91 protein-coding genes, 3 tRNA genes, 1 other RNA gene and 6 pseudogenes (2 of these 101 cut by a window edge) are annotated in these 115,343 nt (G+C 57.9%); 61 read left to right on the top strand and 40 right to left on the bottom strand.

Annotated features, from left to right (window positions below):
- From AO353_RS05900 to AO353_RS29540, 7 genes and pseudogenes are all read left to right on the top strand, one after another.
- On the top strand, positions 1–532 hold the 3' end of the coding sequence (locus AO353_RS05900) for a GntP family permease (RefSeq protein WP_054594112.1). Its footprint begins 818 nt before the window's first position; the window shows 532 of its 1,350 coding nt (coding positions 819–1,350); its start codon lies beyond the left edge, outside the window; it ends in the stop codon at positions 530–532.
- Positions 533–548: 16 nt separating this feature from the next.
- The gene (locus AO353_RS05895) at positions 549–1,409 is read left to right on the top strand and encodes a MurR/RpiR family transcriptional regulator (protein ID WP_054594111.1); all 861 of its coding nucleotides are present in this window, start codon (positions 549–551) and stop codon (positions 1,407–1,409) included.
- Between the two features lies 1 nt (position 1,410).
- Positions 1,411–2,868, top strand: a complete 1,458-nt coding sequence (locus AO353_RS05890; RefSeq protein ID WP_054594110.1) for an N-acyl-D-amino-acid deacylase family protein — start codon at positions 1,411–1,413, stop codon at positions 2,866–2,868.
- Between the two features lie 120 nt (positions 2,869–2,988).
- Positions 2,989–3,357 (top strand): glyoxalase superfamily protein, encoded by a 369-nt coding sequence (locus AO353_RS05885; RefSeq protein ID WP_054594109.1) that lies wholly within the window; start codon positions 2,989–2,991, stop codon positions 3,355–3,357.
- An 82-nt stretch (positions 3,358–3,439) separates the two neighbouring features.
- Positions 3,440–3,685 (top strand): FitA-like ribbon-helix-helix domain-containing protein, encoded by a 246-nt coding sequence (locus AO353_RS05880; RefSeq protein ID WP_054594108.1) that lies wholly within the window; start codon positions 3,440–3,442, stop codon positions 3,683–3,685.
- Positions 3,682–4,101 carry a type II toxin-antitoxin system VapC family toxin gene (locus AO353_RS05875; RefSeq protein ID WP_054594107.1) on the top strand — a complete coding sequence of 140 codons (420 nt, stop codon included), beginning with the start codon at positions 3,682–3,684 and terminating at the stop codon, positions 4,099–4,101. The genes AO353_RS05880 and AO353_RS05875 overlap by 4 nt, the downstream gene beginning before the upstream one ends.
- 17 nt (positions 4,102–4,118) lie before the next feature.
- A pseudogene (locus tag AO353_RS29540) lies at positions 4,119–4,223 on the top strand (VOC family protein); the annotation flags it as partial.
- A 43-nt stretch (positions 4,224–4,266) separates the two neighbouring features.
- Here AO353_RS29540 and AO353_RS05870 read toward each other — a convergent pair.
- The 6 genes and pseudogenes from AO353_RS05870 to AO353_RS32050 all read right to left on the bottom strand — a co-directional run.
- The gene (locus tag AO353_RS05870) at positions 4,267–7,068 is read right to left on the bottom strand and encodes an RHS repeat-associated core domain-containing protein (RefSeq protein ID WP_054594106.1); all 2,802 of its coding nucleotides are present in this window, start codon (positions 7,066–7,068) and stop codon (positions 4,267–4,269) included.
- A complete protein-coding gene (locus AO353_RS05865; RefSeq protein WP_054594105.1) occupies positions 7,065–11,552 on the bottom strand; it encodes a SpvB/TcaC N-terminal domain-containing protein in 4,488 nt (1,495 codons plus the stop codon). Before AO353_RS05865 ends, AO353_RS05870 begins: the two co-directional genes overlap by 4 nt.
- The gene (locus AO353_RS05860; protein ID WP_237142963.1) at positions 11,552–15,637 is read right to left on the bottom strand and encodes a neuraminidase-like domain-containing protein; all 4,086 of its coding nucleotides are present in this window, start codon (positions 15,635–15,637) and stop codon (positions 11,552–11,554) included. Before AO353_RS05860 ends, AO353_RS05865 begins: the two co-directional genes overlap by 1 nt.
- 28 nt (positions 15,638–15,665) lie before the next feature.
- Positions 15,666–18,227 carry a Tc toxin subunit A gene (locus AO353_RS05855; RefSeq protein WP_054594104.1) on the bottom strand — a complete coding sequence of 854 codons (2,562 nt, stop codon included), beginning with the start codon at positions 18,225–18,227 and terminating at the stop codon, positions 15,666–15,668.
- Positions 18,228–18,450: 223 nt separating this feature from the next.
- Positions 18,451–19,155 carry a methyl-accepting chemotaxis protein gene (locus AO353_RS32055; protein WP_371917678.1) on the bottom strand — a complete coding sequence of 235 codons (705 nt, stop codon included), beginning with the start codon at positions 19,153–19,155 and terminating at the stop codon, positions 18,451–18,453.
- Between the two features lie 201 nt (positions 19,156–19,356).
- A pseudogene (locus AO353_RS32050) lies at positions 19,357–20,235 on the bottom strand (methyl-accepting chemotaxis protein); the annotation flags it as partial.
- Positions 20,236–20,627: 392 nt separating this feature from the next.
- Between AO353_RS32050 and AO353_RS05845 the strand changes: the two are divergent.
- Complete coding sequence (locus tag AO353_RS05845; protein WP_054598184.1) at positions 20,628–21,302, top strand: phosphoglycerate kinase; 675 nt, start codon at positions 20,628–20,630, stop codon at positions 21,300–21,302.
- 87 nt (positions 21,303–21,389) lie between these two features.
- On the opposite strand, the gene AO353_RS05840 is transcribed toward AO353_RS05845, so the two are convergent.
- Both AO353_RS05840 and AO353_RS05835 read right to left on the bottom strand, forming a co-directional pair.
- On the bottom strand, positions 21,390–22,844 hold the full coding sequence (locus AO353_RS05840) for an ArnT family glycosyltransferase (RefSeq protein ID WP_054594102.1): 1,455 nt from the start codon (positions 22,842–22,844) through the stop codon (positions 21,390–21,392).
- 167 nt (positions 22,845–23,011) lie between these two features.
- Positions 23,012–24,421, bottom strand: a complete 1,410-nt coding sequence (locus AO353_RS05835) for a DUF2252 domain-containing protein (protein ID WP_054594101.1) — start codon at positions 24,419–24,421, stop codon at positions 23,012–23,014.
- A gap of 296 nt (positions 24,422–24,717) precedes the next feature.
- Between AO353_RS05835 and abiEi the strand changes: the two genes are divergently transcribed.
- Positions 24,718–25,287 carry a type IV toxin-antitoxin system AbiEi family antitoxin gene (gene abiEi / locus AO353_RS05830; RefSeq protein WP_054594100.1) on the top strand — a complete coding sequence of 190 codons (570 nt, stop codon included), beginning with the start codon at positions 24,718–24,720 and terminating at the stop codon, positions 25,285–25,287.
- Positions 25,274–26,170, top strand: coding sequence for a nucleotidyl transferase AbiEii/AbiGii toxin family protein (locus tag AO353_RS05825; protein WP_054594099.1), 897 nt, complete (start codon positions 25,274–25,276; stop codon positions 26,168–26,170). Before abiEi ends, AO353_RS05825 begins: the two co-directional genes overlap by 14 nt.
- A gap of 83 nt (positions 26,171–26,253) precedes the next feature.
- Here the strand turns inward: AO353_RS05825 and AO353_RS05820 are convergent, their stop codons facing one another.
- On the bottom strand, positions 26,254–26,511 hold the full coding sequence (locus AO353_RS05820) for a hypothetical protein (protein WP_054594098.1): 258 nt from the start codon (positions 26,509–26,511) through the stop codon (positions 26,254–26,256).
- A 35-nt stretch (positions 26,512–26,546) separates the two neighbouring features.
- Positions 26,547–26,840, bottom strand: coding sequence for a DUF6124 family protein (locus AO353_RS05815; RefSeq protein ID WP_054594097.1), 294 nt, complete (start codon positions 26,838–26,840; stop codon positions 26,547–26,549).
- A gap of 248 nt (positions 26,841–27,088) precedes the next feature.
- On the opposite strand from AO353_RS05815, the gene AO353_RS05810 reads away from it, so the two are divergent.
- From AO353_RS05810 to AO353_RS05800, 3 genes are all read left to right on the top strand, one after another.
- Complete coding sequence (locus tag AO353_RS05810; RefSeq protein WP_054594096.1) at positions 27,089–27,526, top strand: YciI family protein; 438 nt, start codon at positions 27,089–27,091, stop codon at positions 27,524–27,526.
- A 435-nt stretch (positions 27,527–27,961) separates the two neighbouring features.
- Entirely contained in the window at positions 27,962–29,581 is a 1,620-nt protein-coding gene (locus tag AO353_RS05805) for an anti-phage dCTP deaminase (RefSeq protein ID WP_054598183.1), read from the top strand.
- A 2-nt stretch (positions 29,582–29,583) separates the two neighbouring features.
- Positions 29,584–29,820, top strand: coding sequence for a hypothetical protein (locus AO353_RS05800; RefSeq protein ID WP_054594095.1), 237 nt, complete (start codon positions 29,584–29,586; stop codon positions 29,818–29,820).
- A gap of 212 nt (positions 29,821–30,032) precedes the next feature.
- Here the strand turns inward: AO353_RS05800 and AO353_RS31480 are convergent.
- From AO353_RS31480 to AO353_RS05790, 3 genes and pseudogenes are all read right to left on the bottom strand, one after another.
- A pseudogene (locus AO353_RS31480) lies at positions 30,033–30,317 on the bottom strand (30S ribosomal protein S5 alanine N-acetyltransferase); the annotation flags it as partial.
- Between the two features lie 6 nt (positions 30,318–30,323).
- Entirely contained in the window at positions 30,324–30,794 is a 471-nt protein-coding gene (locus AO353_RS05795) for a GNAT family N-acetyltransferase (protein ID WP_054594094.1), read from the bottom strand.
- Between the two features lie 100 nt (positions 30,795–30,894).
- On the bottom strand, positions 30,895–31,467 hold the full coding sequence (locus tag AO353_RS05790) for a LuxR C-terminal-related transcriptional regulator (protein ID WP_054594093.1): 573 nt from the start codon (positions 31,465–31,467) through the stop codon (positions 30,895–30,897).
- 150 nt (positions 31,468–31,617) lie between these two features.
- Here AO353_RS05790 and AO353_RS05785 point away from each other — a divergent pair, with 150 nt between their 5' ends.
- From AO353_RS05785 to AO353_RS05775, 3 genes are read left to right on the top strand one after another with little or no spacing between them, the layout of a single operon-like run.
- Complete coding sequence (locus AO353_RS05785; protein ID WP_054594092.1) at positions 31,618–32,796, top strand: acetyl-CoA acetyltransferase; 1,179 nt, start codon at positions 31,618–31,620, stop codon at positions 32,794–32,796.
- A gap of 2 nt (positions 32,797–32,798) precedes the next feature.
- Complete coding sequence (locus AO353_RS05780; RefSeq protein ID WP_054594091.1) at positions 32,799–34,340, top strand: class I adenylate-forming enzyme family protein; 1,542 nt, start codon at positions 32,799–32,801, stop codon at positions 34,338–34,340.
- Positions 34,341–34,382: 42 nt separating this feature from the next.
- Positions 34,383–35,723, top strand: a complete 1,341-nt coding sequence (locus tag AO353_RS05775; RefSeq protein ID WP_054594090.1) for an MFS transporter — start codon at positions 34,383–34,385, stop codon at positions 35,721–35,723.
- Positions 35,724–35,957: 234 nt separating this feature from the next.
- On the opposite strand, the gene AO353_RS05770 is transcribed toward AO353_RS05775, so the two are convergent.
- Both AO353_RS05770 and AO353_RS05765 read right to left on the bottom strand, forming a co-directional pair.
- On the bottom strand, positions 35,958–36,812 hold the full coding sequence (locus AO353_RS05770; protein WP_054594089.1) for a DUF1460 domain-containing protein: 855 nt from the start codon (positions 36,810–36,812) through the stop codon (positions 35,958–35,960).
- Between the two features lie 88 nt (positions 36,813–36,900).
- Positions 36,901–37,683, bottom strand: a complete 783-nt coding sequence (locus AO353_RS05765) for an AraC family transcriptional regulator (RefSeq protein ID WP_054594088.1) — start codon at positions 37,681–37,683, stop codon at positions 36,901–36,903.
- 119 nt (positions 37,684–37,802) lie between these two features.
- Here AO353_RS05765 and AO353_RS05760 point away from each other — a divergent pair, with 119 nt between their 5' ends.
- Complete coding sequence (locus AO353_RS05760) at positions 37,803–38,687, top strand: EamA family transporter (protein ID WP_054594087.1); 885 nt, start codon at positions 37,803–37,805, stop codon at positions 38,685–38,687.
- A 148-nt stretch (positions 38,688–38,835) separates the two neighbouring features.
- Here the strand turns inward: AO353_RS05760 and AO353_RS05755 are convergent, their stop codons facing one another.
- A complete protein-coding gene (locus AO353_RS05755; protein ID WP_054598182.1) occupies positions 38,836–39,687 on the bottom strand; it encodes a LysR family transcriptional regulator in 852 nt (283 codons plus the stop codon).
- Between the two features lie 121 nt (positions 39,688–39,808).
- On the opposite strand from AO353_RS05755, the gene gstA reads away from it, so the two are divergent.
- Complete coding sequence (gene gstA, locus AO353_RS05750) at positions 39,809–40,468, top strand: glutathione transferase GstA (protein ID WP_173860014.1); 660 nt, start codon at positions 39,809–39,811, stop codon at positions 40,466–40,468.
- 93 nt (positions 40,469–40,561) lie between these two features.
- Here the strand turns inward: gstA and AO353_RS05745 are convergent, their stop codons facing one another.
- Positions 40,562–41,914 (bottom strand): OprD family outer membrane porin, encoded by a 1,353-nt coding sequence (locus AO353_RS05745; RefSeq protein ID WP_081013703.1) that lies wholly within the window; start codon positions 41,912–41,914, stop codon positions 40,562–40,564.
- A gap of 435 nt (positions 41,915–42,349) precedes the next feature.
- Positions 42,350–42,496, bottom strand: a complete 147-nt coding sequence (locus AO353_RS31180) for a hypothetical protein (RefSeq protein WP_158246532.1) — start codon at positions 42,494–42,496, stop codon at positions 42,350–42,352.
- A gap of 60 nt (positions 42,497–42,556) precedes the next feature.
- Here AO353_RS31180 and AO353_RS31475 point away from each other — a divergent pair.
- Together AO353_RS31475 and AO353_RS05735 are read left to right on the top strand one after the other, a co-directional pair.
- Positions 42,557–42,727 (top strand): annotated as a pseudogene (locus AO353_RS31475) (XRE family transcriptional regulator); the annotation flags it as partial.
- A 260-nt stretch (positions 42,728–42,987) separates the two neighbouring features.
- The gene (locus AO353_RS05735) at positions 42,988–44,352 is read left to right on the top strand and encodes an ArnT family glycosyltransferase (protein ID WP_081013702.1); all 1,365 of its coding nucleotides are present in this window, start codon (positions 42,988–42,990) and stop codon (positions 44,350–44,352) included.
- Positions 44,353–44,912: 560 nt separating this feature from the next.
- Here the strand turns inward: AO353_RS05735 and ssrA are convergent.
- The 7 genes from ssrA to AO353_RS05700 form a co-directional block, all read right to left on the bottom strand.
- Positions 44,913–45,306: a transfer-messenger RNA gene (ssrA, locus tag AO353_RS29525) on the bottom strand.
- A gap of 93 nt (positions 45,307–45,399) precedes the next feature.
- Positions 45,400–45,675 carry a hypothetical protein gene (locus tag AO353_RS05725; protein ID WP_054594084.1) on the bottom strand — a complete coding sequence of 92 codons (276 nt, stop codon included), beginning with the start codon at positions 45,673–45,675 and terminating at the stop codon, positions 45,400–45,402.
- A 163-nt stretch (positions 45,676–45,838) separates the two neighbouring features.
- Positions 45,839–48,649, bottom strand: coding sequence for an FAD-binding and (Fe-S)-binding domain-containing protein (locus AO353_RS05720; RefSeq protein ID WP_054594083.1), 2,811 nt, complete (start codon positions 48,647–48,649; stop codon positions 45,839–45,841).
- Positions 48,646–49,317: a LutC/YkgG family protein gene (locus AO353_RS05715; protein WP_054594082.1), complete on the bottom strand. Its 672-nt coding sequence runs from the start codon at positions 49,315–49,317 to the stop codon at positions 48,646–48,648. The genes AO353_RS05720 and AO353_RS05715 overlap by 4 nt, the downstream gene beginning before the upstream one ends.
- Positions 49,317–50,771 carry a LutB/LldF family L-lactate oxidation iron-sulfur protein gene (locus tag AO353_RS05710; RefSeq protein ID WP_054594081.1) on the bottom strand — a complete coding sequence of 485 codons (1,455 nt, stop codon included), beginning with the start codon at positions 50,769–50,771 and terminating at the stop codon, positions 49,317–49,319. The genes AO353_RS05715 and AO353_RS05710 overlap by 1 nt, the downstream gene beginning before the upstream one ends.
- Positions 50,768–51,592: a (Fe-S)-binding protein gene (locus AO353_RS05705; protein ID WP_054594080.1), complete on the bottom strand. Its 825-nt coding sequence runs from the start codon at positions 51,590–51,592 to the stop codon at positions 50,768–50,770. Before AO353_RS05705 ends, AO353_RS05710 begins: the two co-directional genes overlap by 4 nt.
- A 150-nt stretch (positions 51,593–51,742) precedes the next feature.
- A complete protein-coding gene (locus AO353_RS05700; protein ID WP_054594079.1) occupies positions 51,743–53,431 on the bottom strand; it encodes a lactate permease LctP family transporter in 1,689 nt (562 codons plus the stop codon).
- 261 nt (positions 53,432–53,692) lie between these two features.
- Here AO353_RS05700 and AO353_RS05695 point away from each other — a divergent pair, with 261 nt between their 5' ends.
- Positions 53,693–54,460 (top strand): FCD domain-containing protein, encoded by a 768-nt coding sequence (locus AO353_RS05695; protein ID WP_054594078.1) that lies wholly within the window; start codon positions 53,693–53,695, stop codon positions 54,458–54,460.
- A 185-nt stretch (positions 54,461–54,645) separates the two neighbouring features.
- Here the strand turns inward: AO353_RS05695 and smpB are convergent, their stop codons facing one another.
- Positions 54,646–55,128 carry an SsrA-binding protein SmpB gene (gene smpB, locus AO353_RS05690; RefSeq protein ID WP_019691770.1) on the bottom strand — a complete coding sequence of 161 codons (483 nt, stop codon included), beginning with the start codon at positions 55,126–55,128 and terminating at the stop codon, positions 54,646–54,648.
- A 118-nt stretch (positions 55,129–55,246) separates the two neighbouring features.
- Between smpB and AO353_RS05685 the strand changes: the two genes are divergently transcribed.
- From AO353_RS05685 to AO353_RS05675, 3 genes are read left to right on the top strand one after another with little or no spacing between them, the layout of a single operon-like run.
- Positions 55,247–56,650: a sodium-dependent transporter gene (locus AO353_RS05685; RefSeq protein ID WP_054594077.1), complete on the top strand. Its 1,404-nt coding sequence runs from the start codon at positions 55,247–55,249 to the stop codon at positions 56,648–56,650.
- Between the two features lie 7 nt (positions 56,651–56,657).
- Positions 56,658–57,092, top strand: a complete 435-nt coding sequence (locus tag AO353_RS05680; protein ID WP_054594076.1) for a type II toxin-antitoxin system RatA family toxin — start codon at positions 56,658–56,660, stop codon at positions 57,090–57,092.
- Positions 57,085–57,402, top strand: coding sequence for an RnfH family protein (locus tag AO353_RS05675; protein ID WP_054594075.1), 318 nt, complete (start codon positions 57,085–57,087; stop codon positions 57,400–57,402). The genes AO353_RS05680 and AO353_RS05675 overlap by 8 nt, the downstream gene beginning before the upstream one ends.
- Before the next feature lie 60 nt (positions 57,403–57,462).
- Here AO353_RS05675 and AO353_RS05670 read toward each other — a convergent pair whose 3' ends face one another.
- Entirely contained in the window at positions 57,463–57,990 is a 528-nt protein-coding gene (locus AO353_RS05670) for an outer membrane protein assembly factor BamE (RefSeq protein ID WP_054594074.1), read from the bottom strand.
- 97 nt (positions 57,991–58,087) lie between these two features.
- Here AO353_RS05670 and fur point away from each other — a divergent pair, with 97 nt between their 5' ends.
- Positions 58,088–58,492: a ferric iron uptake transcriptional regulator gene (gene fur, locus AO353_RS05665; protein ID WP_019691775.1), complete on the top strand. Its 405-nt coding sequence runs from the start codon at positions 58,088–58,090 to the stop codon at positions 58,490–58,492.
- A 75-nt stretch (positions 58,493–58,567) separates the two neighbouring features.
- On the opposite strand, the gene recN is transcribed toward fur, so the two are convergent.
- Entirely contained in the window at positions 58,568–60,241 is a 1,674-nt protein-coding gene (gene recN / locus AO353_RS05660) for a DNA repair protein RecN (RefSeq protein WP_054594073.1), read from the bottom strand.
- A gap of 248 nt (positions 60,242–60,489) precedes the next feature.
- Here recN and grpE point away from each other — a divergent pair, with 248 nt between their 5' ends.
- The 8 genes from grpE (at position 60,490) to AO353_RS05620 (ending at position 70,976) form a co-directional block, all read left to right on the top strand.
- The gene (grpE, locus tag AO353_RS05655) at positions 60,490–61,056 is read left to right on the top strand and encodes a nucleotide exchange factor GrpE (RefSeq protein WP_054594072.1); all 567 of its coding nucleotides are present in this window, start codon (positions 60,490–60,492) and stop codon (positions 61,054–61,056) included.
- 102 nt (positions 61,057–61,158) lie between these two features.
- The gene (gene dnaK, locus AO353_RS05650; RefSeq protein ID WP_054594071.1) at positions 61,159–63,075 is read left to right on the top strand and encodes a molecular chaperone DnaK; all 1,917 of its coding nucleotides are present in this window, start codon (positions 61,159–61,161) and stop codon (positions 63,073–63,075) included.
- A 297-nt stretch (positions 63,076–63,372) separates the two neighbouring features.
- Positions 63,373–64,497, top strand: coding sequence for a molecular chaperone DnaJ (gene dnaJ, locus AO353_RS05645; protein WP_054594070.1), 1,125 nt, complete (start codon positions 63,373–63,375; stop codon positions 64,495–64,497).
- Between the two features lie 10 nt (positions 64,498–64,507).
- Complete coding sequence (dapB, locus tag AO353_RS05640) at positions 64,508–65,314, top strand: 4-hydroxy-tetrahydrodipicolinate reductase (RefSeq protein WP_054594069.1); 807 nt, start codon at positions 64,508–64,510, stop codon at positions 65,312–65,314.
- 258 nt (positions 65,315–65,572) lie between these two features.
- Positions 65,573–66,709: a glutamine-hydrolyzing carbamoyl-phosphate synthase small subunit gene (gene carA, locus AO353_RS05635; RefSeq protein ID WP_054594068.1), complete on the top strand. Its 1,137-nt coding sequence runs from the start codon at positions 65,573–65,575 to the stop codon at positions 66,707–66,709.
- A 139-nt stretch (positions 66,710–66,848) separates the two neighbouring features.
- Positions 66,849–70,070: a carbamoyl-phosphate synthase large subunit gene (gene carB / locus AO353_RS05630; RefSeq protein ID WP_054594067.1), complete on the top strand. Its 3,222-nt coding sequence runs from the start codon at positions 66,849–66,851 to the stop codon at positions 70,068–70,070.
- Positions 70,067–70,543, top strand: a complete 477-nt coding sequence (gene greA, locus AO353_RS05625; protein ID WP_054594066.1) for a transcription elongation factor GreA — start codon at positions 70,067–70,069, stop codon at positions 70,541–70,543. Before carB ends, greA begins: the two co-directional genes overlap by 4 nt.
- A gap of 28 nt (positions 70,544–70,571) precedes the next feature.
- Positions 70,572–70,976: a hypothetical protein gene (locus tag AO353_RS05620; RefSeq protein ID WP_054594065.1), complete on the top strand. Its 405-nt coding sequence runs from the start codon at positions 70,572–70,574 to the stop codon at positions 70,974–70,976.
- A 9-nt stretch (positions 70,977–70,985) separates the two neighbouring features.
- Here the strand turns inward: AO353_RS05620 and AO353_RS05615 are convergent, their stop codons facing one another.
- Positions 70,986–71,294 carry a YhbY family RNA-binding protein gene (locus tag AO353_RS05615; RefSeq protein WP_019691785.1) on the bottom strand — a complete coding sequence of 103 codons (309 nt, stop codon included), beginning with the start codon at positions 71,292–71,294 and terminating at the stop codon, positions 70,986–70,988.
- A gap of 106 nt (positions 71,295–71,400) precedes the next feature.
- Between AO353_RS05615 and rlmE the strand changes: the two genes are divergently transcribed.
- The 16 genes from rlmE to AO353_RS05535 all read left to right on the top strand — a co-directional run bounded on the left by rlmE (position 71,401) and on the right by AO353_RS05535 (position 86,956).
- Complete coding sequence (gene rlmE / locus AO353_RS05610; protein ID WP_019691786.1) at positions 71,401–72,051, top strand: 23S rRNA (uridine(2552)-2'-O)-methyltransferase RlmE; 651 nt, start codon at positions 71,401–71,403, stop codon at positions 72,049–72,051.
- A gap of 190 nt (positions 72,052–72,241) precedes the next feature.
- The gene (ftsH, locus tag AO353_RS05605) at positions 72,242–74,143 is read left to right on the top strand and encodes an ATP-dependent zinc metalloprotease FtsH (protein ID WP_054594064.1); all 1,902 of its coding nucleotides are present in this window, start codon (positions 72,242–72,244) and stop codon (positions 74,141–74,143) included.
- An 8-nt stretch (positions 74,144–74,151) separates the two neighbouring features.
- Positions 74,152–75,003 carry a dihydropteroate synthase gene (gene folP / locus AO353_RS05600; RefSeq protein ID WP_054594063.1) on the top strand — a complete coding sequence of 284 codons (852 nt, stop codon included), beginning with the start codon at positions 74,152–74,154 and terminating at the stop codon, positions 75,001–75,003.
- A gap of 16 nt (positions 75,004–75,019) precedes the next feature.
- A complete protein-coding gene (gene glmM / locus AO353_RS05595; RefSeq protein WP_054594062.1) occupies positions 75,020–76,357 on the top strand; it encodes a phosphoglucosamine mutase in 1,338 nt (445 codons plus the stop codon).
- Positions 76,358–76,423: 66 nt separating this feature from the next.
- Complete coding sequence (tpiA, locus tag AO353_RS05590) at positions 76,424–77,179, top strand: triose-phosphate isomerase (protein ID WP_054594061.1); 756 nt, start codon at positions 76,424–76,426, stop codon at positions 77,177–77,179.
- Positions 77,180–77,183: 4 nt separating this feature from the next.
- Positions 77,184–77,567, top strand: coding sequence for a preprotein translocase subunit SecG (gene secG / locus AO353_RS05585; RefSeq protein ID WP_054594060.1), 384 nt, complete (start codon positions 77,184–77,186; stop codon positions 77,565–77,567).
- 22 nt (positions 77,568–77,589) lie between these two features.
- A tRNA-Leu gene (locus tag AO353_RS05580) sits at positions 77,590–77,675 on the top strand.
- A 96-nt stretch (positions 77,676–77,771) separates the two neighbouring features.
- Positions 77,772–77,848: transfer RNA gene (locus AO353_RS05575), tRNA-Met, on the top strand.
- 139 nt (positions 77,849–77,987) lie between these two features.
- Positions 77,988–78,446 (top strand): ribosome maturation factor RimP, encoded by a 459-nt coding sequence (gene rimP, locus AO353_RS05570; protein ID WP_024265126.1) that lies wholly within the window; start codon positions 77,988–77,990, stop codon positions 78,444–78,446.
- A 47-nt stretch (positions 78,447–78,493) separates the two neighbouring features.
- The gene (gene nusA, locus AO353_RS05565; RefSeq protein ID WP_019691793.1) at positions 78,494–79,975 is read left to right on the top strand and encodes a transcription termination factor NusA; all 1,482 of its coding nucleotides are present in this window, start codon (positions 78,494–78,496) and stop codon (positions 79,973–79,975) included.
- 26 nt (positions 79,976–80,001) lie between these two features.
- Positions 80,002–82,518, top strand: a complete 2,517-nt coding sequence (gene infB / locus AO353_RS05560; RefSeq protein ID WP_054594059.1) for a translation initiation factor IF-2 — start codon at positions 80,002–80,004, stop codon at positions 82,516–82,518.
- Between the two features lie 159 nt (positions 82,519–82,677).
- Positions 82,678–83,079 carry a 30S ribosome-binding factor RbfA gene (gene rbfA, locus AO353_RS05555; protein WP_019691795.1) on the top strand — a complete coding sequence of 134 codons (402 nt, stop codon included), beginning with the start codon at positions 82,678–82,680 and terminating at the stop codon, positions 83,077–83,079.
- A 3-nt stretch (positions 83,080–83,082) separates the two neighbouring features.
- Positions 83,083–84,000 carry a tRNA pseudouridine(55) synthase TruB gene (gene truB, locus AO353_RS05550; protein WP_054594058.1) on the top strand — a complete coding sequence of 306 codons (918 nt, stop codon included), beginning with the start codon at positions 83,083–83,085 and terminating at the stop codon, positions 83,998–84,000.
- A 117-nt stretch (positions 84,001–84,117) separates the two neighbouring features.
- The gene (gene rpsO, locus AO353_RS05545; RefSeq protein WP_003197723.1) at positions 84,118–84,387 is read left to right on the top strand and encodes a 30S ribosomal protein S15; all 270 of its coding nucleotides are present in this window, start codon (positions 84,118–84,120) and stop codon (positions 84,385–84,387) included.
- A 197-nt stretch (positions 84,388–84,584) separates the two neighbouring features.
- The gene (gene pnp / locus AO353_RS05540; RefSeq protein ID WP_054594057.1) at positions 84,585–86,690 is read left to right on the top strand and encodes a polyribonucleotide nucleotidyltransferase; all 2,106 of its coding nucleotides are present in this window, start codon (positions 84,585–84,587) and stop codon (positions 86,688–86,690) included.
- Positions 86,691–86,880: 190 nt separating this feature from the next.
- A tRNA-Thr gene (locus tag AO353_RS05535) sits at positions 86,881–86,956 on the top strand.
- Positions 86,957–86,966: 10 nt separating this feature from the next.
- Here the strand turns inward: AO353_RS05535 and AO353_RS05530 are convergent.
- Positions 86,967–87,473 (bottom strand): hypothetical protein, encoded by a 507-nt coding sequence (locus AO353_RS05530; RefSeq protein WP_054594056.1) that lies wholly within the window; start codon positions 87,471–87,473, stop codon positions 86,967–86,969.
- Positions 87,474–87,775: 302 nt separating this feature from the next.
- Here AO353_RS05530 and AO353_RS05525 point away from each other — a divergent pair, with 302 nt between their 5' ends.
- A complete protein-coding gene (locus tag AO353_RS05525) occupies positions 87,776–88,081 on the top strand; it encodes a DUF6388 family protein (protein WP_054598178.1) in 306 nt (101 codons plus the stop codon).
- Between the two features lie 38 nt (positions 88,082–88,119).
- On the opposite strand, the gene nadC is transcribed toward AO353_RS05525, so the two are convergent.
- Positions 88,120–88,968: a carboxylating nicotinate-nucleotide diphosphorylase gene (nadC, locus tag AO353_RS05520; protein WP_054594055.1), complete on the bottom strand. Its 849-nt coding sequence runs from the start codon at positions 88,966–88,968 to the stop codon at positions 88,120–88,122.
- 353 nt (positions 88,969–89,321) lie between these two features.
- Here nadC and AO353_RS05515 point away from each other — a divergent pair.
- The 5 genes and pseudogenes from AO353_RS05515 to AO353_RS32040 form a co-directional block, all read left to right on the top strand.
- A pseudogene (locus AO353_RS05515) lies at positions 89,322–90,410 on the top strand (DUF1631 family protein); the annotation flags it as partial.
- An 89-nt stretch (positions 90,411–90,499) separates the two neighbouring features.
- The gene (ampD, locus tag AO353_RS05510) at positions 90,500–91,060 is read left to right on the top strand and encodes a 1,6-anhydro-N-acetylmuramyl-L-alanine amidase AmpD (RefSeq protein WP_054594054.1); all 561 of its coding nucleotides are present in this window, start codon (positions 90,500–90,502) and stop codon (positions 91,058–91,060) included.
- A complete protein-coding gene (gene ampE / locus AO353_RS05505; protein WP_054594053.1) occupies positions 91,057–91,893 on the top strand; it encodes a regulatory signaling modulator protein AmpE in 837 nt (278 codons plus the stop codon). The genes ampD and ampE overlap by 4 nt, the downstream gene beginning before the upstream one ends.
- A gap of 346 nt (positions 91,894–92,239) precedes the next feature.
- Positions 92,240–93,331 (top strand): annotated as a pseudogene (locus AO353_RS32045) (methyl-accepting chemotaxis protein); the annotation flags it as partial.
- Positions 93,308–94,237, top strand: a complete 930-nt coding sequence (locus AO353_RS32040; RefSeq protein WP_371917628.1) for a methyl-accepting chemotaxis protein — start codon at positions 93,308–93,310, stop codon at positions 94,235–94,237. The pseudogene AO353_RS32045 and the gene AO353_RS32040, both read left to right, overlap by 24 nt.
- Before the next feature lie 142 nt (positions 94,238–94,379).
- Here AO353_RS32040 and AO353_RS05495 read toward each other — a convergent pair whose 3' ends face one another.
- Positions 94,380–95,156, bottom strand: a complete 777-nt coding sequence (locus tag AO353_RS05495; protein WP_054594051.1) for a TatD family hydrolase — start codon at positions 95,154–95,156, stop codon at positions 94,380–94,382.
- Positions 95,157–95,159: 3 nt separating this feature from the next.
- Entirely contained in the window at positions 95,160–96,155 is a 996-nt protein-coding gene (gene cra / locus AO353_RS05490) for a catabolite repressor/activator (protein ID WP_054594050.1), read from the bottom strand.
- Positions 96,156–96,462: 307 nt separating this feature from the next.
- On the opposite strand from cra, the gene ptsP reads away from it, so the two are divergent.
- The 4 genes from ptsP to AO353_RS05470 all read left to right on the top strand — a co-directional run bounded on the left by ptsP (position 96,463) and on the right by AO353_RS05470 (position 103,818).
- Complete coding sequence (ptsP, locus tag AO353_RS05485; RefSeq protein WP_054594049.1) at positions 96,463–99,324, top strand: phosphoenolpyruvate--protein phosphotransferase; 2,862 nt, start codon at positions 96,463–96,465, stop codon at positions 99,322–99,324.
- On the top strand, positions 99,324–100,265 hold the full coding sequence (gene pfkB, locus AO353_RS05480) for a 1-phosphofructokinase (RefSeq protein ID WP_054594048.1): 942 nt from the start codon (positions 99,324–99,326) through the stop codon (positions 100,263–100,265). The genes ptsP and pfkB overlap by 1 nt, the downstream gene beginning before the upstream one ends.
- A gap of 11 nt (positions 100,266–100,276) precedes the next feature.
- Complete coding sequence (locus AO353_RS05475) at positions 100,277–102,016, top strand: PTS fructose-like transporter subunit IIB (protein WP_054594047.1); 1,740 nt, start codon at positions 100,277–100,279, stop codon at positions 102,014–102,016.
- 260 nt (positions 102,017–102,276) lie between these two features.
- Positions 102,277–103,818 (top strand): alkaline phosphatase D family protein, encoded by a 1,542-nt coding sequence (locus AO353_RS05470; RefSeq protein ID WP_054594046.1) that lies wholly within the window; start codon positions 102,277–102,279, stop codon positions 103,816–103,818.
- A 90-nt stretch (positions 103,819–103,908) separates the two neighbouring features.
- On the opposite strand, the gene AO353_RS05465 is transcribed toward AO353_RS05470, so the two are convergent.
- Entirely contained in the window at positions 103,909–106,440 is a 2,532-nt protein-coding gene (locus AO353_RS05465) for a PepSY domain-containing protein (RefSeq protein WP_054594045.1), read from the bottom strand.
- A gap of 146 nt (positions 106,441–106,586) precedes the next feature.
- Entirely contained in the window at positions 106,587–108,917 is a 2,331-nt protein-coding gene (locus AO353_RS05460) for a TonB-dependent receptor (protein ID WP_054594044.1), read from the bottom strand.
- A 206-nt stretch (positions 108,918–109,123) separates the two neighbouring features.
- Here AO353_RS05460 and AO353_RS05455 point away from each other — a divergent pair, with 206 nt between their 5' ends.
- Together AO353_RS05455 and AO353_RS05450 are read left to right on the top strand one after the other, a co-directional pair.
- The gene (locus AO353_RS05455; protein WP_054594043.1) at positions 109,124–109,804 is read left to right on the top strand and encodes a Fe2+-dependent dioxygenase; all 681 of its coding nucleotides are present in this window, start codon (positions 109,124–109,126) and stop codon (positions 109,802–109,804) included.
- Positions 109,805–109,806: 2 nt separating this feature from the next.
- Positions 109,807–110,565, top strand: a complete 759-nt coding sequence (locus tag AO353_RS05450) for a tetratricopeptide repeat protein (protein ID WP_054594042.1) — start codon at positions 109,807–109,809, stop codon at positions 110,563–110,565.
- Between the two features lie 79 nt (positions 110,566–110,644).
- Here the strand turns inward: AO353_RS05450 and AO353_RS05445 are convergent, their stop codons facing one another.
- The 5 genes from AO353_RS05445 to AO353_RS05425 all read right to left on the bottom strand — a co-directional run.
- Positions 110,645–111,808, bottom strand: coding sequence for a type III PLP-dependent enzyme (locus AO353_RS05445; RefSeq protein ID WP_054594041.1), 1,164 nt, complete (start codon positions 111,806–111,808; stop codon positions 110,645–110,647).
- A 387-nt stretch (positions 111,809–112,195) separates the two neighbouring features.
- On the bottom strand, positions 112,196–113,353 hold the full coding sequence (locus tag AO353_RS05440) for a betaine/proline/choline family ABC transporter ATP-binding protein (protein ID WP_054594040.1): 1,158 nt from the start codon (positions 113,351–113,353) through the stop codon (positions 112,196–112,198).
- Entirely contained in the window at positions 113,350–114,003 is a 654-nt protein-coding gene (locus AO353_RS05435; RefSeq protein ID WP_054594039.1) for an ABC transporter permease, read from the bottom strand. Before AO353_RS05435 ends, AO353_RS05440 begins: the two co-directional genes overlap by 4 nt.
- Positions 114,004–114,015: 12 nt before the next feature.
- On the bottom strand, positions 114,016–114,909 hold the full coding sequence (locus tag AO353_RS05430) for a glycine betaine ABC transporter substrate-binding protein (RefSeq protein ID WP_054594038.1): 894 nt from the start codon (positions 114,907–114,909) through the stop codon (positions 114,016–114,018).
- A gap of 24 nt (positions 114,910–114,933) precedes the next feature.
- Positions 114,934–115,343: the 3' portion of an ABC transporter permease gene (locus AO353_RS05425; RefSeq protein WP_054594037.1), read on the bottom strand. It continues 307 nt past the right edge of the window; the window shows 410 of its 717 coding nt (coding positions 308–717); its start codon lies beyond the right edge, outside the window — the gene reads right to left on this strand; it ends in the stop codon at positions 114,934–114,936.

Below are 115,343 nucleotides of genomic sequence, written 5' to 3'. Positions count from 1 at the left end.
GATCGCCCTGTTGCTGGCGACATTGCTGAGCTTCTGGACCCTCGGTCTGGCCCAGGGTTTCAACCGCGAATCGATCCTCAAATTCACCAATGAGTGCCTGGCACCCACCGCCAGCATTACCTTGCTGGTGGGCGCCGGCGGTGGCTTGAACCGGATTCTGGTGGACGCCGGGGTGACTGACCAGATCGTCGGCCTGGCCCATGAGTTTCACTTGTCGCCGTTGTTGATGGGCTGGCTGTTCGCGGCCTTGATGCGCATCGCCACCGGTTCTGCAACCGTGGCCATGACCACCGCATCCGGCGTTGTCGCGCCGGTGGCCATTGGTCTGGGATATCCCCATCCGGAGTTGCTGGTGCTGGCGACAGGTGCGGGCTCGGTTATCTTTTCTCACGTCAACGACGGTGGCTTCTGGTTGGTCAAGGAGTACTTCAATATGACCGTGACCCAGACCTTCAAGACCTGGACGGTGCTCGAGACTTTGATCTCGCTGGTCGCGTTCGGCCTGACCCTTGGTCTTTCCTATGTGCTTTGAACAGCAGGTGCGGTAAATGGACATCCTCTATCAGATTCGCGCACGTCAGGATTCCTTCAGCGCCGGTGAAGGGCGGATTGCCCGGTTGATGCTCGACGACGTAGGGTTTGCCGCGTCAGCGAGCCTCGACGAGCTGGCGCTGCGAGCCGAGGTCAGCAGCGCGACACTCTCGCGTTTTGCCCGCAGCGTCGGTTGCCGAGACCTGCGCGATCTGCGCCTGCAACTGGCTCAGGCCAGCGGGGTCGGCAGTCGTTTTCTCGACCCGGCGGGGACGCCGGAGCAGTCGGCGTTTTATCGGCAGATCGTCGGCGATATCGAGTCGACACTGCGTCAACATTTGTCGGCGTTCGATGAGTCGCGTTTCGCCGACGCAGTGAAATTGCTGGGCAAGGCGCGGATGATTCACGCATTCGGCATGGGCGGTTGCTCGACACTCTGTAGCGATGAGCTGCAAGTGCGGCTGGTGCGCCTCGGCTACCCGATTGCCGCCTGTCATGACCCGGTGATGATGCGCGTGACCGCCGCTTCACTGGGCGCGGAGCATGCGCTGATTGCCTGTTCGCTGACCGGCATCACCCCGGAACTGCTGGAGGCTGTCGAGTTGGCGAGCAGCTACGGCACACGCATTCTGGCGATCACCCTGGCCGACTCGCCGTTGGCACAATTGGCCGATGTGCTGCTGCCGCTGCAAAGCGCCGAAACCTCGTTCATCTACAAACCGACGGCGGCGCGCTACGGCATGCTGCTGGCCATCGACGTGCTTGCCACCGAGCTGGCACTGGCAAATCCTGAAGACAATCAAGAACGTCTGCGGCGGATCAAGCTCGCCCTCGACGACTACCGTGGCGGCGATGATCATCTGCCGCTGGGAGACTGACATGCAGTACCACACGCTGATCCGCAACGCCCTGATCATCGACGGCAGCAACACGCCGGGTTATCTCGCCGACGTGGCGATTGTGAACGGACGGATCGCGTGCATCGGTAATTTGCAGGAGGCCAGCGCCGATGAGGAAATCGACGCGGCCGGACGGGTGCTCGCGCCAGGCTTCATTGACGTACATACCCACGACGACACAGTGGTGATCCGCCACCCGCAGATGCTGCCCAAGCTCAGCCAGGGCGTGACCACGGTGATTGTTGGCAATTGCGGGATCAGCGCCTCGCCGGTGAGTTTGCGCGGCGATCCGCCGGACCCGATGAATCTGCTCGGTACGTCCGCAGCCTTTGTTTATCCGTGTTTCAGTGATTACCGTGCGGCGGTCGAAGCGGCCAACCCGACGTTGAACGTGGCCGCATTGGTCGGCCACACGGCACTGCGCAGCAACCACCTCGATGACCTGTTTCGCACTGCAACGTCGAGCGAAATTGCCGCAATGCGCGAGCAATTGCGCGAGAGCCTGGAAGCCGGTGCGCTGGGCTTGTCCACAGGGTTGGCCTACGCCAGCGCCTTCTCGGCATCTACCGACGAAGTCATGCAACTGACTGAAGAGCTGACAGCTTTCGGCGCGGTCTACACCACCCATTTGCGCAGCGAATTCGAACCGGTGCTGGAGGCCATGGACGAGGCATTCCAGATTGCTCGCCACGCGAAAAGTCCGCTGATCATTTCCCATCTCAAATGCGCTGGCGCCGGCAACTGGGGGCGCAGCCCGCAACTGTTGGCGTCCCTTGAGCACGCCGCGAAAACCCATCCGGTGGGCTGCGATTGTTATCCGTATGCGGCGAGCTCCTCGACCCTGGATCTCAAACAGGTGACGGACGCGTTTCGCATCACCATCACCTGGTCGACACCACACCCTGACGTGGGCGGCCGCGACCTGATGGACATCGCCGCCGAGTGGGGCGTGCCGTTGCTGGATGCGGCCCGTCGCCTGCAACCGGCCGGGGCAGTCTATTACGGCATGGATGAGGCGGATGTGCGGCGCATTCTGGCCCACCCGTTATCGATGATCGGTTCCGACGGTTTGCCGGAAGACCCGTTCCCGCATCCACGGTTGTGGGGCGCATTTCCACGGGTACTGGGGCACTTCAGTCGGGATCTCGGATTGTTCCCGCTGCACACGGCGGTGCACAAAATGACCGGGCTCTCGGCGGCGCGTTTCGGCCTGAAACAGCGCGGTGAAATCCGCGAAGGGCATTGGGCGGATCTGGTGCTGTTCGACCCGTTGCGCGTGCGTGATGTGGCGGATTTCAACGACCCGCAACGTTCGGCCAAAGGCATCGACGGTGTGTGGGTCAATGGGGTGCGCAGCTATATCGATGGTCAGCCGAATGGACGTCGGGAAGGGCGGTTTTTGGCGCGTGAAGGAACTCTCGGTTCAGGCTTCAGGTAACAGTGATCTGTGGGGTTGATCACAGTGATGGCACTGTGCAATTAAAGAATGCCTTCCCCAAGCCGAAGCGCTGTCATGCAACCCACTTAGAGTGGGGCCTTTCAGTTTGGGAGTAGCGCAATGAGCTTCGGTAAAACCACCCCGATCCTGCGGATCTTCGATGAAGCCAAGGCGCTGGAGTTCTACGTCGACTTCCTCGGTTTCACGCTCGACTGGCAGCACCGTTTCGAGGCGAACTTCCCGCTCTACCTGCAGGTGTCGCGAGGTGAATGCGTGCTGCATCTGTCCGAGCACCACGGCGACGCAACGCCGGGTTCGGCGCTACGCATCGAGACCGATGAGCTGGAAGTGTTCCAGCAGCAATTGCTGGCCAAGGAATACCGCTTCGCTCATCCACAGATTCAGGCCATGCCCTGGGGGAGCCAGGACATGACCATCAGCGATCCGTTCGGGAATCGGTTGGTGTTTACCAATGCGATTTGTGTTTGAGACCGCTGGGCGGTCTACTGAGTTGTACAAGCGGGGGGTGTGCTAGTCTCAATCAATGATTTCATTGATTGCAGGAGGCATCATGGCCAGCATCACGATTCGAAACCTTGACGACCAGATTAAAGAACAACTGCGAATAGCCGCTGCCCACAATGGGCATTCGATGGAAGAAGAAGCCCGTTTGATTCTGGGAAGAGCATTGGCCACTGTTGACCGGGCAGGAGGGCTTGGTAGCCGGATCCGCAGCCGGTTTAGCGCAAACGGTGGGGTTGAACTCGATTTGCCTTCGCGCCAGGAGAAAGCGACAGCGGTGGATTTCTCCGAATGATAGTGCTCGATACCAATGTTCTTTCAGAGTTCATGCGGGCTGAGCCCGATATACACGTGTTGGCCTGGGTTGACGCACAACCGGCGATGGATCTGGCAATCAGCGCGGTTACCGTCGCAGAAATTCTCCATGGCATTGCCCGGCTGCCATTCGGTAAGCGTAAACAGAAACTTGAAGCGCATGCGATGGCGATGTTCGAAGAGGACTTTGCCGGAAGAATATTGCCTTTTGATGCTCATGCCGCTGTCGAGTACGCGACGCTGGTGGCGGGCTGCGAAGCCAACGGCCGAGCGGCGTCGATGGCCGATGCGCAGATTGCCGCCATTTGCCGAACTCACGGTGCCTCGATTGCTACTCGCAATGTTCGGGACTTTGAGTTTCCCGGGGTTGAGGTGATCAATCCGTGGGAGGCCTGAGCGCTGGATTGATCACCTTTGCTCATCCACAGATTCAGGCCATGCCCTGGGGGAGCCAGGACATGACCGTCAGCGATCCGTTCGGGAATCGGTTGGTGTTTACCCATGCGATTTGTGTTTGAGCGGATAACTGTATGGGGTGGCGGGTCAGTCAAGACAGACCTGTCATCTTCTATTCCGACTACCTCCCGGACGCGTGCGTTGTACCTGGTTTATTTGCTGGACACGTGCGTTGTATCCCGCATAGTCGGGGGGATTGCGTCCGGTCGGGATATTGACCCCTTCCGGAATGATCCCGCTGCAGTTAATGCAGGCAGGGAATGGCTGAGGGTTAGCCCCCCGAGATAATGTGTCTGTGAATACAGTGGTGTCGGCAAGTATCCTTTCCGCTCTATCCGGATAGAGCGCAACAATTGAGTTCACCAGTCGGACTTCTGCATGGGTCCCGGGGCCACCGGCGAGTATCGGCATGATCCCCGCCATTCTATCGATATGAGTTGCGATCCAGTCTCGCGTAGGTTGTTGCAGTTCATGGGCGTTACTGGACAGCCTGCTGATCGTAGGCGCATCTCTTAATACGTCTTCATCGATTGTTAAATTGTGGAACATGTCATTGCCCGCTGCGGCGTACCGGTTGGACACATCGGTCACATAGTCAGCCGTGTTACTGATCCTGTAGGTTCCGAATTGCAAGTAGTGCCCGGCGTTCGTGGCGTTGCCTGAGTAACGCATATCTACCCCTGCATATCCCCTCATACTGCCTTGAGGCTTTGGGATATTAAAAAAGTCGCTGAGCCCAATTTCGCTCGTTTTGATGTATCCATACGAGTGAGCAAGAAATTCCTGCCTCAGCAATCTCTTGTCTAAAAATTGATCAGAGCTTTTATCGTAGTCATCCGGCATCAAGCGATAGGTAAAGTCACCGTTAGCGGTATCCATGATTTCCTGTGAGCGGGCTCTGCCCCAATCCTCGAATTCTCTGAGGTCTTCGTCTCGCATCAGGCCCTTGTGATCGACAAATCTCACCGGGTTGTTCCCCACCATGCAATACAGATTCAACCCGTCAACCGCTCCCGCCGGATCAGGACTGATCCAACGCTGTAACCATGGCGCGTAATACCGGTGCCCGTAGTAATACAGTCCACTGGCATCACGCTCCTTGCCGGAATATCGAATCGTTTTGTAATCGGCCTCCACAGCCGAACGGGACGCCGTCCACGCCGTACCGCCATAAGGCAAATAACTTTCCTGACTGATCAGCGACGCCTGGTCGTCAAGCTCCAGCGAGCTGGACCTCAGATGGTCATCAAGGCTGTAGCGTATTTGATTGGCCGCGATATCGGCCGGTCGGCCTTGGGTCCAGTGCAGGTAGCGAACGCTACAGCGACCCGCCTGCAGGGTGATGACTTCCAGTCGCTCGTGAGTGCGGGTGCGGATTTCGAGGCCCGGCAGATAGCGAACTTCTCGGGTGTGAGTCACCGACGCTGCATGGGTAGTTTGAATCTTGCGTACACGTTGACCGCTGCTGTCGTAGCTGTAGCGCTCAATGTCATCGTGCCCGTCTTCACGTTGGATCAGCATGACACTGGCGAGTTGATTGCGGGTGTTCCATTCCAGCGCCTGGCCCGGTTGCAGCGCGTGCAGGTTACCGTTGGCATCGAAGTTTGCTGCAATGTCAGGAGTTGAGTCGCCCTTGTTCCAGGACTGGAGGCGATTGTTTGCGGCGGCAATGTTCAGGGTCCGGGTGTAGTTATTACGATCGCGAACATGGCGCAGTTCGGTCAGGTTGCCCCCGGTGTCGTACGTATAAAGCTCGGTAAAGTTGAACAACTGCCGGGCGTCGATCGGTGCTCTGCTGGAGATCGGAAGGTGGGGGTGGTTGTTGGGGCCTTCCGCTTCACGGCCTGTCGCGCTGGTCAGTTGGTAAAGGCTGTCGTAGGTGTAGGTGCTGATGGCTTCGACTCGCTGGTTGCTGCCAAATTGCACTGGCTGGGTCTTGTCCTCGATCTGCGTCACATTGCCCACTGCGTCATAGGTGTAGTGCAAGTCCTGCAGGGGGCTGCCAGACACGGACGCGCCGAGTGAGGTCAAGCGGCCGCTGGCCGGATCGAACAGGGCGCGACTGGTAACCCCGTTACCGGCAGTCTGGGATTCCACTTGGCCAAACGCGTTGTAGAGCAGATCCTTCACGATGTTATTTTCGATCACGGCGTCTTTTATTTTCAGGCTCACGGACTTGAGTTGACCCGCAACATCAAACGAGAAACGTTGTTGGTGCTGACCGGCATCGATTTGCTGGATCATTTCTCCCTGCGCGTCGTAGCGCCAGATCGTTTTGTGACCCTCGCCCTTTTCAAGCAGTACATTGCGGTCCTTCTCGTCTGTTGGCCAATGCGGCTGCCGGGGATCGATGAGGAAGCGCCGTGTCTGACCAGCAGGTTTGGCGCAGAGTGCATATTCATGGATGAGCAGGGTACCGGCGCTGTCATCGTGACGGGTCAGTGCACCACACAGGTTGCTCGCCGCAGCGGCTGACGAATTATCGCCATAGCTGAAGCGTTCTATCACGCGCAGATCCTGGCCTGCTGCTTGCTCCTGGATTTCGGTCGGCCGGAGCTGATTGTCGTAGCTCGTTTGCCAGTGGCTGCCACGCTGATCCCAGCTGCGCAGTGTCTGTCCGGCGTCACCAGGCAGACTCAGGCGCCACCCGGCATCGACACTGTCGACCAACAACTCCTTGCCGGACAGGCTGTAGACGGTGGTCAGATTGGCCTTTGGCATTTTGCCAAACAGTCGTGGGTCCCACTGCGCAACCAGGTGTCCGGCAGTGTCGTGGTCCTGGCGGGTAATACGTGCTTGAGGGCTGTCGTCTGCGCTGCCGCGCCAGTAAGCGATGTGCCGCACAGGCAGGCCACGGCTGTCGATGGCGTTGATCGTGGGTGTCTTGCGGTGAAGGCGTACGTTCATGCCTCACCTCCGGTTGTCGGGAGTGGTTTGGGCATGGCCTCTTCGAGTGTGTCGTTCTCGTCTTCATCCACGGTGTACCAGGGATGACGGGTTTGCCGCCGCAGACAGGAAAGATCACCTTGTTTGGCGAGTCGTGTGTGAGTCGGTCGCCCCAATGCATCGTAAAACTGCAAATCGCAGTGGCCGAACTTCCGAAAGGACACATCGTTGATGTAGCGGTGCTGATCGGCGAAGTAAGGACGGTAAGTTCGGATCGCCAATCCCTTGTTGTTGTATTCGACACGTTCACTGACGCGCCAGCGCTGCGCGGCGATCTGTTGCTGCGGTATTTTTCCGTTGAGCGTCAGCTCTCCTGTGTTGCTGACGACGTAGGCTGTTCCTGACTCGACCTTGAGCTTTTGTTGCAGTGTCCGGCCAAAGCCGTCACTGCAGGTCACGGCGATTCGGATTTGCCTTTGGTCGTCATCGGGATAACGATCGGCGGTCAGTGCAACAATGTGCACCGGCTCGCGAGCCGAGATGTCGAGTTCGGCTTTCAGTTTCGCTTCATCGGCCGAGAGTGTCTCAAGGTCCGCCAGACGACGCCGAATCGAGGCACAGATATGTCCGCTCGGCAGTAAGTCGCCGTTGGCTACGCAACGGGTCAGCCAGTCGGTGTCCTTCAGAGCGGTGTCCGAGGCGCGCCCCATCCAGCTAAAGGGTGCGTAATAGATGGCAATGGCGGCGTCTTTCAGAGCGTCTTCTTTGTTGGTGATCGCCTCGCTCGGACGGGTGAATACCGGACGTCTGTATTGGGCAACAGGTTTGAAACCTGTGAGCTTGTCACCCTCGCTGCGATAAAAGCTGCTGGCCAGTATCTGGCCAAAACTGTCGTAGAGGCCTTCTTGAATGTTCCCGTTCGGATCGGTGATGCGTCGGGGTGCAAGCGAGCGGTAATCGTAGGCGGCCTGGGTGATGCAGCCATCGGGCAGTTTGAACGCGGTGATGAGGCAGCCGTACTTGTCGTGGCTGATCTCGGTCACGCCCTGGCTTGTGCTCGGCTGGAGGGTTTTTACTTTGTAAAAGCCCTCCAGTGTGGCGTAGGTCGAGAAACCGCTTTTGACTGACCAGAGCTTTTTGAGGGACGTGGACGCCGGGAGAAAATCGGTCATGCGGTGATAGCCACTTCGTTCAAGCAGTTTTCCCTTGGGGCGAGTTGCTTGCGACAACACATCAAAGGCTTTCAGGGCTGTATCGTCCAGCTCGGCGGTTTCCAGATGGTCGGCCAGGGCTTCGAAGTGAGCGGTGCCGTCTGGCAAGGTTTCTGCGGTAGAAGTGTTCTTGTAGCGTTGCACGGACAGGCCCGTCAGGATGCTCTGGGTCGTCCAGTCGGTTCCCTTGATGAGTTCGATGAGCTTTTCGTAAGTCATGTCCTTTGTGGCCAGCCCTCCAGATGCATGCGCCTTGGGTCGTTTCAACGCATGGGTACGCTGGCGATAAGGCAGACCCAACCGCCATCCCTGGGGTGAATCCAGATGAATGAACTCGGTGCGGGTTTCGTTCAGGTAGTAGAGCTGTTGCGCCGGATCATGAGCATCGCGCCACCATTGCTGTTGGTCGGCATCGCTGAACGGCGGGGTATCACTGTCGGTTTTACGTCGGGCGTAGTGGACGCTTACGTTGTGGATCAGTGCGCCGAACCTGTCGTGCTGCAGATTGAAGATGTGCTGGCATTGCGGATCATCGGCAATACCCTCGTACTGGTAACTGATGGACTCCAGTGGCAGCGGCAACATCCGGGCGTAGCGCTGGCTACTGTCTGGCACTTGTAGCAGACGGACCTGATAGCGGTTTTCCTGAACCGAATAAAGCGTTCTGGTTTTCAGGCGTGTATCGATTCCGAGGATCTCGCTGCGCAGTAAATGACCACTCAGGGCGCGCGCCATTTCTAGGGTTGTCGCAGTATCAGGGGTAACGAGTGTGTCGCCCCCGATCTCGGGCTGGTATTGGCAAAGCAGTGCCTTGCCCAGTGCCACCGCTGCTTTGTCAGCGCTGTGATAACCGGTTCGGGGCAAGTCCACTGCTTGTCCGGTGTGGTACCAGCTCTTTTTCAGGCTCGGTGTCGTAAAACCTTGCGAGTCGGCATCACCGGGATTGGCTTCACTGTCGGTTTGCAGCAACAGGCCGAAACCGCGAAATTCCCGTTCGATACCGTCGTAATAGCCTTGGCGATAGGAAAAGCTCTGGGTCAGTTGATTGCCGGTAATCTCGTCGAGTTGGGTCTGGCTCGAAACCAGATGCAGGGCAAAGGGCAGATGACAGCTGCGGGGCTTGCCGGCTTTGATTCTCTCTGCTTTTTCATCCAGCCATTCCTGCGCCGAACTTCGGTAGCGGATGCTGCCGGCGGCGCCCATGTTGTTATTGGTGCCAGTAAGCAAATACGGTTTTTCACTGACGAAGTCGTAGCGCCAATGCTGCACTGTCATGTGCGGCACGCTGAGTATCAGGCTGGAACAACCGAGCCCTTGCAGGTCAGCGATGCTCACCTGGCAGAAACGATCGTAGCGCACACCTTGCGGCCAGGGCAGGGCAACTGACAGGTCGAAAGCATTGCCGCAGTGGTTCATGAATATCTGCGCATGGTCCGCATGCAGGTAGATCAGATCGGCGGCGCCCGAACCGTCCAGATCTGCCAGGCGAATACGTGAAGCGTCGAATGTCTCGTAGTCAAGTTTCGGCGAGCCCAGCACGAAGCCTTTACCGAAACGTCCATGTCCCAGGTTTGGCCAGCACTTCACTTCATTGTGGCGAACACGGACCAAGTGCGGTTGGCCACTGCCCAGGATATCGCTGAAAGCCACCAGCTCGGTGGGCGAAGACGTGAGCACGGGAAGGGCGTCTTCGTCCTCTTCCCGAGGCACTTCGCGGGCAGCAGCAAAGCCCTTTTCTCGTTGATTGGCATACAGCCGAACGCTGCGCGGGCCTATCAGCGTCAAGTCGCTTAGCCCTTCGCCCATCAGATCGGCCAACTGTCCTTGTGGATGAAAAAACTCCGTAGGGAACGCGTCGAGCGAGGCAAAATTCGACCAGTTTCGATCGGGGCCCAGGGAGAAAACCCCACTCAATCCTGGCTGAGCAATGACCCAGTTCAGTCGACCATCGCCTGTGAGGTCGCTCAGTGATTGGCGCACAGGTTTGGCAGTATCGGCGGTCGGGATCGTCGGCAGGGCGCGCCACTGATCGTAAGTCACTTTATTGCTTTTGGCTTTGGCGCGTATGGGCTCGCGGTAATACCAGGCATTTTCACTGGAATGAAGTACCCCCGGCAGCCCTTCACCGTACAGGTCTACCAGTTGGTAACGCTGACCGTCGTTGAGACCGGGCATGTCCTGAAACTGCTGCCAGTTGTGGGCGTCGGCCGGGAGCTTGAACTGACTGTAGCTGAACTCAACGGGAGGACGGCTATCGGCTGTTGTCGCGTTGCCGAACGCCTGTTCATGGGCCGCTGTCAGGTGTTGATAGCCCAGAGACGTTTGACGGTAATCGAGCAGCAGGCGTCGGACCAGAACGGGGTCGGTACCCAATTCATCGGGAAAGCGGTGAAACATCAGCACCTGGCGGCACAGGCGCTCCGTACGTAATTCAAAGCCGTAGGCGAAGCTGGAAAACCCGTCGCTACGGGGTTGCCACTGTTGGCCGTCATATTCCGGTTTCTGTTCGTACGCCGTGCTCCGTTCGCCGTAGTCGAACACCAGTTCGAAGTGCCATTGCACAAGCCTCAGGCGATCGGCTTTCCATAAGTAAAGGTGCGCATCGGCCTTGAAATTGCCATAGCTCACACGGCTCAAATAGCGCTGGGCCTTGGCGCCATCTGCCTTGTACTGGTAAAGGATGTGCTCGCCATGTGCGTTCAGGCTCTCCTCCAGCAGCCATTCGCCGACACGCTGCGAATTCTGCGGATCGGCACGACGCGATGCAGGTTTTTTTCCGAACACATGAAGGCTGCCATCAGCACCGTGCACCAGCCAGAAACCCGCTTTGTCGCTCTGTGAGGACCAATATTCAATACGGTCGAAGCTGCTTTCGATTCTCGGGAAGTGGCGCGTGACGGTATAGGTTTCGCCCAGTTCCAGGTCGTTGTAATGGTCGATGCGGGTTGAGGTGATGACGCCTTGTAGATCGCGCTCGGGCAACCAGACAACTCCACTGGGGCCGACAATCTCGTCATCCTCGGTATAGGCCGGCACACCTTTGCTGGTGCGTCGCCCGACGGTGGGTAATGACATCCCCCAACCGATGCCAAACACACTGTTACCCACCGAGCTGCCATAGCTCAGAGACAAGGAGGGAGCAAAGCCGCGACCCGGCGAAATCGGCAAGGCAAGCTCATAAGAGGCCGCGCCGTGGGCGCCGACGGCTCCCCAGCCTTTGCCAATGCTTTGAATCGCGCCGCCACCTTTGGGCAGTGACGGCGCGATGACAGGCAATGCGTTTTGTTCGTTCATTACGCACCTCCCGATCTGGCCGTGTAGCTCACGTGCACGATGATGTCGGTCAGTGAGTCCAGCATGGCTTTCTGCGCTTCGGGATTGGGAAAGGTCAGGCGCCATGTGGAGATGGCGCCGGTGTATTCGAAGGGCAGGTAGCGTTCATCGTTGAAGTTCAGGGTGAACAGGCCGTTGTCGTCGACTCCGGTGGAAAGGGCGATTTGCTGGCTGGCTCGCTTGTTTTCCATGAGCTGTCCTTGGTCACCTGGAGACATGAACACTTTGCTTGCGGTCTGGGTCAGCGTTGCCCGGATGTTTTCATAGGGGCCGAGGAGGACTGGCAAGGAGACGCTGAGGGTCTTGATGCGTCGTAGGTAATGCTTCTGGTCTTTGTAATCGTCTTCGAACATGGCGTGGGTCAGTTCGAAATCACAGATACCATCCTTCAGATCGATTTGAAGGTCCTTCCATTCTTTGTTGATTGAGCTGGAGCTGTCCTGGTCTTTGATCTGACGCAGCGACACGGTTTTACGAATCTCCAGTTCTCGCTCGTTACGCTGCAAATATTCGGCCTGCATTTTCAGCAGGCTCAGCTTCAACTGCTCACCTGCTCCAAGCCCACGGTAAGTTGTGTTCCAGGTCCCGGGTTGAACAAAGCGCGTGCTGAAGTCGGCGCGCTCGTATTGCCAGCAGGCTTCGGCGGCCAGGCACAAGGCTAGTGTCGCGTCGTAGGCCTGGTAGTACAGCGTGGCAAACTGGCTGTTGAGCCATTGGTAGAGCTGCGCTTTGGTAAAGCGTTTGCTGAGGAAGTCGTAGCTGGCCTTGGTCTGGCTCAGTGCTGTTTCAGCCTGGCGTAATTGCAGGCGTGTGGCGGTTTCCTGCTCGGTGAAGTGCGCGAGTTGTGCGTCGATCTGGTCCAGTTCGAGTTGTGCCTGATCACGGGTCAGGGTCCACTCCTCCCGCCGACGACTGAATTGCGCCGTACGGTCGAGATGGCTGGCCGCGGTGCGAGTCGCTATGGCGGAGCCTTGTGCGAGCGCAGTGGCGGCATGCATCCCGCCTTCCCAGCGGCTACCACCATTACTGAAACCAAAAATATTGGGGACCATCATCATGCCGCCCGCGACGACCTGGGAGGCTGATGCCGCCAGTTCGGATGCGCCGCTGCTCAAATACAGTTGGCTGGCGGCAGCTTCTTCTTGAGTGACATCCTTCTCCAGCAGCTGCTGATAGTGGCTGATTCGGCCCCGGACGATCGCTTTGCTGGCCAGCAGGGCCTGGCGGTTTTGCCGGTCGATGCGCAGCGCCTGGGTTTGCAGGTCGACGGACATTTTCGCCAGGTCCCAGGCGTGCTGTTGCTGCAATTCCTGCAACCGGGTTTGTTCTTTACGCTCGATCAGCGACAGCAGCGTGGCGCCGAACTGGTTGACACTTTCCACTGCACTCAGGGCCTGACTGTGCATGACCGTGAAGCGATAGTGCGGGATTTGTGTGCTCGGCAGATTCGAAGCTCCGCCGCTTGAAGCGCTCAATGCATTGGCGCTGAGCAAGGCGCGAGGGTCCAATGGCGCCGCGAATAACGGCAAATGCAAGGGCTTGCCGACGATGTCGAGGTTATGCCGCAGGTTGTACAAACGACTCTCGGCGATGTCCCAGCGCTTGAGCAGTTCCGGGTTGAACGGCAAACGCAGATGCTGGGTATCGATAGCAGGTAAAGATTTCTGCGGACTGCCTTCGCGTAATTGCAGGGTTGAACGGATCAGTGAATCTTCGAATGTGCGCAGGCTTTTACTGGGTGCCTTGCTCAACGCTTGCAGGCTGATAGCCGACCACTGATCGACTTGTTGAACAACCGGGCGTGGCCCCAACAGATCCAATGCCCGCACATACCAGCGCTTTGCCTCGCCGAGGCTATCGGGTGTCAGTTCGCGGTACGCGGCATCGCCTCGGTTGATCAGAATGTCGAGGTACAGGAAGTACAGCGTCTTGCGAAAATGCACAGGATGGCTAAGGGCGATCTGGTGCGGATCGTGAGGTGCCTGGCTGGAATATGAGGGGACATCGGGGCCGGTCAGAGGGACCGCATTCCAGTAACCGGACTGCTTACGGCCTGGATCGAAGGCATAGCGAATCCAGCGTTCGGCCTCGTCGTATTGGTGTTCTGTGTTCAACCGATGGGCGATCAGCCACGGCAGGTACAGGAACAGTTCTGTGAAGTAACGACCGTAAGGGCCGTGGAAATCCATGGTTGTTCCGGAATCGGTGTCTGCAATTTTTGGCTCTGGCAGACGTTGTGTTTCCGTACTGAACAGTTTGTCCAGACTGTTTTCGGTACGTTGGATCAACTCTGCGGCGAATGCGGTGTTGAGTCTGATTGGCTGACGACCGGGAAGTCCTTCGTCGCTGTGCGAAATCGTCGATTCCGAGAAGTCGAGAAACTGCACCGTGCCCGAACGTTTAATTGTGGGAGTGCGGAAATCGTTGCGAATCCTGAGTCTGATGGCAGCAAGATAGTAAATTTCTGTTTTTTTTACCGCGTCGTTAGTAATGCAATATCCGTAATAAAAAGGTTCACCTTCTGTCTTGATTTGGTCGGTGTCGAATGTGGCTGTAAACTCTTTATCTAGGTGAGGCAGGGTCTTGGACGAAGAGGTACGTTCGCGTTGGGAGTCTCTAACGGATAGTGGCCGTAATATAACGTATTTAATTGAATCGCCACTTTTGAGGGAATGTGCCTCCTTTAATTTAAGACTCATGGTAAGCGTTGGTTTGGTTGGGTCATAGACTATGTTGGCGGTAAATTCGTCGGGCTTTTCAATGGGCGCTACATTTTTATCTTTTAAATCAATGGGTATTGAAGTCTTTAATAATGCTGTGCGTGCATTGGATCTTGCTTGTGCAGAGATTTTTGGTTGAAGTGAGTGCGTGTTGGAAAGCACGCAGAGATCTTGCGTAAGTGTGTAATGCAGATGCCGTCGGTTTTTTGCTGTGTCTTCTTTAGGAATGAATACTCCTGGGCTGTGCGTGAGGTATTTGTCGACGCTGGCTGTTTTCAGAAAGATAAAGCTGTTGTCGGCCTTGGCATCTTGCGGGTTAACGTATAGGGCAATAATCAGACAATCCTGCGAGTTCTCCTGGTGATGGACGGCGACAGTACCTGTCAGCGACTTGATTGAACTCAAGTCCTTGTCTTGCAGTGTTACATCGTCGCCGTAACCCTGCAGGCAGGTTCGCGCGGTGCTCCAGCTGCCATCGTGTTTACGGTAGCTGAGGCTTAGCCGAAACAGGGGATTGTTCTTGGTCGTTTGGCTTTCGCTGGAGTGGGCGGCAGGATCCTGATGAATGCATTCGGCCCAGACGACAAACAGGCGATTGTTGAACCAGACCGGGCGAATCGAATGCTCGATGGCGTCATCCGGAATGGGCACATCGGCTTTTTCCCAGTCCGACCAGGCGAACGGGTCGGGTTGATCAGTCTGGGCTGGGCGTTGCGCCATGTTCAGCGAACGCCAGAAATAGGTGTTCTCGCTACGGGATTTGGCGATGAAGTAATAAGTGCTGTTGGCGAAATCTGCACCCTCGATATAGCCATTGAGGATGTTCAGGTTGGCGACTTCTTCGAACCGGGTCAGGTAGGCCAGCACGGCAGTCTGAACGGCATCGGGTTGAATCCGGTTTTGGCTGAGGTCGTTTTCCAGTTGCTGGAAGTTATCGCTCTTGTTGTTTCTCAGGCCGGGGTCCAGATAAATCGCGGGGAAGTACTGCAGCTTTTGATGGGCGGCCCAGGTTGGGTACTGGTGCATCTCATTGCGCCATGTCTGCACATGCTCGGGAGCATCGGTTGCCGAGTCATAACCGGGCTCCATGTTCATCAGAATGCGATTGATGTAGTGCTGCAGGCTGGCAATGGCACAGGCCACGGGGGTGGTGGGCACATCCTGGCTGACCAGCACATCGAGTAACCAGTATTCGTAGAGATCCTGGGCGGTCTTGAGCTTGAGGTTTTTTGCCGTGGCGTCGACGGGCACGACTTTGTTCAGATACAGCGCCAACAATGCATCGCGCAGGCGTTCATCAAGCTGCTTTTTAATGGCAACGGTCATATTCGATCCTTGAATAGAGGTGTACGGGTCAATGACGGGCAGCGAGCACGGCTTCACCCACGGTTTTCCAGTCGGATGTTGAGCTGTCGGCTGTCAGGGCCGTAGCGTTGAGCAGGAGGCTTGCCGACAGTCCTGTGCGCTTGCAGCACGTTTGGCAGCGCATGATCCAATCCACTTCCTCCATTGTCCTGGCGCGGTTTTGCCCTAATAGCGCGGTCAGGCAACTGACCTCTTCGATGCTCCAGTTCAGGAGGTTGGCCAGCAGGCCGTTGGAGTCTTTCGCCGGGGCCTCATTCGCCAAACGCAAGTAATGCAAAAGGTTTTCTTCTGACTGCGGCTGATGGCGGGCGCAATGACTGAAGCGTTCGAGCAAGTACAGCGTTTGAGGTGTCAGGGTTCCTGGGCTGTTCGAGGCGAGCCACGCAGGATTACTCATCAATTGCTGTAGCGTGCTGCTGTTCAGGTGCAGCCCCTTGCAGGCTCCGGCAGCGCGAAGGACCTTCGCCAACGATTGGGGTATTTTTCCTGGCGAGAAATTTTTGATCTCCGTGACGACTGCCATAGTGGAGGTGTCGCCCATCGCCATCACGCTGGGGACGTATTCGGCGGATAAGTCGGCAATGTCATGCAGCAGCGTTTCCACCAGGCGCTGTTGATGGTCAGCAGAAGGGGTGGTGTCAGCTCGAAATGTCTCCAGCCGTCTCTCCAGCTCAGGGGGGAACGGTAAGTCGTCCTTCGTTGAACTGAACAAGCGACACCATTGCAGCACATCACGGTTGTTTTGCTTGAGCCAGTCAACCGCCCATTCCATGGCCATCAATACGTCAAGTATGTCGCTTGAATGATTATAGGGGTCGCTCAATTTACCTTTAGCCAACAGCTCGCAGAACGCTTCCCCTCCCAGCGTTCGCGCCATTTCTGTGCATTCGACAGGCGACAAGCCAAACATCTGTGCGATGCGGGCCTGGCGGTAAAGTGAAGACACCGTGGGTAAGTCGTGTTTAAGCGAAGAAAGGTGTTCTTTGGTCTGTGCCGCGAGCAGTAACAGCGAGTCTTGCGTGACGGTCAGCCCCAACCCCGCGCCGAGATAGTTGAGGCTCGGTTGCGATTTGGGGGCTTTGATATCAATGTCCTGTCCCGCGTTTTGCAGCAGAGGATTCGGGAGCAATTGAGTGCGGTTGAACACTTGATCGAACAACGGAGCACGATCACCGCAAGCGGATGTCGGCATGTCGTGCAGTAGCGAAGCAAACTCCTCGGGCGCGATGCCGTAACGCTGATTCAGGTATCGATACACCCCCAGGACACGGAGGGTGTTTGGATTGAGCCACAGTGATTTCAGGCCGGGCAGTGATGTCGTGCCGTCCGAGTGCATGGCGTTGACGATCAGTGTGTCCAGTTCGGCCGCGGGGATACCGGTCCAGCGCTGCAGCCGGACCATACGCAACAGGACGTCAAAACAAATTACGGGGAGGATATTGAACGTCGCGGGGCTCGTCGCTACCACCATTATCTTGTCGCGAGCTGACGCCGTGTTGATGTACTCGCAGCCATAAAAATGACGACCGGCCCCCGGGCTGTTGGTTGAGGCTTTCGGACGGTGTTTACCCTGCGCCAGCAACTGATCAATCTGCTCCATCGTCAGCCCGGTAAGCTCCTTGAAGCGCTCGACGCTAAGCCTTGGATCGGAGACTTTAGTACCGTAAGCCTTCACCTCTATATCGGGGTCGAGTGGCTCGATCAGTATCTTCTGCTGCTCCGGGCTCAGGCCGGACATCAGTCTCTGAGCCTCGGAAGAGGGCTTGGAAATGCTTCCGTATTCAGACTCGTCGAGCAAAAAAGGCAGTTTCAGACTGACCTGATAATTCAACTCGCCCAGCGCCGGTTTATCTGCACCCAACCCAAGCAAGCACTGGTGATGATGAAGGTCATAGGGCAGAGAGAGCGGGTAGCGCTCGCAGGCCAATACTTCGTGAACGGACTTCGTGTTGTTGGTTTTTTTCAGGTGTTCCTGGACATGACTGCTCAAGGTGTCATTGACGATGCTCAGCATCGGCTTTGCTGCGAAGGCACTCTGGTGATCCAGCGTCAGGTTTTTGAGGTCCGGACGCCTCTTCTCCAGGGTGATCTTGTCGGGGTGTGTGGACGATTTTTCCAGTTGTCCGGCAAACAGATACAGCGCTCGCAGATAGGCCACTGGCGAGTCGATTGCAGCGATATCACCGTCCTTGCAAAACTGCTCCCAATTCTCGTTGAACAATGCTTGATAGGTGGCGGGCCCTGACGTCGACTCGGTACCAACACTGCGCCGAACACGTCGACTGGCATCGCCGGATGACAGCTGATGCTCCTGATACAGACGGCTGATCTGTCGGGCATAGCTCAGCGCGTTGCCATACGCCTGCTCGGCGTTTGCGTCGGTATGCCTGGCGAGTTCAAGGGTGAACTCCTCTTTGGTCATGCGCACAATGTCGAACACCGACTCAAAGCCCATGCGCTGCATGGCTGTCTTGAAGTCTGCTTTTGTCTCGTCTTCGTTGCCTGGGGAGTCAATCAACCTGTGTAACAGCGAGCCGTTGCTTACGTCCATGTGTTGTCATTCTCCTGTTCGAACGGAATGTTCTTGGGCAGAAGAAAACGTACAGGAGTCAGTCTGGAATCGCGGTAGGTTGGCTGGGGATTGGGCTGTACGAAAAAGCAATCCGTTGTTCGGATTTATCGTCGAGAGAACGCCGGTATTCAGCCCCCATACCAGTTGCAGGAAAGGGGCTGAATGGGCGCGTTACGGGCCGAGAGTATTGAAGGTTGGCAGGTCAGACGCGGAAGTGGCTGACCATCATCTGCAACTGATTACCCAGCCGTGCCAATTCAACGCTGGACGCGGCAGTTTCATCGCTGGCGGCGGCCGTTTGCTCGGAGACGTCGCGCACGTTGATGATGCTGCGGCTGATCTCTTCGGCCACCGCGCTTTGCTGCTCGGCAGCGGCGGCGATCTGCTGGTTCATCGACTGGATGTTCGACACCGTGCGGGTGATGTTTTCCAGTGATACACCGGCCTTGCGGGTCAGCTCGACGCTGCTGTCGGTGAGGCTGCGGCTGTTGTTCATCACCGCGGCGACTTGCTGGGTGCCGTTCTGCAGGCCGGCGACCAGGCCTTCGATTTCTTCGGTGGATTTCTGCGTGCGTTGGGCCAGGCCACGCACTTCGTCAGCAACCACGGCGAAACCACGGCCGGCTTCACCGGCGCGTGCCGCTTCAATGGCAGCATTGAGCGCCAGCAGGTTGGTCTGTTCGGCCACTGCCTTGATCACGTCCATGACGCTGCCGATCTTGTCGCTTTCCTGTTGCAACACGGTCATGGCTTCGGTGGAACGCACCACTTCACTGGCCAGGCGTTCGATCTGAGCGATCGCTTCGTTGACCACTTTATCGCCTTCGCGGGCTTCACCGTCAGCCGCTGCTGCCGCTTGCGACGCTTCTTCGGCGTTGCGCGCGACTTCCTGCACGGTGGCGGTCATTTCGTGCATGGCGGTGGCAACCTGATCGGTTTCGATCTTCTGGCTGTTGACCCCGGCACTGGTTTCTTCAGTCACCGCCGACAGCTCTTCCGCAGCGCTGGCGATTTGGGTGACGCCGTCGCGGATACCGCTGATCAGTTCGCGCAGGGTGACGCCCATCCGTGCGATGCCTTGCTGCAATACGCCAAGTTCGTCACGACGGGTGACGTGGACATCATGGGTCAGGTCGCCGCCGGCGATGCGTTCGACCACCGCCAGGGTTTCGCGCAGTGGGCGAGTGATCTGTCGGGTGATGATCACGGCCGCGAGAACGCCAACCAGCAATGCCAGCACTGTACTGATCAGTTGCAGGGTGCGCGCCTGAGTGCTTTCGGCGTCACGGCGATCCAGCTGGATCTGATACAGCGCGTCACTGCGCGTAACGATGTCATTGCCCTGGACAGTCATTTCCTGGCGAGCCACCACCGCGTCATTGTTGGCCGCTTTGTAGGCCTGCAATGCGTTGCGGTAGTTGAGCAAGGCGCTTTGCAATTGGCGCAACGCATCTTGCTGGCTGTCGGCGAAATGCGTGTTGAGTGTTTTCAGGCTGGCAATGGCCGCGTCCATCTGGGCGAAGGCTTTTTGCTCGGTGGCCGGATTGCTGTCAGCGATGTAACCGCGAACCTCGTAGCGGGCGAGCTGAAACTGTTCCTTGGCTTCGGTGATGGCCAGGAGTTGTTCGAAGCGTTGATCGCTCAAGGGCATCTGGCGCACACGGGTGTCGATGTCATTGATCAGCGTGTTGGCGCTTTCGGCATTCTCACCCATGGTCTGACGCACACTGCTCACGGTCCGATAGGCGCTGCGCATTTTGTTCAGCGATTGCTGGTAGGCATCGATGACTGTGCCCTGTTCATTGAGCAGCTTGAGGTTTTCCGGGCTCTTGAGGCTCGACAGCAGTTTTTGCTGCTGGGCCTTGAAGCCGTCGAGGGCGGTTTGCACGGTCTGCGCCACCGTTTCGTCGCCGGCGGCCAGCATGTACTGCAAACGGGTAACCCGCAGTTTGGTCAGGCCCGCATTGAGCTGAGTGATATCGCTCATCCAGTTGCTGCGGTCGATCAATCCACCCAGGCTGGTCCAGCCGGTCAGGGCGAGAATGCACGTAAGGGCCAGCACCAGGCCGAAACCCAGGCTCAGCTTCAGGTTGACGCTGATGTTGGCGAACCAGCTATTCATCAAAAATTCCTCCAGGAACGTTGTGCTGCTTATCGTCAGTTGGCTGGAAGATTATTGTTTTTGGAGGCCAGCAGAATGTATTCGTAGAGGGCGTATCGGCGGCAGGCGCGATAGCTGAAACGTTTTTCGTAACAAGAAAATACGGGGCATGCTTGTCGGTTGAGCATTTTTTCACATTCATTTCACTGGGTACTTACGCATCGACTTTTAATGTTGCCCGTACAATTGGGTATTCGTGTGTCCGAGGCAGTGTGAAGGTGGAGTCAAGATTGGGTTTTGCGGGTATCAAGCGTTCACTGAACCGGGGTGGGCTCACTCGCGCTAAATACATTGCCCTTGCACTACTGGCATCACTCTTTGTTATCGCGTTGGCATTCTGGCTGCTGCGCCCAGTCGGTCCGGCGGACCTGGCCCACGGCAACATTGCCGGGGACAAGGCCCTGGCGGCCAGTTGGGCCAAGGGCGATACGATTGTGCTGATCCGTCACGTTGAGCGATGCGACCACTCCACTGCCCCTTGCCTGGACAGTGCCGATGGCATTACCGAACGCGCGCGTGCGGTGGCTGTCGGGATAGGTTCGCAATTCGCACACCTGGGCCTGACTAACGCCGACATCTACAACAGTCCGTTGACGCGGACCACGCAAACGTCGCGCTATATGTTCAATACGCTCGGCAGTGCCCAGGATTGGCTCTTCAACTGCAAAGGCACGATGCTGCGTGACGTGCTGGCGCACAAGGTCGCCGGCCGTAACCTGGTGCTGGTCACCCACAGCGAGTGCATGGCGGATCTGGAAAAAGAACTGAAGTTGCCAGCATCGACCCCTGGGTATGGCGCGTCGCTGTTTTTTACGCTGGATACCGCGCAAACCCAGCCGAAACTGCTGGGGCTGATCGAAGCCTCTGACTGGCAATCAGTCGATATCAAATAGCCCGGCGGGTTGATCCTCCCAGGCTACTTTTGCCAGGCAATAAAAAACGGCACCTGTATCAGGTGCCGTTTTTTTTTGCTGGCCGTTTTACTGTGCGACGAAATAGTAATCCTGACGCCCCACCAGCATTTTCTTCAGTACCTTCAACGGGGCCTTGGGCTCAGTCTCGGCGGCAATCAGCGCCACATGCGTGGGAGAGGCGGCGAGAAATGCCGTCAGCTCGGCTTCGGTCTGCAAGTCCTTGAGCAGGGTGTGGGTGTAGAACACCGTTGCCCCAGCAGTCCGTTCGTTCGCCTGATACAGCGCAACTTCTTGTCCGTTGGCCTGCATGGTCTGAATCTGCTCGGTCAATGGCAGGAACGACAGTTTGCGGTCAGCACGCGGGACGATCCATTGGGCCGCGGCCAGATAACTGACGAACAGCACGCTGATGATGCCGATTGCGATACCGCGACGATTGCGGGCGATTTTGCCGAGCAAAGTTGATGCTTCGGTGTGCTTGCGCAAGCGCTCGTATAGCACTGTCGCATATTCTGCGGCCAGTACGGCGGCGGCCGGCGTCAGCGACATCAGGTACACCGTGCGCTTGCTCGACGCGAGGGTCAGCATGAAGAACTGGGCGAGCAGCCACAGCGTAAAAAACAGCAGGTAGCGATTGTTCACCAGGCTCTTACGGAAATGCCACAATCCCAGGTACACCAGGATGTTCCACGGCAGGAAGGCTTCCGGCAGTTTGGCCAGGTAGTAATAGAACGGCTCGTAGTGGCCGGCTTCAACGAACGAGCCGTTGAAGCGCCCGACGCTGTTGGTCAGGAGCACTTCGGCCAGTGCCTGCGAGCCACCGCGCTGATAGAGCATGAACAGCCAGATCACCAAAGGGATCAGCCCGAGCAGGGTCGCCAGTGCCGGCCCCATCCAGCGCGGCAGGCTGAAGCGTTTGTCGATCAGGCTTTCGGCCAGCAGGTAGGCGAAGATCACCACCCCCGGCATTGCCAGACCCAGCACACCTTTGCTCAACGTGGCGATGGCGATGCCGACAGCGAAGAGCAGCCAGCTACCCAAGGCTGCGCGCTGTTCGGCATGTTGACGATGAGCCTGATAGAACGACAGCAGCGCCAGGGTTACGCCCAGGCTCAGCAGTGCATCTTCGCCAACACCGCGAACGTTGCCCCAGTAACTGGCCATGGTCGCCAGCATGATCCCGGCAACCCAGGCGATGGTCGTTGGACGGCCAAATCGGCGCAGCATGGTGTACAGCAGCATCACGCTGAACAACCCGGCGAAGGCCGAGGCCAGGCGCACGGCCAATGGCGTGCCACCAAACGCACGGATCGCTCCGGCATCGAGCCAAAGGCTCAGCGGTGGTTTTTCCAGAAAGGGCTGACCGAACAGGCGCGGAGTCACCCAGTCGTTATCCAGGTGCATTTCCATCGCAATCCCGGCAACGCGGGGTTCGGTGGAACCTTGTAACTGGTGATTGCCAAGGGCGAAGAAGAACAGCAGGCAGGTAAGTAGCAACAGGAGTGGGGCAGGGCGTGACATAGGCATCAGGCTACCGAAGGATGAGGGCCGAGAGTAAAACAGGACTCGTAAGTATACGAGGCCACTTCTTAACAAAATGTGAATTGGAAACATCATGGGCAAGGCCGGCCGGTTTATAGCTCAGTAGAACCGGGTCGGTCACTCTTTGCATTGATTGAGGTGCGCACCTAAGGCAGATGATCAGCGGCAAAATCAGTTTCCGAACGGGCCTGTAGTTTGCCTTTGCGGCAGGCTCGTTGAAAGCGTTCGAAGTCGCGCTCGTTCTGGTCGGAATAGGCCTTGGCGTACTTGAACAGGGCATTGGCCATAACCTCGCTCTTGCCAATGTAACCGCTGATTTGTGCAGCTTGTCCGCTGGCTTTGGCATGGGCTCGAGCCAGGGCTTTGCCACAGATGTGGCCATACGCGGAAAACGTTTCGGCATCGAAGGTTTCCAGCTCCGCCGATATTTTCATGTCCCGTAGCTGGCGCACATAGAAGTGCTGGCCGTTGGGGCTGGTGGTCCAACCGAGAAACAGATCGCTGGCCGACTGCATCAGGCGCTGGCCTTCAACCACGCGCTGGCCGTCATGGCGTATCCGCGATTTGGCTTTGACGTAATCGGCAATCACCGAACGGCGTGCTTCCTTGAGCTGCAAAAACAGCGGTCGCTCCTGGTCGTCGGTCAGCAGAGCAACCAGGCAGCGTGTCCCGACGCTGCCCACCCCAACGACTTTGAACGCCAGGTCCTGGACCTGGAAGCGCGCCAGCAAATCACGACGATCGCCCATCAGCGTGGCTCGGTAATCGTGCATGAGGCTGTCGTACGGTGGTCGCCAATCGTCCACGCGCATCCAGTCATCATTGGCGTCCAGTAGCGTGGAGTCTTTGTGCAGATGGAAGATATGTGGCAGATCATCACGGATCAGCAAGCGGCCGTGTTTATCGCGCTCACATATCTTGGGCAGCAGTTCCGCGTGGGTGCGATGCTCGGCTTTGTTAATGGCGTTTTTCACATGCTCGAGCGTGCTGGTGGAGGGTTCCTGTTTGAGCAATTCGTTGTAACCGAGGGCGTCGTACCAGATTTCCAGGGCACTCTGTTCGGCGCATTCGGCCATGCTCTCTTGATAGGCTGAGACCACGCGGCGACAGATGTCTTCCTCCACTGACGCAACGTGGCGCAGGTCGCGAATGGCGACCAGGAAGCTTGTCACCAGCCGTTTCAGGTCCCACTCCCATGGACCTGGGTGAGCTTCATCGAAGTCGTTGACGCTGAACAGCAGGTTGCGTTCCGGCGTGCCAAAACCACCGAAGTTCATCAGGTGACAGTCGCCGCAAATGGTTGAATGCAGGCCCATGTCCGGCGTCCCGGACAGGTCGTGGGCATGGAGCAGAGCGTTGCCACGATAGAAGGCGAAAGGCGAAACCAGCATGCGCCCGAAGCGCAACTCGTTCAGCGAACGGATTCGCCCTGCACTGGAGGCCTTGATCAAGGGGAGTGGGTCGCGATCAGTCTTGCCGAGCAGCGCCTGAGCATTGCGCGAGCACTGCTTGCGCGCATCCTTGCCCTGCTTCAGACGGTCTTTGAGGGTGGTCATGAGGTCCCTTTCGAGATGGGCTGAAAGACTGGCGCAGACAGGAAAGGCGCCGCTGGGCGAAGTGTAGGACTCGCTTGAAAGCTAGCAGGAATCCTCCTGAAAGCCAGCGGTTGGCTTGGTATCGATGAACAGCCTTTTAGCACTGCATAGGGCCTTCTTTCAGACCTTCATATTGCTCGGGCATCCGTGAAACGAATGCATTTACCTTATCGGTTGTTTTGAGGCGGTGCCCAATGCTTGTGGGTTGGCTCTACGGTAAGTTACATTAAGTGAAACCTTCCGTAGAGTCATGCGGCATGCAATCCTACACAACATCGATGCAGCCCATGGGGCGCCTCATCCGAAAACTGAGCAGTCTGGCCAGTGAAGAGCGCTATCTTTTTACTCCGGACGACCTCAGGGTTCTTGTGCCGGATATCTCCAAAGGTGCCTATAAAACCTTGTTGAGCCGTGCTGTCTCGCAAGGCCATCTGGCGCGGGTGTGCAGAGGGCTTTACCTGTTTGAGGCGGCTAAACCCATCAGTGGTCTGGTGCTGTTTCATGCGGCTGCCAGATTGCGCGCCACGCAATTCAACTACATCAGCCTGGAAACAGCATTGAGCGATTGCGGGGTCATCTCACAGATCCCCATCAACTGGATCTCGCTGATGTCATCCGGGCGCAGCAGCATTATTTCATGTGGACGCTGGGGCACCATCGAGTTTGTACATACCCGTCAGCAACCCCAGGATCTGGTGGGTCAGATTCATTACGATGCGCGATGCCGGCTATGGCGAGCAACACCGCAACAGGCATTACGTGACATGAAAGTTGCGAAACGGAACATGGACCTGATCGATTGGAGTGCCGCCAATGAGTTTGTTTGATGAGCTGGTCGATGAAGCGCTTAAAAACCAGCAAAATCTTGCACCGTTGCGAGTTGTTGTAGAAAAGGAACTGCTGCACCACGACATCATGCTGGCGCTGAGCTCCGCTGGCATGCTCGTAAAACTGACCTTTATCGGCGGTACTTGCCTGCGCGCCTGCTATGGCTCGAATCGTTTGAGCGAAGATCTCGACTTCACCGGTGGGGCTGACTTCAATCGTGAAAGCCTGACCCAACTTGCTCAGGTACTGGTTGATACCCTGAAGGCCAAATATGGTCTTGAAGTCGAAGTCGGTGAACCGGTTCGCGAGGAAGGTAATGTCGACACCTGGAAACTGAAAGTCCAGACCCGACCCGGACGCAAGGATTTGCCTGCCCAGCGCATCAACATCGACGTTTGCGCCATCCCGAGTTACCAGCCACAACCGATGCTGCTGCTCAATCCGTATGGGGTCGACATGGGCACCAGCGGTCTGATCTTACAGGCTGAAACACGTGAAGAAATCTATGCCGACATGATCGTTGCGTTTGCCCTGCGCCCCAATCGAATCAAGAACCGCGATCTGTGGGACATGGTCTGGTTGCGTCAGCAAGGCGTAACGCCGCAGCTGGATCTGGTTGCAAAAAAACTCGCTGATCATCATTGCGAGCAGGACGAGTTCTTGAGATTGTTCAAGGAGCGTTCAGCGGCGCTGGATGTTGATCCGAAACTCGTCGCCGAGTTTCGCAAGGAAATGAGCCGGTTCCTGCCGGGTGAATTGGTGATGAAAACCGTTAATGAACCGGCGTTCTGGACGTTTTTGGTGGGGCATATACGTGAGTTGTATGTGACGACTGAACGCGTGTTGAATGGAAGTGATGGTGCGCAGGGTTTCAAGATGTGATGGCGGGTCTGAGGCGTGCTAACCGGCAGCATTCTACTGCTCCAACTGAAATGGGCGACCTTGATGAGGCCGCCCATTTACTTTTACGACAACAAAACCTGCGCCTGCAATCGTCGCCCAACAACGTCCAGCAAATCACAACCATCGCGCAGTGAAACCACCAACGCGCGCGCCAGTTCACTGTGAATTCCCTCGCCGGTGGCGACGATCTCCAGCAACTGGGTCGTGGTGCGGATGCGGTAGGCGGCTGTTTCATGCAGCACGTCGAGTGGTGTCTCGGTGTCGATCAACAGGGATGCGACGGTGCAGTCGATGCCGGTGCTGGGCATGTATCGAGCCATGGCAGAACCTCCATTCATGAGCATAACGTGACGACTCAGTGGTGAGCGGCGGGTTGAGGTTCGTGCGCTGCATCCGGTGTGTCGAAGTGCTCCAGCGCCCGGTTCACCAGCAGTTCGCCCAGCACGATCAACTGCTGAATCGCCAACGCCACGTTACGACGCGAGTCTTCGAGCTGGAAGGCCAGGTCGCTGGTCATGACGTTGAGCGAGGCGAGGGTTTCGCTGGTGTGGATCAGCAGGGTTTCGGTGTCGATGTCGGGGAGGAGGGTGAAGAGATTGCTTACAGGAGTCGTGGTTTTCTCGGGGAGATTGAGGGGGATCTTTTTCATGGTGGAACTCCGGTAGTCTCGAGAGGCCTACACTTTTACGGCCTGTCACAACCGGTCGCTCATTTGCAGCGACGATTCAAAGGTATCTTCACGGCGAGAGGCTTTCCAGTTCATCAACGACGCCGCAGTTCGCGGGAAATTTCCTAGGACTCTTTGGCGACGTGGCAATAAAAAATGAAGGGCTGTCGATTTGGGACGCTACCGTTCGACAAGGTAGTGAGTAGTTCACATCCAACGGAGAGACGACGATGCGATTCATGATCATTATAAAAGCCAGCAAGGATTCCGAAGCCGGCGTGATGCCTACCCAGGAATTGTTGACCGCGATGGGCAACTACAACGAAGAGCTGGTCAAGGCTGGCATCCTCCTCGGCGGCGAAGGCCTGCACCCCAGCAGCAAAGGCTCCCGCGTGCGCTTCTCTGGCGAGAAACGCACGGTGATCGACGGCCCGTTCGCCGAAACCAAGGAGCTGATCGCCGGCTATTGGCTGTGGCAGGTGAAGTCGAAGCAGGAAGCCATCGACTGGGTCAAACGCTGCCCAAACCCGATGCCGGGCACAGAGGCCGAAATAGAAATTCGCCAGGTGTTCGAGGCGGAAGATTTCGGCGCCGAGTTCACACCGGAGCTGCGCGAGCAGGAAGAGCGTGTGTGGGCGCAGGCGAAAGATCAGGCGAAGAAGTGTTAAAGCGGAAAGGGGCTGATTTATTTTGATTTGAGTCGGGTTCTCAAAAACAAATCAACTCCCTCTCTTCCGTAACGTAGCTAGCGAATCAGGGATGTGGCAAGTACCGCATTCTGCAATTGGCCCTCCATTAATCGAGCTACGATCATCGAGGGCCAATTCCTACAAATGGTGTCGGTTGACGGTGAGGAAAGAGATGGCCCAAAGTTTCTCCAACAGCTCAGTGCCGGGTGCGGTGAATGGTTAAGCCTACCCAGCAGTTCTGGTTTTTTTGCGTGCTTTTTGGGGGCGAAGTGAGGGGGGCTAGAAAGCTTCGGGCCCCACCTCCAAAGCTTTAACAGCAAGCTACCTTATTACAGTTGTTCGCATGTAGGTGTCCCTCATCCTCAGCTGCGGCATCAATGTGCTATACCTTCATGAAAAATAATGGAGCTGCTTATGGCCAATCCAAAAGTTGCATCTTTTCCAGCCCCAGGTGCTCGGGCCCGGAGCGGGGAGTTCGACGATCAGGCCGCGATTGATAGGTCGCTGACTGCGGAGATTGTAATTGCACTTTGTGGTCCTATGGGGACACCTTTGCATGAAGTTGCCAAGACCTTTAAGGAACTTTTAGAGGGTACGGACTACGGTTATGATGAGGTTGTGATTCTCACGCTGAGTGATGAGATTCGAGAGAGGTCTAATCTCCGAGAAGAGAAGTCTATAGTTAATCTTATTGAGGCTGGAAACTCCCTTAGAGAACGATATGGCAACGCAGTTCTTGCTCGTTTAGCAATAAAGAAAATAACTTTATCACGCGAGAGAGTACAGATTGCTAACGAGGTGTATCAAAAAGGTCTTTTTGATAGTGATGTGCCCGATGCGGATATATTGTTACCCAGAGCTACCAGACGATGCTGTCATGTAATTGACTCCATAAAACATGTAGATGAGTTGCGTCTTTTGCGCTCTGTTTATGGAGATATGCTACAGGTAGTCGGTGTCTACTCTCCCATCGAACTTCGAATAGAGCGATTAGAGCGAAGAAAAGGTCCTGGTGACGAAATTCACAAGCTTATCGATAGAGATTCTGGCGAAGAGGTTTCGCATGGTCAGCGAGTGGAAGACACGTTTCCCCAGTCGGATTTCTTTTTGAGAGTGGACTCTACAACCGATACTCATCGACAAGCGCGTGTTCGCCGTTTTCTTGATTTGCTACTGGGCGCAAAAATAGTAACTCCAACGGTTAATGAACGCGCTATGTACGCCGCATTTTCTGCTGCGAGAAATTCCGCCTGTTTATCTCGCCAAGTCGGTGCTGCTATTACAAGTGGGGATGGTGAGGTTATATCTACTGGCTGGAATGATGTGCCTCGAGCATTTGGTGGCTTGTATGGTACTGCGGATCAGAATTCTTCACCTGACAAAGATAGGCGTTGTTGGAATATGGATGGTGGAAAGTGCTTCAATGACGAGGAGAAAACTTTAATAGCCAACGCATTGGTGGATAAGCTATTGGCGAAAGAGTTGATTGATCCTGAGTTGCGAGAAAGAGTGTTTAATCTTGTTAGGCACGATTCCCAACTAAAAAGCTTGATCGAGTTTTCGCGTGCAGTTCATGCTGAGATGCATGCATTACTAAGTGCGGGCGAGTCAAATGGGGGCAAAATTCGCGGAGGCAAACTTTTTGTTACTACGTATCCCTGCCACTCATGTGCTAGGCACTTAGTCGCAGCAGGCGTGCGCGAGGTTTACTTTCTTGAACCCTATAGGAAAAGCCTTGCAACCAAACTTCATGCCGACTCAATTACGGAACGCGAGGGAGACATAGACAAGGTGAGACTGATGCCCTTCGATGGAGTGGCACCCTCAAGATTTTTGAAATTCTTTTCGGCCCACCCCGGCGGTCGGAAAAACTCACAAGGGCAGATGCAGGTCAGGCAAGCTTCGCCTGTCACAGCTATAACCTTGGAAGCCATTCCGACCCTTGAGGCATTAGCTGTGAATGCATTAGACTCCCGCGGCTTGAACGACGGGGCTGTCCCGATTTTTTCGACCAATGGCAAGCAAGGAGAATAGCTGTGAAAAATGATGACCAGCTTTCTTTTCCTTTTGAAGCTCGCGATGAGCAGCCCTCGGGCGCAAGCGACCTGAAAAGTGCAATTCATCTCGCTGCGGCTTCTGAACCTAACCTGTCTGTAGCTTCGGGCAAAATACTTGCGTTCCCGCAGAGCGTAGGGATGCAACAGAATAAAAGGGCTACGAGTGATCAAGCTCTGATTGCGAGGATCTTGAATCGAGCTCGATTTTTCAGCTAAACGCGATATCTGGATTGATTAGGAAGGGAGTCAGAGAGCCGGGGGGAAATATCAAGGTTGTCTGGCTTGGGGCTCAACGTCCAGGTCTAGGTAAACGGTTTGTTTCAGTTCCTCCACAAAGGATATGGCCCACTCCACTCGCAACCAACTTGTACTGAACCTGCGTATCTTCCCTGTCAGGGAAGAGGGGATTTATTTTCGGCGCATCCCTCTCAGCTAACCCACCATACCCTCACTAGCACCCACTTCACCAACACCGTCAACACATGAGCCTGCCAACGCTTGGTGATGTTCAGATACGCTTTAGCAAACCTCTCACGCTCGACCCCAACCTCTCCAGCACTCTAGCGCTGCATGCATTCTTAGGCATGTGATTTGCCATGATCTATAGTCAATGCCAGTCTCAAGCACCTCATGCATCAGACCTTGCCCCTGATGGGATTCGGCGAGGGTACGTAGCCGAGGAAGCAAGCTTGGAAAGCGCCGCGAATGATGCCTAATGCCTACAACGGAACCGCCTCATCAATCGACTTGGCCATTTCGCTGGTCTGTGTCCAGCCCAGGTCCCTATAGAGAGGTCTGCCTGTCGTTGTTGCGTGCAATATCGCGTAGCCGATATTTCGTTTCTGGAATGCGCTTTCTGCTAGCGCCATCATCTGTCGAGCCAAACCACGACGGCGGTAGTCTTTTTCCGTGTACACGTTGAGCACATACCCGCGTTTGTCCTGGGTTGGATGCAGCGGGTGAGGCGGCCAATCGATAGACATCAGGCCAATACCCGCTATCGGCACGCCCCCATCGAGCAACACAAATCCAAAGTACGACCCATCAATCAAGCGCGGTAACAACCACGCCCGGAAGGGTTCGGCCATGCGTCGAAGCGTGTCGTTATCACTTCCCGCTTCTCTAAACATTTTCTCCCGATGCCGGCAAATCAGATCGATATCACGTGCATCCACTTCTCGCCATTCCATGTAAGGCTCCGAACATTGCTCCAAAGAGCTGATTCTAGCTGGATGCAGGAAATCGGAAACAGACCCCGATCAGGTGGTGGAACAGGCGAAGACCTGCCCATCAACTCACAAAAATAATCTTCGACACCAGCTCAGCACTGTTCTTGGCCTGCAGTTTTTTCATCAGGCGGGCGCGGTGGACTTCCACGGTTCTGTGGGAAATTGCCAGTTTTTTGGCCACTTCCTTGCAGGTCAGGCCATTGACGATGTGCATCGAGATTTCGCGTTCGCGGGGTGTGAGATTGACCGTGGCGTGGTGCGGCCGGTCCATGCGTTCGAAGTGCCAGACCATCAGTTTGAACGGATCGTCGGGGGTCAAGCTATAACCGTGCGACCTGGCCCAGAACACTTCGCCGCTTTTGTGTTGCATGAAGCGTTCGTCGGAATAGGAGCCGCTCTGGCTGTTGCGCAACCAGGTCTGGCTGCGATTGCCGATGGCTTTGTAGTCCGCCTGGGAGGGATAGATCAGCAGGGTCAGATGACCCAGAAGCTCTTCGCGCTGGTAGCCGAACAGTTCCAGAAATGCCTCGTTGCAGTCGAGCATCACGCGGTTGCCGGTGATGAGTTGCGGGGCGGGCGACACCTTGAATGCCAGGCGCTCAAGGTCTTTCAGTTGATGTGCGAAGACGGTCATTGGGCATCCTGCCTCGATTAAATCCGGTACTGACGACGCTTTGTATCAGAGCGCTTACTTATTCATGTACGTAGTTGTACGAACTAGCGAGCGATCCGGGCGGTAGGTCATTGTAGGGAATGCCTGATCCAAGCACAGAAGAAAATCACCATGCCCCATGATTCCGTATCCATCGTCGCTGCCGCGCACTCTCGATTTGGCCGTCTGGACAGTTCCACATTGGAAGACCTGATCGTTCAGGTCACCCGCGAAGCCCTGGAAGACGCCGCCATCGACGCATCAGCCATCGACGCGATGTTCCTCGGGCATTTCAACTCGGGCATGGTTGCGGATGGTTTTCCCGCCTCGTTGATGCTGCAAGCCGACCCAGGCTTGCGCTTCAAGCCCGCGACTCGTTGCGAAAACGCCTGCGCCTCGGGTTCGGCGGCGATTCATGCGGGGATCAACGCGATCCGCTCAGGCTCAGCTGAACTGGTGTTGGTCGTGGGCGCCGAGAAGATGACCTCCAACTCCACGGCCGATGTCACCAAGGCCTTGGCCGGAGCCGGTTATCAAAACGATGTCGAAGAGGCCGGGCTCAGTTTTCCGCAGTTGTTCGGCCTGGCCGCGCAACAGTACCGGGACCGCTACCAGTGCCCGATGGCATCGATGGCCGCGATCGCCACCAAGAACCACTCCAATGCCATGGCCAACCCCTTGGCGCAGATGCACCGGGTGATGGATTTCGAACACTGCAACAATGTGTCCAAGAGCAATCCATATGTGGCGGAGTCGTTGCGCCTGACCGATTGCTCGCTGATCAGCGACGGGGCTGCGGCCATTGTGCTGGCCTCGTCCAAGCGCGCCTGGCGGTTTCGTCGTGACGTACTGATTCGATCGGCGACGCAGGTCAACGATTTCCTGCCGATTGCCCAGCGCGACATTCTCGCGTTTGAAGGCCCGCAGCGCGCGATCCATTCGGCTCTGCGCGGGGCCAATATCACCTTGGCCGACCTGAGCTTTGCCGAGGTCCATGACTGCTTCACCATCGCCGAATTGCTGATCTACGAAGCCATGGGCCTGACGCCCAAAGGCGAGGGCCATCGGGCGCTGGATGACGGTATCGTGCGGGCGGGTGGACGTCTGCCGGTGAACCTGTCGGGCGGGCTCAAGGCCAAGGGGCATCCGGTGGGCGCCACGGGAGTGTCGATGCACGCAATGGCCTTTCGGCAGTTGACCGGCGAGCCGATCGGTCTGGCTGTGCCGAATCCCGAGTTCGGTCTGTTGTTCAACATGGGCGGCATGGCGGTCGCCAACTATGCTTCGGTGCTTCAGGCACGCAGGGCTTGAACATGAATATTGCTAACTGGTTGAACGACGCCGGCCGACGCTGGCCAGAGCGTCCAGCGTTGTTCGAGGGGCAGCGGCAAGTCGCCGACTACGCCACGTTTGCCGTCCGTGTCCGTAGCCGTGCAGCGCAACTTATAAACGAGCACGGTATTGCGCCCGGCGACCGTGTGGCGCTGTTCATGAAGAACAGCTGCGAATACCTCGAACTGCTTTATGCCGTCTGGTGGGTGGGCGCGGTGGTGGTGCCGATCAACTGCAAGCTGCACCCTGTTGAAGCCAGCTGGATCGTCGACAATGCGCAAGCCCGGCTGATTTTAACCGATGGCGGCGAGGTGTTCTTGCCCGAGGCGTTGCCGCAGGACTGTCGAGAGCTGAATGCAGCGGCCAGTCTGGCGTGCGCTTCGGTCGATGTAACGACGTTGGAAGATCCCCGTTCTCGTGATGCCGATCACCTTGCCTGGCTGTTCTACACCTCCGGCACCACCGGGCGATCCAAAGGGGTGATGCTCTCTCATGGCAACCTGACGGCCATGTCGCTGTGTTATCCGCTCGACGTTGATCCGGTCAGCCCGGATGACGCGGTGGTCTACGCGGCCCCAATGTCCCATGGCGCCGGTCTCTACAACTTTATCCATGTGCGTTGCGGTGCTCGCCATGTGGTCCCCGAATCCCGTGGCTTCAAGGCCGACGAGCTGTTCGAGTTGGCGAGCGGGCTGCGCAATATCACCCTGTTCGCCGCACCGACCATGGTCAAGCGCATGGTTGAGCAGGCCCGTCGCCAAGGCTATGGCGGCGACGGGATCAAAACCATCGTCTACGGTGGCGCGCCGATGTACCTGGCGGATCTGCAAGACGCGGTCGAGACCTTTGGTGCACGGCTGGTGCAGATCTACGGTCAGGGCGAGAGCCCGATGACGATCAGCGCCTTGTCGCGAGAACTGATTGCCGATCGCAACCGTCCCGACTGGGCCTTGCTGGCCGCTTCCGTGGGGCGGGCACATTCGTGCGTGGAGATCAGGATCCTGAACCCAGAGCACCGGCCGTTGCCAGCCGGCCAGTCGGGGGAAATTGCCGTGCGCGGACCCACCGTCATGCAGGGCTACTGGCGCAATGAGCCCGCGACTCGCCAGACCTTGGTGGATGGCTGGCTATTGACTGGCGACATCGGTTTTCTTGATTGCGCGGGATATCTGACGCTGACCGATCGCTCCAAGGATGTGATCATTTCCGGGGGCTGCAACGTGTACCCGCGGGAAGTCGAGGAAGTGCTGGCGCAACACCCTGAAGTATTTGAAGTCTGCGTGGTCGGCGAGCCGGATGTGCAGTGGGGGGAATCGGTGGTAGCGTTTGTCGTCCCCCGCAGTGCCGGGGTGCTCGACGAGTCTTTGCTCAATGCCTGGTTCATCGAACGCATGGCGTCGTTCAAAAAGCCAAAGAAGTATGTGTTTCGCACAGAGCTGCCCAAGAACAGTTACGGCAAGATTCTCAAGACCGACTTGCGCCTCTGGTTGAAGGAGGCCGCGAGCGGCACTGCAGTTCCTTGAGTTGTGTTTTCCATGGATAGAAATCAGACAGGAGTCCCTCTCGTGGGCATTCAACAGAAAAACCCGGCCCGGCAACGGCGTCGGGCGTTTATCGGTGCAACGTCCGGCCACCTGATCGAGTGGTACGACTACGGCGTTTATGGTTTTCTCGCCGTCTATATCGGCAAGGCGTTCTTCGTCTCCGACGACCCGACCAGCAGCCTGCTCGCCAGTTTTGCGGCTTTTGCCTTGAGCTTTTTCATCCGTCCGCTGGGGGGGCTGTTCTTCGGTCCGCTGGCGGACAAGATCGGTCGGCGCAAAACCCTGATCACGGTGCTGGTGATGATGGCCGGCTCTACCGTTCTGCTCGGGCTGTTGCCGACCTATGCCACGCTGGGTATCGCAGCACCGATTCTTCTGGTGCTGATCCGCTGTGTGCAAGGCTTCTCGGCCGGTGGCGAGATCGGCACCATCACCAGCTTCATCTCCGAGTACGCTGGGCCCGGGCGACGCGGATTTGCGACGTGCTGGTTGATGGTGACAGCGGTGCTCGGCCTGTTGCTGGGCGGTGCGGTGGCCAACGGCATGACCTGGGTGATGGGCGCTGACCTGATGCAAGCCTGGGGCTGGCGCATTCCGTTCCTGATAGCGGCGCCGCTGGGCCTGATCTCGATGTACATCCGCCTGAAGCTCGAAGACAGTCCTGAGTTCCTCGCGCTGCAGCGCGCAGGGGAAACCTCCAAAGCTCCTCTGCGAGAAGTCTGGCAGTGGAAACGGGCGATTGCCCTGGTGTTCTTCATCATTACCCTGCACAGCTCGATCTTCTATCTGGTGCTGACCTTCGCCTCGACCTACATGTCGAGCATCCTCAAGTTCGACAGCGGCACGACCTTGCTCTACGTCTTCGTCGCCAGCCTCTCGGCCGCAGTGGTCATGCCGTTCGGCGGCGCGTTCACCGATAAATACGGGCGCAAACCGTTTTTGCTGGTGGTCGGCACCCTGGCCACTTTGGCGATGTACTGGCTGTTCAAATCGGCACCCACGGCGACGCCGGCTTCGTTTATCTATCCGTTGATGACGGTGGCGATTTTGTTCGGCCTGTATGCCTCGTCGACTTACGCGTTGATGAGCGAGTTGTTGCCCACGCGAATCCGCTCCACCGGCATCGCGGTGGCGTACAACATTCCGGTGGCGGTATTTGGCGGTAGCGCACCGCTGATTTCTACCTGGCTTATCAAGGTAACCGGCGACATTACCTCGCCCTGGTACTTTTACATCGGCACGGGTGTGGTATCGCTGATCGCACTGGTGCTACTGCGCAAGGAGGATTTTGTCGCCTGCGCAAGTCCCGCCGAGAAACCGAATGTTGGGCGAGCCGATCTGGCATTGGCGCCCACGCCTTGAACAGGTAAGTGAAAGACAAAGCCCCAGATGCAACAAAGCCCGCACAAGACGCAATGCTGTTCACTTAAGCCGATGTTTCAGGCACAACCGCAGTTGTGGCGAGGGAGCTTGCTCCCTCGCCACAGATACTTCTCAGGCCTCCAGACTTCCTTAAGTGAACAGCATTGCGCACAAGATGGGCTTTGTTGCTGTTTGAGCGCGTAGAGGGTTCGCACAACACGGGCGAACCAGAACTCATTGAACCTCAGGCACAGATTGCCGCGCTCGTAACACCACGATCCCCGGGGTCTTCGCGATGTAGTCCTTGAAGGGAGAGTCTACGACTTCCCGGTTCTTTTTCTTCGAAGAGGCATTACGCAGCACGGGCCCTTCGTCCTTGTTGATAAAGAACCCGGTATGGGTAACGTCGAGGCCGGCGAGTTGGGTGTAGATGCCAACGTAATCGCCAGTCTGCAAACGGCTGATCACATGGTCGTTAACAAACGCGCTGGGGATATAGGTAATCGTGCGCTCGGTCATGGGCACGCCCGGCAAGTAAGCGCTGCCATCGGCTTTTCGATTGAGGCGCTTAACCACGGTTACCGCATGAGGGCTGATTTGCGCGGTGACGTCGTCGGCCAGTTTTTGCTCGGCCTGTGACCAGTCGGTGAAGAAGTGCCGGCGATGCAGGTAATCGAGATTGCCGTTCACATAACGCGTCTGAATGAGGTTTTTGAAGAAGTCCGCTTCATTGTTGGACTTTCTCAGCGCTTCGACGTAATCCAGATAGGTGAAACAGTCCAGGCCCCTGAAGTCGACGACCAATGCTTCCGGCGTGGTAGCAGAGCCCTGCAACCTGTTCGCGGAATAGGGCCGTCCCAAAAACTCCCGTGAAATCAGATTGTTCATCTGCCCTATGTCTTCGGGATTGATCGCTGAGCGTTCTTTGAGCAGGGCATCCAGTTTGCTGGCGGTATAACCATCCATGTTCAGTGGGGCGTGCCCATTTGCGGAGGCTACGTTCTCCACTGCTTTCGTTTTCTCGACGGGCAGCCCAGTCCCGCACGCTGTCAGCATGGATACCAAAAGAAATACAGCAGACCTGCGCATTCGAGTTTCCATCGTTTTCGGCTGTTACGTCGTAAATGGTAATGTTTATTGATAGGTCTGTGGGGATTTTGAGACTGCCGGGGAAAGTTCAAAGCATTTTTTTCGGGAAATACCGACTGGGTACTTCGCCCAGTACTCGACGGAAAACACTGGTGAAGGCACTCGGGCTGCTATAGCCCAGATCAGTTGCCACCCGCGTAATTGCCTCTCCGTTACCCAAACGCACCACGGCCGCCAACAGACATGCCTGCTGACGCCATTCGACAAAGCTGATACCGGTTTGTTGGCGAAACAGCCGGGTAAATGTGCGGCGGCTCATCCCGACCTGCCGAGTCATATCATCAATTCCGGTTTCCAGCGACGGTTGCTCCAGCAGCGTTCGACAGACGTGCACCAGCCGTGGTTCGCTTGGCAGCGGTGCATTGAGCGATAAGGGCGACATGCCGGCTATTTCGTGGAGCAGCAAGGTCATCAAATGTCCGTCCAGATCTTCCTTGGCATACAGTGCCGGAACGTCCATGGCCCGGATCAGCAGTTGTTTGAGCAATGCCGAGACGCCGAATACCTGGCAGTGCGCAGGCAGACCGAGTCGAGCGGCGGCGCGGTTACGGATGTAGGTATTAAGCATGGTCACCGGTCCGCTCATGCTCATCTCATGGGGGACGCCCGCCGGTACCCAGATAGCTCTTTGTGGGGGGACGACCCAGTTGCCCTGGCGAGTGAATACCGTGATGACGCCACAGGCGGCGTAGGCAAACTGGCCACGTCGGTGCGTATGCAGAGCAAAGTGCTGGCCATCCAGATAGTTATTGGCCGTGACCACTGCATCGCGGGGAGTGTTTTCGTAGGGATCTATTTCAGTTTCGCGCATGGCCCGAATTTAATGATTTATGACCTGATAGTGCAAGCGAGCCATTGCCCCTGTTGCGCATAGTGGCGTCGCGGTTGGGGCATACAGCCACTGGCCCGGCATACTGGAAATAGAACTTCATGCAGAAAAAACACCTGATCCTGGCCGTGTTGGTGACGGCTGTCTGGGGTCTGAACTTTCCCATCACCAAACTGGGTCTGGCGGCTATTGATCCACTGCTGCTGACGGCTCTTCGCTTTACGCTGGCGGCGTTGCCGTGGGTGTTTTTTGTCCGGCGGCCGTCGATCGCCATGGGGTGGTTGGCCGCCTATGGATTGATTTTCGGGGTCGCGATGTGGGCGTTGATCAACCTGGGCATCGAACTGGGTGTGCCACCAGGGACCGCAGCCCTGTTGATTCAGTTCAGTGCATTTTTTACCTTGGGTTGGGGGGTGTTGCTGTTTCGCGAGCAATTGAGCCTTGGACAGACTCTTGGGGTGGGGCTTGCAGCGCTGGGTTTGATCAGCATTATTTTCAGCAGCCCGGGCCAGGCAACGACAGTGGGTTATGGCTTGTTGCTGGTGAGTGCATTTAGCTGGAGTGTCGGCAACATCATCATCAAACAGTCAAAGGTCCGGGAAATGTTTGCCTTTGTGGTATGGGCCAGCCTGTTCCCGCCGATCCCCTTACTGGCGCTCACCTGGCTGGCGCACGGTTCCGCTCCGTTTACCTCCCTGGTCGCACACCTTGAATGGGTGTCAGTGTTCTCGCTGTTGTTTCAAGTCTACGCGGCGACACATTTCTGTTATTGGGGCTGGAATCTACTGCTGCGAGAGTACCCGGTTTCGAGGGTGGCACCGCTGTCTTTACTGATACCGGTATTTGGCGTCGCCGGCTCGATGCTGATGCTCGGGCATCGGGTTGATTTCAACGAAGGGATTTCTATTGCGTTGATCCTGTCGGCGCTTGCAGTGGGGTTGATGAAGGGGCGCGAGCGGGTGCGGATTGCACAGGCTGGTGAATAGGAGCGGGGGAGCTGGCGATGTTTGAACGAGCGCGATGAAAGACAGAGCACCGTTTCCGGGCTCCCATTTCGGTAGGTCAGGTGTCTCGACACAATCGCACCTGACGAAAACGTGCCGCTACGAATCCGAGTTAGCCAAGCCCCAGCACCTACCCCAGTTCATGGCCCAGTAGATCAATCAGATGATCCATGGTGACGCGTACAGCGGGGGAGCGCCGTACGTCAGCATGAACAGACATCCAGATATCCCGCGCTGTCGGTTCGTCATCAAGCTCAATCTTGACCAGCGCCGTATCTCGATCAGCGAGAAAACAGGGAAGTATCGCCACGCCGATGCCTGCTCGTGCGGCAGCTAGCTGCGTTGCGACATCGCTACTTTGAAGCACGAAGGGGCGCCCATCTGCGAAGCGTTGTATCCAGCGCTGTTGGGGAATTTGATGGAGCGCCTCCTCAAAGCCAATGAATGTCCAGGTCGGTGAGGGCCTCAACGCATACGCTGGGCTGGCATAGAGGCCGAGCTTCATTGAGCCTACCTTGCGAACAATGCGACCGGCTGTTTCAGGTCGTACGAACCCGATGGCGACGTCCGACTCCCCCTTTTCAAGTGAAGCAACACCTGAGGCCGCGCTGAGAATGACCTTGAGGGCCGGATAGTGCGAGCGCAAGCGGGCGAGACTCGGTGCTATCAATGCACTCGCCAGAATGGGGAGAGCACTCAGTCTCACGGTCCCTGACAAAGGAGCCGTACCACGTGCATGACGGCCTATCGCATCGGTGATGGCTTCCATCGGCATGGCAATCGCGGCCAGCGCCAAGCCGTCCTCCGTGAGTCGCGATGAGCGTGGCAGACGCTCCACCAGTTTCATCCCGAGAGATGTCTCAAGGGCCGTAATACGTCGGCCCACTGTTGCGTGATCGACGCGTAACTCTTTCCCCGCGGCAGTGAATGAGCCGAGGCGAGCAACGACAACAAAATGGTGCAGATCTTGCCAATTCATCATGAGTGCAATTTCGCACACTTGAGTTGCGCCAGCACGCGTTTTCCGGTTTTTCCCGTAACCCTATAGTCCCTGCATGCATCATCAGGCTTACCGCCCTGTGAGCAAATACGGGAAGACAATCATGATTTTGTTCTACGCGGCTGGGGCCAGTTCCCTTGCTCCTCATATTCTCCTGCGTGAAGCAGGCGCCTCCTTTTCGCTTGAGAAAGTTGATCTGATGAGTAAGCAGTGGTCCGGCGGAGATTACGACCTGATCAATCCGAAGTCGTACGTGCCGACCCTGAAAACAGACGATGGGGCGATCCTGACCGAGTGTGCCGTCATTCTGCAGTACATCTCGGATCAGCACTCGGAGCGCAATCTTCTCCCGGCGCAGGGGCGCTTTGAGCGCTATCGCGCACTGGAATGGCTTGGCTTCATTTCGACCGAGGTACACAAGAACTTCATCACGCCCGAGCGGCATGGCGGGGTCAGTGCAAACTTTCTGGCGAAGACGATCGAAGGGCAGAGCGCGACGCGGCGCCTGGTTTCGCCACGACTAGCGTATGTCGATCATGAGCTGCGCGAGAGGGACTACCTGATGGGGGACGGGTTTTGCGCCCCTGACGCCTATCTGTTCACAATGCTAACGTGGGCCAAGCGATTAGAAATCGATCTATCGGCATGGGACAATTTGCAGGCCTATTTCCAGAGGGTCAGTGCAAGGTCGGCAGTGGGCGAGGCATTGAAGGTTGAAGGGCCTCCACATTCTTTGCGTCCTTTACATAACGTTTCCCCCTAACCGCTCTCGGCGAGGGCGCTTACGCGCAACGCGCCATGCCTGGCGCACGTATAAAAAAGCCCGCATTTGCGGGCTTTTTTGCACTATCGGTGCTTACCAAAGCGGTACGACATAACTCACGTAGAGCCGGTTTTCATCCTGCTTGGTCTGGCCCGTCAGGCTAGGGTTGGCCTGGGCGTTTTTCCAGGTCACGCCCAGTCCCTTCAACTTACCATCAGGCACCTGGTAGCTCAGCGCCAAGTCGCGCTCCCATTCGCTGTCGCCGCCTTTAGTTACTTTGATCTTATCGCCGTGCGCGTAGGTGGCCAGAAAGCCAAGGCCTTTGATGCCCAACTGACCGAAGTCGTATTTGTACTGAGCCATCCAGGTTTCTTCGCCAGCATGCTGGAATTTGTTCAGTTGCAGGTTGGTCAGTGCCGGTGTATCAGCGCCGGCGCCAGGACCTTGTCGGGCATCGCCACTGTTAAGCCCGGAGTCCAGGTAAGGGAAGTCACTGTCACCGGTGTTTTTCTGGGCCCCCAAGCCAATGGTGTGGCCCGCCAGGCTGTAGCTTTCCATCAAACTGATAGTGGACTGGTTAATACGCCCCTTGGTCAAGCCGTCACCGTAAGAACCCGCGGTGGCAAAGTCGCTGTCGCCATTCGCGTTGCCGCCTACGCCCAGGCTGCGGTAGGCGCGGAAATCACTGAGGAGGCTACCGACCGGCAGCGCGCTGGTGTGCTTGGCGCCGATGAAGGCTTGTTGGTAGTAGTCCTGAAGTTTGGAGTACCACAGGCTTAAGGTGGTGTCGGCAAGGCCTGTATAGTCAGCACCGCCATAGAGGAAGCGGTCGCTGAGTTTCGCACCGCCGCCAGTGGTCATGTCACTGTCGTTGCTTTCATTGCGAATTTTCGTCCGGACGATGTCGCCAGCCGTGAAGGTGAAGTCGGACAGGTCTTTCGACACCAGTTGCACGCCGGTGTTGGTCTGGTGGTACAGACGCCCATCGGTGTTGGCCAGCATCGGGTTATTTTGGCTGAGCATACCAACGCGCAACTCATCCTTGAGGAAGCGCATCTTGAAGGTCGGGCTCAAGACACTAAAGTCATTAGCGGATTTCCCATCATCCAGCGGGAACATGCTGCCGGGATAACGACTCTGGTGATCCTTGTTATTCAGGTCACCACCAGAGTCGAGCTTGAGGCCGTAAAAGGCCTCAAGATCCAGGCCGAAACCCACAGCACCGTCGGTATAACCGGAGCGGAAATTGAACTGAAAACCCTGTCCCCAGTCGCGGTAACTCTTGGCCTTGGCGGTGCTGCCCACCACGTCACGGCCTTGTTGATTGAGGTAGCGGTTGAGCAGGGTCAAGTCGGCATGGCTGTCGTCGATGAAGTCCGCATGGGCAGGCAACATCGCGCCTCCCAGCAAAGCGCCAACGAGGGATACGGCTAGTTTCTTGATCATCATGGATCTCGTTCACAGGGTAATTCACCCTGCCGACGGACTTGTTCATCCAAGGCAATCCGTTACCCATGCATCGGCAGTTTTGCAGCGCTGATGCCAAGCATTTGAATCGCTGCAATATTTTGAAACGCATTAAGGGCTTCGAATATGACAATTCGGTTACGCGATCTTTAGATGTTCGTTGCATTGACCTGCATATAAAAAAGGCGCTGAAGAAGAAAACGAAGTGTGTCCCCGATGGAGTTCAGTTAGGACGTAGCCAGGAAACAGGTTTGGACAGCGCCGCGAATGACGCTGGTGGAGTTGCGGGAATCGATCATTTCTTTTGCTGACCAGGTCTGGCATCGCGAAGAGCGTGGCGTAACCAATTTCAAATGCAGTGGTTTATGAGTCGAGGCGTAGCCTTACTTGCTCGCATTCGGGATGCGGAGGATATCAAGGGGGGAGGTGGGGAAGGCTGGCAAGCTGAAAGTCGTTTTCAAGCTGGGCCTGATCCAGGTTGAGTATCGCGAGGTTGATCCGCAGGCCCGGAATGGGAAACAACGTCATGCCGCGTTTCTGGCAGAGTTGCTTGCGCAACAAGCTAGAACCCCAGATGCAACAAAGCCCGCACTAGGCGGGCTTTGTTGATGCTTTGTTTGGTGGGCCGGGGTCCTGTCGGGGCGCGTGCGGATTCAGTTCGAGACCGGCGAATCCCTCGGCATCGGTTGCCGCGAAACAACCTATTTCAATAGCTCAATTGGTCATATCTATCTGGCGGAAGGCGAGGAGGGGGCAGTTGCTGAAGTGATGGTAGTGATGCCGGAGTCATGAGGTTGTCGGAGTCAGTTAAAACCAACTTTTTAAACACCCTGAGTCTTCACGTTGTTAGAGTTTATCTGTAAAAAAACAAGGCCTGTAATGGAGTGTGTACACTTTTTTTAAGTGCTGTTCAGCTCGCATTCAGAAAGCGCACGCATCTGGATAGTTTGAATAAATAGGCTGTACTGCTTTTAACAACTCTTTACTTTTGCAATCTGGATGACCCAAAAACAACATGGTAGCCTGCGCGTTTTCAGGGGCGGTAGGGTCACATGAAACGGTTAAAGGAAGTGGCTGTAAATAAGCCATGCTCATTTATTTTCATAATGGCATTTGTTATATTGGCTATTCTGCAATATAAGCCTGCCGTGCTCAATTACACCACGCGCTTTGTCGACTTTGCCCAGTATATGTTGCAGCATGGGATTACGCTGTTTCCAATCGCTGATGATCTGCAGCCATACCCTGATTATACGGTGCTCAACACGCTCCTCGTGTATCTGGTTTCCTTGCCGTTTGGCCGTGTATCCATCCTTTCGATGGGTTTCCCTTTTTGTGTTGCCGCCGCCTTGATGCTGGTGTTTATTTACAAGCTGGGTGCGCTGCATGAAAAAAAATGGGGTGCCTATGGTGTTGTGTTTGCTCTGTTCACTTGGTCATTCTTGGACGGCGTAAACTCCTTGGCGCTGGATGTATACCCTGCACTTTTTACCGTGATGTGCTTCTACCTGGCCTATTCGGGAGAGGTGCATAAACAACGTTTTCGGTTGCTACTGGTACTCGCGGGGCTTGCGCTGGGCTTTGCATTTCGTGGCCCTATTGGCCTGATCGGCCCTGCCAGTGTAGTTGCCTCCTATTATCTGTTAAGCCGGCAGTGGCGCATGCTGGTGGTGTTCTCCTTGTTCGCGGGCCTCGTCCTGGCCACAGGTATTGCAGTGCTGGCATGGGCTGCCTACGTACAAGGTGGTGACGCCTTTCTACAAGAGGTCTTGATCATGCAGGGGTTGGGGCGGTTTGGCAGTGATCACGCGCCCCGTTATTACTTCTATTTCTCTGCAGGCTTGCTGACCTATGGCGTAACCGCTTTTATTGCTTTGAGCGTCATCATCAAGACGGGTAAGTACTTTTTTGAGCGTTCAGCTCATCCGACCACGAACATGCTCTTGTATCTCACGGGCTGGCTCCTTGTGGTAGTCGTGCTGTTCACGATTCCAAGCTCTAAAAAGGCGCGTTATGTACTTTCAATTACCCCCGCCATTTCCTTGTTGGCTGCCTACATTTTTGTAGATCGCAGCCAACTATTTGCAAGCGCCAGAGATAAGCTGTTGGGCTTTTGCTTGAACTTGCCAGTTATTGGGCTGGGACTGTTGCTGCTTGTATTTACATATGGTTTTTATGCTGTGACACCTCTTCGGCCAAACTATTTCGGTGCGTTAGTGGGGTTGATTTCCCTTGTTGCAGTTCGGCCCTGGATGGAGTCGAGTTTCTGCGCGCATCCACATCGTGAGTTTGTGATTTTTTCTTTTGGTGCTATCGCTTTCCTTATATTGGATATGTTTTTCTTTAATTCTATTACTTACAACTTGGAGTTGGCCCATGAGCCGACACCAAAGTTTCTGCCTTATTGGTTTTGGTGAGGTGTTCGGTCAGATGGGTTGAGTTACAACAACTTCAACTTTCGTTTGGCAACCAACAAGGCACTGATGCTAAGGGCGGCCGCGAGTATTAGATAAAAGCTGTGGAAAAGGGGGGAAATTTATTTTTGACGGGTGCCCCCGATGGAGTTCGGCTAGGACGTAGCCAAGGAAATAGGCTTGGACAGCACCGCGAGTGATGCCAGTGAAGTTGCAGGCAACGATCATTTTTTTGCTGACTGGGTCTAGCATCGCGAAGAGCACGGCGTTGATGGTTTCAAATGCGGTGGCTTGCGAGTCGAGGCGTAGCCGTACCTGCTCACATTCGGGTCGCGGAGGATATCAAGGTGGAGGCTGGCAAGCTGAAAGTCGTTTTCAAGCATGGCCTGATCCGGGTTGAGTATCGCGAGGTTGAGCTGCTGGCACGGATTGGAAAACAACGTAATGCCGCGTTCCGGGCCGGCTTTCAACAAAGAGTGCTTGCGCAACAAGCCCCAAGCCCCAAGCCCCAAACCCCAGATGCAACAAAGCCCGCACTAGGCGGGCTTTGTTGATGCTTCGTTTGGTGGAGCCGGGGGGATTTGAACCCCCGTCCGCCAGTACTCCGCTGTCGGTACTACATGCGTAGCCGTGTCTATTAAGTTAACCCTCAGCGACCCGACGGGCAGGGTGCTTTGGGCGAGTTGTGTAAGTTTTAGCCGCTTCGTCCACAACGTACTGCACGGCGATTCTGTTCTATATGACAATCACTTTGGGTTTACAGACATCCCCTGATGATTGCTGGACCCGAAGGTACCAGGAGGGAAGGGCTAAGGCTGCTTACGCAGCGAGAGCGTATTCCCCGTAGGTTTCGTCATTGGCAACTATAGGAAGTTGCAACAGTGGATTTACGAGTTCTGTTACCAACTCGGCATGCACCTAAAGTTTCGCAACCGGCGTCGAATCCTAAACGGCCCCGAACCTGCTGTGTGTAACCAGCAGGTGAACACAGTGTACGCCAATGCGTGGGGCGAGTCGACCTTCTGTCCACGCTTGCGTATCAGAGGCGGATTACTGGCTGTTCTTGTGGCTTTGGACGGACTGCAGCGCTTGCTGCGTCAGGGCTACGCATTCCCGGTCGTTTTTCGCGTCATAGGCGGATTTGGCTTGCTGGAGTTTGCTCGTGGCGTCGCTTTGTGTGGCGGCATCGAGCTTGGTCGCATTGGCCAGTTCGCTGGTGAGTGTTTGAAGATTCCTTGCGCACATATCGCTCTCGTTTGAGGCAAAGGCGTGGGCGGTTGTCAGTGTCGCGCAGATAAGCAGTCCGGCCAGGGCGGATCGCTTCATGGGGTTTCTCCTTGAACAGCGTCGGGAAGCAAGTGGCTTGGGCTTAACAGATAGACTGTGGCGGCGCACAAGGGTTCTTGTGGTGCGAGAAAAATAGCGTTGTTTTCGTCGGCAGGAGAGTACAGCAAAGGGGCTGAGCGCCCCTTGCTGGATAGCGTCGATTTCAGACCGTTTTGGCTTGGGTCACCCGGTCTACCAGGTAAACCAGCCCGTGGTAGTCGATCCCGCCATGCTGGCTCAGGCCGATTTCACAGGTACGACTGGTGGAGATGCCTTCGCTGCAATGCTGCACGGCGTCTTTCAATGTGCGCAGTGAGTGAGCGTTCAGCTCGGGCGTGGTGAAGCCCTTGTCGCCGGCAAACCCGCAGCAGTGAATGCCTTCCGGAATCACCACGTTCTTACTGCAACGTCGCGCCAGATCGATCAACGCCTGGCTCTCGCCGAGGTGCTGAGTGCTGCAGGTCACGTGCACCGCAATCGGCGCTTCCTGGGGCGTGAAGTCCAGTCGGTCGATCAAATGCGTGCGAATGAAGCGCACCGGGTCGTACAGGTCCAGGCGCACATCGCCGAGGTCTTGCACCAGGCGCAAGGTGCAGGGGCTGGTGTCGCAATAGATCGGGTCGAGCCCGCCGCGGCTGGCGTGCAGCAGCGCGCCGATCAGTTCCTGGCGTTTGTGCTCGGCTTGTTCGGCATAACCCTTGGAGGCGAATGGCTGGCCGCAGCAGAGGTTGTCCTGATTGTCCGGCGAAACTACCTGGTAGCCAGCCTTTTCCAGCAGGCCACGGGTCTTGTCGTAGAGTGACATTTGCTCCTTGTCTCCCGCCGCCGGACCCATCACCCGAGACACGCACGCCGCCAGATAGACCACGCGCGGACGCTCGTCGGTCACTGTCGGGCTGAAGCGAATCGCTCGTTCCGGTTGCGGCATGGCGTTGGTCCACTGCGGGATTTGCCCTTTCGACAGCTTGGTCAGCGCAGCAGAAATCTTCGTCAGCCGCGGCGCACCCAGCAGCATCCGCGCACTGTTGGCCACGTGCAGCGTGAAGCGCGCACCTTGCAGCGCGGTGGCGAAATTTCCTTCGAGCCAGTTGGCGGTTTTCGTTCGGGTTGCCGTGTGGCTACGGAGTTTTTTCACCAGTTCGCCGGTGTTGATTCCCACCGGGCAGCGTTGTGCACAGAGGCCGGTGGCGGCGCAGGTGTCGAGGCCTTGATATTGATAAGCCTCTTCCAGCGCCGAGGTGTCGACTCCAGAGCGTTTTTTCGCCTGAATGTCACGCCAGATCACGATGCGCTGGCGCGGGCTCAAGGTCAGGCCTTTTGACGGGCAGACCGGTTCGCAGAAGCCGCATTCGGTGCATTTATCCACAATCTCGTCGGCGGCCGGCAGCGGTTTCAGGTGCTTGAGGTGGATCTGCGGATCTTCGCTGAGCACCACGTCCGGGTTAAGAATCCCGTTCGGGTCGAGCAGGCGCTTGAGCTGCCACATCAACTGATAGGCATCGCTACCCCATTCCAGTTCGACGAAGGGCGCCATGTTGCGTCCGGTGCCGTGTTCGGCTTTCAGCGAGCCGCCAAACTCGACGGCGACCAATTGCGCCACGTCGTCCATGAACGCCTGGTAGCGTGCGACTTCTTCCGGGCTGTTGAAGCCTTGGGTGAAGACGAAATGCAGATTGCCTTCCAGCGCATGGCCGAAAAGGATTGCTTCGTCGTAGTGATGTTTGTCGAACAGCTCGATCAAACGGTTCACACCAGCCGCCAGTTGTTCCACCGGGAAGGTTACGTCTTCGATGATCACCGTGGTGCCGGTTTTGCGCACCGCACCGACAGCGGGGAAGGTGTCTTTGCGGATCGCCCACAGCTTGGCGTTTTCTGCCGGGTCTTGCGTGAAGTCGACCTGTTTCTCCACCGGGAACGCGGCCAGTGAATTCATGATCTGCGCCAGCTGTTCGTGCAACAACGCAGTTGATGCAGCGCGGGATTCGATCAGCAAGGCGCAGGCGTTGGCCGACAGTTGCTGGACGAAGGCCGGCATTCCGGGTTTGTCCTGCACCGAGCGCAGGCTGCGACGGTCGAGCAATTCCACGGCCGAGACCGGTTGGGTTTTCAGCACCGTTACGGCGTTGCAGCAGGTTTCGACATCCGGAAAGACGATCAGCGCCGAGGCTTTGTTCGGATGTTCGATCACCGTGTCGTAGGTCACTGCGCTGATAAACCCCAGCGTGCCTTCGGAGCCCACCAGCAAGTGGCTCAAGATATCCACAGGCTCGTCGAAATCCACCAGGGCATTGAGCGACAGGCCGGTGGTATTTTTCAGACGGTATTTGTGGCGAATCCTTGCGGCCAATTCGCTATTGGCGCGGGTCTCGCGGCCGAGTGTCGCCAGACGTTCCAGCAACTCGGAATGACTGTTGCGAAAAGCCGCGACACTGGTAGCGTCCTCGGTGTCGAGCCGGCTGCCATCGGCCAGTACCAGGCGAATGCCGGCCAGCGTGTGGTAGGTATTTTGCGCAGTGCCGCAGCACATGCCGCTGGCGTTGTTGGCGACGATGCCGCCGATTTTACAGGCATTGATTGACGCCGGATCGGGGCCGATCTTGCGCCCAAACGGTGCCAGCCAAGCGTTCGCCTGTGCGCCGATCACGCCCGGTTGCAGACGGATTTGTGTGCCCTGACTGCGGATCTCGCGACCGTTCCAGTTGTCGCCAAGGACGATCAGCACCGAGTCGCTGATGGCCTGGCCAGAGAGGCTGGTGCCAGCGGCGCGGAAGGTCACCGGCACCCGGTCACGCTGGGCCAGTTTGAGCAGTGCAACCACTTCATCTTCAGACTCGACACGAATCACCAGCTTCGGGATCAGCCGATAGAAACTCGCGTCGGTGCCGAAGGCCAGGGTCGAGAGCGGGTCGTCGAAACGTCGGTCTTGTGGAATCAGTTGCTGCGCATCACGCAGGAAAGCCGCCGGTAGACTCATTGGTCCTCCAGGATCAGCACCACCAGGTCTTTCGGGCCGTGGGCGCCGTAAGCCAGGACTTGCTCGATGTCGGCGGTTTTCGACGGGCCGGATACCAGCAAGGCGTTAGTCGGCATGCCTTGGGCCCACTCGTACTCTTGTTGCACCTGATAAAAGTTGTCGCGAATTTCACTGGCCTTGAGCAGGGTGAAATGCACCGGCGGCACCAGGCTCATCAGCCGTGGTTCTTCGCGGGTCGGCCAGATGATCAAGCTGCCGGTGGCGGCGATCGCTCCGAGGGTGGTAGTCAGGCTGGCAGGGGTGTCGTTGAACAGTTCCGCCTTCCACTCTTCCACCGGACGGTCGTAAGCCTTGAGTGTGGGCAGCTCGGGATTGTTCGCCCAGTGCTGCGTGACACGTTGACCGTGCGGTGTAGTCGGTGCGATCAGCAGGCTCGGCAACTGTCGGTCGCGCAGCAATTGCGCGAGCAACTCGGGCCAGCCTCGCTCGCTGGTCAGGTGTATTTCAGTGTGCACCGCTTCCATCAGTTTGCGCAGTTGCGGGATGCGTTGTTCCGGGGTGTAGGTGTAAGGCTCGGTCACCAGTGCTTCGTCGAAATTGTCAGGCACTGGCGTAGTGCCGGTCAGGCTGTTGCGCAGTTTGGCGAGGATGTTTTGCTTGGCGCTCATCAGCGATCTCCCTGTTTGGCCAGATGCTCGCGGGCCATGTCGTGCAGTGAGCGAGCGGCAGGTTTCGGCGCACTGTGGTTTTGTGTCCACGGGCCAATGTTGTTTGGCGTGAGGGCGCGCAGGCGAGTGGCGAAAAAGCCGAACAGCCGATACAGCGTCGGCGAGCTGTTGAGCTTGGCCCAGGCGTTCCAGATGAAGCGCTCTTTGCGCGAGTACTTGCTGCCTTGGCCGCGCATCACTTGATGAGGGCTGTCTGGGGCTTTGACGTTTTCTTCGCGTAGGCGGCGCAGCAGTGCCGGGATCGGAATTTTTACCGGGCAGACTTCACCGCAGGCGCCGCACAGAGACGAGGCACTCGGATGGTCCGGGACTTTCGCCAGGCCAACCAGGTGCGGGGTGATGATCTTGCCGATCGGCCCCGGATAAACTTCGCCATAAGCGTGGCCACCGATGCGTGTGTAAACCGGGCAATGGTTCATGCAGGCGCCGCAGCGAATGCAGTTCAGCGTCTGGCGCAGTTCGCTGTCGGCAAACGCCTGGCTGCGACCGTTGTCGAGCAAAACCAGGTGCACTTCTTGCGGGCCGTCGAGTTCATGTGCCTTGCGCGGGCCGGAGATCATGTTGACGTAAGTGGTGATTGGCTGACCGAGGGCCGAGCGTGTCAGCAAGGAGAGCAGCGGTACAACGTCGCGCAGGTTTTCGACGACTTTCTCGATCCCGGTAACGGCGATGTGTACCGGCGGCACGGTGGTCGACATGCGGCCGTTGCCTTCGTTTTCCACCAGCAGCAGGGTGCCGGTTTCGGCCACGGCGAAGTTGACGCCGGAGACGCCGATGTCCGCTTCGAAGAATTTCTGCCGCAAGACCTTGCGACCGATCTGAATGAGTTGGTCAACGTCCTTGGTGTATTCCACGCCAAGTTTGTCGTGGAACAAGGACGCGACCTGACCGGCATTCTTGTGGATCGCCGGCATAATAATGTGTGAAGGCTTCTCGTGGTCGAGCTGGACGATGAACTCGCCCATGTCCGACTCAAGGCATTCAACGCCTTGTTCAGCGAGGACATGGTTCATCTCCATCTCTTCGCTGACCATCGATTTGCCCTTGATCACTTGCCGCGCCTCGTGAGCACGGATGATCGACAAGACGATGCCATTGGCCTCGTCCACCGTTTCCGCCCAGTGCACTGTCACACCGTTGCGGGTCAGGTTCTGTTCCAGTTGCTCGAGCAGGTCGGGCAACTTGGATAACGCGCGGGCACGAATAGCATTGCCCAGTGCGCGTAAGTGTTCTCGCTCGAAGGCATCGCTGAAGGACGCTGCCCGCTTTGCCATCAGTGAATCCATTGCACTGCGAAAGTTGTTTCGCAGTTGCTTGTCACCCAACGCCTCGTGAGCCCGGGTGCGAAAATCTTCTTCAACCGCCACCGTTGGAATCAGCGTGGAAGTGCTCATTTCGCACCTCCGGTACGCTGCCAGAGGAAGCTGGCCAGATGTTGGCCGCGTAACGCTTCGTTCTGTTTTTCCAGCGAGCCGTTGATGTTCATCAAACAGCCGCAGTCGGCACTCAGTACCGTGTGTGCGCCGGATTCCTTCAGGGCTTTGGTCTTGTCAGCGACCATTGCACCGGAAATGTCTGGCATTCGGACGCTGAATGTCCCACCAAAGCCACAGCATTCACTTTCGTGATCGTGGTCGACCCGCTTCACGTTGCTCAGCTGCGACAACAACTCGCGACCATGCAAGTGGGTGTTCATCTCCCGCCGTGCCGAGCACGAGGTGTGCAACGCCACTTTGACCGGCTTGCCGCTGTCCTTGAGCTGCACCTTGCAGACGAACAGCAGAAACTCGGCCAGCTCATAGGTCCGCGCTGCAAGGGCCTGGACCTGTTTCAAGGTGTCCGGCTCGTCCTTGAACAAGTCGGCGTAATGTTCACGCAGCATGCCCGCGCAGGAGCCTGAAGGCACCACCACCGGATAATCCCCGGCAAACAGCGCCAGTTGCGAACGCGCTACGGTCCGGGCCTGTTCGGTGTAACCCGAGGTGTAGGCCGGTTGTCCGCAGCAGCTTTGCCCTTGCGGGTACTCCACGCGAATGCCTTCGCGTTCGAGCAAGTGAATCGCGTCCATCCCGGCTTCGGGATAAAACAGGTCGACCACACACGTGCCGAACAGGTAGACCCGCTGCGGTTTCTCGCTGGGGTACTGGCGCGGTTCAGGCAGTGGCGGGGCGACACGGGTCGCGTTCGGCACAGCGTTGTAAAAAAGCTCGCTCATCAGGCGTGTCTCCGGGTGGGCCCGGTTATCCGTCCGCTGAGGCTGCTGACTATAAAGCGGGAAGCTTTCAGCAGCCTTGCAGACCGGGTGGTGAGTCGCTGACGCCGGAGTTAAAGTCCGGCGTCGGTTCTTTCTGTGTTGCTCGTAGTCTTAGTGCACCAGCATGCCGGTAAACCAGTAGGCCTGGGCCAGTGTGATCAGGCCGACGATAGTGGCAAAGAATAGGCTGTGCTTGAGGGTGAAGCGGAACAGGTCGGATTCCTTGCCCACCAGGCCGGTCGCGGCGCAGGCCACGGCGATCGATTGTGGCGAGATCATCTTGCCGGTCACGCCACCACTGGTGTTCGCTGCCACCAGCAGCACGTCGTTAACGCCGATCTGGTGTGCGGTGGTTGCTTGCAGCGAGCTGAACAGCGCGTTGGACGAGGTGTCCGAACCGGTCAGGAACACGCCCAGCCAGCCAAGGAATGGCGAGAAGAACGGGAAGGCCGCGCCGGTGGCTGCCAGTACCAGCGCCATGGTCGATGACATGCCCGAATAGTTGGTGACGAAGGCGAAGGCCAGCACCATGCCGATCGACAAAATAGGCCAGCGCAGTTCAAAGAAGGTTTCTTTCAAAGTGGTAAGACCAATTTTGAAGTTGATCTTCAGGATCAGCATCGAGATCAGTGCGGAGAAGAAAATCGCCGTGCCGGTCGCCGAAATCGGATCAAGTTTGAACACTGCAGGAATCGCAGTCGGGGCGGCTACGATCGGGGCCGTCTTGATCACCAGTTGGTCCAGGTGCGGGATGGCGAAGTTGAACACCCAGCTGTACATCGAACCGCCGGCGGCGAACATTGCCTTGAAGGGCTTGAGGGTCCAAATGGTCACCAGCGCGGTGAGGATCAGGAACGGCGACCAGGCCTTGAAGATCTCGCCGAAGCTGTACGGCGAAGGCTGGGTCGTACGCGGTTGACCGAAGCCGCCGGCGCTTCTCACGGTTGCGGCACCGACGCTGGCGGTCGCTTCGGCGAACGAGCGCTTGGGCTGCCAGACCTTGAGGAACAGGGTCAGGGAAACCAGGCTGACCAGTGCCGAGGTGATGTCGGGCAGCTCCGGGCCAATGAAGTTCGAGGTGAAGAACTGGGTCACGGCAAAGCTCAAGCCCGCCACCAACGCTGCCGGCCAGGTCTCTTTGACGCCGCGCAGCCCGTCCATCATGAACACCAGCCAGAACGGCACGAACACTGACAGCAGTGGCAGTTGGCGACCGGCCATGGCGCCGATCTTGAACGCGTCGATACCGGTTACTTGCCCGGCCACGATGATCGGAATCCCCAGTGCGCCGAAGGCTACCGGCGCAGTGTTGGCAATCAGGCACAGGCCGGCGGCGTACAGCGGGTTGAATCCCAGTCCTACCAGCAGCGCGGCGGTAATCGCTACCGGCGCGCCGAATCCGGCGGCACCTTCCAGGAACGCGCCGAAGCAAAAGCCGATCAGCAGCACTTGCAGGCGTTGGTCGTCGGTAATCGACAGCACTGAGCTACGGATCACTTCGAACTGTCCGCTCTTGACCGTCAGTTTATAGAGGAACACCGCGGCCACGATGATCCAGGCAATCGGCCACAGTCCGTAGGCAAATCCATAGCCGGCAGCAGCGAAGGCCATGTCGACAGGCATCTGGAAGGCAAAGATCGCCACCAGAATCGACAGCGCCAGGGTGATGCTCCCGGCGACGTGTCCTTTGAGGCGAAACACGGCCAAAGCGAGGAAGAAAAATACGATGGGGATAACGGCCGCGAGTGCGGACAAGCCGAGGCTGCCGAGCGGGCTGTAGAGCTGTTGCCAGGTTTGCATATGGGGTGGCCCCTAATTGTTGTTGGTCAGGCACTGGTCAGCGTTCTTGGTTAATTGGTAATACCAATTTACAATCGCTGTTGGCTAGGGTAAAAGCCTTGGGTGTGGTGTGTCAATTTGTCGCCCTGAAACTTTTGTCGAATGAGCGGTGCAGAGGTCATCTGATCTGTTCGATCAAACGCCGTCTGGTAGGTGCTGGCACGACGCCAATAGGCCAGAATAGAGAGCCCGGCGAGCCGTCGGGATCGTGGAGAATGAGTTATGGGGTTTGATCAGATTCGTCAGCGCCGTTTGTCTGACGATATTGTCGAGCGGCTCGAAGGGATGATCCTGGAGGGCACGCTGAAGTCCGGTGAGCGATTGCCGGCGGAGCGCGCTCTGGCTGAGCAGTTCGGTGTATCGCGCCCTTCATTGCGTGAGGCGATCCAGAAACTGGCGGCCAAGGGGCTGCTGGTCAGTCGCCAGGGCGGCGGCAACTATGTGGTTGAATCACTCGGTTCAACCTTCAGTGATCCGCTGCTGCATCTGCTGGAAAGCAACCCCGAAGCCCAGCGTGATCTGCTGGAGTTTCGCCATACGCTGGAAGCTTCATGCGCCTATTACGCTGCATTGCGGGCGACGGATGTTGATCGTGAACGACTGACTGCGGCATTCGAAGAGTTGCAGGATTGCTACTCGCGGCATGATCAGGTGAGTCGTGCGGAAGAGGGGGCGGCGGATGCGAACTTTCACCTGGCCATTGCCGAAGCCAGTCACAACGCGGTGCTGTTACACACTATTCGCGGGCTATTCGATCTGCTCAAGCGCAACGTGGTGACCAACATCGGTGGCATGTACAAGCAGGGCGTCGAAACCCGCGACATGCTGATCAGTCAGCACCGGGAGTTGTATCAGGCGATTATCGAAGGGCGTGCAGAGCAGGCGCGAGAAATTTCCAGTCGACACATTTTGTATGTGCAGGAAGTGCTCGAAGAAGTGCGTCAGGAAATGCAGCGCATGGCCCGGGCGGAGCGGCGCAAGGGGATGTAGCTGTGTGAGTGGATTTTGTGTGGCGAGGGAGCTTGCTCCCGCTGGGATGCGAAGCGGCCCTCAAGCCAGTCATTACAATCGCGCAGACGGAATATGTTTACCGGTTTACGACTGCTTCGCCCGAGCGCGGGCCGGCCTGCGGGAGCAAGCTCCCTCGCCACAGTGGTCGCGTTCAGGCTGGAAGATTAATCTTCCTTGCCCTTGTTCCGCACCGCGCGCTGCAACTCGCGACCGGCATCGCGTTCGCGCTCGGTATCACGCTTGTCGTATTCCTTCTTGCCCTTGCCCAGAGCGATCTCGCACTTGATCAAGTGCTTGCTCCAGTACAGCGACAGGCAGACGCAGGCGTAACCCTTCTGTTGCACGGCGGCAAACAGCTTCTCCAGCTCGCGCTGGTTGAGCAGCAGCTTGCGCGTGCGCGTCGGGTCGGCGATGACGTGGGTGCTGGCGGTGGTCAGCGGAGTGATATGACTGCCGAGCAGCCACGCCTCGCCATCCTTGAGCAGCACATAACTGTCGACCAGTTGTGCCTTGCCTGCACGCAGACTCTTTACTTCCCAGCCGGCCAGGACCATGCCAGCCTCGAATCGATGTTCGATGAAGTAATCGTGTCGCGCCTTTTTATTCTGCGCGATGGTCCCTTCGGGGTGTTTCTTCTGTTTAGCCATAGGGGCGGCATTATAGGGAGTTGCGCGCGAGTCGGCTACGGTGAACCTGCGTGCTTGAGCGCATTGAGTGAATCCCGGACAATGCGCCCTCTTTTTTGATCGGTTGGGCGTGTTCAGGATGTCGTCAGACAAGGTTTCAGTCCACGGTAGTTGGGCTAGCCGTTGGGTTTTCATACTCGCTGCGACCGGTTCAGCCGTGGGGCTGGGTAGTATCTGGAAGTTTCCCTACATGGTCGGCGTCTATGGCGGCGGCGCGTTTGTGTTGGTGTTTCTGGCGTGTATTGCGCTGATCGGCGTGCCGGTGATGCTGGCCGAAACCCTGATCGGTCGTCGTGCCCGGCAAAGTCCGGCAAATGCCTTGAAGGTTCTGGCACTTGAAGCCGGGCATTCGGCGAAATGGTCTTGGGGCGCGTTTGCCGGGATGATCACGGCGCTGCTGATCCTGTCTTTCTATAGTGTGGTGGGCGGCTGGTCGCTGGATTACATCATTGATATGGGGCGCGGTGATTTCCAGGGCGTGACGGCCGATCAGGTCGGCGCCTATTTTGGCGGGGTGATCGCCGACCCTTGGCGTCTGACGCTGTGGCATACCCTCTTCATGTTGCTGTCGGCATTCGTTATCGCCAGAGGCGTCGTCGCGGGGCTTGAGCGCAGCTTGCGGATCATGATGCCGTTGCTGTTCGTGATGCTGGTGATTCTGTTGGGCTACAGCCTGACCACCGGGCACTTCATGGAAGGCGTGCATTTCATGTTCGACTTCAACCCGGACAAGTTGCTGGACGGCTTGCTGCCGGCCATGGGGCATGCGTTTTTTTCCCTGAGCGTCGGTGTGGGCTCGATCATGATCTACGGTGCTTATATGCCTAAGCATTCGTCGATTTCCGGGACCATCGTCGGCGTTGCGTTACTGGATACCTTTGTTTCGTTGCTGGCCGGCCTGGCGTTGTTTCCGATTGTGTTTGCTGCCGGTTTGAACCCAAGCGAAGGGCCAGGATTGATGTTTGTCAGCCTGCCGTTTGCCTTTGGTAACGTCGCATTCGGCCAGTTGATGGGGGTGGTGTTTTTCGTGCTGGTGGCGATTGCGGCCTGGAGTTCGGCGATTTCCTTGCTGGAGCCGATGGTGGCCTACCTGGTTGAGCGGACCAACATCCGTCGTGGCTGGGTGACGTTCTGGCTGGCATTCAGTTGCTGGTTTGTTGGCTTGGGAACGGTGTTTTCCTTCAATATCTGGAAGCAGGCTAAGTTTTTCGTGAATGATGGCGGTGCGTTTCACCTCTACCAGTGGGGGGCGCAAAATGGTCTGGATTTCTTTGGTGTGATCGATTTCTTCACCTCGCGGATCATGTTGCCGCTCGGTGGTTTGTGCTTTGTGGTGTTTGCAGGTTGGGTGATGGGCCGTGAAGCGGTGCGCGACGAACTGTCGATGCGCAGCCCGGCATTGTTTGCTCTGACATTGTTCTTGATGCGCTATGTGGCGCCAATCGGCATTCTTGTAGTGTTTGCCGCCCAGCTGTGGAAGTGACGCTGACATGACGACACATATTCAACGTTCGGCCCTGTTGCCGTATCCGGCACAAGCGCTGTATGACCTGGTCAATGACGTGGCGCGCTATCCGGAATTTTTGCCTTGGTGTTCCGAGGCTGAAGTGCTGGAGAGCTCTGCCGTGCACATGCGTGCAAGCGTAGGCGTTGCCAAGGGCGGGTTAAGCCAGCACTTTGTGACGCGCAATACGCTGGTGGCCGGGTCTTCGATCGAGATGCATCTCGAAGAGGGGCCGTTCAATCAGTTGCATGGTGTTTGGGTGTTCAAGGCATTGGGCGAGAAAGCCTGCAAGATCAGCCTGGACCTGTCGTTCGATTATGCCGGGCCGATTGTTCGGGCGACCCTGGGACCGTTGTTCAATCAGGCGGCTAACACGTTGGTGGACGCGTTCTGTCAGCGCGCCAAGCAGTTGCATGGTTAAGCCGGTGATTGACGTCGAGGTGGTGTATGCCGCCGTCGATCGGCAGATGTTGCTCAAGGTGGCGGTGCCTGTAGGCACTACACTGCGAGCGGCATTGGCTGAATCAGGCATCGCCGAGCAATTCCCCGAACTGGACCTGGCGACGTGCCCCGTGGGGATTTTCGGCAAGGTGATTGCCGACCCTGAGAATCGTCAGGTTCAGGCGGGTGACCGCATCGAGATTTATCGAGCGTTGCTGGCGGATCCAAAAGAGGTGCGCCGATTACGTGCGGCCAAGGCTGCGGCGCAGGCCAAGGCCCGGGATCAGTAGATTTCCCAAATGACAGGCAACAAAAAGCCCGGCATGCCGGGCTTTTTGTTGTGTCGCAATTTATTGCGGCGATGTGTCCAACGGTGTTGGCGTCGGGACCGGAACGGTTTCGACCTTGTCGACGTCCTTCTGGATCTGGTCCAGCAGCGAACCTGGTTTTACCGGTTTCTCTGGCTTTGGCTTCTCGGCGTTTTCAGCAGGGGCGGTTACGGTGGTGCCGCTGTTCTTGCCGAGAATCGCTTCGTCACGGCTCACGCCAGGCATGAAATCACCCGACAGGCTGACAAGCTGGTCGTTAGGGTTGAAGATAACGCTGATGCGTTCCTGTTGGCGTTCACCGCCGCCTGGCTGCAGGCTATACAAGTAATCCCAGCGATCGGCATGGAACGTGTCGGTCAGCAGAGGGTTGCCCATGATAAACCGTACTTGCCGACGGGTCATTCCCGGGCGTAACTGGTCTATCATGTCCTGCGTGACGACATTGCCCTGCTGGATGTCGATTTTGTAAACCCCGGGGAATGAACAACCGGCGAGTGCGAGCAGTCCCACAAAGGTGAAACTGGTTAGCAAGAGCTTGGTGTTTTGCATCGGTGGGCGACTTCCACTATCTTGGCTGGGACAACGTAAACGCCGATCATACCCGCATTAAGAGTAGCTGCGAAGCAGCATCGCGAGAAAGCTGACCATGGTTGAAAATAGCGAACTACGCAAAGCCGGCCTTAAAGTGACCCTGCCACGGGTCAAAATTCTGCAAATGCTCGATTCCGCCGAGCAACGTCACATGAGTGCTGAAGATGTTTACAAGGCGCTGATGGAAGCTGGCGAGGATGTCGGTCTGGCCACGGTTTACCGTGTACTGACCCAATTCGAAGCGGCTGGTCTGGTGGTCCGTCACAATTTCGACGGCGGTCACGCGGTCTTCGAACTGGCGGACGGCGGTCACCACGACCATATGGTTAACGTGGAGAACGGTGAAGTGATCGAGTTCTTCGAGGAAGAAATCGAAAAGCTTCAGAAGGCAATCGTCGAGAAGCACGGCTTCGAGTTGGTGGATCACAACCTGGTGCTGTACGTACGCAAGAAAAAGTAAGCATGTCGCGCGGATTTCTGGTCCGCGATACGAACGAAGGCGACCCAAGGGTCGCCTTCGTGCTGTCTGGTGACTTCAGATTTTTGCCGTCACGACCATTTTCTTTGCGTGGGCCAGGGACTCCTTGGTCAGGTCGATCCCTCCCAGCATTCGCGCCACTTCTTCAATACGCTCGTTTTTACTCAGCTTGGACACGGCGGTGTGCGTGGCATCGTCACCGCGCACCTTGTGGACAAATAGATGCTGATGGCCCTGGGAGGCTACTTGCGGCAAGTGCGTGACGGTCAGCACCTGTCCGCGCTCTCCGAGGCGGCGCAAGAGCTGGCCGACAATTTCCGCTGTCGGGCCGCCAATCCCGACGTCCACTTCGTCGAACACCAGTGTTGGCACTCGCGAGGTTTGTGCGGTGATCACCTGGATGGCCAGACTGATTCGTGACAACTCACCCCCCGATGCGACTTTGGCCAGTGCCTTGAGCGGTTGCCCTGGGTTGGCGCTGACCAGCAGTTCCACCTGCTCGAGGCCGTTGGGCAGCAGTTCAGTGCTGGTGTTTGGGCGTAGCTCAATGGTGAAGCGGCCGCCGGGCATGCCCAGGCGTTGAATTTCCTGTTCGACGGCATTGGCCAGGCTGGTCGAAGCCTGATGACGCAGATCGCTCAGCTCCCGGGCTTTTTCCTGGTAATGCCGGGCGAATGCACCCAGCTCTTCGCTCAGTCGTTCGATGGACTCGTCGTTGGCATTCAGTGTTTCGATTTCGTCCAGCAGTCGTTGCTGAAGCTCCGCGACTTCGGTGGGTTGAATCCGGTGTTTGCGCGCCAGGGTGTAGATCGAATCCAGGCGTTCTTCGAGTTGCTGGAGGCGTGCCGGATCGGCATCGAAATGGTCGAGAAAACGGTTCAGTTCGCCGACAGCTTCTTCCACCTGAATCTGCGCGCTGGTCAGCAGATTGGTTGCTTCGCCGAGGGCGCCGACCGAGTTGCTCACGCTCGACAGGCGATTGAGGCTGGCTGTCAGGGCGTTCAGTACATTGCCGGAATCGCTTTCGCTGCACTGCTCGACCACTTGTCGGCAAATCCCCAGCAAGGTTTCGGCGTTGGTCAGGTTTTTGTGTTCCTGCTCCAGTTGCTCCAGCTCGCTCTCGCCGAGGCCGAGGTTTTCCAGCTCTTCGAGTTGGTAGCTGAGCAATTGGTGGCGAGCGCGCTGCTCGTCGCCGGAGTTGGAGAGGCGCTCCAGCTCCTGGCGAGTCTGGCGCCAGCGCTGGGCGGCCAGTTGCACCTGGCGGGCGAGGTCCGTGGCGCCGGCATATTCGTCGAGCAGCCGACGGTGCGTGTCGGTTTTCAGCAACGATTGGTGTTCATGCTGGCTGTGGATATCGATCAGCAGTTCGCCAAGGGCTTTAAGGTCGCCCAGCGGGCAGGGGCTGCCATTGATGTAGCCACGCGAGCGACCCTCGGCGGTAATCACCCTGCGCAGGATGCATGGGCCGTCGGTATCGAGGTCGCGCTCGGCCAGCCAGGTACTGGCTTCCGGAATATCGGCCAGGTCGAATGTGGCCAGGATGTCGGCCTTCTCGGCGCCTGGGCGAACCACGCCGCTGTCGGCGCGATCGCCCAGGGTCAGGCCCAGGGCGTCGAGCATGATCGACTTGCCTGCACCGGTTTCCCCTGTGATCACGCTCATCCCGCGATCAAGTTCCAGATCGAGATGTTCAACGATTGCGTAGTTATGTACGGACAGGTGCACCAGCATAGAGGCCGCTCCCAGGCTTTAGGTCTGGTTATTTATACAGTGTTTTGTTTCTGGCTGACAATGCCCGTGTTTAGCTCGATTTGCTTGGAAAATGGATTTTTTTAAAACCACCGGGATATTAAATCAGTCGTTTTGTAAGGGTAATAGCGTTCAGAGTTCCGGCAGCCCTTGAACCTGGAATTTGCGACCCCATATACCGGGGCAGAAGCGCGAGTCGAGTTCGCGCACGATTTTGAAAGGAGAAATCTATGGCTGACGAACAGACGCTGGATACGCAAAATCCAGACGCCAATCAGGCTCCCGAAGCATCGGGTGAAGACCTGGCGGCTCGTGTACAAGTGCTCGAAGAGCAACTGGCTGGCGCGCAGGATCAGTCTTTGCGTGTTGCTGCCGATCTGCAGAACGTCCGCCGTCGCGCTGAGCAGGATGTAGAAAAAGCTCACAAATTCGCGTTAGAGAAGTTCGCCAACGACTTGCTGCCGATAGTCGACAGCCTGGAGCGTGGTCTTGAGCTGTCCAACCCGGACGACGAAAGCATCCGCCCTATGCGTGAAGGCATCCAGCTGACCCTGAAAATGTTCCAGGACACCCTGAAGCGTTATCAGCTGGAAGCGATCGATCCTGAAGGTGAGCCGTTCAACGCTGCACATCATCAGGCGATGGCCATGCAGGAAAGTGCAGACGTCGAGCCCAACAGCGTGCTCAAGGTGTTCCAGAAGGGTTACATGCTCAACGGTCGCCTGCTGCGCCCGGCCATGGTCGTGGTCAGCAAGGCTCCGGCGCCGGTTTCGCCTTCGATTGACGAGCAGGCTTGAAATTCGCCGTAAGGCCCCCATTTAGATGTCAAGCGTTTAAGTGCTACCGCAGTTAGCCACCACTGCTGCGGCAACCAAATCCAAAGTTTCGGGAGAGTGAACATGGGCAAAATTATCGGTATCGACCTGGGGACTACCAACTCCTGCGTCTCCGTGCTGGAAAACGGCGTAGCCAAAGTTATCGAAAACGCTGAAGGCGCGCGTACTACGCCGTCGATCATCGCTTATGCCAACGATGGCGAGATCCTGGTGGGTCAGTCGGCCAAGCGTCAGGCTGTGACCAATCCGCACAACACCCTGTATGCGGTGAAGCGTCTGATCGGTCGTAAGTTCGACGAAGAAGTCGTACAGAAAGACATCAAGATGGTCCCTTACAAAATCGCCAAGGCTGACAATGGCGACGCTTGGGTTGAAGTGAACGGCCAGAAAATGTCGCCGCCACAGATCTCGGCTGAAATCCTGAAGAAGATGAAGAAAACCGCCGAAGACTACCTCGGCGAGACTGTGACTGAAGCGGTTATCACCGTTCCGGCCTACTTCAACGACAGTCAGCGTCAGGCGACCAAAGACGCCGGCCGTATTGCTGGCCTGGACGTAAAACGCATCATCAACGAACCAACCGCAGCCGCTCTGGCCTACGGTATGGACAAGGCCAAGGGCGATCACACCGTGATCGTTTATGACCTGGGTGGCGGTACTTTCGACGTCTCCGTAATCGAGATCGCCGAAGTTGATGGCGAGCACCAGTTCGAAGTGTTGGCCACCAACGGTGACACCTTCCTGGGTGGTGAAGACTTCGACATTCGTCTGATCGACTACCTCGTTGACGAATTCAAGAAAGAAAGCGGCATGAACCTCAAAGGTGATCCGCTGGCCATGCAGCGCCTGAAAGAAGCCGCTGAGAAAGCCAAGATCGAGCTGTCTTCGAGCCTGCAGACCGACGTTAACCTGCCGTACATCACTGCAGATGCGACCGGTCCTAAGCACTTGAACGTGAAAATCTCCCGCGCCAAGCTGGAAGCGCTGGTTGAAGACCTGGTTCAACGCACCATCGAGCCTTGCCGCATTGCCCTGAAAGACTCGGGTATCGACGTTGGCGCGATCAACGACGTGATCCTGGTCGGCGGTCAGACCCGTATGCCACTGGTTCAGAAACTGGTGACCGAGTTCTTCGGTAAAGAAGCCCGTAAAGACGTTAACCCGGACGAAGCCGTTGCCATGGGTGCTGCTATCCAGGGTGCAGTATTGGCCGGTGACGTGAAAGACGTCCTGCTGCTCGACGTCAGCCCGCTGACTCTGGGTATCGAAACCATGGGTGGCGTGATGACTGCGCTGATCGAGAAAAACACCACGATTCCTACCAAGAAATCGCAAGTGTTCTCGACTGCCGATGACAACCAGGGTGCAGTGACCATTCACGTGCTGCAAGGTGAGCGCAAGCAAGCTGCCCAGAACAAGTCCCTGGGCAAGTTCGACTTGGCCGAGATTCCACCAGCACCACGTGGCGTGCCACAAATTGAAGTGACCTTCGACATCGACGCCAACGGCATCCTGCACGTAGGCGCCAAAGACAAGGCCACCGGCAAGACTCAGTCGATCGTGATCAAGGCCAACTCCGGTCTGTCCGAGGAAGAAATTCAGCAGATGATTCGCGATGCTGAAACCAACGCTGACGAAGACCGCAAGTTCGAAGAGCTGGCCACTGCCCGTAACCAGGGCGACGCGTTGGTTCACTCGACGCGCAAAATGGTCGCTGACGCTGGCGATAAAGTGACTGCTGAAGAGAAGACCGCAATCGAAGCTGCCGTGGTTGCCCTGGAAGCCGCTGTTAAAGGCGACGACAAGGCGGCTATCGAAGCCAAGGTTGAAGAGCTGTCGAAAGTCTCCGCTCCAGTGGCGCAGAAGATGTACGCCGAACAGGCTCAGCCAGCTGACGGTGCGGCACCGCACGCTGAAAAAGCTGAGAAGGCTGACGACGTTGTCGACGCTGAGTTCGAAGAAGTCAAAGAACACAAGTAAGTTGTTGGTCGGCCGGTTGACTGCCTTTGTGCGGTGACTGGTAGGATGTCGCCGCGCGGGAGCTTGCTCCCGCGTTGGCGTGTCTGGAGTAGACGAATTTTTACAGCATGCGACAGCGTTCGGATGCTGGCGGTGCGGACGGGGATGCTCCTGCTTTCCGATCCACAGGTATCGCATCGAATCAAAGACCAGGATCGTTGAATTGACGTGAGTTGGGTCCGGGCCTGTATTGGGGCTCAACGAGTTTGGCGAAGCTCAGGAGGGGTTTGCCGAACGTCCTTAAGAGTGCAAAGACTTATGGCAAAGCGTGACTATTACGAAGTGTTGGGTGTTGAGCGTGGCACGAGCGAAACGGACCTGAAAAAGGCCTACCGTCGCTTGGCAATGAAGCACCACCCGGACCGTAATCCTGACGACAAAGCGTCGGAAGAAAAATTCAAGGAGGCCAACGAGGCCTACGAAGTACTGTCCGATTCCAGCAAGCGCGCGGCGTACGACCAGTACGGTCATGCCGGTGTCGACCCAAGCATGGGTGGCGGCGGTGCTGGTTTTGGTGGTCAGAACTTCTCCGATATCTTCGGTGATGTGTTCAGTGACTTCTTCGGTGGTGGTCGCGGCGGTTCCCGTGGCGGTGCTCAGCGCGGTAGCGATCTGCGCTACACCCTGGAGCTGAACCTGGAAGAAGCGGTGCGCGGCACAACCGTGAATATCCGTGTTCCAACACTGGTCAACTGCAAGCCGTGCGACGGGTCGGGTGCCAAGAAAGGTTCTGCGCCGGTCACGTGCCCAACCTGCGGCGGTATCGGTCAGGTGCGCATGCAGCAAGGCTTCTTCTCGGTGCAGCAAACCTGCCCGCGTTGCCATGGCCAGGGCAAGATCATTTCCGATCCATGCAACTCCTGCAATGGCGAAGGTCGTGTCGAAGAGTACAAGACCCTGTCGGTGAAAGTGCCGGCTGGCGTTGATACCGGCGACCGTATTCGTCTGTCTGGCGAAGGCGAGGCGGGGACTCAAGGTGGGCCGACTGGCGACCTGTACGTGGTGATCAACGTTCGCGAGCACGCGATCTTCCAGCGTGACGGCAAGCATCTGTTTTGCGAAGTGCCGATCAGCTTCGTCGATGCAGCGCTGGGCGGCGAGCTGGAGATTCCGACCCTTGATGGTCGGGTCAGGCTGAAGATTCCTGAAGGCACGCAGACCGGCAAGCAGTTCCGGGTGCGTGGCAAGGGCGTGGCACCGGTTCGTGGCGGTGGCGCGGGCGACCTGATGTGCAGTGTGGTGGTCGAGACTCCAGTCAATCTGGGGCGTCGTCAGCGCGAACTGCTGGAAGAGTTCCGCAGTTCCCTGGCGGACGACAACAGCCATTCGCCGAAAACCACCGGTTGGTTCGAAGGCGTGAAGCGCTTCTTCGGCGATCTGTAAGGAGTCGGGCATGCGACGTATAGCTGTGATGGGCGCTGCCGGGCGCATGGGCAAGATCCTGATCGAAGCGGTGCAGCAACGCGCACCACTCACTGGTCTGACGGCGGCAATCGTGCGCCCTGGCAGCACGCTGATCGGCGTGGATGCCGGTGAGCTGGCCGCGCTGGGGCGGATCGGTGTGCCGCTGTCCGGTAACCTGGAAATGGTGGCGGCTGAGTTCGATGTGTTGATCGACTTCACGCTACCGGAGGTCATGCTGAAGAACCTGGCGTTCTGCCGCAAGGTGGGCAAGGCCATGGTCATCGGCACTACGGGGCTGGATGCTGCGCAAAAGCAGTTGCTGGCCGAGGCAGGCAAGGACATTCCAATTGTCTTCGCCGCCAATTTCAGTGTTGGCGTGAACCTGTCGCTGAAGCTGCTCGATATGGCGGCTCGTGTGTTGGGTGATGATGCTGATATCGAAATCATCGAAGCCCATCATCGAAACAAGATCGATGCGCCTTCAGGCACGGCTTTGCGCATGGGCGAGGTGATCGCCAGCGCACTGGATCGTGATCTGCAGAAGGTTGCGGTCTATGGGCGCGAAGGCCACACCGGTGTGCGCGAGCGCGAAACCATCGGTTTCGCCACGGTTCGCGGCGGTGATGTGGTCGGCGATCATACGGTGCTGTTCGCCTGCGAGGGCGAGCGCCTGGAAATCACCCATAAAGCGTCCAGTCGCATGACCTTCGCCAAGGGCGCGGTGCGTGCCGCGTTGTGGCTGGATGGTCGTGAGCCGGGTCTTTACGACATGCAAGACGTGCTCGACCTGCGTTAAGATGCAGCCGGAATCGGGTTCAAACACAGCGTTTGAGCCCGATTTATCCCGCCAAGCGACGTCCTGTCGCATTCCCCGGCCTTTTAGGCTCATTGGCGGTAGACCAAAAAAGCCTTTTTCTGTAAGCTACAGCTTTAGTGTGTCCACTAAAAGCGCGCAGAATAATTCAGTGAAGAAGCGGGGTGACGTGTCCATACGTCACTCCGCTTTTTTGCAACCTGCGATCGCCCTTTCAGGCTTTATTTACGGGAGGTCTTCTTGACTAAGCCAGCCATACTCGCCCTTGCTGATGGCAGCATTTTTCGCGGCGAAGCCATTGGAGCCGACGGTCAAACCGTTGGTGAGGTGGTGTTTAACACTGCCATGACCGGCTATCAGGAAATCCTTACCGATCCTTCCTACGCCCAACAGATCGTTACCCTGACTTACCCGCACATCGGCAACACCGGCACCACGCCGGAAGACGCCGAGTCCGACCGCGTATGGTCTGCAGGTCTGGTTATTCGTGACCTGCCACTGGTTGCGAGCAACTGGCGTAACACGATGTCCCTGTCCGACTACCTGAAAGCCAACAACGTTGTGGCAATCGCCGGTATCGACACCCGCCGCCTGACACGCATCCTGCGTGAAAAAGGCGCGCAGAACGGCTGCATCATGGCTGGCGACAACATCTCCGACGAAGCTGCGATTGCAGCAGCGCGCGGCTTCCCGGGCCTGAAGGGCATGGATCTGGCGAAAGTCGTCAGCACCAAGAAGCAGTACGAATGGCGCTCGACTGTCTGGGATCTGAAAACCGACAGCCACGCGACCCTCGACGCTTCCGATCTGCCGTACCACGTGGTTGCCTACGACTACGGCGTCAAGGTCAACATCCTGCGCATGCTGGTCGAGCGCGGTTGCCGCGTGACCGTGGTGCCAGCTCAAACGCCGGCTGCTGACGTTCTGGCTCTGAAGCCGGACGGTGTATTCCTGTCCAACGGCCCGGGCGACCCTGAGCCATGCGACTACGCGATCCAGGCGATCAAGGACATCCTTGAAACCGAGATCCCGGTGTTCGGCATCTGCCTCGGCCACCAACTGTTGGCCCTGGCCTCTGGCGCCAAGACCCTGAAAATGGGCCACGGTCACCACGGCGCCAACCACCCGGTTCAGGATCTGGATTCCGGTGTCGTCATGATCACCAGCCAGAACCACGGTTTTGCGGTAGACGAAGCGACTCTGCCAGGCAACGTTCGGGCGATCCACAAATCGCTGTTCGACGGCACCCTGCAAGGCATCGAGCGTACCGACAAGAGCGCGTTCAGCTTCCAGGGTCACCCTGAAGCCAGCCCTGGTCCGAACGATGTGGCGCCGCTGTTCGATCGCTTCATCAACGAGATGGCCAAGCGACGTTAATCGCCGGGCTTGAGCATGTAGCGAGAAGTCCCTGAGGGTGGCCCCGGTAACCCGGCGGTCCCTGAAGGGCTTCAGAGATTGATCAAGACGGCTTCTCCTAGGGGATTGCCGTCGGACCTGCGGATTTGAGTGACTACCCATGCCAAAACGTACAGACATTAAAAGCATCCTGATTCTCGGCGCTGGCCCGATCGTGATCGGCCAGGCTTGCGAATTCGACTACTCCGGCGCCCAGGCTTGCAAAGCCCTGCGCGAAGAGGGTTACCGCGTCATCCTGGTGAACTCCAACCCGGCCACCATCATGACCGACCCGGCCATGGCCGACGCCACCTACATCGAACCGATCAAGTGGCAGACCGTTGCCAAGATCATCGAGAAAGAGCGCCCGGACGCGCTGCTGCCGACCATGGGCGGCCAGACCGCTCTGAACTGCGCCCTGGACCTGGAGCGCGAAGGCATTCTGGAAAAGTTCGGCGTAGAGATGATCGGCGCCAACGCTGACACCATCGACAAGGCTGAAGACCGTTCGCGTTTCGACAAGGCGATGAAATCCATCGGCCTGGCTTGCCCGCGTTCCGGCATCGCCCACAGCATGGAAGAGGCCAACGCGGTCCTCGAGAAGCTCGGCTTCCCGTGCATCATCCGCCCGTCCTTCACCATGGGCGGCACCGGTGGCGGTATCGCTTACAACCGCGAAGAGTTCGAAGAAATCTGCGCCCGCGGTCTGGACTTGTCGCCGACCAAAGAGCTGCTGATCGACGAATCGCTGATCGGCTGGAAAGAGTACGAAATGGAGGTTGTCCGCGATAAAAAGGACAACTGCATCATCGTCTGCTCGATCGAAAACTTCGACCCGATGGGCGTGCACACCGGTGACTCGATCACCGTGGCTCCGGCACAGACCCTGACCGACAAGGAATACCAGATCCTGCGTAACGCCTCCCTGGCGGTACTGCGCGAGATCGGCGTGGAAACCGGTGGCTCCAACGTCCAGTTCGGCATCTGCCCGAACACTGGCCGCATGGTGGTCATCGAGATGAACCCGCGGGTATCCCGGTCCTCGGCGCTGGCTTCGAAAGCAACCGGTTTCCCGATTGCCAAGGTCGCGGCCAAGCTGGCTGTGGGTTACACCCTGGATGAACTGTCGAACGACATCACTGGCGGTAAAACCCCAGCGTCTTTCGAGCCGTCCATCGACTACGTCGTGACCAAGCTGCCACGCTTCGCTTTCGAGAAATTCCCGAAAGCCGACGCCCGCCTGACCACTCAAATGAAGTCGGTTGGCGAAGTCATGGCTATCGGTCGGACCTTCCAGGAATCCCTGCAGAAAGCCCTGCGCGGTCTGGAAGTCGGTGTGTGCGGTCTGGACGAGAAGCTCGACCTGAGCAATCCGGAAAGCATGAGCGTGCTCAAGCGCGAGCTGACCGTGCCGGGCGCCGAGCGTATCTGGTACGTGGCTGACGCAATGCGCGCCGGCATGAGCGTTGAAGATATCTTCGGCATGACCATGATCGATCCTTGGTTCCTGGTGCAGATGGAAGATCTGATCAAGGACGAAGAGAAGGTCAAGACCCTGGGTCTGACCAGCATCGACCGCGACATGATGTTCCGCCTCAAGCGCAAGGGTTTCTCCGATCAACGCCTGGCCAAGTTGCTGGGTGTGACCGAGAAGAGCCTGCGTGCCCATCGCCACAAGCTTGAAGTGTTCCCGGTCTACAAGCGCGTCGACACTTGCGCCGCCGAGTTCGCCACCGACACCGCTTACCTCTACTCGACGTACGAAGAAGAGTGCGAAGCCGCGCCATCGGGTCGCGACAAGATCATGATCCTGGGCGGCGGTCCTAACCGTATCGGTCAAGGCATCGAGTTCGACTACTGCTGCGTACACGCGGCACTGGCCCTGCGCGATGACGGGTACGAGACCATCATGGTCAACTGCAACCCGGAAACTGTATCCACCGACTACGACACCTCCGATCGCCTGTACTTCGAGCCGGTGACCCTGGAAGACGTGCTGGAAATTGTTCGCGTCGAGAAGCCAAAAGGCGTGATCGTCCAGTACGGCGGCCAGACTCCGCTAAAACTGGCTCGTGCCCTGGAAGCTGCTGGCGTGCCGATCATCGGCACCAGCCCTGACGCAATCGACCGCGCCGAAGACCGTGAGCGCTTCCAGCAGATGGTCCAGCGCCTGAACCTGCGTCAGCCGCCAAACGCCACCGTGCGCAGCGAAGACGAAGCCATTCGTGCTGCCGCGAAGATCGGCTACCCGCTGGTTGTGCGTCCGTCCTACGTACTGGGCGGTCGTGCGATGGAAATCGTCTACGAAGAAGAAGAGCTCAAGCGCTACCTGCGTGAAGCGGTTCAAGTGTCCAACGACAGCCCTGTGCTGCTGGACCACTTCCTCAACTGCGCCATCGAAATGGATGTGGATGCGGTTTGCGACGGCACCGACGTGGTGATCGGCGCGATCATGCAGCACATCGAACAGGCAGGTGTTCACTCCGGTGACTCCGCGTGCTCGCTGCCGCCGTACTCGCTGCCTTTGCATATCCAGGACGAGATGCGTGAGCAGGTCAAGAAAATGGCCCTGGAGCTGGGCGTGGTCGGCCTGATGAACGTTCAGTTGGCGCTGCAAGGCGAAGACATCTACGTCATCGAAGTCAACCCGCGCGCTTCCCGTACCGTACCGTTCGTGTCCAAGTGCATCGGTGTTTCCCTGGCAATGATCGCGGCTCGCGTGATGGCCGGTAAAACCCTGAAGGAAATTGGTTTCACCAAAGAAATCATTCCTAACTTCTACAGCGTGAAAGAGGCGGTGTTCCCATTCGCCAAGTTCCCTGGCGTTGACCCGATCCTTGGCCCGGAAATGAAGTCCACCGGTGAAGTGATGGGTGTGGGCGATACCTTCGGCGAAGCCTTTGCCAAAGCCCAGATGGGTGCCAGCGAAGTGCTGCCGACCGGCGGTACTGCCTTCATCAGCGTGCGTGATGATGATAAGCCACTGGTTGCAGGCGTAGCCCGTGATCTGATCAACTTGGGCTTCGAAGTGGTCGCCACTGCCGGTACTGCCAAGCTGATCGAAGCTGCAGGCCTGAAAGTGCGCCGTGTGAACAAGGTGACCGAAGGTCGTCCGCACGTGGTCGACATGATCAAGAATGACGAAGTCACGCTGATCATCAACACCACCGAAGGTCGTCAGTCGATCGCTGATTCATACTCCATTCGTCGTAATGCTTTGCAGCACAAGATCTACTGCACTACCACCATCGCTGCTGGCGAAGCTATCTGTGAAGCGCTGAAGTTCGGTCCCGAGAAGACTGTGCGCCGCTTGCAGGATCTACACGCAGGATTGAAGGCATGATCAAATACCCAATGACCGTTAAGGGGGCGAAAGCCCTCGAAGAAGAACACGCTCACCTGACCAAGGTCGTCCGCCCGAAGCTCAGCCAGGACATCGGTACGGCTCGCGAGTTGGGTGACTTGAAGGAAAACGCCGAATACCACGCTGCTCGCGAGCAGCAGGGTATGGTCGAGGCGCGGATCCGTGATATCGAAGGCCGCATGCAGAATGCGGTCATCATCGATGTCACGAGCATTCCTCACACTGGCAAAGTGATTTTCGGCACCACCGTTGAAATCGCCAACGTCGAAACGGATGAAAGTGTCACTTACCACATCGTGGGCGAGGATGAGGCTGACTTCAAGCTCGGCAAGATCTCCGTCAGTTCGCCACTTGCTCGCGCCTTGATTGCCAAGGAAGAGGGTGATGTGGTGGCGGTCAAAACGCCTAGCGGCGTTATCGAGTACGAGATTGTCGAAGTCCGCCATATCTGAAGGCAAGCGCCTGCTTCGTGCGGGCGCCATGCTTTGGCAACTGACTCAGATGTTATGGGTTGGTGGCTTGTGGTTGTTGCACATCGGTCTGCTGCCGGTGCTGAGCCGTATTGGCCTGGCACCGCTGCTGATCGAAGAAATTTCAAGCATGCTGAGTGCGCTGCTGGTCGGGTTTTCAGCGGCGTGCGTGGTTTTTCAGGTTTTGGTGCTGGTTCAGGCCAAGGGCCTTGTCAGTCTATGGCGCGATATTCGCGGGCAACTGCTGTTGATGGCGTTATACGCGAGTGCGATGTACTTCGTCGTGCGAATCGACTGGCCGCAGGCGCAGCACTGGTTGTTGTTCAGCTATCTTGTGCTGGGTTTTTCCGGGTTGCTGCTGGTTTTACAGCCGGTACCTGGATGGGGTGGCAGGGTGCGCGAAGCACACCCTTGACCCGTATCATCACTTGAAGCGATGAACGTTCGACAACTGCTTGTTGACGCTGAAGTTCTTGCGGTAAATCAGCGCCATCTTGCCGATGACTTGCACCAGATCCGCTTTGCCGGCCTTGCACAGTTCTGCAATGGCTGCCAGGCGCGATTCGCGATCGAGGATGCTGAGCTTGATCTTGATCAGCTCGTGATCGCCCAATGCGCGTTCCAGTTCGGCTAAAACACCTTCAGTCAAACCGTTGTCAGCCACAGTCAAAACTGGTTTCAGATGGTGGCCAATGGACTTGTACTGTTTCTTCTGCTCTTGAGTGAGCGGCATAATCTGACCCCTGCGTCTGATCTTGTAAAAAGCGGCGGCCAGTTTACCCGAGCGAGTCCGGGACCGCCCAGTTAATCGCGACTCGTTTATTTTTTTGAGGTGGCCCGTGGCCCGTTCCAAGACTAGCCTTAACTGGCTGAAAGAGCATTTCAACGACCCGTACGTCAAAATGGCGCAAAAAGACGGGTATCGTTCGCGTGCCAGCTACAAATTGCTGGAGATCCAGGAAAAGGATCGCCTGATCCGTCCGGGCATGACCGTAATCGATCTCGGTGCAGCGCCGGGTGGCTGGTCGCAAGTGACCAGTCGTCTGATTGGTGGTCAGGGTCGTTTGATCGCCTCCGACATCCTGGAAATGGACAGCATCCCCGATGTGACCTTCATTCAGGGCGACTTTACCGAAGATGCGGTGCTGGCTCAGATCCTCGAGGCGGTCGGAAATACGCAGGTAGACCTTGTGATTTCCGATATGGCCCCCAATATGAGTGGATTGGCAGCTGTAGATATGCCACGGGCGATGTTCCTCTGCGAGTTGGCACTGGATCTCGCCGGTCGGGTTTTACGGCCAGGTGGTGATTTTTTGATCAAGGTCTTCCAGGGTGAAGGCTTCGATGAATACCACAAGGAAATCCGCAAGCTGTTTGACAAGGTACAGATGCGCAAGCCTTTGTCTTCGCGTGACAGGTCTCGCGAGCAGTACTTGCTGGGACGCGGTTTCCGCGGTGTTGAAGGTTCCGAGAGCGTTGAGCGTTTCTAAGGGGGCGATAGGTTTTTTTGTATCGCTTTACAGAGCCGGTATAACGAATATTGTGTAGTCATTGTTTCACAAAGGGTTACAGACGGCGCCTGCCAGAGCCGTAGGTAATGTAGTAAGTTAGGCCGGTGAATATCATGCGAAGCGCGCGCCAGTAGCGGAGCTTGCTTCAGAGGGTAGTTAATTGAACGATATGGCAAAGAATCTGATCCTGTGGTTGATCATCGCGGCTGTCCTCGTGACGGTGATGAACAACTTCTCCAGCCCTAACGAGCCACAGACCCTCAACTATTCCGACTTCATCCAGCAGGTCAAGGATGGCAAGGTCGAGCGCGTAGCCGTGGACGGCTATGTCATTACTGGCAAGCGCAATGATGGCGACAGCTTCAAGACCATTCGTCCGGCCATTCAGGACAACGGTCTGATCGGCGACCTGGTGGATAACCACGTAGTCGTTGAAGGCAAGCAGCCTGAACAGCAAAGCATCTGGACTCAGCTCCTGGTTGCCAGCTTCCCGATCCTGGTGATCATCGCCGTCTTCATGTTCTTCATGCGGCAGATGCAGGGCGGTGCCGGCGGCAAGGGTGGACCGATGAGCTTCGGCAAGAGCAAGGCGCGCCTGCTCTCCGAAGATCAGGTGAAAACTACCCTGGCAGACGTTGCCGGTTGCGACGAAGCCAAGGAAGAAGTGGGTGAGTTGGTCGAGTTCCTGCGTGATCCGGGCAAGTTCCAGCGTCTGGGGGGGCGTATTCCTCGCGGTGTGCTGATGGTGGGTCCACCGGGTACCGGTAAAACCCTGTTGGCCAAAGCCATTGCCGGTGAAGCCAAGGTGCCGTTTTTCACCATCTCCGGTTCCGACTTCGTCGAAATGTTCGTTGGTGTGGGTGCCAGCCGTGTTCGCGATATGTTCGAGCAGGCGAAAAAACACGCTCCGTGCATTATCTTCATCGATGAAATCGACGCTGTCGGTCGCCATCGTGGTGCGGGCATGGGTGGTGGTCACGACGAGCGTGAACAGACTCTCAACCAGTTGCTGGTAGAGATGGACGGTTTCGAAATGAATGACGGCATCATCGTCATCGCCGCAACCAACCGTCCTGACGTACTTGACCCTGCGCTGCTGCGTCCGGGCCGTTTCGACCGTCAGGTTGTCGTAGGGCTGCCGGATATTCGTGGTCGTGAGCAAATCCTGAAAGTCCACATGCGCAAAGTGCCGATGGGTGATGATGTTGCTCCGGCGGTTATCGCACGTGGTACGCCTGGTTTTTCCGGTGCCGACCTGGCCAACCTGGTGAACGAGGCTTCGCTATTTGCTGCCCGCACCGGCAAGCGCGTTGTCGAGATGAAAGAGTTCGAGCTGGCGAAAGACAAGATCATGATGGGCGCTGAGCGCAAGTCCATGGTCATGTCCGAAAAAGAAAAGCAGAACACTGCCTATCACGAAGCGGGACACGCGATCGTTGGTCGTGTGGTTCCCGAGCATGATCCGGTCTACAAGGTCTCGATCATCCCGCGCGGCCGAGCGTTGGGTGTGACGATGTTCCTGCCGGAAGAGGATCGCTACAGTCTGTCCAAGCGTGCGTTGATCAGCCAGATCTGCTCGCTGTACGGTGGCCGTATTGCTGAGGAGATGACCTTGGGCTTCGATGGCGTGACCACGGGTGCATCGAATGACATCATGCGTGCCAGCCAGATTGCACGAAACATGGTCACCAAGTGGGGGCTGTCGGAAAAACTCGGTCCTTTGATGTATGCCGAAGAAGAGGGTGAAGTGTTCCTCGGTCGCGGCGGCGGTGGTCAGCACGCCAGCTTCTCGGGCGAGACTGCCAAGCTGATCGACTCGGAAGTGCGCAGCATCATTGACCAGTGCTACGGCACGGCCAAGCAGATCTTGACGGATAACCGCGACAAGCTCGATGCCATGGCCGATGCGCTGATGAAGTACGAAACCATTGATGCCGAACAGATCGATGACATCATGGCTGGCCGCACGCCGCGTGAGCCTCGTGACTGGTCGGGTGGTACCGGTACTCCTCCTGTCGTACAGGAAGAGCGTCCGGAAACTCCCATCGGTGGCCCGGCCGCTGACGTCTAAGGTTTGAAATGACTCTTGTACAGTCCTCAACCCGGTTGCCTTGCGGTAACCGGGTTCTTGATTTGGCTCATGCGCATGTCATGGGCATCCTCAATGTCACTCCCGATTCTTTCTCCGACGGTGGTCGCTTCAGTCAGCTCGATGCTGCTCTGCGACACGCTGAGGCGATGGCGGCTGCTGGTGCGACCCTCATTGATGTAGGTGGCGAGTCGACCCGGCCTGGTGCACGGGCGGTCTCGCCGCTTGAGGAGCTGGAGCGCGTGGCGCCGATCGTCGAGCGTATTCATCGCGAACTGGACGTTATTATCTCGGTCGATACCTCGACACCTGCGGTCATGCGTGAAACTGCACGCCTGGGAGCAGGTCTGATCAACGACGTGCGTTCGCTGCGTCGAGACGGAGCGCTGGATGCGGCAGCAGCCACCGGATTGCCGGTGTGCCTGATGCATATGCTCGGTGAGCCGGGAGATATGCAGGACAACCCGCATTATGATGACGTGACGAGAGAGGTTGGTGAGTTTCTTGCCGAGCGTATGGCGTCGTGTGCTGCGGTCGGTATTCCGGCCGAACGGATCATTCTTGATCCGGGTTTCGGGTTCGCGAAAAACTTGCAGCACAATTTGAGTCTGTTCAAGCATATGGAAGCCCTGCATGCCTTGGGACGGCCCCTGTTGGTCGGGGTTTCGCGAAAGAGCATGATCGGGCAGGCATTGAATCGCCCGGTGGGAGAGCGGCTGCATGGCGGCCTGGCTCTCGCGGCGTTGGCTGTCGTCAAGGGGGCGCGCATCTTGCGGGTGCATGACGTGGCCGAAACAGTCGATGTGGTGCGGATGATCGCAGCAGTTGAGTCAGCCGAATAAGAATGATGGAGCACTTATGACTAAGAAGTATTTTGGCACCGACGGCATTCGTGGTCGGGTCGGCGAATATCCGATTACCCCTGAGTTCATGCTCAAGCTTGGTTGGGCTGCCGGCATGGCCTTTCGCAGTAAGGGTGCTTGCAAGGTTCTTGTCGGCAAGGACACTCGAATCTCTGGTTATATGTTCGAATCGGCGCTTGAGGCCGGGCTTACCTCTGCCGGGGCTGATGTCATGCTGCTGGGGCCGATGCCTACTCCGGCTATCGCCTATTTGACGCGTACCTTCAATGCTGAGGCCGGTATTGTAATCAGCGCTTCGCACAATCCTCATGATGATAACGGCATCAAGTTCTTCTCTGGGCAAGGCACGAAACTGCCGGATGATGTTGAGCTGATGATCGAAGAATTGCTCGATATGCCGATGACCGTGGTTGAGTCGAGCAAGATCGGCAAGGTTTCGCGAATCAACGATGCCTCAGGTCGTTATATCGAGTTCTGCAAAAGCAGTGTGCCAACCGGCACCAATTTTTCGGGTTTGAAAATCGTGATCGATTGCGCACACGGTGCTACCTATAAGGTGGCTCCGAGTGTTTTTCGTGAGTTGGGTGCGCAGGTGACGGTGCTTTCTGCGCAGCCTGACGGTCTGAACATCAATCACAATTGCGGCTCCACCCATATGGGGCAATTGCAGGCAGTTGTATTGGCTGAGCACGCAGATCTGGGCATTGCCTTCGATGGTGATGGCGACCGGGTATTGATGGTCGATCACACTGGAGCGATCGTCGATGGCGACGAATTGTTGTTCATCATCGCGCGTGACTTGCATGAGCGTGGCAAGTTGCAGGGTGGTGTTGTTGGAACCTTGATGAGTAATCTGGGGCTGGAACTGGCCCTGGCGGATCTGGGGATTCCTTTTGTGCGGGCCAACGTCGGTGACCGTTATGTAATCGCCGAACTGCTTGAGCGTAACTGGCTGGTGGGTGGTGAAAACTCCGGTCACGTCGTGTGCTTCAGTCATACCACCACGGGTGACGCGATTATCGCTGCGTTGCAGGTGCTGATGTCTCTGAAGCGCCGTTCCGAAGGTCTTGCGCAATCGCGTCAGGCACTGCGCAAGTGTCCTCAGGTATTGATCAATGTGCGTTTCGGCGGCGGCGAAAATCCGGTCGAGCATGCGACTGTCAAAGAAGTCAGCGAGCGCGTCACCAAGGCTATGGCTGGGCGTGGTCGCGTGTTGTTGCGCAAGTCTGGCACAGAGCCGCTGGTGCGGGTCATGGTCGAAGGTGAGGACGAAACACTGGTTCGCGGTTACGCCGAGGAGCTGGCAAAACTGGTTGCTGAAGTTTCTGCCTGATTTCGGCTTGCCAGTAATGATGTGGTTGGGTAACATCTGCGCCCACTTTGACCGACGAGGTACAGCATGCGTCGCCCTATGGTAGCTGGTAACTGGAAGATGCACGGTACCCGCGCCAGCGTCGCTGAGCTGATAAACGGCCTTCGTCATCTGGCCTTGCCGAGCGGTGTTGAGGTCGCGGTATTCCCGCCTTGCTTGTATATCAATCAAGTGATTGATGGCTTGGAAGGTACGTCGATTTCGGTCGGCGCGCAGAATTCTGCGGTGGAAGCCATGCAAGGTGCATTGACCGGTGAGATTGCGCCGAGTCAGTTGGTGGATTCAGGTTGTTCCCTGGTGCTCATTGGGCACTCAGAGCGTCGCCAGATCATCGGCGAGCGTGATGAGACGCTGATTCGCAAGTTTGCAGCGGCGCAGGCATGTGGCTTGATTCCGGTGTTGTGTATAGGGGAAACCCTTGAGCAGCGTGAGGCCGGAAAAACGCTTGAGGTTGTCGGGCATCAGCTGGGCAGCATCATCGACGAGCTGGGTGTTGGTGTATTTGCAAAAGCAGTAATCGCTTACGAGCCGGTCTGGGCCATTGGCACCGGGCTGACTGCTTCGCCGCAACAGGCGCAGGATGTGCATGCAGCCATTCGTGCGCAGTTGGCGGCAGAGAATTCTGAGGTCGCACAAGGTGTGCGGCTTCTATACGGCGGCAGCGTGAAGGCGGCCAATGCGGTCGAACTGTTCGGCATGCCGGATATCGATGGGGGGCTCATTGGTGGAGCTTCCCTGAATGCAGATGAGTTCGGTGCGATTTGTCGCGCCGCGGGAAACTGAAAAAATGCTGGAAACAGTCGTAGTCGTTTTTCATCTGCTGGGTGCACTGGGCGTAGTTGCTCTCGTATTGCTGCAGCAGGGTAAAGGTGCGGACGCTGGCGCGTCTTTCGGAGCAGGTGCTTCAAATACTGTGTTCGGAAGCCAAGGTTCCTCTACCTTTCTTAGTAAGTTTACTGCTATACTTGCCGCAGGTTTCTTCATAACCAGCTTAGGGTTAGGTTACTTTGCTAAAGAGAAAGCTCACCAGCTGACTCAAGTAGGTTTGCCAAACCCAGCAGTGTTGGAAGTTCCAAAGCAAAAACCGGCTTCTGATGATGTTCCGGTGCTTCAAGAGCAAAAGTCGGCAACCAATGCGACTGACGTGCCTCCAGCTCAAGAGCAAAAGTAAGAAGGGTTTCAAACGTAGTATTGCCGAGGTGGTGGAATTGGTAGACACGCAACCTTGAGGTGGTTGTGCCCATAGGGTGTAGGGGTTCGAGTCCCCTTCTCGGTACCAATTATCAGGAGAGCCCGCTGTTGCGGGCTTTCTTGTAGGTGGAAGGTTACATTGACCCTGTTAGGGATCGGTCGTATACTTCCGCCCCAGCTTTGTCGCGGGGTGGAGCAGTCTGGTAGCTCGTCGGGCTCATAACCCGAAGGTCGTCGGTTCAAATCCGGCCCCCGCAACCAGTTTCAGGAGCCCCTTTTCAGGGGCTTTTTGTTAGCTGGAAACTTTATAACGCCGCTGTTCAACGGCGTTTCAGGGATGGGCGTTTCGCCCATTTTTTTATTTTGCATAGCATGCATTTACATGCACGAGGGGGTTCAGGTGTCGAGCAAGCTAGAACAGTTGCAGGCCTTGTTGGCCCCGGTGGTCGTGGCCCTTGGCTATGAATGCTGGGGTATTGAGTTTTCGGCTCAAGGTCGCCACTCACTGTTGCGCGTTTATATCGATAAAGAAGGCGGTGTGCTGGTGGACGATTGTGCCATCGTCAGCCGTCAGATCAGCGGTGTGCTGGATGTTGAAGATCCGATCTCCGTTGAATACACCCTTGAAGTTTCCTCGCCTGGCATGGAACGCCCGCTGTTCACGCTTGAACAGTTTGCAAAGTTTGCCGGTGACCAAGTGAAGATCAAGCTGCGCTCGCCTTTCGAAGGTCGACGCAACTTTCAGGGCCTTCTGCGCGGTGTAGAAGAGCAGGACGTCGTGGTGCAGGTTGAAGACCATGAGTTCCTGTTGCCGATCGATATGATCGACAAGGCCAACATTATTCCCAGTTTTGACTGAGACGCGGATCCCGCGGATCCAATGGCTTGCGAAAGGCGAGGCGTACGATGAGCAAAGAAGTACTGCTGGTTGTTGAGTCGGTATCCAATGAAAAGGGCGTACCGGCAAACGTAATTTTTGAAGCGCTGGAGCTGGCTCTGGCCACCGCTACCAAAAAGCGTTTTGAAGACGAAGTTGATCTGCGTGTGGAAATCAATCGCCACACCGGTGCTTATGAAACTTTCCGTCGCTGGACGGTAGTCGAAGAAGCAGACCTGGATGATCCGGCTGTTGAAACCTGGCCGAGCAAGGTTCAGGAAACGCATCCTGGCGCGAAGGTCGGTGATGTAGTCGAAGAAAAAATCGAGTCCATCGAATTCGGCCGCATTGCTGCGCAGACTGCCAAGCAGGTTATCGTGCAGAAAGTTCGCGAAGCCGAGCGCGCTCAAGTCGTTGATGCCTACCGCGAGCGTCTGGGAGAAATCATCTCCGGCACCGTGAAGAAAGTAACCCGCGACAACGTGATCGTTGATCTGGGTAACAACGCTGAAGCGCTGCTGGCTCGTGAAGACATCATTTCTCGCGAAACTTTCCGGGTGGGCGTGCGCCTGCGTGCACTGCTCAAGGAAATCCGCACCGAGAACCGCGGCCCGCAGCTGATTCTGTCGCGTACAGCGCCAGAAATGCTGATCGAGTTGTTCCGCATCGAAGTGCCGGAAATCGCTGAAGGCCTGATCGAAGTAATGGCTGCGTCCCGTGACCCGGGTTCGCGCGCCAAGATCGCGGTCCGCTCCAAAGACAAACGCATTGATCCGCAAGGTGCTTGCATTGGTATGCGCGGTTCGCGCGTCCAGGCGGTATCGGGCGAATTGGGCGGTGAGCGTGTGGATATCGTCCTGTGGGACGACAACCCGGCGCAGTTCGTGATCAACGCCATGTCCCCGGCTGAGGTTGCGGCAATTATCGTTGACGAAGATGCCCATGCAATGGACATCGCCGTTGGCGCAGACAATCTGGCTCAGGCCATCGGTCGCGGTGGTCAGAACGTGCGTCTGGCTAGCCAGTTGACTGGCTGGACCCTGAACGTGATGACCGAATCGGACATCCAGGCTAAACAGCAAGCAGAAACCGGCGACATCCTGCGCAACTTCATCGACGAGCTGGAAGTCGACGAAGATCTGGCACAGGTGCTGGTTGATGAGGGCTTTACCAGCCTGGAAGAGATTGCCTACGTACCGTTGGAAGAAATGCTCAACATCGATGGCTTTGACGAAGACACCGTCAACGAGCTTCGCGCTCGGGCCAAGGATCGTTTGTTGACTAAAGCCATCGCTACTGAGGAAAAGCTGGCAGACGCCCATCCGGCCGAAGACCTGCTCTCGCTTGAGGGTATGGACAAGGATTTGGCGATGGAACTGGCGGTGCGCGGCGTAATTACCCGCGAAGACCTGGCCGAGCAGTCTATTGACGACCTGCTCGACATCGACGGCATTGACGATGATCGTGCCGGCAAGTTGATCATGGCCGCCCGAGCCCATTGGTTCGAGTAATAGGCGCGGCCTGAGGAGAGAAGTGCATGACGCAAGTCACGGTGAAACAACTGGCCGATGAGGTCAAAACACCGGTAGAGCGCCTGCTGCAGCAGATGCGTGAGGCAGGTCTGCCGCACACCGCCGCCGAGGAACATGTGACCGACAGTGAGAAGCAATCTTTGCTGACTCACTTGAAAAGCAGCCACAAGGCGAAAGTGGAAGAACCGCGCAAAATCACGTTGCAGCGTAAAACCACCAGCACCCTGCGTGTTGCTGGCAGCAAAAGCATCAGCGTTGAAGTACGCAAGAAGAAAGTCTTCGTACAGCGCAGCCCGGAAGAAATCGAAGCCGAGCGCAAACGCGAGCTGGAAGAGCGTCGCGCAGTAGAAAATGCTGCACGTCAGAAGGCTGAAGAAGAAGCCAAGCGTCGCGCCGAAGAAGAAGCGCGTCGCCAGCCTGCTGCTGTGCAATCTGCTTCTACTGAAGCTGTTGCAGCACCTGTCGCAGTTGCCGAGCCAGTGCGTGAAGCACCGGTTGTAGCAGCAGCGCCAGCGGCTGACACTCGCAAACGCGACGAACAGCGTCGTCCGGACAAACCACGCGCCGACGATAACAATCGTCGTGGCGCGGGTGATGGTGAGCGCAAAAACGCTCCACATCGCGCTTCGGTCAAGGAAAAGGCGCCTGCTCCACGCGTTGCTCCACGGACTACCGACGAAGAAAGCGATGGCTTCCGTCGTGGTGGTCGCGGCAAGGCCAAGCTGAAGAAACGCAACGCCCACGGTTTCCAGAGCCCAACCGGCCCTGTCGTGCGCGAAGTGAAGATCGGCGAAACCATCACTGTTGGCGATCTCGCTCAGCAGATGTCGGTCAAGGCTGCTGAAATCATCAAGTTCATGTTCAAACTGGGTACTCCAGCGACCATCAACCAGGTACTTGACCAGGAAACTGCTCAATTGGTTGCTGAAGAGCTGGGCCACAAAGTGACCCTGGTCAGCGACACCGCCCTGGAAGATTCCCTGGCCGAGTCCCTGAAGTTTGAAGGTGAGGCCTTCTCCCGTGCGCCAGTCGTGACCGTAATGGGCCACGTTGACCATGGTAAGACCTCGCTGCTCGACTATATCCGTCGTGCCAAGGTAGCGGCTGGCGAAGCCGGTGGTATCACCCAGCACATCGGTGCGTACCACGTTGAAACCGAACGCGGCATGGTCACCTTCCTCGATACCCCGGGTCACGCCGCGTTTACCGCTATGCGTGCTCGTGGTGCCAAGGCGACCGACATCGTGATCCTGGTGGTAGCAGCGGACGACGGCGTGATGCCGCAGACCATTGAAGCCGTACAGCACGCCAAGGCTGCTGGTGTTCCACTGGTTGTTGCAGTGAACAAAATCGACAAGCCGGGCGCCGATCTCGATCGCATCCGTAGTGAACTGTCGGTTCACGGCGTGACCTCGGAAGAGTGGGGCGGCGACACTCCGTTCGTATCGGTTTCGGCGAAAGTCGGTACCGGTGTAGACGAGTTGCTCGAAGCTGTTCTGCTGCAAGCTGAAGTTCTCGAACTGAAAGCGACTCCTTCGGCTCCTGGCCGTGGTGTCGTGGTTGAATCGCGTCTCGACAAAGGTCGTGGCCCGGTTGCAACCGTTCTGGTTCAGGACGGCACCCTGCGCCAAGGCGACATGGTGTTGGTCGGTTCGAACTATGGCCGCGTTCGCGCCATGCTCGACGAGAACGGCAAGCCAATCAAGGAAGCCGGTCCTTCCATCCCTGTCGAGATTCTCGGCCTGGACGGTACCCCGGACGCTGGCGACGAGATGAGCGTGGTTGCCGACGAGAAGAAAGCCCGTGAAGTGGCTCTGTTCCGTCAAGGCAAGTTCCGTGAAGTCAAACTGGCTCGTGCTCACGCAGGCAAGCTGGAAAACATCTTCGAGAACATGGGCCAGGAAGAGAAGAAGACGCTTAACATCGTCCTCAAATCCGACGTCCGTGGTTCGCTGGAAGCGTTGAACGGCGCCTTGAACGGCCTGGGTAACGACGAAGTGCAAGTGCGTGTAGTCGGTGGCGGTGTCGGTGGTATCACCGAGAGCGACGCCAACCTGGCACTGGCCTCCAACGCTGTACTGTTCGGCTTCAACGTGCGTGCCGATGCTGGCGCTCGCAAGATCGTCGAGCAGGAAGGTCTGGATATGCGTTACTACAACGTGATCTACGACATCATCGAAGACGTCAAGAAAGCCCTGACCGGTATGCTTGGCAGCGACGTTCGGGAGAACATCCTGGGTATCGCTGAAGTCCGCGACGTGTTCCGTTCGCCGAAGTTCGGCGCGATCGCCGGTTGCATGGTTATCGAAGGTGTTGTGCACCGTAACCGTCCAATCCGTGTACTGCGTGAAGACATCGTTATCTTCGAAGGCGAGCTGGAATCCCTGCGCCGCTTCAAGGATGACGCTTCCGAAGTACGTGCCGGCATGGAATGCGGTATCGGCGTGAAGAGCTACAACGACGTCAAAGTCGGTGACAAGATCGAAGTCTTCGAGAAGGTTCAGGTTGCTCGCAGCCTCTAACTCGCGCACTTCAAGAGCCGTGATGGGCAGCCGCATGCAAATGCACGGCGCATCACCCGGACTCTAAACGCAACGCCCGGTCTGGCTTCTGTCAGGCCGGGCGTTTGCCGCTTTCAGACCACACGGGTTTCACCGTGAGGCAGTAACAGGTAACAAGACATGGCAAAAGAATACAGCCGTACCCAACGTATCGGCGATCAGATGCAGCGTGAGCTGGCACAGCTGATCCGTCGTGAAGTCAAAGACCCGCGCGTCGGCCTGGTCACCATTACCGCTGTTGAAGTCAGCCGTGACGTCGGTCACGCCAAGATTTTCATCACCGTGATGGGGCAGGACAGCGCAGACGATATCGCTCAAAGCATCAAGGTGTTGAACTCGGCCGCCGGTTTCCTGCGCATGCAGTTGGCTCGCGAGATGAAGCTGCGCAGCGTTCCTCAGCTGCACTTCCACTACGACGAAAGCGTCGTGCGTGGCGCTCATCTGTCGGCATTGATCGAACGCGCCGTGGCTGAAGACAATCAGCACCCGGTTGCGGCAGAACCCGTAGACACCAAGGAGTAATCGGTGGCTCAGGTCAAACGTATCCGTCGTAACGTCAGCGGTATCATCCTGCTCGACAAGCCGCTGGGGTTCACCTCCAACGCGGCCTTGCAGAAGGTTCGCTGGCTGCTCAATGCCGAGAAGGCCGGGCACACTGGCAGTCTTGATCCGTTGGCCACCGGCGTGTTGCCGCTGTGCTTCGGTGAGGCGACCAAGTTCTCGCAATACCTGCTCGACTCCGACAAGGGCTATGAAACCCTGGCGCAATTGGGCAAGACCACCACCACGGCAGACGCTGAAGGTGAGGTTTTGCAGGAGCGCCCGGTGACCGTTTGTCGCGCCGATATCGAAGCGGTTTTGCCGAAATTTCGTGGGCAAATCAGTCAGATACCGCCGATGTACTCAGCCCTCAAGCGTGACGGTCAGCCGCTGTACAAGTTGGCGCGTGCAGGTGAAGTGGTGGAGCGCGAACCGCGTTCTGTTACTATTGCGCGCTTGGAATTGCTGGCCTTTGAAGGTGATACTGCGCGCTTCGCCGTAGATTGCAGTAAAGGCACCTATATCCGCACCCTCGTGGAGGATATTGGTGAAGCACTCGGTTGTGGCGCTTACGTTGCGCAGTTGCGACGTACCCAGGCCGGTCCGTTCAGCCTGGCCCAGACGGTCACGCTGGAAGAGTTGGAAGCAGTACATGCCGAAGGCGGCAACGAAGCGGTTGATCGCTTCCTGATGCCATCGGACAGCGGCTTGCTGGATTGGCCACTGTTGCAGTTCTCGGAGCACAGCTCGTTCTACTGGCTAAACGGCCAGCCGGTACGCGCCCCGGATGCACCGAAGTTCGGTATGGTACGCGTACAGGATCACAATGGTCGCTTCATCGGTATCGGTGAAGTGAGCGAAGATGGGCGCATCGCGCCACGTCGACTGATTCGGTCAGAATGACCGAACGAGGGTGGCTGTTAACAGGCACGGTCACTACTCATTTTTAGATACAGGGATTTGTCCCTGGCCTGTTGAAGCTGTTTCTTTGAAACAGTTTCCTGATAAAAGGATTGCCTCATGGCTCTCGACGTTCAAGAAAAAGCTCAAATCGTAGCTGACTACCAGCAAGCTGTTGGTGACACTGGTTCGCCAGAAGTGCAAGTTGCACTGCTGACCCACAACATCAACAAACTGCAAGGTCACTTCAAGGCCAACGGTAAAGATCACCACTCCCGTCGTGGTCTGATCCGCATGGTAAACCAGCGTCGCAAGCTGCTGGACTACCTGAAAGGCAAGGACGTGAGCCGTTACAGCGCTCTGATCGCTCGCCTGGGTCTGCGTCGCTAATAAGCGATTGCGCTAGAGGTTGGTTGTCTGTCGTGCGTCAGCGGGTTTCCCGCCGGCGCATGGCAGGCTCCCAGCCTCAAGTTTTATCTGGACAACAGTTTTATCTGGACAATCAAAGTCGGGCCGATTCCCGGCATTGCCCAAGAATTTCGCAAGAAAACCAGTTCCCCCAAGAGCCACAAAGAAGGTAGGACACCGTGAACCCGGTAATCAAAAAATTCCAGTTCGGTCAGTCGACCGTTACCCTCGAGACTGGCCGTATCGCCCGTCAGGCCTCCGGCGCAGTATTGGTCACCGTTGACGACGACGTCAGCGTATTGGTGACCGTAGTCGGTGCCAAGCAAGCCGATCCAGGCAAGGGCTTCTTCCCCCTGTCTGTTCACTACCAGGAAAAAACCTACGCTGCCGGTAAGATCCCTGGCGGTTTCTTCAAGCGCGAAGGCCGTCCTTCCGAGAAAGAAACCCTGACTTCCCGACTGATCGACCGTCCGATCCGTCCGCTGTTCTCGGAAGGCTTCATGAACGAAGTGCAGGTTGTCTGCACCGTCGTTTCCACCAGCAAGAAGACCGATCCGGACATCGCTGCGATGATCGGTACCTCGGCTGCGCTGGCGATCTCCGGCATTCCTTTCGATGGCCCGATCGGCGCTGCCCGCGTTGCGTTCCACGAAAGCACTGGCTACCTGCTGAACCCGACTTACGAACAACTGAAAGCATCGAGCCTGGACATGGTCGTTGCCGGTACTTCGGAAGCGGTATTGATGGTTGAATCGGAAGCCAAAGAGCTGACCGAAGACCAGATGCTGGGCGCAGTACTGTTTGCTCACGACGAGTTCCAGGTTGTGATCAACGCTGTTAAAGAACTGGCTGCCGAAGCTGCCAAGCCAACCTGGACCTGGGCTCCTCAGCCTGAAGCCACCGCACTGCTGGGCGCTATCCGTGCCGAGTTCGGCGACGCGATTTCCCAGGCTTACACCATCACCGTCAAGGCCGACCGTTACGCTCGCCTGGGCGAACTGAAAGACCAGGTTGTTGCCAAGCTGTCCGGTGAAGAAGGCCAGCCTTCGTCCAGCGAAGTCAAAGCAGCTTTCGGTGAAATCGAATACCGTACCGTTCGCGAAAACATCGTTAACGGCAAGCCGCGTATCGACGGCCGCGACACCCGCACCGTACGTCCGCTGAACATCGAAGTTGGCGTTCTGCCGAAGACCCACGGTTCGGCATTGTTCACCCGTGGCGAAACCCAGGCTCTGGTCGTTGCGACACTAGGCACCGCCCGTGACGCACAACTGCTGGACACCCTGGAAGGCGAGAAAAAAGACCCGTTCATGCTGCACTACAACTTCCCTCCGTTCTCGGTGGGCGAGTGTGGTCGCATGGGTGGCGCTGGTCGTCGTGAAATCGGTCACGGCCGTCTGGCCCGTCGTTCGGTTCAGGCCATGCTGCCTGCTGCCGACGTGTTCCCGTACACCATCCGTGTGGTATCGGAAATCACCGAATCCAACGGTTCCAGCTCGATGGCGTCGGTTTGCGGTGCTTCCCTGGCACTGATGGATGCTGGTGTGCCAATGAAGGCGCCGGTTGCCGGTATCGCCATGGGCCTGGTTAAAGAAGGCGAGAAGTTCGCCGTCCTGACCGACATCCTGGGTGACGAAGACCACCTGGGCGACATGGACTTCAAAGTAGCCGGTACCTCCAAAGGTGTTACCGCGCTGCAGATGGACATCAAGATCAAAGGCATCACCGAAGAAATCATGGAAATCGCTCTGGGCCAAGCCCTGGAAGCGCGCCTGAACATCCTCGGCCAGATGAACCAGATCATTGCCCAGTCGCGTACCGAGCTGTCGGAAAATGCTCCGACCATGATCGCGATGAAAATCGACACCGACAAAATCCGTGATGTTATCGGTAAAGGCGGCGCGACCATTCGTGCGATCTGTGAAGAGACCAAGGCTTCGATCGATATCGAAGACGACGGCTCGATCAAGATCTTCGGCGAAACCAAGGAAGCCGCTGAAGCCGCTCGTCAGCGCGTTCTGGGCATCACCGCTGAAGCTGAAATCGGCAAGATCTACGTCGGTAAAGTTGAGCGCATCGTCGACTTCGGCGCATTCGTCAACATCCTGCCGGGCAAGGACGGTCTGGTTCACATCTCCATGCTGAGCGACGCTCGCGTTGAGAAAGTGACCGACATCCTGAAAGAAGGCCAGGAAGTGGAAGTACTGGTACTGGACGTGGACAACCGCGGCCGTATCAAGCTGTCCATCAAAGACGTAGCAGCAGCCAAGGCTTCGGGCGTTTAATTACCCCGCAGCTTAAGCGCTGAACAAGCAAACGCCCCGACTGGTTCGGGGCGTTTTGCTGTGTGCAGTAAATGCGCCCTTGTAGCAGCTGGCGAAGCCAGCTGCTACAGAGGCTCAGAGCAAATCCGTGAAAAATGAGGCGCTTGTCCAGGTTGCCCGACCCCAAACTCAGTGCTAGCTTTAGCCCACCGCCCGTGTAGCTCAGCCGGTAGAGCAGCGCACTCGTAACGCGAAGGTCGCAGGTTCGATTCCTGTCTCGGGCACCACTTCCCCCTGTTATTTCACCTTTCTACTCAGCTCCTCGACGGTACGTTTGAGCTGATCCATCGCACGATCCTGATCGCTGATGGTCCGTTTCAGGTTCGAGATCTCGCTGCTGTTCGAGCTGGAGCTGGAGCCGCTGTTGCGCTTGAGGTCTTCCACCTGCCGACCGAGCTTATCCAGATCACGTTCCTGCTCTTTGACCTTGCTCTTGAGGTCGTCGATCTCCTTGCTGCTGGAGCTTGAGCTGGAACCGCTGCTGCGCTTGAGTTCTTCGATCTGGCGCGTCTGGTTGTTGATGGTTTCCTGCATCTTTTTCAGTTCGTCGATGCGGAAATCACTTTTGACCAGAACGTCCTTGCCGTATTCATAGTGGATGGCGGAGAGTTTGTCATCGTAAGACGGACCGCTGTTGCTCAGCTCAATGCTGGCCATTGCGGTGCCTGGCAAAGTCAGGACACCCAGCAGGGCGGTCATTGCGCTGGCGGACAGAACAGAGGAAAGCTTCGAAAAACTGCGCATCACTGAGGTTCCTTGTGAAGTACCGATATGGCACATCGCTATGACTTTGGATTTGAAATTATGTTCCCGAGGCTCTCGACGCACCCTGCGTGAAACTTTTTGTGGAATAGATGTAAAGAGCCGTGTAATTCGCGGGCCAAACGTCCTATATTCGGTGCCTGCATGAGCATCGCCCAGCAGTTTTCAGATGATCCCGAATGGTTCTGAAGGCCAGATAAACCGGGCTTCAAACGGTTTTCTGCGTCAGAGAGATCCTTGATGATCCAGATCCATCTTCCATTCCCATGATCAGCGAGAACGCCATGACCGTGAACGAAATGACTCAAGAACAAAGACACGAAGAGGCCCTCAAGAAGTACATGCTTGATGCGCCGGAACTGATGGAAGAGATCAAGAACCTGAGCGCCGACGATCAGAAAGATCAGATTCAGTGGGCGTTCGAGGACGAGGCAGAAGCGCAGGGCTTGCAGCCTTGGGAGCTGACGCTCAAGTACACCTCAACGCCGGAAGAATACGAGGCGACGCGCCTTGCGTTGCACAAGGAAGCAGCCGAGGTGCTGGGCGTCGAGTGGGAAGAATACTGCGAGATGAACAATCTGGTGGTTTGAAAGCAACGCCAGCCTCATGAGGCTGGCGTTTCTTTTTGTCAGAGACTCAAGCGCATCGACAGGTCTACAGCCTTCACATCCTTGGTCATCGCGCCAATCGAGATGTAATCCACGCCCGTCTCGGCGATTGGCCGCAAGGTGCTTTCGGTGACGCCACCGCTGGCCTCGAGTTTCGCCTTGCCGGCATTCAGCCGCACGGCTTCGCGCATGTCGTCCAGGCTCAGCTCATCGAGCATGATGATGTCGGCGCCCGCCGCCAGGGCCTCCTTGAGCTCCTCCAGGCTTTCCACTTCAATCTCCACCGGTTTGCCCGGCGCGATCTTGTGCGCGGCGGCGATGGCTTGAGGGATGCCGCCGCAGGCAGCGATATGGTTTTCCTTGATCAGAAAAGCGTCGTACAGGCCGATGCGGTGGTTGTGACAGCTGCCGCAGGTCACGGCGTACTTTTGCGCCAATCGCAACCCAGGCAGGGTTTTGCGGGTATCCAGCAGTTTCACCTGAGTATCGGCAACGAAGTCGGCCAGGTATTGCGCACGAGTGGCGACACCGGAAAGCAGTTGCAGAAAATTCAGCGCACTACGCTCGCCGGTCAGCAGCGAACGGGCGGGGCCTTCGAGGTGAAACAACGCCTGATTGGGGTTCACGCGCTCACCGTCGCGCACTTGCCAGTGCACCGCAACGCGCGGGTCCAGTTGCCGGAACACCGCGTCGACCCAAGCGGTGCCGCTGATGACGGCCGCATCACGGGTAATGATCGTGGCTTTGGCCAGGCGTTCGGCCGGGATCAATTGTGCGGTGATGTCGCCGCTGCCGATGTCTTCAAGCAACGCACGGCGCACGTTGGCTTCGATTTCGGCGGTCAAATCGGCGAGGCGTAGATTCGGCATAACGGGCTCCACAAACAAAGTGGCTCGATTATAGGGCCATGCTGCAAGCGAACCCAAGACGCCCAGCACTTTCAGCAGGTTCTAAAACCTGTACTTGGTCGACTCGCCCGCATTACCCCTGCATGCCGATCTGTGATCGGGCGCTGTTTCATGGGCCGATGCAGAGTCTGCTGGCACTCGGGAGGTCTTTTGCAGATAATCGCGCCTTGCGTTTGACGTCATGGCCTTGACGTTTCTTTGGCTTCCCGACACTTGAAATGCAGCGCGGTGCATCACGATTGCGTTGTGAGCCGGCCGTGTGCGTTTGTCGCTTCACATTGAATGGAGGAATCCCCCCTTTGCAGGAGGCTTGGATGCACAACGACGGGAATGTAGTGCCTTTGCACAAGGCCGCTACCGGTCAGGCGAATCCATCGCCGCTCGCCCGCCTGCCGGTGATTCTGCTTCAGGTTCGCGACAAGGCTGCGCAACAACTCAGGCTTGGTTTGCAGGAGATGTTTGATAATGCCGACGACACCTTGTTCGAAATGGCTGACCGGGCACAGACCAATGTCGAGCAGAACATCTTCTTTGAAGCCATGCGCGATTTGCGCCTCAAGCGCAAAAACATCGAGCGCGGCTTTCACGAGCTTTTCTTCGAGGCCTTTGCCGGCCTCATCCAGTACGACCCGACTCACGCCGCCTTGCCGTTGGCGATGAATCCAGACCCTTCGATCGAACTCCCCTATGACCAGCCTGAGCGGCAAGCGGCGCTTGAAGCCATGGTCGCCAAGGCGCTCAACCGGGACGGCTTTGCCCTTGGACAGCTGACCGCGCGCCTGAGCTCTCTGCTGGGCAAGCCCCTGGATGATTCGCGCAATCCCATGGGGCCGGCGATGCTCTGCGAGTATTTTTTGCAGGCCGGACGCAATCTGGGGGTGGAGATCAAGGTCAAGCTGATCATCCTCAAATTGTTCGAACGCTATGTGCTCAGCGATGCCGATCAGCTCTATGCGCAAGCCAACCAATTGCTGATCGCCACTGGCGTTCTGCCTGAACTCAAGACCGCCCCCGCACGTCGTGTCACGGGCCGGGCGGCGGCCAGTGTTCATGCGGAGTCCAGCGAGTCGGGCGTCAGATCCAACAGCACGCACGACGATAAAAGCGTGCAAGAAGTCTTCGCCACCTTGCAGGCGTTGCTGTACCCCGTGCGCGACAATGTTGCGCCGACCCTCGAAGCCAGCGCCCAGAGCCAGCCCATCTCGACCCGCGATCTGCTGCGCCTGCTCTCGCACTTGCAGCAATACGTGCCGGCCCCTGGCGCCCAGGATGATTTTGACCTGCGCAATCAGCTTGAACAGTTGCTGACCCGGGTCAGCGTCAAAAGTGGCAACTCTCGGGTGGTCGGGGTAGCGGACGAGGATGTGATCAATCTGATCGCGATGCTCCTCGAATTCATTCTCGCCGCCCCTCAATTGCGGCAAGTGATCGCAACCTGAGGGGTGATCACGGCATACTGGAGCCCGTCAGAGCCGTCATTGAAGGAGCCTGTATGCAGTTGGACCCCGCGAGCGGTTGGTTTGAAGGCGTGCGCCATTGCCCGTCACCCAACTTCAATGCGCGCCCCACGGGCGAAATCTCCTTGCTGGTAATCCACAATATCAGCCTGCCTCCGGCGCAGTTCGCGACGGGCAAGGTGCAGGAATTTTTTCAGAACCGCCTGGATGTCACCGAGCACCCCTACTTTGAAGGGATTGCCGACTTGCGCGTGTCTGCGCATTTTCTGATCGAGCGTGACGGCGCGATCACACAGTTTGTCTCTTGTCTTGATCGGGCGTGGCACGCAGGCGTGTCCCGGTTCGAGGGGCGTGAAGGGTGTAACGATTTCTCCCTTGGCATCGAGCTTGAAGGCACTGACGATCTGCCGTTCACCGAGGCTCAATATCACGCGCTGATTGCCCTGACCCGCCAATTGCAGTCTACGTTTACAGCCATCACCCATTCACGTATCCAGGGGCATAGCGATATCGCCCCCGGACGCAAGACTGATCCGGGACCGGCGTTCGACTGGGCACGCTATCGCGGGGCTCTGGAAAAAGGGGAAGCACAATGAGTTTTCTGGTGTTACTGCTGGCGGTCTGGATCGAGAAGTTCTCGGCCTTGCGTCATCAAGTTCAGCGCGACAGTGGATGGCTGCGGGAGCTGGCCAAGTATGAAGCCAGCCCGAAGCTTGCGAATCGGCCCTGGCTGGTGCTGGCATTGCTGGTGCTCTTCCCTGTGGCGTTACTCGGCTTTTTGCTGCTGGTACTGGAGCCGGTGGCCTATGGCTTGTTGGCCCTGCCGGTGCACTTGCTGGTGGTGATTTACAGCCTGGGCCGTGGTGATTTGCTCGGCGGCCTGGGACCGTTTCGTGATGCCTGGCGCCGGGAAGACCTGCAAGCGGCGGCGCTTGTCGCCAAACGTGACCTGGATATTTGCGCCGACAGCGGCGAGCAATTGCTGCAGAAGGTTCAAGCCCATTTGCTGTGGCAGGCTTATCAGAGTTTTTTTGCGGTGATTTTCTGGTACTTCCTGCTCGGTCCGGTGGCGGCCCTGAGTTATCGCTTGCTGGCCCTGGCGGCCGAGCACGGCAAGAACCCGGCGGTGGTCGAGCGCGCCGCACAATTGCGACATGCCTTTGACTGGCTGCCGGTGCGCTTGCTGGCAGCGAGTTTTGCTTTGGTCGGTAACTTCGTCGCGGTCAGCCGGGTGATGCTCCATGAATTGTTGAACTGGAATATCAGCGCCGCGCAGTTGATCGAGAACGTCGGCGTGGTAGCGGGTGAGATTCCGGCACCAGTGGCGGGGCCTGAAGGGGTTCAAAACCTGGATCAGATCTGGGAACTGCTGCTGCGAGCGGCGGTGGTCTGGTATGCCGGGTTTGCCATTTGGACCGTGCTGCCCTGATCCAGCTGTGTGGCGAACGCTTTTGTGGCGAGGGGGCTTGCCCCCGTTCGGCTGCAGAGCAGTCGTAAAACCGGTTGACTCACTTCTCCTGACGAACCGCGTACTTCGATTTTAGGGGCGCTTTGCACCCCAGCGGGGGCAAGCCCCCTCGCCACAGGTTTTTCTTCCGGCCTGAGTGATCGCGTTCGAGTCGTTAACCTTAAGTTACAAAACCCCCTTTCGATTTGAGCTATACAGAAGCAGCGCGCCATAGTGGCTATCTGCTGCATCTGCGTGCCTGCCCAAAAAAATAAGAAATGAAAGGGGGACGTCCGTGAAGAGTTTGCTCTATCCCGCCGTTGCGCTGATGAATCGCCTGAGCTTCGGCATGAAGTTCAGCCTGATCAGCGTGCTGTTTTTCTTCCCCATGCTGGTGACCAATTTCTATCTGGTTCGGGATTCGTATCGCGAGTTCCAGGGCACCCAGGTCGAGTTGCAAAGCCTCGATCTGTTGGGCGGTGGGCTGACGCTGCGGCGGGATCTGGAAACCCTGAACAACCTGGTACAGATCAACGCTACCCTCGGCCAGTCTGGCAAGGCGGGCGATACCGAATCGAAAATCAGCGCCCTTGAGCAGAGCGTGCTAACACGCCTGCAAAGCCTGACCGCGACGACCATCGATCCTGAGCAGGTCAGCGTTTTTGATGGCAAGCGCGATGAAATGATTGCAGCGTTCAAGGCTCAACAAGCGGAGACGTCTGTGCAAAGCAAAAGTGCGCTGATCGGCAAACTGCTCGGCAACGCACAGATTTTCAGCCAGATCATCGCCAGCCAGGCCGGCCTGAGTCGTGACAACCAGAGTGATCTACGCCAATTGAGTGAGCTGATCACCAACGTTACCCCGCGTGTGACGCAAACCCTCGGCGAAGGCCGGGCGATGGGGGCCTACTCGCTGGGGCAGGGGTTTCTCAACTCCGCTTCGAGCACCCGATTCGATGAGTTGCTGGCGCAGATCGACAAGCTTCAGGCCGAATACACCTTGAAGTTGCAGGACGCACTGGCGGCCGGCAAAGCGGCGCGTGAGGTGCTGGAACCCTCGGCCAATGCCAGCAAAGCCACGCTCAAGCAGGCCAGCGAGCTGTTTGAAGAGCAAGTGGTGGTGGCCGATACCCTCGATAAACCCTGGCAGGGTTTTTACGATCAGGTCACCGGGCTGATGGACAAGACCTATCAATTGAATGACGCGACGCTTAAGTTTCTTGGCGTTCAATTGCAGCAACGCCTGGAACAGAACCGCACGCACATGGTGTTGCAGACGGTGGCACTGTCGGTGGTGTTCGTGCTGATTTTTTATCTCTACGGCGGCTTCTATGCCTCCACCCGCACCACCCTCAAGCGTCTCGGCGGAGTGATGGACAAGGTGGCGGCCGGTGACATGACCATCACGTTTACCGCTCACAGCCGTGATGAGTTGGGTGAATTGGGCAACGTCTTCAATGGCACCGTGGCGAAGATCCATGACCTGATCGAGTTGGTCGGCAAGACCGTCAACGAAGTGGAGCGTCAGGCGAGTCAGGTGGAAACGGTATCGGCCCGGAGCAATCAGGCGGTGGCCGGTCAGCGTACGCAGATCGAACAAGTCGCCACGGCGATGAACCAGATGTCGGCCACCGCTCAGGAAGTTGCACGCAGTGCGGCGGCTGCCGTCAGCAGTGCCCACAGCGTCAACGATGAAACCATTAGCGGTCGCAGCTTGGTCGAGTCGCAACAAGGCAGCATTGCGCAACTGGCCAGCGAGATCGACTCGTCAGTGCGGGTGATCAATCAACTGGCCAGCGACAGCCAGTCCATCAGTCGCGTGCTGGAAGTGATCAAGAGCATCGCCGAGCAGACCAACCTGTTGGCACTCAACGCGGCCATTGAGGCTGCCCGTGCAGGTGAGCAGGGACGAGGCTTTGCGGTGGTGGCCGATGAGGTCCGCACCCTGGCCAAACGGACCCAGCAATCGACCGAAGAAATCGAGCAGATGATTACCAGGCTGCACGGTGGCGTTGGCGCCGCCGTGAAGGCCATGGGCGTCAGTCACCAGATGGCCAGCGGCACGGTTGGTCAGTCGGAGAAGGTCCAGCAAGCCCTGGAAAACATCCTGGGGGCGGTGGGTATGATCGTCGATCAGAACCAGCAAATTGCCGCGGCAGTCGAACAGCAAACCGCGGTGGCCCATGATATCGACCAGAACATTGTCGAGATCAACCGGGCCGGCGAGCGCACCGCCGAAGGTGCGCACCAGACCGAGCATGCCAGCCGTGCACTGTCGGCCCAAGTGGTGCAGTTGAAGCACTTGATCAGCGCGTTTCGGGTTTGAAGTCTCACCACGAATAAATGTGGGAGCAGCCGGGCGGCGTTCCGTCTGCTCGCGAAGGCGTTGTCACATCCAACATCGATGTGACTGACTAACCGCTTTCGCGAGCAGGCTCGCTCCCACAGGTGTTTTGTGCTGTCAGTTATTACCAGTTGAACAGCTCGCAGGCGTTGGCGGTGCTGGCAGCGGCCAGTTGCTCGGGGCTGATGGCCATGATCTGCGCCAGTGCCGCGCAAATCGCCGGCAGGTGAGCAGGGCTGTTGCGTTGTCCGGGGTACATGGCGGGCGCCATGTCCGGTGAATCGGTTTCCAGCACGACCGATTCCAGCGGCAAACCGGCGATTACTTTGTGCATGCGCAAGGCTTGTGGCCAGGTTGCCGCGCCGCCCAATCCCAGTTTGAAACCGAGCTTGAGGTATTCGCGGGCCTCTTCCTGGCTGCCGGCAAAGGCGTGGATGATGCCGGCGCGTTTGAGCCTGAAGCGTTTCAAGGTCGCAATCACCGCCGCATGGCTGCGCCGCACATGCAGCAGCGCCGGCAACTGGAAGTCTGCCGCCAGTTGCAGCTGTGCTTCAAACAGCGCTTGCTGACGTTCGCGGTCCAGTTCCTCAAGAAAGTAATCCAGGCCAATTTCGCCCACGGCGCACAGTTGCCGATGGCCGGCCAGACGCGTCAGCCAGTCCGCCAACTCGGTCAGGTCAGCGGGACGATGCTCATCGACATAGACCGGATGCAGGCCAAACGCGGCATGCAGGTCAGGATCGCTTTGCACCAGGTCCCAGACCCGCTGCCAATTGCGCTGATAAACCCCCAGCACCACCATCCGCTTCACACCCAAGGCGCGGCATTGAGCCAGCAGCGCCTGACGGTCCGGGTCGAAGTCCGGGAAGTCCAGATGAGTGTGGCTGTCGATCAGCTCCACGTTTCAGTCCTGGCGAATACGCTGTTTGAAGGTCCGCGCGATGGCTTGCACACCGGGTTGGTAATGGGCTTCTTCAATCGCCGCGACCGCCAGTTGCAGCGCTTTGTCGGCGATCAGTTGATGCTGCTGGGCCATGGCGTTGACCGGCAGCGGCAGGAAGTCCAGCAGCTGTGTGTCGCCAAACGTGCCGAGGCGCAACGGGCGGGTTTTCAACGGGAAGTCATGCAAAGCATCGAACACGCCTTGAAGCAGCACGTAGGACGTCGTCACCAGCGCATCGGGCAAGTGGCCAAGGCGTTGCAGTAATTCTTCCATCAGCTGTCGGCCGCAGTCGCGGCTGAATGCCTCGCCGTGTTCGATCAGGACGTCACCCTTGAAGTCGACTAAAGCCTGCTTGAAGCCGGCCGCACGCTCCTGGCTGATGCTCAGCTCGGGCCGCGCACCGATCAGCGCAATCTGCTTGGGCTCTGGCTGCAACAGGCTGCGGGTGAGGTTCAGGCTGGCTTCGCGATCATCGCTGATCACCGAGCAAAAATGCTCAGGCTCCATGACCCGGTCAATGGCAATGATCGGCAAGCCCTTGGCCTGCAACTGGCGATAGCTGTCATCACCGGCCGGCAGGCAGCTGGCGACAATCAATGCATCGCAACGCCGTGCGCGAAACAGCTTGAGCAACTGGCGCTCGCTGTCCGGTGCATCGTCGGAGCTGGCAATCAGCAACTGATAGCCACGCGCCCGGGCACCCTGTTCGAGGAGCTTGGCGATCCGCGCGTAACTGGGGTTTTCCAGGTCCGGCAGAATGAAACCCAGGGTGCGGGTGTGCCGACTGCGCAACCCGGCCGCTTGAGGATTAGGCGTAAAGCCATGTTGCTCGACCACCGCGCGCACGCGCTCGACGGTGGCGTTGCTGATGCGCTGCTGTTCGGCCTTGCCATTGATGACATAGCTGGCGGTGGTGACAGACACACCGGCCAACTGGGCAATATCACTGAGTTTCAACCCGGGATTTCCTTGTTTTTTCGAGCTTGCCCCGACATTTTGTCCAATCCTACCCGATTACGGCAGGCGACTAATGTCGCAACGCATCCGACAAGTTGGACTTCAAGGTTGGGAGATTATCGAGTAACGTGCAGACTCATCTAGATTAAACGTTTCAGCAAGCGTATTTTCTGCGCTATTGGCTCTTTTTGCCGGTTCTGCCGCGAAACCGACAAAGGATGCTCTGAAAAAGAGTGCTCTGAATAAAGCCTAAACTGATTCAATCAAAACAATACCTGGCGCGACCCCGCGCCAAAAAGGAGAAAGCATGCTCGAGCTCACCATAGAGCAGATATCCATGGGCCAGTCGGCTGTGGATAAAGCCGCCGCATTGCATTTGCTGGCCGACACGCTGGTTAACGATGGCCTGGTGGCCGAGGGTTACCTCAGCGGCTTGCAGGCGCGTGAAGCCCAGGGTTCGACCTTTCTCGGCCAAGGTATTGCGATCCCCCACGGAACCCCCGATACCCGCGATCTGGTGCACACCACCGGCGTGCGTTTGCTGCAGTTCCCCGAAGGGGTGGATTGGGGCGACGGCCACATCGTCTACCTGGCGATTGGTATCGCGGCCAAATCCGACGAGCATTTGCGCCTGCTGCAATTGCTGACCCGCGCCCTCGGTGAAACCGATCTGGGCCAGGCCTTGCGCCGCGCCAGCAGCGCCGAAGCCTTGCTGAAACTGCTGCAAGGTGCACCGCAAGAACTGGCGCTGGATGCACAAATGATCGGCCTGGGCGTCTCCGCCGACGACTTCGAAGAGCTGGTCTGGCGTGGCGCACGGTTGTTGCGTCAGGCCGACTGCGTGAGCAATGGTTTTTCGGCGGTATTGCAGCAGGTCGAAGCGCTGCCGTTGGGTGATGGCCTGTGGTGGCTGCACAGCGAACAAACGGTCAAGCGCCCCGGCCTGGCCTTCGTCACCCCGGACAAACCGATTCGTTACCTCGGCCAGCCACTGAGCGGGCTGTTCTGTCTGGCCAGCCTTGGCGAGGCGCATCAGGCCTTGCTCGAACGTCTTTGCGCCTTGCTGATTGAAGGTCGTGGTCACGAGCTCGGTCGCGCCACCAGCCGGCGTGCGGTGCTGGAAGTGCTCGGCGGTGAATTGCCGGCCGATTGGCCGAGCGCTCGTATTGCCTTGGCCAACGCCCATGGCTTGCACGCGCGGCCGGCGAAGATCCTTGCGCAGTTGGCGAAAAGTTTTGAAGGCGAGATCCGCATCCGCATTGTCGACGGTCAGGACAGCGCGGTGTCGGTGAAGAGCTTGAGCAAACTGCTCAGCCTCGGTGCTCGTCGCGGCCAGGTGTTGGAGTTGATTGCCGAGCCGAGCATCGCCGCCGATGCGTTGCCGGCGCTGCTGAGGGCTATTGAAGAAGGCCTGGGCGAAGACATCGAACCGTTGCCGACGGTGAGTGCACAGAGCGAGGTCATCGACGAAATTACTGACGTCGTGGTTGCTCCAGCCTCCGGTTGCGTGATTCAGGCCGTCGCTGCTGCACCAGGGATTGCCATTGGTCCTGCACATATTCAGGTGCTGCAAGCGATCGATTACCCGTTGCGGGGCGAGTCCACGGCGATCGAGCGCGAGCGTCTGAAAACATCCCTGGCCGATGTCCGTCGCGACATCGAAGGGTTGATCCAGCGCAGCAAGGCCAAGGCCATCCGAGAGATTTTCATCACCCACCAGGAAATGCTCGACGACCCGGAACTGACCGACGAAGTCGACACTCGCCTCAAGCAAGGCGAAAGCGCTGAAGCGGCGTGGATGGCGGTGATCGACGCGGCAGCCAGACAACAGGAATCCTTGCAGGATGCCTTGCTCGCCGAGCGAGCAGCGGACTTGCGCGATATCGGTCGACGGGTGCTCGCGCAACTGTGCGGCATCGAAACCCCGAGCGAACCGGATCAGCCGTACATCCTGGTAATGGATGAAGTGGGTCCATCGGATGTCGCGCGCCTTGATCCAACGCGGGTGGCCGGCATTCTTACCGCACGCGGTGGTGCCACCGCCCACAGCGCGATTGTCGCTCGGGCCTTGGGCATTCCGGCGCTGGTTGGTGCTGGCGCGGCGGTGTTGCGGCTGGCTTCGGGCACGCCATTGCTGCTCGATGGTCAGCGCGGTCGGCTGCATGTCGACGCCGATGCGGCGACGTTGCAGCGTGCCGCCGAAGAACGTGACAACCGCGAACAACGCCTGCAAGCGGCCGCGGCCCAGCGTCACCAACCGGCGCTGACCACTGACGGCCATGCGGTCGAAGTGTTCGCCAACATTGGCGAAAGCGCAGGCGTGGTCAGCGCGGTGGAGCAGGGTGCTGAAGGGATTGGTCTGCTGCGCACCGAACTGATTTTTATGGCCCACCAGCAAGCGCCGGACGAAGCCACTCAAGAAGTCGAATACCGTCGGGTGCTCGATGGCCTGGCCGGGCGGCCGCTGGTGGTGCGGACCCTGGACGTTGGAGGTGACAAGCCGTTGCCGTATTGGCCGATTGCCAAGGAGGAAAACCCGTTCCTCGGCGTGCGTGGCATTCGCCTGACCTTGCAACGTCCGCAGATCATGGAAGCGCAGTTGCGTGCCTTGCTGCGCGCCGCTGACAACCGACCGTTGCGGATCATGTTCCCGATGGTCGGCAGCGTCGATGAATGGCGTCAGGCGCGAGATATGACCGAGCGCCTGCGTCTGGAAATCCCGGTGGCCGACCTGCAACTGGGGATCATGATCGAAGTGCCTTCGGCGGCTTTGCTGGCGCCGGTTCTGGCCAAGGAAGTCGATTTTTTCAGCGTCGGGACCAATGACCTGACCCAATACACCCTGGCCATCGATCGCGGTCATCCGACCCTGTCGGCCCAGGCCGATGGCTTGCACCCGGCGGTGTTGCAACTGATCGACATCACGGTGCGCGCCGCCCATGCTCATGGCAAATGGGTTGGCGTGTGCGGCGAACTGGCGGCAGACCCGCTGGCGGTACCGGTGTTGGTCGGCCTGGGGGTGGATGAGTTGAGCGTTTCGGCGCGCAGCATCGGCGAGGTCAAGGCACGGGTTCGTGAGCTGAGTCTTGCGCAGGTAAAACATCTGGCCCAACTGGCTCTGGCCGTGGGCAGCGCGAATGAAGTGCGCGCATTAGTGGAGGCTCTGTAATGGCCAAAATCCTAACCCTGACCCTCAACCCGGCGCTGGACCTCACCGTTCAGTTGCCGCATCTGGAACCTGGTCAGGTCAATCGCAGCGACGCCATGCACACCCACGCCGCCGGCAAGGGCATCAATGTGGCACAGGTGCTGGCAGACCTCGGGCATCAGCTGACGGTCAGCGGTTTTCTCGGTGAGGACAATCTTCAGGCGTTCGAAGCGCTGTTCGCCAAACGCGGGTTTGTCGACGCCTTCATCCGCGTTCCCGGCGAGACTCGCAGCAACATCAAACTGGCGGAAGCGGACGGACGCATCACTGACATCAACGGTCCAGGGCCGGTGGTCAGTGCGGCTGCGCAGCAGGCGTTGCTCGATCGTCTGGATCAGATCACCTTGGGTCATGACGCCGTAGTGGTCGCCGGCAGTTTGCCGCGTGGCGTCAGCGCACAGTGGTTGCACGGGTTGCTGTTGCGCCTCAAGTCGCGGGGTTTGAAAGTCGCCCTCGACACCAGCGGCGAAGCCTTGCGCGCAGGGCTGTCGGCGGGACCGTGGCTGATCAAACCGAACACCGAAGAGCTGTCCGAGGCGCTGGACTGCGAGGCGATTTCGGTGGCTGCACAAGCCGAAGCGGCGAGTCGTTTGCACGCTCATGGCATCGAACACGTGGTGATTTCCCACGGTGCCGAGGGCGTTAACTGGTTCAGTGTCGGCTCGGCGATGCACGCCACACCACCCAGGGTCAGTGTTGTCAGTACGGTGGGCGCCGGCGATTCATTGCTCGCGGGCATGCTCCACGGTTTGCTCAGTGCCGATACGCCAGAACAAACCTTGCGCACCGCCACGGCGATTGCCGCCATGGCCGTTACGCAGATCGGTTTTGGTATCGGTGACGCCGCGCAACTGGCGCAGCTCGAACAGGAGGTGCGCGTGCGCCTCCTGACAGAACAATAAGAGGGTTGGTCATGAAGTTAGCCATTGTTACTGCCTGCCCGAATGGCATGGTTACCAGTGTGCTGTGCGCGCGTTTGCTCGATGCCGCCGCGCAGCGTCAGGGCTGGAGCACTAGTGTTGAAGTGCATGACGCCGCACACCCGGAGCGCCAACTGTCCGCCGCGACCCTGGAAGACGCCGAGTGGGTGTTGCTGGTCAGCACCGGGACTGTGGATATGTCGCGGTTTGTCGGCAAGCGGGTGTTCCAGAGCACGCCGTCCCAAGCCCTGCAAGACGTCGATGCAGTGCTGCGCCGTGGTGCTGAAGAAGCCCAAATCTATGTCGCCCCGCAAGCTGTCGTTGAACCCGCAACTGTCAGCAAAACCGCGCCGCGTCTGGTGGCGGTCACTGCGTGCCCGACCGGTGTCGCCCATACCTTTATGGCGGCCGAAGCCTTGCAGCAGGCGGCCAAGCGTCTGGGTTATGACTTGCAGGTGGAAACCCAGGGCTCGGTCGGCGCCCGTAATCCATTGAGCGCGCAAGCTATTGCTGATGCTGACGTGGTGCTGTTGGCGGCGGACATCGAAGTCGCCACCGAGCGTTTCGCCGGCAAGAAAATATACCGCTGCGGCACTGGCATCGCCCTGAAACAGGCCGAGGCCACACTCAACAAAGCACTGGCCGAAGGCAAGCAAGAAACCGCATCGAGCGGCGTCCAAGGCCCGGCCAAGAAAGAGAAAACCGGGGTCTACAAACACCTGCTGACGGGCGTCTCGTTCATGTTGCCGATGGTGGTGGCCGGGGGCTTGATGATCGCGCTGTCGTTTGTCTTCGGCATCACCGCGTTCAAGGAGCCGGGCACGCTGGCGGCGGCACTGATGCAGATCGGTGGCGATACCGCGTTCAAGTTGATGGTGCCGTTGCTGGCGGGTTACATCGCCTATTCGATTGCTGACCGTCCTGGCCTGGCGCCAGGGATGATTGGTGGCCTGTTGGCGAGTACCCTGGGCGCCGGTTTTATCGGCGGGATCATTGCCGGATTCATTGCCGGCTACGCGGCGCAGGCGATCAACCGTTATGCGCGTCTGCCGCAAAGTCTGGAAGCGCTGAAACCGATTCTGATCATCCCGTTGCTGGCGAGTCTGTTCACCGGCCTGGTGATGATCTATGTGGTCGGTAAACCGGTCGCCGGACTGCTGGAAAGCCTGACGCATTTCCTCGACAGCATGGGCACCACCAATGCGATTCTGCTGGGGGTATTGCTCGGCGGCATGATGTGCGTCGACCTCGGCGGGCCGATCAACAAGGCCGCTTATGCGTTCTCGGTGGGGCTGCTGGCGTCGCAAAGTTATGCGCCGATGGCCGCGACCATGGCCGCTGGCATGGTGCCGCCGATTGGCCTGGGCATCGCCACGTTCATCGCCCGGCGCAAGTTTGCCCAGACCGAGCGCGAAGCCGGTAAAGCCGCCTTGGTGCTGGGGCTGTGCTTTATCTCCGAAGGGGCGATTCCGTTCGCTGCCAAGGACCCATTGCGGGTGATCCCGGCAAGCATCGCCGGTGGTGCACTGGCCGGTGCACTGTCGATGTATTTCGGCTGCAAGCTGATGGCGCCGCACGGTGGACTGTTCGTGATGCTGATCCCGAATGCGATCAACCATGCGCTGCTGTACCTGCTGGCGATTGTTGCCGGGAGCCTGTTGACGGCGGTGGTTTACGCCGCGGTCAAACGCCCCGAAGTCGCCGAGTTGGCATTGGAACCGGCCAACGCCTGATGCCGGTCTGGGCGCCTCACACGATCCGTAGCAGCTGGCGCAGCCTGCGTTCGGCTCGGTCCGCGTTCGGGCGAAGCAGTCGTAGAATCAGGTAACGCGGAGTTTCAGGTTCACCGCAGGCGCAGGTTTCACGACTGCTTCGCAGCCGAACGCAGGCTGCGCCAGCTGCTACGGGGGGGCGTGGCGTTTGAGGACTCGGTGGTGAGTGTCACAGCGCATTCATGTAGCCATGTTTAAGTTTTCCTTTTAGGGAGAACTCCATGAGCGAATTCGACTTGGGACGCCGTCGAGTGATGCAGGCTGTCGGTGCCGGTTTGTTGTTACCTGGCCTGGCTCCGGCGGTGATCGCCTCGGTCAAGGATCGCCCACAGCTCACCGATGGCGTGCAATCCGGTGATCTGCTGGGCGACCGGGCGATGATCTGGAGCCGCAGCGACCGCCCGGCGCGGATGGTCGTGGAATGGGACACTCGCAGCCTGTTCAGCAATCCTCGGCGTTTCGTCTCACCGTTGGCTGATGCCCGCACCGACTTCACGGCCCGGGTCGAGCTGACCGGGCTGCCCGCCGATCAGGCGATCTTCTATCGCGTGTACTTCGAAGACGCCCAAAGCGGCGTGGCCAGCGAACCGTGGTTCGGTCACCTGCGCAGCGTGCCGCAGACCCGTCGCGACATCCGTTTTGTCTGGAGCGGCGACACCGTCGGCCAGGGCTTCGGGATCAACCCGGATATCGGTGGCATGCGCATCTACGAAGCGATGCGCTTGCGCCTGCCGGACTTCTTTATCCACAGCGGCGACACCATCTACGCCGACGGCCCGGTGCCGGCGCAACTGACCACCGAAAACGGTCGGGTGTGGCGCAACATCACCAGCGAAGCCAAGAGCAAAGTCGCGGAAACCCTCGACGAATATCGCGGCAACTACCGCTACAACCTGATGGACGAAAACATCCGCCGTTTTAATGCCGAGGTGCCGCAGATCTGGCAGTGGGACGACCACGAAGTGGTGAACAACTGGTCGCCGGGCAAACAGCTCGACGAGCGCTACCAAAGCAAGGATATCCACAGCCTGGTCGGCCGTGCGCGGCAAGCCTGGCTCGAATACGCGCCGATGCGCTTGCAGGCCGCCGACAACGGCGGACGGATCTATCGCAAGCTCGGTTACGGGCCGCTGCTGGATGTGTTCGTGCTGGACATGCGCAGCTATCGCGGGGCCAACGACGACAACCTCGGCGGCGAAAAAGCCTTCCTCGGACGCGAGCAACTGGAGTGGCTCAAGCGTGAACTGAAAAACTCCGGCGCGCAGTGGAAAGTCATCGCCGCCGACATGCCGATTGGTCTTGGCGTGCCTGATGGCGAAGTCAGCCCCGGCGTGCCGCGCTGGGAAGCCGTGGCCAACGGTGACCCGGGCCCGGCCCAGGGCCGCGAGCTGGAGATCGCTGAGTTGTTGGGTTTCTTGCGGGCGCAGCAGGTGCGCAATTACGTCTGGCTGACGGCCGATGTGCATTACTGCGCCGCTCACCATTACCACCCGGATCGTGCAGCGTTTCAGGACTTCGAACCGTTCTGGGAGTTCGTCGCAGGTCCCTTGAATGCCGGCAGCTTCGGCCCCAATCCGCTGGATAAAACCTTCGGCCCCGAAGTGGTGTTCGAGAAAGCCCCACCGGCGCAGAACACCTCACCGTTTGCCGGGTTTCAGTTTTTCGGCGAGGTGAATATCGATGGCCAGACCGCCGAAATGAGCGTCATCCTGCGCGACCTGGATGGCGTGGCGGTGTTTGAGCAGAAATTGCAGCCGGTTTGAAAACAAGCATTCTGTAGGAGCACGGCTTGCCGGCGATGGTGGCCTTGAGATCGCGATCGCGAGCAAGCTCGGCTCCTACAGAGATTGTTGTCAGTAGACGTCGCGGCGGTAGCGGCCCTGCTCGATCAGCCGCTCGACTTCATCAACACCGAGCACTTCGTTGAGTACTTGATCCACGCCTGTCGCCATCCCTTGCAGGCTGCCGCAGATGTAGATCGATGCACCGTCCGCCAGCCACTTTTTCAGCTCGACGGCACGTTGGCGCAGGCGATCCTGAACGTAGATCTTCTCGGCCTGATCCCGTGAAAATGCCAGGTCCAGCCGCTCCAGATCGCTTTCGATCAACCATCCCTCGAGCTCATCGCGACAGAGGAAGTCATGCTCGCGGTTGCGTTCGCCAAACAGCAGCCAGTTGCGTGTCTGGCCATCGGCAATTCGTGCCTTGAGCAAGCTGCGCAGGCCAGCCAGTCCGGTGCCGTTGCCCAGCAGAATCATCGGTACGGGCGTTGCCGGTAGATGAAAACCGCTGTTGCGCCGTACCCGCAGGCTGATGGCAGAACCCAATGGCGCGTATTCGGTCAGCCAGCCGGAGCCGATGCCCAGACGTCCATCTGCATGACATTCCTGACGCACCAGCAGTTCGAGCACGCCGTCGGCGGCAATCGAGGCGATCGAGTATTCGCGCATGGCCAATGGCACCAGCGCGTCGACCAGCGCCTGAGCGTGCAAGCCGACCAGATGCACGCGATTTTCGGGTAATTGACGGCTGGCCAAGGCGTGTTCCAGGGTTTCCTGCACGCCATTGATTTGCACCCGACTGTTGCCGGCGATGCCCAGCCCTTCAAGGAACTGTTCAATCGCGCCCCGGCAATTGCGCGGTAGCACTTCAACCAGGTCGCCGGCCAGCCAACTGCTGGTGTCGGGCGCCGTCAGGCCCAGCAGGTAAACGTCGGCGCCGCTGCTGTCGGGGTTGAGCAGTTCGCGCTTGCTCAAGGTCCAGTTGTTGTAGCTCGGGGCTTTCCAGGTATCGACCGGTGGCTGCCCGGTCAGTTGACCGAGTTGCTGCTGCCAATGGCGCAGGGCGTACGGGTCGCCGCTGTCGACTTCCACCGGGGCAAACAACGTGGTGCCACCGTGTTCCGAAAGCCAGCTGTGCAAGCGTTTGGCAAAGCCGCAGAAGTGTTGATACTGCCGATCACCGAGGCCAAGCACGGCGTAGTTCAGGCTCGAAAGGCTCAGCGCCCGACCCAGCACCTTGCGCTCGAAACCACGAGCGCTGTCCGGTGCTTCGCCGTCACCAAAGGTACTGACCACGAACAGCGCATTGCTCGACTCGCGCAGGTCCTGCTCGCTGACAGCCGCCAGCGGTTGGACCTTTACCGGCAACCCGGCAGCCTGCAATTGGCTGGCGGTCTGCCAGGCCAACTGTTCGGCAAAACCGCTCTGGCTGGCGAAGCCGATCAGCCATGCCGGTACATCGCTGGTGGTGTGCATCAGCTCTTTGCGGGCGTTTTTGATCTGGCGTTGCTTGCGTCGACGGTCCAGGTACAGCAACCAGCCGGTGATGAAGAACAGCGGCATGGTCAGCGAGGCCAGTGTCAGCACAATTCGCCCGACGAGGCCGAAGTAACTGCCGACGTGCAGCGCGTAAATGCTGGTCAACAGTTGCGCCTTGAAGCTCTTGTCGCCGTAGCGATCATGACGGCTGATAACACCGGTGGCCGGGTCGAGCGTGATCTGGTTCAGCGCCCGGTCATGGGGTGAGTTTTTCAACAGATAGAACACAGTCGCCGGTTGTCCGGCCACCGGTGGCATGCGCACGTTATAGGCGCTCAGGCCCGGCCCCGCGGCGCTGTAGATGCTGCTCCAGATCGCGTTGTAATCGGCGGTCGGCAGGGGGCCGGCCGGTGGCGGTGCACCACGCCCTTGTCTGACGCGTTCGTTTTGCGGTGCGTCCGACAGCAGTTTGCTCAGGCCCTTGTTGTACCACTCATAGGACCAGGACAGCCCGGTCAGCGCTGCCAGCAAATAAACCAGCAAGCACCAGGTGCCCGCGACCGAGTGCAGGTCCCAGTTGAAGCTGCGACCTTTTTTCGCCCAATCGAGGGTCAGCCAGGCACGCCAGCTCGCCACCTGACGCGGCCAGCGCAGGTAGAGCCCGGACAGGCAGAAGAAAATCAGAATCAGTGTGCAGGCACCGGTGATTTGCCGGCCGGTGTCGCCCATCGCCAGGAAACGGTGCAGTTGCAGCATCAGGCCAAAAAAGTCCTGGCCGACGGCATCGCCCATGTAGTCGCCGGTGTACGGGTCGACGTAGCGCATCTGGCCACGGCGCTCGCCCGGCGGCGGGGTGAAGAACACGCGCGCCGCAAAGCCGCTCTCGGTTTCGACCCAAAGCATCGCGACTTTCTTGCCCTCGGCAGCCTCGACCTTGGCCACCAGATCTGCCGGCGGCAGTACGCCGGCCACCTGCTTCTCGACCTGCAGGACCTGTGGGTTCAGTGCCCGCAGGATCTCATCCTGAAACGACACCGCCGCACCGGTAATGCCCATCAAGGCCAGCACCAGACCCGCACTGATGCCGAAGAACCAGTGCAGCTGGAACAGGGTTTTCTTCAACACGTCGTCCGCCTTGTTCGTCTAAAACTGTTTGTTCAATAAGAAACGTCACGGCGCGCATTATGCCGTGAGTTGTCGAGAAACATTCTTTTTTACATGCAAAAGCCCCGCTCATCGTGATGGGCGGGGCTTGGCGACATCGTTCTTTATCAGAAGTGGAAGTTGGTGCTCAGCAATGCCGTACGGCCCGGCGCCTGATTGGCGAAGTGGGTGGCGAAGGCTTTGTCGTAGTAGGTCACGTCGGTCAGGTTCTGCAGGTTCAGTTGCAGGTCGACGTTTTTGGTCAACTTGTAGCTGGCCATCGCGTCATAACGAACGTAGGAGTTGACCATGGTGGTGTTGGCCACGCTGCCGAATACGTCATCGACATAGAACGCGCCGCCGCCCAAGGTCAGCTTCGGCGTGACGTTGTAAGTCGACCACAGGCTGGCGCTGTTTTTCGGGGTGTTAGGCAATTGATTGCCATCGGTGGCGTGGTTCAGCGGGCCGCCATCGACTTGCTCGCTGTCCATGTAGGCGTAGCCGGCGAAGACCTGCCATTTGTCGGTAATCTTGCCGTTGGCCGACAGCTCGATCCCTTGAACGCGGGTTTTGCCGGCGTTTGCGTAGGAAGTGGTATCAACCTGAACACGAGCGTTCTCTTTCTCGGTACGGAACAGGGCGGCGGTCAACGACAGACGATCATTGAGCAGGTCCCACTTGGTGCCGACTTCGTAGTTCTTGGTGGTTTCCGGCTCCATGTCGCTGCTCAGCAGATTGCCGTTGCGATCCTTGGTGCCCGACAGCGGGTTGCCGTCCATGCCTTCGCCCAGGGTATTACCCGGTGGTGTGGCGGAGGTCGCGTAAGAGGCGTAGATGCTGCCGTTTTCAGCCGGTTTGTAAACGACACCCAACTGACCGGTGACGAACTCGCTGGTGTCAGCGCCTTTGGCCGTGGTGGCACCTGCCGCGGTGAAGGTCTTGTACTTAGTGTCGAAGTGGTCGTAGCGCAGGCCCATGTTCACCAGCCATTGCGGCGACAGTTCCAGCGTGTCGAAGACGTACAGGGCACGTGTGTTGGCGGTGGTGTCGGTGCCCGCGTAGTTGCGCGAAATCGCACCGTTCCACGGATCGTTCGGGTTCGGGTTGGCCAGCGAGGTGCAGTTGTAGCCGCTGGACGCGCCGATCATCGATGGCGTGCAGTTGCTGCTTGGTTTGTCCGCTGGACCCGAGCCTGGAGTGGTATCGGTGTTCACGTTGTACGAGGATTTTTCGCCTTCTTCACGGGTGAACTCGACACCGGTGGAGAAGCTGTTCTTGAAGCCGGCGATGTAGAAGTTGCCAAACAGATCGGTCTGGTTGGTGGTGGTCGCTACGTTGCTGACACGGGTGTTGGCACGACGCCAGACGCTGCCGTTGTTCACGTTGCCCTTGCTGTCGTCCGGCTGGGTCAGGATGTAATCCTGCATGCTGGTGCCGTGGCGCAGAGTGTTCTTGATGGTCAGCGCATCGCTCAGGTCGTGCTCGATGGCGAAGGTCGCAGTGTCAGTACGGGTCTTGCGGAAGTCGCGGTCGGTCAAGCCATAGAAGTTGCTGCTGTCACCGCCCGCGTAAGGTTTGTCCGGGTTGCTCTTGGTGCGATCGGCGGTCTTGCCCGAAGCCGGTACGGTGTACGGAATACCTGAGTCCGGCAGGTCGTTGCTTTGCAGATGGTAGTAGTCGAGGTTGACGCGGGTGTCGGTGCCCAGGCCGAAGGCCAGCGACGGCGCGATGCCCCAACGGTCGTAGTCGACCTTGTCACGACCAGCGACGTTGCTTTCGTGGCTCAACAGGTTCAGGCGGCCAGCGGCGGTATCGCTGAACTGGTAGTTGCTGTCCAGGGTGTAGCGCTGGGTCTGGTCCGAGCCCCAGGTGAAACCGCCATTGAACGAGTCGCCCAGGTGCGCCTTTTTGCTCACCAGGTTGATGCTGCCACCGGCTGCGCCACGACCGCCAATTGCGGAGTTCGGGCCTTTGCTGACTTCAATCGACTCAACGGCGAAGATTTCACGGCTCTGGGAGCCGGTGTCACGTACGCCATCGAGGTAGGTGTCGCCCTGAGCGTCGAAACCACGAATAAATGGACGGTCACCCTGCGGGTTGCCGCCTTCACCAGCACCGAACGTGATGCCCGGGACCGTGCGCAGTGCATCCTGCATGTTGAGGGCGCCAGTGTCCTTGAGAACCTGCTGTGGAATCACGGTCACCGAACGCGGGGTATCAATCAGCGGCGCGGTGTACTTGGGCGAAGAGGCTTTTTCGACCTGGTAGGAGGTGGAGTCCTGGGCCTCACCGGTGACACTGGTGGCATCCAGGGCAATCGCATTGCGCGGCGCTTTATCGTCGGTCTTTTCTGCCGCGTAAGCCATGTGCGCTGCAGAGCTGGCAGTGATCGCCACGCCAATTGCAGAGGCGAGTAGACGCGGTGAGCTGACCGGTGATTGTGGTAGTTGGCGTGACATTGTGAATTCCCCTCCCCAGGGTTTGAGGCGGCGGAATATAGGGTAAATACGTATTTGTATCAATTGAGATATATTACTATTTGCGCTGAATTTACATTCTTTACAGTTTTCCCTTACGGGTTTTGCGGACTCATCCGTCAGAGCGATTTTACATTGCCAATAAGAATCAATACCATTGGCATTCCTTTACCCTCAGGTAACACCCCATGCTGCTGCATATTCCCGGCTTGTTCTCCCGCGAAGAGGTGCAGCGCATTCGCGAGGCGCTGGAGCAGGCTGACTGGGCGGACGGCAAGATCACCGCTGGCTTTCAGTCGGCCAAGGCCAAGCACAACCTGCAACTGCCGGAAGGTCACCCGCTGGCGCAGGAAATTGGCGCGGCGATGCTTGAACGGTTGTGGAAACATCCGCGATTCATGTCAGCAGCGTTACCGCACAAAGTTTTTCCACCACTGCTGAACTGCTATACGGCGGGGGGCAGCTTCGACTTTCATATCGACAACGCCGTGCGTCAGCCCAAGGGCAGCATCGAGCGCGTTCGCACCGACCTGTCGTCGACGTTGTTCTTCAGCGATCCGGACGAGTACGACGGTGGCGAGTTGGAAATCCAGGACACCTTTGGCACCCAGCGAGTGAAGTTGCCGGCCGGCGACCTGGTGCTCTATCCGGGCACCAGCCTGCACAAGGTCAACGCGGTGACTCGCGGCACACGCTATGCCTCATTCTTCTGGACCCAAAGCCTGGTTCGCGAAGACAGCCAGCGCGCCTTGCTGTTCGAGATGGACGAGGCGATCCAGCAACTGACCCGGGACATGCCGGATCACCCATCGCTGATTCGCCTGACCGGCACCTATCACAACCTGCTGCGCCGCTGGGTCGAGGTGTAACCGTGAGCTATCGACTGCGCCGCGAGGAAGTCCTCGATGGCGATCAACTCAGCGTGATGCTCGCCGAAAGCCCGGCCCGTGCCGCGCAGGCAATCCTGATCGCCGCGAAGGCCGGGATCCTCGACGCCCAGGCGTTGCTCGGTCAAATCCTGCTCGAAGGGCAGGGCATCGCCAAGGACCAGGCGCTGGCCTTGCGCTGGTTCAAGATCGCCGCCAACGGCGGGCATCTGATGGCGCGCAACATGCTCGGGCGTTGTCATGAACATGGTTGGGGCTGTAATGCCGACGCTACAGTCGCTGCGGGGCATTATCGCTTCGCCGCCGAAGCCGGACTGGACTGGGCGATGTACAACTACGCCAACCTGCTGGCCACCGGGCGTGGTGTGGTCGAGGATCAGTCGCAAGCCCTGAATCTTTATCGCCGAGCCGCCGGGCTGGGCCACGCCAAGTCGATGAACCTGCTGGGGCGCTATCTGGAAGAGGGGCGATTCTGCCCGGCGGATCCTCTGGCCGCAGTGGATTGGTATCGACGTTCGGCAGAGGGCGGGGACTTTCGGGGGCAGTTCAGTTATGCGGCAGTGCTGGCCAACCAAGGGCAGATCAAGGCTGCGCTGAGCTGGCTGCACGAGGCATTGGCGGGTGGGAATTTGAAGTTCTTGAAAGTGGCAGGCGCGGCGCTGTTGAGTGCGAGCGATCCACAAATCCGGGCGTTGGCCACGGATTATCAGCGACGGGCCGCTGGCCTGGCGCAGGTCCTGTAGGAGCACGGCTTGCCGGCGAAGGCGTTCCTGAGATCGCTATCGCCGGCAAGCCGTGCTCCTACAGCCTTAACCGCTGCGTTTAGACGTAGAACGATTTCAACGGCGGGAAACCATTGAACTCAACCGCGCTGTAACTGGTGGTGTACGCGCCGGTGGACAGCCAGTACAGGCGGTCACCGATGGCCAGGTTCAGTGGCAGGCCGTACTTGTAGTTTTCGTACATGATGTCGGCGCTGTCGCAGGTCGGGCCAGCGATGACCACTTCTTCCATCTCGCCTTTCTTCTCGGTCCAGATCGGGAACTTGATGGCTTCGTCCATGGTTTCGATCAGGCCGGAGAACTTGCCCACGTCGGTGTATACCCAACGCTCGACGGCGGTGCGGGATTTACGCGCGACCAACACCACTTCGCTGACCAGGATACCGGCGTTGGCGATCAACGAACGGCCTGGCTCAAGGATGATTTCCGGCAGATCGTCACCGAAGTCTTCCTTGAGGAAACGGATGATTTCTTCGGCGTAGGTTTCCAGGCTGTTGGTGCGGGTGATGTAGTTGGCCGGGAAGCCGCCGCCCATGTTGATCAGTTTGAGGTTAATGCCGTCTTCTTCTTTCAGACGTTCGAAGATCACTTTGACCTTGGCGATCGCCGCATCCCAGACGCTGATGTCACGCTGCTGCGAGCCGACGTGGAAGGAGATGCCGTAAGGCACCAGGCCCAGGTCGCGAGCGAGGATCAGCAGGTCCATGGCCATGTCGGTCTGGCAGCCGAATTTGCGCGACAAAGGCCAGTCGGCGGTGGTCGAGCCTTCGGTCAGGATCCGCACATAGACTTTCGAACCCGGTGCAGCCTTGGCGATGTTGCGCAGGTCGGCTTCGGAGTCGGTGGCATACAGACGCACGCCCTTCTCGTAGAAGTAGCGAATGTCCTTGGATTTCTTGATGGTGTTGCCGTAGCTGATGCGGTCCGGGGTTACGCCGCGGCCCAGCACTTTGTCCAGCTCGTAGATCGAGGCGATGTCGAAGCTCGAACCTTTCTCTTTCAGCAGGTCGATGATTTCGACGGCCGGGTTGGCCTTGACCGCGTAGTAAACCTTGGCAAATTCGAAACCGGCACGCAGGTCGTCATAGGCCTGGGCGATCATCGCAGTGTCGATCACCACGAACGGGGTTTCTTGTTTGTCCGCGAAGGCCTTCATTTTCTGAAAGGTTTCGCGCGCGAAATAGTCTTCGACCTGAATCGACATACTTGGGAGCTCCTACTGGCAAACAGCGTAAATAAATGGGTGCAAATGAACGTCCTCCGTATCCCCACTTTGGTTCGCCTACTTCCCAAGGCATGTCGCCGAAAGCAAAAAGGCCATGGGAAATGCAGATTCCCTTGGCCTTGCTGTCTCGTCGTCAGTACTTGAGCCGGATGGATCGTTTCCAGCATGGACGTTCGGCGCGAACTTTAGGGCGTGAAGGCCTTGAGATCAACAAAAAATGTCGCGTTTTTGCACGCATCCGTCGTGCGGTCCTCGTCAGTCACTTGTGTAACCGACCCTGATGACAGTGTGATGTTCCCGTTGGAGGGATATTTGGGGTGTAAATGATCGTTCCCACTCCGCGTGGGAACGATCAGTCGGAACGAATCAGGCCAGCGCAGTCTCTGCAGGCGAAACAATGCTGGTCTTGCCACCCCGCGAGCGCCCGGAACTCAGGTACTCGGCAATCGACTCCTGCGTCACTTCACCGAGGAACACCCGCTCGGCGTCCATCACCGGCAGCCACGAGCGGTTGAACTCGTACATGCGCGACAAGAGGATTCGCAGGTGCTCGTCGTAGGCTGCCGTGGCGTTGAACTCGCGCAGGTATTGCACGCAGGTGCCGGCCTGACGGTGCAGATCGCGGCGGCGCACGTAGCCCAGGGCCTTGTTGTCGGCGCAGGTGACCACCACGTAGCGGCGGTCGAGTTCGTCCATCAGTTCCAGCGCTTCGGCCACCGGCGTTTCCGGGCTGACTGACGGCGCGTTGTCCGCCGCGTCCTCGGCCTTGACCAGCAGCAGGCGCTTGAGCGTGCTGTCCTGGCCGACGAAGTTGCTGACAAAGTCATCCGCCGGGTGCGCGAGCAGGGTGTCCGGGTGATCGACCTGAATCAGCTTGCCGCCACGGAAGATCGCGATCTTGTCGCCGAGCTTGATCGCTTCGTCGATGTCGTGGCTGACCATGATTACGGTCTTGCCCAGCGCCCGCTGCATCTCGAAAAACTCGTTCTGGATCATCTCGCGGTTGATCGGGTCGACCGCGCCGAACGGTTCGTCCATCAATAGCAACGGGGCGTCGGCGGCGAGGGCGCGGATCACGCCGATCCGCTGTTGCTGGCCACCGGACAGCTCACGCGGGTAGCGGCTCAAGTACTGCTTGGGTTCGAGCTTGATCATGTTCATCAATTCGCGGGCGCGATCGTGGCATTGCTGTTTGTCCCAACCGAGCAGGCGCGGCACGATGGTGATGTTTTCCTCGATGGTCATGTTCGGGAACAGGCCGATCTGCTGGATCACATAACCGATGTTGCGGCGTAAGGTAACGGCGTCGAGATCGGTGGTGTCTTCGCCGTTGATCAGGATTTTGCCCGAGGTCGGCTTGATCAAGCGGTTGATCATTTTCAACGTGGTGCTTTTGCCGCAACCCGACGGGCCGAGGAACACGCAAATCTCGCCTTCGTTGACGATCAGGCTTACCGAGTCCACGGCTTTCACATCTTTACCGTTGCTTTGGAAAGTTTTGCTGAGGTTTTGAAGTTCGATCATTTGAGTAATCCTTTTGGAGTCAGCGAACGTTGCAGCCATTGCAGAAGCAGGTCGGCGAAGATCGCCAGAAGACTGACCAACACCGCACCGACGATCAGCATCGACATATCGCTGCGGCTGATGGCAGCGAGGATCAGTACGCCCAGACCACCGGCGCCGATGGTGGCGGCGATGGTCATCACGCCAATGTTCATGACCACGGCGGTGCGTACGCCGGCGAGGATCACCGGCACCGCAATTGGTAACTCGACCATGCGCAGGCGTTGGCCGAAGGTCATGCCGATGCCCCGGGCTGCTTCGCGAATGCCGGGTTCGACGCCGGTCAGTGCCAGGTAGGTGTTACGCATGATTGGCAGCAGGGAATACAGAAATACCGCGGTGATGGCTGGCATCGGTCCCAGGCCTTGGCCGAATTTCGAGTAGAACGGCAGCAGTAGACCGAACAGCGCAATCGACGGGATGGTCAACAGCACCGTGGCGCTGGCTTGCAAGGGACCGGCCAGCGTCGGGAAGCGCGTCATCAGAATGCCCAGCGGCACGCCGACCACAATCGCCAGGGTCACGGCGATGCCGACCAGGGTGATGTGTTGCCAGGTCAGGTGTAGGACGAGTGGCCAGTCCAGGTGGGAAAAAGCGTTGAGAAATTCCATGGCCTTTCCTCCTTAGTTCAATGGGTGCTGGCGCAAGAAATCTGCGGCCACGGCGGAAGGACTTTCATGATCGACATCGACCCGCGCATTGAGCTGACGCATGGTTTGGTCGTCGAACAGTTCGGCCAGTGGTTTGAGTTGTTCCGCCAGTTGCGGATGGGCATCGAGGTACACCTGACGCACAACCGGCGCAGCGGTGTAGTCCGGGAAGTAATGCTTGTCGTCTTCCAGCAGTTTCAATTTGAAAGCGTTCAAGCGACCGTCAGTGGTGTAGACCAGACCGGCAAACACCTGGCCATTGCGCAGCGCGGTGTAGACCAGCCCGGCGTCCATCTGCCGGATATTGTTGCGGGTCAGGTTCATGTCATAGAGCTTGACCATGCCTTTGAGGCCGTCGGAACGGTTGGCGAACTCGGTGTCCAGAGCCACCAGGTGGTTGGCCTTTGCCTCAGCGTCGAGCACGTTGTTCAAGTCGCTGATGCGGTTGATCTGCGGGTATTCGTCAGCCACGTTCTTCGGCAACGCGAGGGCGTAGGTGTTGCTGAATTTCGACGGGGTGAGCCAGACCAGACCCTTTCTCGCGTCGAGTTCTTTGACTCGCGCGTAGGACTGTTCGCTGTCGAGCTTCTCGGTGACATGGTTGTAAGCCACCAGCGACACGCCGGTGTATTCCCACATCAGGTCGAGCTGGCCGTTTTCATGGGCGCTGCGGGCCAGGCTGCTGCCCAGGCCGCCGGTCACCTGGACCTCATAACCCTTGGTCCGCAGGTATTGCGAGGTGATTTCCGCGAGCAGGGTTTGTTCGGTGAACACCCGGGCGCCGATGCGGATCAACGGTTTGTCGGCGGCGTGGGCAAATCCTGCGCACAGCAGGACGCAGCCTAGTAATAAGCTAAATGTCTTCATGATTATTCCTTCGCTCAGCCGGATTCAGGACTGGGGTAAACCGCGTTCCAGCCAAAGTCGGCTGGCCAGTGTCACCAGACCGTCGAGCAGTAACGCCAGCAGGGCGGTGCAGGCTGCGCCGAGAATCAATTGCGGCTGGTTGTTCAAGGCAATGCCGGGGAAAATCAGGCTGCCCAGGCTGTTGGCGCCGATCAGGAACGCCAGCGGCGCAGTGCCGACGTTGATCGCCAGTGCGACGCGCACGCCGCCGATAATGATCGGCATCGCGTTCGGCAGTTCGACCCGCCAGAGCACTTGGCGTGGGGTCATGCCGATGCCGATGGCCGCTTCCTTGAGTGAGCCCTGAACGTTTTTCAGGCCTTCGTAGGTGTTGCGCACGATGGGTAACAGGGACGCGAGGAACAGCGCGAAGATCGCGGGGCCGCTGCCGATCC

Source organism: Pseudomonas fluorescens, from assembly GCF_001307155.1.
Lineage (GTDB): Bacteria > Pseudomonadota > Gammaproteobacteria > Pseudomonadales > Pseudomonadaceae > Aquipseudomonas > Aquipseudomonas helvetica.
Note: the sequence above shows the minus strand (reverse complement) of the source record. Positions and strands in the feature narration are given on the sequence as shown.

Coding starts and splice junctions, on each gene's coding strand:
- ampD (WP_054594054.1), top strand. CDS start 90,500: ATGCAGTTGGACCCCGCGAGCGGTTGGTTTGAAGGCGTGCGCCATTGC.
- AO353_RS05530 (WP_054594056.1), bottom strand. CDS start 87,473: ATGCGCAGTTTTTCGAAGCTTTCCTCTGTTCTGTCCGCCAGCGCAATG.
- AO353_RS05810 (WP_054594096.1), top strand. CDS start 27,089: ATGCGATTCATGATCATTATAAAAGCCAGCAAGGATTCCGAAGCCGGC.
- AO353_RS05715 (WP_054594082.1), bottom strand. CDS start 49,317: ATGAGCGCCAAGCAAAACATCCTCGCCAAACTGCGCAACAGCCTGACC.
- AO353_RS05620 (WP_054594065.1), top strand. CDS start 70,572: ATGCTTTGGCAACTGACTCAGATGTTATGGGTTGGTGGCTTGTGGTTG.
- AO353_RS05820 (WP_054594098.1), bottom strand. CDS start 26,511: ATGGCTCGATACATGCCCAGCACCGGCATCGACTGCACCGTCGCATCC.
- AO353_RS05445 (WP_054594041.1), bottom strand. CDS start 111,808: ATGTCGATTCAGGTCGAAGACTATTTCGCGCGCGAAACCTTTCAGAAA.
- AO353_RS05700 (WP_054594079.1), bottom strand. CDS start 53,431: ATGCAAACCTGGCAACAGCTCTACAGCCCGCTCGGCAGCCTCGGCTTG.
- AO353_RS05710 (WP_054594081.1), bottom strand. CDS start 50,771: ATGAGCACTTCCACGCTGATTCCAACGGTGGCGGTTGAAGAAGATTTT.
- AO353_RS05785 (WP_054594092.1), top strand. CDS start 31,618: ATGCCCCATGATTCCGTATCCATCGTCGCTGCCGCGCACTCTCGATTT.
- tpiA (WP_054594061.1), top strand. CDS start 76,424: ATGCGTCGCCCTATGGTAGCTGGTAACTGGAAGATGCACGGTACCCGC.
- AO353_RS05680 (WP_054594076.1), top strand. CDS start 56,658: ATGACGACACATATTCAACGTTCGGCCCTGTTGCCGTATCCGGCACAA.
- AO353_RS05765 (WP_054594088.1), bottom strand. CDS start 37,683: ATGCGCGAAACTGAAATAGATCCCTACGAAAACACTCCCCGCGATGCA.
- infB (WP_054594059.1), top strand. CDS start 80,002: ATGACGCAAGTCACGGTGAAACAACTGGCCGATGAGGTCAAAACACCG.
- AO353_RS05860 (WP_237142963.1), bottom strand. CDS start 15,637: ATGACCGTTGCCATTAAAAAGCAGCTTGATGAACGCCTGCGCGATGCA.
- AO353_RS05670 (WP_054594074.1), bottom strand. CDS start 57,990: ATGCAAAACACCAAGCTCTTGCTAACCAGTTTCACCTTTGTGGGACTG.
- dnaK (WP_054594071.1), top strand. CDS start 61,159: ATGGGCAAAATTATCGGTATCGACCTGGGGACTACCAACTCCTGCGTC.
- greA (WP_054594066.1), top strand. CDS start 70,067: ATGATCAAATACCCAATGACCGTTAAGGGGGCGAAAGCCCTCGAAGAA.
- AO353_RS05675 (WP_054594075.1), top strand. CDS start 57,085: ATGGTTAAGCCGGTGATTGACGTCGAGGTGGTGTATGCCGCCGTCGAT.
- AO353_RS05885 (WP_054594109.1), top strand. CDS start 2,989: ATGAGCTTCGGTAAAACCACCCCGATCCTGCGGATCTTCGATGAAGCC.
- AO353_RS05525 (WP_054598178.1), top strand. CDS start 87,776: ATGACCGTGAACGAAATGACTCAAGAACAAAGACACGAAGAGGCCCTC.
- AO353_RS05760 (WP_054594087.1), top strand. CDS start 37,803: ATGCAGAAAAAACACCTGATCCTGGCCGTGTTGGTGACGGCTGTCTGG.
- AO353_RS05475 (WP_054594047.1), top strand. CDS start 100,277: ATGAAGTTAGCCATTGTTACTGCCTGCCCGAATGGCATGGTTACCAGT.
- AO353_RS05615 (WP_019691785.1), bottom strand. CDS start 71,294: ATGCCGCTCACTCAAGAGCAGAAGAAACAGTACAAGTCCATTGGCCAC.
- glmM (WP_054594062.1), top strand. CDS start 75,020: ATGACTAAGAAGTATTTTGGCACCGACGGCATTCGTGGTCGGGTCGGC.
- AO353_RS05460 (WP_054594044.1), bottom strand. CDS start 108,917: ATGTCACGCCAACTACCACAATCACCGGTCAGCTCACCGCGTCTACTC.
- AO353_RS05470 (WP_054594046.1), top strand. CDS start 102,277: ATGAGCGAATTCGACTTGGGACGCCGTCGAGTGATGCAGGCTGTCGGT.
- AO353_RS05725 (WP_054594084.1), bottom strand. CDS start 45,675: ATGAAGCGATCCGCCCTGGCCGGACTGCTTATCTGCGCGACACTGACA.
- AO353_RS05435 (WP_054594039.1), bottom strand. CDS start 114,003: ATGGAATTTCTCAACGCTTTTTCCCACCTGGACTGGCCACTCGTCCTA.
- AO353_RS05735 (WP_081013702.1), top strand. CDS start 42,988: ATGAAACGGTTAAAGGAAGTGGCTGTAAATAAGCCATGCTCATTTATT.
- pfkB (WP_054594048.1), top strand. CDS start 99,324: ATGGCCAAAATCCTAACCCTGACCCTCAACCCGGCGCTGGACCTCACC.
- AO353_RS05685 (WP_054594077.1), top strand. CDS start 55,247: ATGTCGTCAGACAAGGTTTCAGTCCACGGTAGTTGGGCTAGCCGTTGG.
- rpsO (WP_003197723.1), top strand. CDS start 84,118: ATGGCTCTCGACGTTCAAGAAAAAGCTCAAATCGTAGCTGACTACCAG.
- AO353_RS32040 (WP_371917628.1), top strand. CDS start 93,308: ATGACCATCACGTTTACCGCTCACAGCCGTGATGAGTTGGGTGAATTG.
- secG (WP_054594060.1), top strand. CDS start 77,184: ATGCTGGAAACAGTCGTAGTCGTTTTTCATCTGCTGGGTGCACTGGGC.
- AO353_RS05865 (WP_054594105.1), bottom strand. CDS start 11,552: ATGAACGAACAAAACGCATTGCCTGTCATCGCGCCGTCACTGCCCAAA.
- AO353_RS32055 (WP_371917678.1), bottom strand. CDS start 19,155: ATGACCGCCACCGTGCAGGAAGTCGCGCGCAACGCCGAAGAAGCGTCG.
- smpB (WP_019691770.1), bottom strand. CDS start 55,128: ATGGCTAAACAGAAGAAACACCCCGAAGGGACCATCGCGCAGAATAAA.
- nadC (WP_054594055.1), bottom strand. CDS start 88,968: ATGCCGAATCTACGCCTCGCCGATTTGACCGCCGAAATCGAAGCCAAC.
- AO353_RS05745 (WP_081013703.1), bottom strand. CDS start 41,914: ATGATCAAGAAACTAGCCGTATCCCTCGTTGGCGCTTTGCTGGGAGGC.
- dapB (WP_054594069.1), top strand. CDS start 64,508: ATGCGACGTATAGCTGTGATGGGCGCTGCCGGGCGCATGGGCAAGATC.
- recN (WP_054594073.1), bottom strand. CDS start 60,241: ATGCTGGTGCACCTGTCCGTACATAACTACGCAATCGTTGAACATCTC.
- AO353_RS05895 (WP_054594111.1), top strand. CDS start 549: ATGGACATCCTCTATCAGATTCGCGCACGTCAGGATTCCTTCAGCGCC.
- AO353_RS05880 (WP_054594108.1), top strand. CDS start 3,440: ATGGCCAGCATCACGATTCGAAACCTTGACGACCAGATTAAAGAACAA.
- AO353_RS05455 (WP_054594043.1), top strand. CDS start 109,124: ATGCTGCTGCATATTCCCGGCTTGTTCTCCCGCGAAGAGGTGCAGCGC.
- AO353_RS05755 (WP_054598182.1), bottom strand. CDS start 39,687: ATGATGAATTGGCAAGATCTGCACCATTTTGTTGTCGTTGCTCGCCTC.
- AO353_RS05705 (WP_054594080.1), bottom strand. CDS start 51,592: ATGAGCGAGCTTTTTTACAACGCTGTGCCGAACGCGACCCGTGTCGCC.
- AO353_RS05430 (WP_054594038.1), bottom strand. CDS start 114,909: ATGAAGACATTTAGCTTATTACTAGGCTGCGTCCTGCTGTGCGCAGGA.
- AO353_RS05835 (WP_054594101.1), bottom strand. CDS start 24,421: ATGACCACCCTCAAAGACCGTCTGAAGCAGGGCAAGGATGCGCGCAAG.
- gstA (WP_173860014.1), top strand. CDS start 39,809: ATGATTTTGTTCTACGCGGCTGGGGCCAGTTCCCTTGCTCCTCATATT.
- AO353_RS05815 (WP_054594097.1), bottom strand. CDS start 26,840: ATGAAAAAGATCCCCCTCAATCTCCCCGAGAAAACCACGACTCCTGTA.
- AO353_RS05780 (WP_054594091.1), top strand. CDS start 32,799: ATGAATATTGCTAACTGGTTGAACGACGCCGGCCGACGCTGGCCAGAG.
- AO353_RS05855 (WP_054594104.1), bottom strand. CDS start 18,227: ATGGACGTAAGCAACGGCTCGCTGTTACACAGGTTGATTGACTCCCCA.
- folP (WP_054594063.1), top strand. CDS start 74,152: ATGACTCTTGTACAGTCCTCAACCCGGTTGCCTTGCGGTAACCGGGTT.
- AO353_RS05890 (WP_054594110.1), top strand. CDS start 1,411: ATGCAGTACCACACGCTGATCCGCAACGCCCTGATCATCGACGGCAGC.
- fur (WP_019691775.1), top strand. CDS start 58,088: ATGGTTGAAAATAGCGAACTACGCAAAGCCGGCCTTAAAGTGACCCTG.
- AO353_RS05840 (WP_054594102.1), bottom strand. CDS start 22,844: ATGTCACGCCCTGCCCCACTCCTGTTGCTACTTACCTGCCTGCTGTTC.
- carB (WP_054594067.1), top strand. CDS start 66,849: ATGCCAAAACGTACAGACATTAAAAGCATCCTGATTCTCGGCGCTGGC.
- nusA (WP_019691793.1), top strand. CDS start 78,494: ATGAGCAAAGAAGTACTGCTGGTTGTTGAGTCGGTATCCAATGAAAAG.
- ampE (WP_054594053.1), top strand. CDS start 91,057: ATGAGTTTTCTGGTGTTACTGCTGGCGGTCTGGATCGAGAAGTTCTCG.
- AO353_RS05440 (WP_054594040.1), bottom strand. CDS start 113,353: ATGATCGAACTTCAAAACCTCAGCAAAACTTTCCAAAGCAACGGTAAA.
- AO353_RS05875 (WP_054594107.1), top strand. CDS start 3,682: ATGATAGTGCTCGATACCAATGTTCTTTCAGAGTTCATGCGGGCTGAG.
- AO353_RS05870 (WP_054594106.1), bottom strand. CDS start 7,068: ATGAACGTACGCCTTCACCGCAAGACACCCACGATCAACGCCATCGAC.
- dnaJ (WP_054594070.1), top strand. CDS start 63,373: ATGGCAAAGCGTGACTATTACGAAGTGTTGGGTGTTGAGCGTGGCACG.
- grpE (WP_054594072.1), top strand. CDS start 60,490: ATGGCTGACGAACAGACGCTGGATACGCAAAATCCAGACGCCAATCAG.
- ptsP (WP_054594049.1), top strand. CDS start 96,463: ATGCTCGAGCTCACCATAGAGCAGATATCCATGGGCCAGTCGGCTGTG.
- AO353_RS05805 (WP_054598183.1), top strand. CDS start 27,962: ATGGCCAATCCAAAAGTTGCATCTTTTCCAGCCCCAGGTGCTCGGGCC.
- rbfA (WP_019691795.1), top strand. CDS start 82,678: ATGGCAAAAGAATACAGCCGTACCCAACGTATCGGCGATCAGATGCAG.
- AO353_RS05825 (WP_054594099.1), top strand. CDS start 25,274: ATGAGTTTGTTTGATGAGCTGGTCGATGAAGCGCTTAAAAACCAGCAA.
- abiEi (WP_054594100.1), top strand. CDS start 24,718: ATGCAATCCTACACAACATCGATGCAGCCCATGGGGCGCCTCATCCGA.
- ftsH (WP_054594064.1), top strand. CDS start 72,242: ATGGCAAAGAATCTGATCCTGTGGTTGATCATCGCGGCTGTCCTCGTG.
- AO353_RS05795 (WP_054594094.1), bottom strand. CDS start 30,794: ATGGAATGGCGAGAAGTGGATGCACGTGATATCGATCTGATTTGCCGG.
- AO353_RS05790 (WP_054594093.1), bottom strand. CDS start 31,467: ATGACCGTCTTCGCACATCAACTGAAAGACCTTGAGCGCCTGGCATTC.
- AO353_RS05770 (WP_054594089.1), bottom strand. CDS start 36,812: ATGCGCAGGTCTGCTGTATTTCTTTTGGTATCCATGCTGACAGCGTGC.
- AO353_RS05695 (WP_054594078.1), top strand. CDS start 53,693: ATGGGGTTTGATCAGATTCGTCAGCGCCGTTTGTCTGACGATATTGTC.
- AO353_RS05720 (WP_054594083.1), bottom strand. CDS start 48,649: ATGAGTCTACCGGCGGCTTTCCTGCGTGATGCGCAGCAACTGATTCCA.